We start from the raw sequence: 106,595 nt of genomic DNA on the forward strand, positions 1-106,595 counted from the left end.
GGCATTCATCGCTCGGCTACCTCGCACCCGTCGACTACGCTCGGCAATGCACCCATCAATCGGAAACCGACGACTCGCACAGCGACCGGACCGAATGAAGGGGGCGGCCCAAGATCAAGAAGCCGAAAACCCAGATAGTCAAGTCGCGGGCGTACCGCGACGGAGTATTCGGGGTCTCGTCTGAGCTTTCGGAGGCTGTGACGCAAGTGCTGGATCAGGCGCATCAGCTGAAGCTACATTTCGCCAATGTGAAGTCCGACTCGTGGCAGCACGACATTGAGGCCTACTCCATCGGCTGCTTCGTGGTCGCAGGACGCCTTCCAACGCCGGAAGAGCCCAACAAGCTCAAGTCACTAGAGCTCTTTCGAGTGAACTCGAGCGTCTTGAGCATCATCACATTCGACGAGGTCCTTGCGAACCTGAAGATCCTCCGCGATCTCCTGGCTGTCGACTTTACACACGCCCCGCCGCCAAGCTGAAGATCACTTATAGAAGTCATCGCCACTGTTGTCCACGCGGGCGAGCCACCCCAGCGATGATCAATGTTGATGCCGTCGCCTCACGCGAACTCGATGACTTCCGTACAGCCGCGGTGACCACTTTCTTGGCCCCCGGAGCATCAGCCCCGCGCGAGCTCCATGGCTACGGTTGTGGAAGGGACCGGCGGCGCGAACCCGGACAAGCAGTCTTCAGGTGTCCAACGAATAATGCTCATCCTGGTAATGCTCCTCCCCAGTACGATGCGACATCCACTCCTCTGCGGCGAGCACGCCGACGGGGCGCGACCCCTCCGTCGCCCTCACGCGCCGTTCGGAACGACGGCGACGCCGGCTCGCCGTTCGGTAGCATCGGGGCGTGACGACCCCCATGGTCCTGTTCGTCTGCGTCCACAACGCGGGCCGATCGCAGATGGCGGCCGGTTACCTCCAGCAGCTCGCCGGCGATCGTGTCGACGTGCGCTCCGCAGGCTCGGCCCCCGCGGACGGCGTCAATCCGGTCGCGGTGGACGCCATGGCCGAGGACGGCATCGACATCTCCGCGACCTCCCCGCGGCTGCTGAGCGTCGACGACGTGCGGCAGGCGGATGTCGTGATCACCATGGGCTGCGGCGACGCGTGCCCCGTCTTCCCCGGCAAGAGGTATGAGGATTGGGAGCTCGACGATCCGGCGGGTCAGGCGATCGACGGCGTCCGGCCGATCCGCGACGAGATCCGCTCGCGCGTGGCGGCGCTCCTCGCGTCGCTCGACGTCGCGGCCCGCCCCGACCAGGCACGGTGAGCCGCGGGCGGTCGGGCACCCCCGCGCACGCGACTAGCGTGGAGGGGTGAGAACCGTCCGCATCCCCTCCTCGCACACGGGACCGGGATGGCGGGCCTGGTTCATCTGGACCGTGGGCGTCTCGGCCTACATGCTCGCCGTCGTGAACCGCAGCTCGCTCGCCGCAGTCGGCGTCGACACCGCCGAGCGCTTCGGCGCGGACGCGGCCACACTGTCGATGTTCGCCGTCGTCCAGCTCGCGGTGTACGGCGGGATGCAGATCCCCGTGGGCCTCCTCCTCGATCGCTACGGCGCGCGACCCATCATGACCGTCGGGATGCTCCTCATGGCGGCCGGCCAGCTCACCCTCGCCTTCTCCCCCAGCGTCGGCGTCGCGATCTTCGCCCGGACGCTCCTCGGCGCCGGCGACGCCGCGATCTTCCCCGGCGTCCTCCGCCTCGTCGCGACGTGGTTCCCGGCCCAACGCGGGCCTCTCATGAGCCAGCTCACCGGCCTGGTGGGTCAGGCCGGCCAGCTCCTCTCCCTCGCACCGCTCGCCGCGGTGCTGCACGCCACGAGCTGGGAGATCGCCTTCGGGGGCATCGCCGGACTGTGCGTCCTGTTCGGGATCCTCGTCGCCGTCTTCATCCGCAACCGTCCCCCGGAGCTCGATGCCGACCTGTCGGTCGACACGAACACCGGAACGATCCGCGTCGTGCGCTCATCGATGGACACCGGCGTCGGCATCCGCGCAGCGTGGGCGCACCCGGGCACCCGGCTCGCGTTCTGGTCGCATTTCACGACACCCTTCGCCGGGACCGCCTTCGTCCTCCTCTGGGGCATGCCCTTCCTCACCGCCGGCGAAGGCCTCGACAAGGGGCACGCCGCGGCGGTCCTGTCGACGTACGTGGTGGTGGGCATGGCGCTCGGCCCCATCATGGGCGACCTCTCGCGGCGCGTGCCGCACCTGCGCTCCCGGGTGCTCGTCCTTCCCGCGATCGCCGTCCAGGCCACCGCGTGGCTCGTGGTGATCGCGTGGCCAGGAGCTGCGCCCGTGTGGCTGCTGTACGTCCTCGCCTTCGCGCTCGCGATGGGCGGGCCGGCATCGATGATCGCGTTCGACCACGCCCGCACGCACAATCCCGCCCATCGGCTCAGCACGGCCACGGGGATCACCAACGTGGGCGGCTTCCTCGCCGCCCTGCTGGCGATCTTCGCGATCGGCCTCGCCCTCGACCTGCAGGGGGCGGGCACTCCCGCCACCTACCGTCTGGACGCGTTCCGCATCGCCTTCCTGACCCAGGTGCCGCTGTGGATGATCGGGTGGACGTTCATCGTCATCGAGCGTCGGAAGACTCGTGTCCTGCTGGGGATGGATCCCCCGCCGACGCCGCGCCGACGCATCGGGCGCTGAGGGCGGTCAGACGGCGCCGTCGCCCGACGTGCGCGATTCGGTCTGGGTGATCCGCTCCCCCGCGACCGGATCGACCGTGCGGGTGACCTGCGCCGTCGACCGGCGGCGGAAGGTGAAGACCAGTCCCAGCAGGAAGACCAGCACACCGGCTCCCATCAGGATGTAGCCGATCAGATCGAGATCGACGAAGCCGCTCGTGTCGACGTCGATGGCGAAGACCAGAATCGCGCCGATCACGATGAGGGCGATGCCCGCTCCGATGCTCATGAGTGGTGCTCCTTCGGAGAATCCTGGCGCGGCGGGGCACCGCGCCGGTCCATGGTCTCGGATGCATCGGGGGTCGGCCATGCCCTTGACACGACGGGGCGACGTATGGGCCGACGCGGTCAGCGCGGCGCGACCTCGATCCACCCGCCGCCGAACTTCGGCTCGCGGCCGTCGCCGGACGAGGTGCCGGTCAGGCGGCGCCGCACCCACGGTCCGAGGTGCTCGCGGAAGTACTCGCCGCGGGCGAGTGTCGCCGCATCGGGCAGTTCGGTCAGCGACCACCAGTCGTCCGGTGCGCGCTCCCCCAATGCCTCCAGCACCCGGGCGGCGACGCGATGATGGCCGCGACTGTTCATGTGCAGCCGGTCCTCGGACCAGAACGACGGGTCGGACAGTGTGGCGTCGGGCCAGTTCAACGCGCGAGCGACGTCGTCGCGCCCCGCCATCCGCTCGATGACGGCATCCGACATCAGGTCGCCGCGCCGCTGGATCATGCGTCCCATCGGAAGCTGGGCGGAGGGATTGGCCCCGGACAGCAGGATCAGCCGGACGCCTTCCTCGTCGCACCGGCGCAGCACCTGGCTGAAGGCGTCCGCGATGTGCGAGATCGATGTCCGCGGACGCAGCATGTCGTTGCCGCCGCCGTTGAACGACAGGTGGGTGGGCTTCAGGGCCAGCGCGGGCTCCAACTGCTGCGCCACGATCGGCCAGACGAGCTTCCCCCTGATCGCGAGGTTCGCGTACTCGATGGGCTCAGCGCGCGAATCGGCCCAGCCCTGGGCGACGAGGTCCGCCCAGCCGCGCACGGTGCCGTCGGGGAGCTCGTCGCCCACGCCCTCGGTGAAGGAGTCGCCGATGGCGACGAAACGCACGGATGCCATCCGGCCAGCCTACGACCGCGCTGCGGCCTCAGCGGTCATCGAGGGCGGCGCCGCGACGATCCACGAGCCCCCAGGTGGCGACGGCCGCGACGACGAAGAACGCTCCGAACACCGCGAACGGGACGGGCGTGCCCCCGATCGCGAGCAGCGGCGGAACGCTCAGGGGCGCGACGATCGACGCGATGCGCCCGACACCGGCCGCCCAGCCCGAGCCGGTCGCCCGCAGTGAGGTGGGATAGCTCTCCGGAGTCACCGCGTAGAGGGCTCCCCACGCGCCGAGGTTGAAGAACGACAGGGCCATGCCCGCCGCGATGATCGCCCCTTCACCCGTCGCGGTGCCGAAGAGCACGGCGGATGCCGCCGAACCGGCCAGGAACACGGCGAGCGTCAGCCGACGCCCCCACACCTCGATCAGCCACGCGGCGACCGCGTAGCCGGGGAGCTGGGCGAGCGTGATGACGAGGGTGAAACCGAACGACTTCACGAGGTCGTACCCCTGGGAGAACAGGATGGCCGGGATCCAGATGAACGCTCCGTAGTAGGCGAAGTTCACACAGAACCACACGACCCAGAGCGACGCCGTCCGGTGGCGGAACTCGGCGGACCAGAGGGCGGCGACCCGCGCGCCCGAGGTCGGCGCTACCCCCGCGCCGCTCTCCTCGCCGGCGGTGGGCGCCGGTCCGGCGACCGGACCGACGGCGCGGGCGGTGGACCCCCCGTTCGTGGCGGCTTCGAAGCGTGCGACGACGGCGTCCGCCTCGGCGTGACGACCGCGGCGCTCGAGCCACCGCGCGGACTCGGGGAGACCCCACCGCACGACCAGCGCGTACACCGCGGGGACGGCGCCGAGAGCCAGCGCCCACCGCCATCCGTCGTCGAGGTTCGGGATCACCAGGTAGCCGATCAGCGCGGCCGCCGTCCACCCCACGGCCCAGAACGCCTCGAGGATGACGATGAGCCGGCCGCGCATCCTGGCCGGCGCGAACTCGCTGACGTACGTGCTCGCGACCGGCAGCTCCGCGCCGAGCCCGAGCCCGACGACCACACGCAACGCGATGAGGACCGCGAGGCCGCCCGCGAGAGCGCTGGCGCCGGTCGCGAGGCCGTACACCAGCAGCGTGAGAGCGAACACCGACCGGCGACCGAACCGGTCGGCGAGAAGGCCTCCGACGCTCGCGCCGACCGCCATGCCGACGAACCCCGCGGAGGCGATCCACGAGGCCTGCTCCCCCGTCAGAGACCATTCGGCGATCAGCGCCGCGATCACGAACGAGACGAGCCCGACGTCCATCGCGTCGAGGGCCCATCCGAGACCGGAGCCGGTCAGGACGCGGAGGTGCGGGCGCGTGAACGGGAGGGCATCCAGCCGCGTCGCGACCGTCGTACCGGGGCGGGGCAGGGCATCCGTCATGGTTGCATGTTACGGACCGGTGTCCGTGGCTGTCATGCCCGGTCGTCGGCCAGAAGATCGTGCACCATCGGCGCGACCTCCGTGCCGTAGAGCTCGATCGACCGCATCATCGTCGCGTGCGGCAGCGTGCCGTTGGCGTACTTCAGGTCGAACCGGTCGGCGCCGAGCGTGCGCACGGTCGCCGCGATCTTCCGCGCCACTGTCTCCGGAGAACCGGCGTAGATCGCACCTTCCGGGCCGACGTCGTGCTGGAACTGGAGGCGGCTGTACGGCGGCCATCCCCGCTCCGCGCCGATCGCGTTGCGATTCGCCTCCATCGCGGGATACAGCTCGTCCCACGCCTGAGCATCCGTCGGCGCGACGTGGCCCGGCGAGTGGATGCCCACCGGGAGCCGGTCACGGCCGAACGAGTCGAGCGAACGGTGGTAGAGGTCGACGAACGGGCGGAACCGTTCCGCCGAGCCGCCGATGATCGCGAGGAGCAGCCCGTAGCCGTGGCGCGCGGTGCGCACGACCGATTCCGGCGAGCCCCCTACGCCGACCCAGGCGCGCAGGCCGCTCTCCGTCTTAGGGAAGACGTCCGCGTTCGAGAGGGACGCCCGGGTGGTGCCTTCCCAGGTCACGGGCTCCTCGGTGAGCAATCGGGAGAACAGGTCGAGCTTCTCGTCGAAGAGGACGTCGTAGTCGCGGAGGTCGTAGCCGAACAGCGGGAACGACTCGATGAACGACCCCCGGCCGAGGATGACCTCCGCCCTCCCCCGGGAGACGGCGTCGAGCGTGGCGAACCGCTCGTAGACGCGCACGGGGTCGTCGCTGGAGAGGACGGTCACGGCGGTCCCGACGTGGATGTGCTCGGTGCGCGCCGCGATCGCCGCGAGGACGATCTCGGGGCTCGAGACAGCGAACTCGTGGCGGTGGTGCTCCCCCACGCCGAAGAAGGACAGGCCCACCTGGTCGGCGAGCACTGCCTGGTCGACGACGTCGCGGATCGTCTGCGCATCGCTCGATCGCGTGCCGTGCTCGTCGACGGAGATGTCGCCGAACGTGTCCAGTCCCAGCTCAACTGCATTCATACGGATGCAAACTCCCCCGTGCGCGTCATCATTCCCCGGATTGTCCGGTCGCGGTCGTCAGGATGCGCTCGGTCAGGAGTGGGCGAGCGCCATCCGCAGAGTGTCCAGGCCGACGCCGCCGAGCCGCAGCGCGCGCATGTGGAACCGCTTGATGTCGAAGTCGGCGCCCTCCCGCTGCGCCGTCTCGTCGCGGATCTGCTCCCAGATGCGCTGACCGACCTTGTAGGACGGAGCTTGTCCCGGCCACCCGAGGTATCGGTTCACCTCGAAGCGGATGAACTCGTCCGGCATGTTGACGTTGCGGCGCATGACATCGAGCGCGTAGTCGGCGTCCCAGACGCCCGTGCCGTCCAGACGCGGCTTGCCCAGGTGGACGCCGATGTCCAGGACGACCCGCGCCGCGCGCATCCGCTGACCGTCGAGCATCCCGAGCCGGTCGGCGGGGTCGTCGAGATAGCCGAGCTGCTCCATGAGGCGCTCCGCGTAGAGCGCCCAGCCTTCGGCGTGACCGCTGGAGCCGGCGAGGAGCCGCCGCCACGAGTTCAGCTCCGCACGGTTGTAGACGGCCTGGGCGATCTGCAGGTGATGACCCGGGACGCCCTCGTGGTAGACGGTGGTCAGTTCGCGCCAGGTGTCGAACGTGTCGACGCCCTCCGGCACGGACCACCACATACGTCCCGGGCGGGAGAAGTCGTCCGTGGGGCCGGTGTAGTAGATGCCGCCCTCGTGGGTGGGTGCGATCATGCACTCCAGGGTGCGGATCGGCTCGGGGATGTCGAAGTGGCTGCGCCCGAGTTCTGCCACGGCGCGGTCGCTCGTCTCCTGCATCCAGCGCTGCAGCGCATCCGTGCCGCGCAGCTTGCGGGTCTCGTCGCCCTCGAGGAACGCGACGGCCTCCTCGACAGAGGCTCCGGCGGAGATCCGGTCCGCCACGGACTCCTGCTCGGCGACCATCCGCGCGAGCTCCTCGACACCCCACTCGTAGGTCTCGTCGAGGTCGATCTCCGCGCCGAGGAAGCGGCGCGAGTGCAGAGCGTAGAGGTCGCGCCCCACGGCGTCCTGTGCGGAGGCGACGGGGGCCAGTTCGCGCGACAGGAACTGGGCGAGCTCGTCATAGGCGACCCGGGCGGCGTTGCTGCTGATCGCGAGCTCGCGGGCGAGCGAGGCGGGCAGCTGCCCCTCCGCGGGCGCAGCGTCGCCGGTGAACTCCGCGAAGAACCCCGCGTCCGAGGTGTAGCGGGCGATCTGCGTGACGACCTCCGTCACCTGACGGCGCGCCGGCACGTTGCCTGCGGCGACACCCTCGCGCAGCGTCGCGATGTAGCCGGAGAGCGCAGCGGGCACTGCCGCCAGTCGCGCCGAGATCGTCGCCCAGTCCTCGACGGTGGCGGTCGGCATCAGGTCGAAGACGTTCCGCAGCTCCTGTGCCGGCGAGGCGATCACATTCAGGTCGCGCTGGTGGGCGCCGGCGTCGTGCAGGGCGAGCCTCAGCTCGAGCTCGGCGGACAGGTCGGCCCGGGTGACCACGTCGACCGCGTCGACGGGCTCGGCGGCGGACAGCGCCGCGAGCGTGGCGCGGGCGGCCGCAGCGGCGCGCTCCGTGCCCTCCGGGGAGAGGTCGTCCAGACGCGCATCGTGCTCGAACCGTCCGATGTACGTCGCGAGAGTCGGATACTGCTCCGCGACGGTGTCGACCCAGTCCTCGGCGATCGCGTCGATGGGGGTGGGCGTCCGTGGGGTCTCGTTCATCCTTCGAGCATATTCCGGGGCACGTGCGGTCGCGGCCCGACGATCAGTGCCCCGCGACGTCCCAGTTCTCGCCGCGACCGATCTGCACGTCGAGAGGCACCGACAGCTCGGCGGCATCCCCCATCCGCGTGCGCACGATCTCCTCGACCGCGTCCCACTCACCGGCGGCGACCTCGACGACGAGCTCGTCGTGGATCTGCAGCAGCACGCGGGAACGCAGACCGTCGGCGCGCAGCTGATCGTGGATGTGCAGGAGGCCGAGCTTCATGATGTCCGCCGCGCTGCCCTGGATCGGCGCGTTGAGCGCCGCACGCTCCGCGTTCTCGCGCAGCACCCGATTGGGGCTGGCGAGGTCGGGGAAGGGCCGCCGTCTGCCGAAGATCGTCTCCGTGTAGCCGTCCACGCGCGCCTGGGCCACCGACTCGCGCAGGTAGTCGCGCACGGCGCCGAACCGCGCGAAGTACTCGGTCATGAGCAGCTTCGCCTCGGACTGATCGATCCGCAGCTGCTTGGACAGCCCGAACGCGCTCAGTCCGTAGACGAGGCCGTAGCTCATCGCCTTGACCTTCGTCCGCATCGCGGGCGTCACGTCGGCCGGATCCACGCCGAACACGCGCGCGCCGACGAACCGGTGAAGGTCCTCCCCCGAGTTGAACGCCTCGATCAGGCCCTCGTCGCCGGAGAGATGGGCCATGATCCGCATCTCGATCTGCGAGTAGTCCGCGGTGAGAAGGGTCTCGTAGCCCTCGCCGACCTCGAACGCCGCACGGATTCGGTGCGACTCCTCGTTGCGGATCGGGATGTTCTGCAGGTTCGGGTCCGTGCTCGAGAGCCGCCCGGTCTGGCTGCCGGTCTGCAGGTACGTCGTGTGCGCCCGGCCGTCGGCGCCGATGGCGACATCGAGTGACTCGATGATCTGGCGGAGCTTCGTCGCCTCACGATGCTGCAGGAGGAGGTCCAGGAACGGATGGGGGTTCGATTCCTGCAGGTCGGCGAGCACGGCGGCATCCGTCGAGTAGCCCGTCTTCGTCTTGCGGGTCTTGGGCAGCTGGAGCTGCTCGAACAGCACCTCCTGCAGCTGCTTGGGCGAGCCGAGGTTGACCTCGCGCTCGATCTCGGCGTACGCACGCTGGGCGATGTCGTCGGCGCGGGCGGCGAGCTCGGTGGAGAACGCCGACAGCTTGGCGTGCGAGACGGCCACACCCGCCAGCTCCATGTCGGCGAGGGCGCCGAGCGTCGGCAGCTCGATGTCGGTCATGACCCGGGCGACGGACGCGGGCATGTCGTCGCGGATGGCGGCGGTCACCCGCAGCGCGTACCAGCCGAGCTGAGCCGGCGTCGCCCCCTCGGTCTCGGGGACGAGCTGCGTCGGGTCGGCCTCGGGCAGCTTCTCGTCCAGGTAGCGGTCGACGAGATCCCCGAGGGTCTTGTCGGGGAAGCTCGGTCGGAGGAGCCACCCGGCGAGGATCGGATCGAACGCGAGTCCGCGCAGCGAGACGCCCGCCCGGCGCAGCGCCTTCACCTGGGGCTTCGCGTCGACCATGACCTTCGGCGCGTCGCCCTCCAGCCACGGCCGCAGGGCGGCGGCGACCTCGTCGTCCCACGTGGCCTCGACCGCCGCGTCGCCGTCCGAGATCCCGACGCGGGCGGGCAGCGCGCCCTCGATCGTCACGGTGAGGGCCAGCTCGCCCTCGCGCCGACCGATCCAGTCGGCCATCGCGGGCGCGGTCAGCTGCTCGGCGACCGGCGCGACGACCGCGGGGGCCGTCGCGGCCGCGGCCTCGTCGGCGTCCGCGCCGACGGCATCGAAGACGCGCGGAAGCAGGGTGCGGAACTCGAGCCGCGCGAAGATGTCGCGCACCGCCTGTGCGTCGATCGGCTGTACGGCGAGGTCCGCGGGGCCGACGGGCAGCTCGACATCGCGGAGGAGGGCGTTGAGGGAGCGGTTGCGCCGGACGTCGTCGAGGTGCTCGCGCAGGTTGCCGCCGACGACGCCGGTGATCTTCTCCGCGTTGTCGAGCAGGGCGTCCAGAGTGCCCCACTGGGTGAGCCACTTGACCGCGGTCTTCTCGCCCACCTTCGGGACTCCGGGCAGGTTGTCGCTCGTCTCCCCCACCAGCGCCGCGATGTCGGGGTAGTTGACGGGTGGGAGGCCGTACTTCTCCACGACGGCGTCCGGGGTGTAGCGCTTGAGCTGCGACACCCCCTGCACGCTCGGGTAGAGCAGCGTGACGTCGTCGGTGACGAGCTGGATCGTGTCGCGGTCGCCGGAGCAGACCAGGACGTCGAACCCGGCGGCCGCGCCCTGGGTGGCGAGGGTGGCGAGGATGTCGTCCGCCTCCACACCCGGCTTCGTGAGCACGGGCACGTTCATCGCTGCCAGGCAGTCCTGCAGGAGCGGGATCTGCCCGGTGAACTCGGCGGGCGACTCGGATCGGTTCGCCTTGTACTCGGGGTACTGGTCCGTGCGGAAGGAGTGCCGGGAGGTGTCGAACGCGACGGCGAGGTGGGTGGGCTGCTCGGCCTTGATGAGGTTCACGAACATCGACAGGAATCCGTAGATGCCGTTCGTGTGCTGGCCGTCCTTCGTGGAGAAGTTGTCCACCGGCAGCGCGAAGAACGCGCGATACGCGAGCGAATGGCCGTCGACGACCAGGAGGGTAGGCTTTCCGGAGTCCGTCACCCTGCAAGCCTAGACGCGGGCGCGGACACCGGAACTCCCCGCACTGATCACATCCGAAGGTGGACGATGACCGCTCCGAGCACCCCCGATGACGTCGACGGCCTCGCCTGGGTGCGGGCGCGCGGCATGGGCGCCCTCGCCGACAAGATGGGCATCGAGTTCACGGAGTTCACCGTGCAGCGGGCCGTCGCGACGATGCCCGTCGAGGGCAACACGCAGCCCGTCGGGCTCCTGCACGGCGGGGCCTACGTCGTCCTCGGCGAGTCCCTGGGGTCGATGGCGGCCAACCTCCACGCCGGGCCCGACCGGCTCGCCGTCGGGGTGGACATCAACGCGACCCACACCCGCTCGGCGACCAGCGGCGTCGTGACCGGCGTCTGCACGCCGGTCCACCTCGGCCACAGCATGACCGTGCACGAGATCGCCGTGACCGACGACCAGGGTCGACGCTGCTCGACGATCCGGATCACGAACCTGATCCGCGCCCTCTGACGCCCGCGCGCTCCGCGCCGCGCCCCGCCTCCCACGTCGAGACCGCCCCTCCGCGTCGAGACCGCCGGCGTGGTCGCGGGTCTCGACGCGCAGAGGCGGTCTCGGCGAAAGCGGGTGGAGGTGCGGCGTCAGGCCTTCTTCGGGGAGAGCTGCTCGATGATCGCCTTGGCGACGTCCTGCATCGTGAGGCGACGGTCCATGGACGCCTTCTGGATCCAGCGGAAGGCCTCGGGCTCGCTGAGCCCCATCTTCTCGTTGAGCAGGCCCTTGGCGCGGTCCACGAGCTTGCGGGTCTCGAAGCGCTCGACCATGTCGGCGACCTCGGCCTCGAGCGTGATGATCTGCTCGTAGCGGGCCAGGGCGATCTCGATCGCCGGCAGCAGGTCGTTCGGGGTGAACGGCTTCACGACGTAGGCGAGCGCGCCCGCCTCGCTGGCCCGCTCGACGAGCTCCTTCTGGCTGAACGCCGTGAGCAGGACGACCGGGGCGACGTGGTTCTTGCCGAGCTTCTCCGCCGCGCTGATCCCGTCGAGGGTCGGCATCTTCACGTCCATGATCACGAGGTCCGGGCGCAGCTCGGTGGCCAGCTGGACGGCGGTCTCGCCGTCACCGGCCTCGCCGACGACGTCGAAGCCGTTGTCGCGGAGGATCTCGACGATGTCGAGGCGGATCAGCGATTCGTCCTCGGCCACGACGACACGGCGGGGCGTGGTCGCGGACGACGGGGTGCTCAGTTCCTGCTCAGTCACCTTTGAATCCTACGGTATGGTCGATTCGTCGCACGCCGGTGTGGCGGAATGGCAGACGCGACCGACTCAAACTCGGTTGCCCGCAAGGGCGTGTGGGTTCGACTCCCACCACCGGCACCCACCACCCGCGGCGCACACGGCCCGGTTACGACGAAGGGCGGATGCCCGGGGCTCCCCCGGCCATCCGCCCTGTCCGTCCGACCTACTTCTCCGACTGGTAGATCGGCGCCTTGCCGTGGACGGCGTCGCCGATCCGGTGGACCCGGATGTCGTTGGTCGAGCCGATGATTCCGGGAGGGGACCCGGAGATCACGACGACCTTGTCCCCCTCCTTGGCCAGACCCTTGTTCAGGAAGAACTCGTCGACCTGGATGAACATCAGGTCCGTGTGGGCGACGTGCTCGACGAGCGTCGACTGCACGCCCCAGGTCAGGGCCATCCGGCGACGGATCGCCGGGTCGACGGCGAAGGCCATCATCGGGATGCCGGGGCGCAGCCGCGACATGCGGCGGGCGGTGTCGCCCGACTCGGTGAAGATGCAGATGAACTTCGCCTCGACGAACTCCGCGACCTCGTTGGCGGCCAGGGTGATGATGCCGCCCTGGGTGCGCGGCCGGGTCGGCACCGGCTTGATGCGCTCCAAGCCGTGCTCCTCCGTCGAGTCGACGATGCGGGCCATCGTCTGGACCGTGACCACGGGGTAGTCGCCCACGCTGGTCTCGCCGGAGAGCATGACCGCGTCGGCGCCGTCGAGGACGGCGTTGGCGACGTCGGACGCCTCGGCGCGCGTGGGCACCGGGGCGTGGGTCATCGACTCGAGCATCTGCGTCGCGACGATGACGGGCTTGGCCATCCGACGGCACAGCTCCACCGCGCGCTTCTGCACGATCGGCACGGCCTCGAGCGGCAGCTCGACGGCGAGGTCGCCGCGAGCGACCATGATGCCGTCGAAGGCGTCGATGATCTCCTCGAGGTTGTCGACCGCCTGCGGCTTCTCGATCTTGGCGATCACGGGGACCTTCCGGCCCTCCTCCGCCATGATCTCGTGCACGCGCGAGATGTCGGCGGCGTCGCGCACGAAGGAGAGCGCGATGAGGTCGGCGCCGGCCTTGAGGCCCCAGCGCAGGTCCGACTCGTCCTTCTCGGACAGGGCGGGGACGCTGACGGCGACGCCGGGCAGGTTGATGCCCTTGTTGTTGGAGACGGTGCCCGCCACGACCACCTTGGTGGTCACCACGGGGCCGTCGACGCTCTCGACCTGGACGCGCACCTTGCCGTCGTCGATCAGGAGGAAGTCACCCGGCTTCACGTCGCCGGCGAGGCCCGCGAACGTGGTCCCGACGAGGTCGCGGGTGCCCACGACGTCCTCGGTCGTGATGCGGAACGTCTCGCCGACCGCGAGGTCGTGGGGGCCGTCCGAGAACTTCCCCAGGCGGATCTTCGGCCCCTGCAGGTCGACGAGGATGGCGACGGCGCGCCCCGCGTCGTCGGCGGCCTTGCGCACGTTCGCGAAGCGGACTTCGTGCTCGGCGTAGGAGCCGTGGCTCAGGTTCATTCGGGTGACGTCCACGCCCGCGTCGATGATCGCGCGGATCATCTCGTACGATTCTGTGGCCGGTCCCAGGGTTGCGACGATCTTCGCGCGTCTCACTGACTGACTCTCCGGTCTGTGTGTGTTGTTCGGGGGTGATACTCAGCCTACGCGGGCTGAAGGCCGATCGCGATGTCGCGCGGCCCCACGGGAGAGGGCAGGTTCGTCCGTCCCATGAGGTACTCGTCGACGGCCGCCGCCGCAGCCCGCCCCTCGGCGATCGCCCAGACGATCAGGGACTGACCACGACCGGCGTCGCCCGCCACGAACACTCCCGCAGCGGTTGACTGGTAGTCGTCGCCGCGCTCGACATTGCCGCGGCCCGTGAACACGGTACCCAGCTGCTCCTCGAGCTCCGGGCGCTCCGGGCCGGTGAAACCCATCGCGATGAGAACGAGGTCTGCGGGGATCTCGCGCTCGGTGCCGCTCTTGGGCACGCGACGCCCGTCGGGCAGGTACTCCGTCTCGGCCAGGCGCAGCGCCCGGACCTCGCCCGCGTCGTTCCCGAGGAACTCCACCGTCGAGGCGAGATAGGTGCGCTCCCCGCCCTCCTCGTGCGCCGAGGAGACCTCGAACACGGTGGGCATGGTCGGCCACGGCTGGTGGTCGGGGCGTTCCGTCGGCGGCTGCGTGCCGATCGCGAGGTTCGTGACGCTGAGCGCGCCCTGGCGGTGCGCCGTGCCGATGCAGTCCGCTCCGGTGTCGCCGCCGCCGATGACGATGACGTGCTTGCCCTCGGCGTGGATCTGGTGCGGCACCTGGTCGCCCGCGACGGCCTTGTTCGACTCGACGAGGTACTCCATGGCGAAGTGCACGCCGTCGAGGTCGCGACCGGGGATCGGGATGTCGCGCGGCACCGTGGCGCCGGTGGCGATCACGACGGCGTCGTAGCGCGCCCGCAGGTCGGCCCACGTGATGTCGGTGCCGATCTCGACGCCCGCGCGGAAGCGCGTGCCCTCGTCCTGCATCTGACGAAGGCGCGACTCGAGGTGACGCTTCTCCATCTTGAAGTCCGGGATGCCGTAGCGCAGCAGGCCGCCGATGCGGTCATCCCGCTCGAACACCGCGACGGTGTGACCGGCACGCGTGAGCTGCTGCGCCGCCGCGAGGCCGGCGGGGCCGGAACCGACGACGGCCACGGTCTTTCCGGTCAGGCGCGCGGGCGGCTCGGGCTCGACCCATCCGTTCGCGAACGCCTCATCGATCGTCGAGACCTCGATCTGCTTGATCGTGACGGCGGGCTGGTTGATCCCCAGGACGCAGGCGCTCTCGCAGGGCGCCGGGCAGAGCCGACCGGTGAACTCCGGGAAGTTGTTGGTCGCGTGCAGCCGCTCGATGGCCGCGCGCCCCTCCCCGCGCCACATGAGGTCGTTCCACTCGGGGATGAGATTGCCCAGCGGGCATCCCTTGTGGCAGAACGGGATGCCGCAGTCCATGCAGCGTCCCGCCTGGCGACGCAGCACGGCGGAGTCGCCGGGCTCGTACACCTCTTTCCAGTCCATGATGCGCACGGGAACCGGCCGGCGCGCCGGGAGCTCGCGCTCGGTGGTCTTCAGGAAGCCCTTCGGGTCAGCCACCGGTCACCTCCAGGATGCGGGTCCAGACGACGTCGCTGTCGGGGTCGAGCCCCTCGGCGGCGGCGTCCTGTCGGGTCTGCAGTACGGCCGCGTAGTCGCGCGGCAGCACTCGGACGAAGTTCTGCGCCTCGTCCTCGATGTCCTCGAGGAGCGCGGCGGCCAGGGTCGAGCCCGTCTCGGCGACGTGGCGCTCGAGCAGGTCACGCAGGATCTCGACGTCGCCCGAGCCGAGCTCGCGGAGCTCCAGCTCGCCGCTGGCGAGCGCTTCGCGGTTGACGAGGTCTCGGTCGAGCTTGTAGACGTAGGCCGTGCCCCCGGACATGCCTGCGCCGAGGTTGCGTCCGGTGGCCCCGAGGATGACCGCGAGGCCGCCCGTCATGTACTCGAGGGCGTGGTCGCCGACACCTTCGACGACGGCGGTCGCGCCGGAGTTGCGCACGAGGAACCGCTCCCCCACGACACCGCGGAGGAAGAGGCTGCCCTGCGTCGCGCCGTAGCCGATGACGTTCCCGGCGATGACGTTCTGCGACGCGTCGAACTCGGCGTCGCGCGGCGGGCGCACGACGATCTCGCCGCCCGACAGGCCCTTGCCGACGTAGTCGTTGGAGTCCCCCTCGAGGCGCAGCGTGATCCCGGCGGGCAGGAAGGCGCCGAACGACTGGCCCGCCGAACCGGTCAGGTTGATCTCGATCGTGCCGGCGGGCAGGCCGTGCTCGCCGTGCGCCAGCGTGACCCGGTTGCCGAGCATCGTGCCGACGGCGCGTTCGGTGTTGCGAATGGGCAGATCCACGGCGAGGTGACCGCCGTGCGCGATGACGTCCTGCGCCCGCTCGATGAGGCCCACGTCGAAGTGCTGGTCCAGCTCGTGGTCCTGATCGCGCAGATGCCGTCGCGGCGTCTCGGGTGCGAACGAGGGGCCGTCGAGGATCGGCGTGAGGTCGAGCCCGCTCGCCTTCCAGTGCTCGATCGCGCCGTTCACGTCCAGGAGGTCGTTGCGTCCGATCGCCTCGTCGAGCGAGCGGAAGCCGAGCTCGGCGAGGTACTCGCGCACCTCCTGCGCCAGGAACTCCATGAAGTTCACGACGAACTCCGGCTTCCCCGTGAACCGCTGACGCAGCACGGGGTTCTGCGTGGCGACGCCTACGGGGCACGTGTCCAGGTGGCAGACGCGCATCATGATGCACCCCTCGACGACCAGGGCGGTCGTCGCGAAGCCGTACTCCTCGGCGCCCAGGAGCGCCGCGATGATGACGTCGCGCCCGGTCTTGAGCTGCCCGTCGGCCTGGACGACGACGCGGTCGCGCATGTCGTTGAGCATGAGGGTCTGCTGGGTCTCGGCGAGGCCCAGCTCCCACGGGGTGCCGGCGTGCTTGAGCGAGTTCAGCGGGCTCGCGCCGGTGCCGCCGTCGTGCCCGGAGACGAGGATGACGTCGGCGAGGGCCTTCGCGGTACCGGCCGCGACGGCGCCGATCCCCGACTGGCTCACGAGCTTGACGTGGACCCGGGCCGCGGGGTTCGCGCGCTTGAGGTCGAAGATCAGCTGCTTGAGGTCCTCGATCGAGTAGATGTCGTGGTGCGGCGGCGGCGAGATGAGCCCGACGCCGGGGGTCCCGCCACGGGTGCGGGCGATCCACGGATACACCTTCGCGGGGGGCAGCTGGCCGCCCTCGCCGGGCTTGGCGCCCTGCGCGAGCTTGATCTGGATGTCGTCCGCGTGCGTCAGGTACATGCTCGTGACGCCGAAGCGCCCGGATGCGACCTGCTTGATGGCGCTGCGGCGCGCGGGGTCGAGCAACCGCTCGACGTCCTCGCCGCCTTCGCCCGTGTTCGACTTCGCACCGATCGAGTTCATCGCGATCGCGAGGGTCTCGTGCGCCTCCTTGGAGATCGAGCCGTAGCTCATCGCGCCCGTGGAGAACCGCTTCACGATCGACTCGATCGGCTCGACCTCGTCGATCGGGACGGGCGGACGTTCGCCGGTCTTCAGCCGGAACATGCCGCGCAGCGTCTTCAGCTCGGCCGCCTGGTCGTCGACGAGCTTCGTGTACTCGCGGAAGACGTCGTACCGGCGCGCGCGCGTCGAGTGCTGCAGGCGGAACACGGTGTCGGGGTTGAACAGGTGCGGCGCGCCGTCGCGACGCCACTGGTACTCGCCGCCGGTCCACAGGCGCTCGTGCGCACGCGCCGCGCCGTCCTCGGGGTAGGCGTAGTCGTGGCGCGCCTGGTTCTCGCGGGCGATCTCGTCGATGCCGACGCCGCCGAGCTTCGTCTCGGTGCCGGTGAAGTACTTCGCGACGAACTGCTCCGACAGACCCACGGCCTCGAACACCTGGGAGCCGGCATAGGAGGACACCGTCGAGATGCCCATCTTCGACATGATCTTCAGCACGCCCTTGCCGAGCGCGTAGATCAGGTTCTTGACCGCCTTCTCCGGCGAGATCCCGGTGATGAAGCCCGCGCGCACCAGGTACTCGACGGTCTCCATCGCCAGATACGGGTTCACGGCGGAGGCACCGTATCCGATCAGCGTCGCCACGTGGTGGACCTCGCGGACATCGCCCGCCTCGACCACGAGACCGACCTTCATGCGGTTCTCGCGTCGGATGAGGTGGTGGTGCACCGCCGAGAGCATCAGCAGCGACGGGATCGGGACGAGGTCCTTGTTCGAGTCCCGGTCGCTCAGGATGATGAACTCGGCACCCTGCTCGATGGCGGCGTCGACCTCGGCGCAGATCTCCTCGAGGCGGTTCTCGAGCGCGTGCTCGCCCTGGTCGAAGTGGTAGAGGCCGCGGACGGTGACGCTCCGGCGGCCCGGCAGCGCCTTGTCGATGTTCTGGAGCTTCGCCAGCTCGTCGTTGTCGATCACCGGGAAATCGAGCGTGATCGTCCGCGTGTGGTCCGGTCCCCAGTCGAGCAGGTTCCGCTCGGGGCCGAGCCCCAGCGCGAGAGAGGTCACGACCTCTTCGCGGATCGAGTCGAGCGGCGGGTTCGTCACCTGCGCGAACTGCTGCACGAAGTAGTCGAAGAGCAGACGCGGGCGCTCGCTCAGCACCGCGATCGGCGCGTCGGAACCCATCGCGCCGAGCGGTTCGGCACCGTTCTGACCCATCGGGGTGAGGAGGATGCGCACCTCCTCCTCCGTGTATCCGAAGGTCCGCTGGCGGCGGGTGATCGAGGCGATCGGGTGGACGATGTGCTCGCGCTCGGGGAGGTCCTTGAGGCGCACGCGCCCGGCGTCCAGCCACTCCTGCCACGGCTGCAGGTTCGCCAGATCGCGCTTGACCTCGTCGTCCTCGATGATGCGGCGCTGTGCCGTGTCGACCACGAACATCCGCCCCGGACGCAGGCGCCCGCGACGCTTGATCCGCTCGGGGGCGAAGTCCAGCACGCCGGTCTCGGACCCGATCACGACGAGCCCGTCGGTGGTCTCGGTCCACCGGCCGGGGCGGAGCCCGTTGCGGTCGAGGGTCGCGCCCACGATCGTCCCGTCGGTGAAGATGAGCGCGGCCGGGCCGTCCCAGGGCTCCATCTGCATCGAGTGGTACTCGTAGAAGGCGCGCAGGTCCGGGTCGAGGGTCGCCTGCTTCTCGTAGGCCTCGGGCACCATCATCATGATCGCGTGCGGCAGGCTGCGCCCCGTCAGAGTGAGCAGCTCGAGCACCTCGTCGAACGAGGCCGAGTCGCTCGCGCCCTCCGTACAGATGGGCAACAGCGGACGCACGTCGCCGATGAGCTCCGACTCCAGCTGCGACTGACGCGCCCGCATCCAGTTGCGGTTGGCTCCGACGGTGTTGATCTCGCCGTTGTGCGCGAGCATCCGCAGGGGCTGCGCGAGCGGCCACGAGGGGAAGGTGTTGGTCGAGTACCGCGAGTGCACGACCGCGAGCTCGCTCTGGAACCTCTCATCCTGCAGGTCGGGGTAGAACGGCTCCAGCTGCAGCGTGGTCACCATCCCCTTGTACCCGAGGGTGCGGGCGCTCAGGGAGACGAAGTACGCGTCGTGCTCGCGACGCGCGCGCTTGCGCAGGCGGTAGACACGGCGGTCGAGGGCGATGCCGCTCAGCGCGGGGGCGTCCCCCACGGCCGGGCGCGAGACGAACAGCTGCTCGAACGCGGGGCGGGCCGCGTGGGCGAGCTTGCCGAGGTTCTCCTGCTCGGTGGGGACGACGCGCCACCCCAGGACCGTGAGTCCCTCGGCGGCGGCGATCCGCTCGACGCCCGCCTTGACCTCGGCGCGCTCCTCGTCGTCCAGCGGCAGGAACGCCATTCCGGCGGCGTACTCCCCCACCAGAGGCAGGTCGAAGTCGACGACCTCGCGCAGGAAGGCGTCGGGCATCTGCGTGAGGATGCCGGCACCGTCGCCGGTCCCCGCGTCGGAGCCGATCGCGCCGCGGTGCTCGAGGTTGCGCAGCGCCGTGAGCGCGAGCTCGACGATGTCGTGGCCGGGCTCACCGCGCAGCGTCGCCACCATGGCGAGGCCGCAGGCATCCTTCTCGAACGCCGGGTTGTACATGCCCTGCTTCGCGGGGAAGCCCGCTGCCGTACGCGCACTGCTGTCGGAGGTCGTTTCACGACGGGGGCTCGAGGCCATTGCTACCGTCCTCATGGTCAAGCTGATCCGGGACGACGTCGGCCCTGCGATGATGCTGTGGTTGTTACTTCGAGGCGACTGTGCTTGTGGCAGCGTCCGCGGCGAGATCGGACGCAGGGGGTGCGCTCACGTCCACGAAATCGTCGGTGTCCTGTGATTGTACAGCCCGCCCGCCGGTGCGCTCGCGCCCCGGCTGGTACGGGGACGGTTCGAGCCCCGGGTGGCGACGTGTCTGCACGACGAAGATGACGATGCCGACGATGACGCCGCCGATGGCGGCCCAGACGTTGGTGCGCAGACCGAAGAAGACCTCGCTCGGGTCGATGCGGATGTTCTCCCACACAATGCGTCCCGCGCTGTACCAGACGAGGTAGAGCGCGAACAGCCGGCCCCACTGCAGGGTGAAGCGCTTGCCGACCCAGAACAGGAACAGGACGCCCAGCGTGTTCCAGATGACCTCGTACAGGAACGTCGGGTGGAACAGCGTGCCCTCGGGCAGGCCGACGGGCCATGCCGGGTTGGGGTAGGAGATCTCGAGTCCCCAGGGCAGGTCGGTCGGCTGCCCGTAGAGCTCCTGGTTGAACCAGTTGCCGAAGCGGCCCATCGCCTGCGCGAGGAGGAGGCCGGGAGCCAGGGCGTCGGCGAACGTCCAGAACCGGATGCCGGTCCACTTGCAGCCGAGCCACGCGCCCAGTGCGCCCGCCAGCAGGGCGCCGAAGATGGCGATCCCGCCGTCCCACACGTTCCAGATCGCGTCCTTCACGAACGGGTTCCACCACTCGCGGCCCTGATCGAAGTAGTAGCTCCAGTGCGTCACCACGTGGAACGCGCGCGCGCCGATGATGGCGAGCGGCACCGCGATCAGACAGATGTCGATGACGACCCACGGCTCCGCGCCGCGGCGGGTGAGGCGGTGGTTCGTGATGAACGCGGCCGCGACGATCCCCGCGAGGATGCACAGCGCGTAGAAGTGGATCGTCAGCGGGCCCAGCGCGAAGCTGCTGATCGGCGGGCTCGGGATGCTGGCGACGACGGAGAGGGAGGAAAGCACGAGGGGCAGTCTACTTCGCCGCGCGGGCCGTGCCGGATGCCAGCGAGCGCGCCTCGGCGACGAGGCCGGCAACGCCCCCGTCGCGCAGAGCCCGCACCAGCGCCGTGCCGACGATGGCTCCGTCCGCGTAGTCGACGACGCCCGCGACCTGGGCGGCCGTCGAGATGCCGATGCCCACGCAGGCGTGCTCGACCCCGTGGGCACGGAGGCGACCGACGAGCGTGCGGGCGGCGGCGTCGAGCTCCGCCCGCTCCCCCGTGATCCCCATCGTCGACACGGTGTAGACGAAGCCGGTGGAGGCCTCGGCGATCATCCGCAGCCGGTCCTCGGTGGAGGTCGGCGCCGCCAGGAACACCCGGTCGAGCCCGGTCCGTCGCGAGGCGGCGATCCAGTCGGCGGCGGCATCGGGAGTGATGTCGGGAGTGATGAGGCCCGCGCCCCCGGCGGCGAGGAGGTCGTCCGCGTAACGATCGACCCCGTACTGCATCACCGGGTTCCAATACGTCATCACGAGGATCGGCACGTCGGTGCGTGCGGCGATCTCGCGGACCGCGGTGAACGTGTCGCTCACGCGGAAGCCGCCGGCGAGGGCCGCCTGCGTGGCCTCCTGGATGACCGTGCCGTCCATCACCGGATCCGAGTAGGGAGGACCGAGCTCGAGGATGTCGGCTCCGGCCTCCGCCAGCGCGACGGCGGCGTCGATGCTCGTCTGCAGGTTCGGGTAGCCCAGAGGGAGGTAGCCGACGAAGGCACCCCGCCCCGCGGCGCGGGCGGCGTCGATGGCTGCGGCGACGCGGCTCACAGCTCGACCCCCTCGCCGCTCGCGGCGTCGTCCGCGGGCGGCTCGTCCACGGGACCGTCGCCGTCGTCGTACAGGCCGAACCAGCGCGCGGCCGTGTCCATGTCCTTGTCGCCGCGGCCGGAGAGGCTCACCGCGATGATCGCGTCCGGGCCGAGTTCCCGGCCGAGCCGCAGCGCTCCCGCCAGGGCGTGGGCCGACTCGATCGCCGGGATGATGCCCTCGGTGCGCGAGAGGAGGCGCAGCGCATCCATCGCCTCCGCGTCGGTCGCCGGGATGTAGCTCGCCCGCCCGATGTCGGCGAGCCACGCGTGCTCAGGTCCGACGCCCGGGTAGTCGAGTCCGGCCGAGATCGAGTGCGATTCGACGGTCTGGCCGTCCTCGTCCTGCAGCACGTACGTCTTCGCACCGTGCAGGACGCCCGGGCGACCGCGCTCGATCGAGGCGGCGTGCTTCGGGGTGTCCACGCCGTCGCCGGCCGCTTCGACGCCGTACAGCGCCACGTCGGGATCGTCGAGGAACGCGTCGAACATGCCGATCGCGTTCGACCCGCCCCCGACGCACGCGACGACGGCGTCGGGCAGGCGGCCCGTCTCGTCGAGGAGCTGCTGCCGCGCCTCCTCCGAGATGATCTTCTGGAAGTCGCGGACCATCGCCGGGAACGGATGCGGACCCGCCGCCGTGCCGAAGATGTAGTTGGTCGTCTCCACGGAGGCCACCCAGTCGCGGTACGCCTCGTTGATCGCGTCCTTGAGGGTGCGGGACCCCGTCGTGACCGGGATGACCTCGGCCCCGAGCAGACGCATCCGCGCCACGTTCAGCGCCTGCCGCTCGGTGTCCACCTCGCCCATGTAGACGGTGCACTCGAACCCGAAGAGCGCCGCGGCGGTCGCGGTGGCGACACCGTGCTGACCGGCGCCCGTCTCGGCGATGACGCGGGTCTTGCCCAGGCGCCGAGTGAGCAGCGCCTGACCGATGACGTTGTTGATCTTGTGCGAGCCGGTGTGGTTGAGGTCCTCCCGCTTGAGGAACATCCGTGCGCCCCCCGCGTGCGCGGCGAACCGCGGGACCTCGGTGAGCGCCGACGGGCGCCCGGCGTAGGAGTGCAGGAGGCTCTCGAACTCCGCGTGGAAGGCGGGGTCGGCCGTCGCCGCCTCGTACTCCGCCGTGAGCTCGTCGATCGCGGCGATGAGCGACTCGGGCATGTACCGCCCGCCGAACTCGCCGAAGAAGGGGCCGTGCTGATCGCGCAGGCTCGTCATGATCCGGCCTCCAGGAAGGCGTGCAGGGTCGACACGGGGTCGTTCGTCACGAGGGCCTCGCCCACGAGCACGACGTCGGCCCCGGCCGAGCGGTAGTGGGCGACGTCGGCGGGAGCCAGGACCGCCGACTCCGCGATCCGCACCGCGTCGGCGGGGAAATCGGCGGCGAGGGAGCCGAAGAGGTCGCGGTCCAGCTCGAAGGTCGAGAGGTTGCGCGCGTTGACGCCGATGAGCTTGGCACCGAGATCCGCGGCGCGGTCGAGCTCCTCGCGCGAGTGCGTCTCGACGAGGGGGGTCATCCCCAGTTGGAGGACGAGGTCGTGGAGCCGACGGAGCACGGGCTGGTCGAGCGCCGCCACGATCAGGAGCACGAGGTCGGCGCCCGACGCACGCGCCTCGAGCACCTGGTACGGCGTGGCGATGAAGTCCTTGCGGAGCACCGGCACGTCCACGCGCTCCTTGACGGCCTCGAGGTCGGCGAGGGAGCCCTTGAACCGCCGACCTTCCGTGAGCACCGAGATCGCGGAGGCGCCGCCCTGCTGGTAGAGCTGTGCCTGGAGGGCCGGATCGGGGATGGCGGCGAGGTCGCCGCGCGACGGGCTCGCGCGCTTGACCTCGGCGATGATCTTCACGCGGTCCGCGGGAGCCAGGGCGGCGAGAGCGTCGAGGGCGGGTGCCTGGGCGAGGGCGGCGCGCTCGACGTCGCCGAGCGGACGCGCCTCGGCGCGTGCCTCCGCATCCTCGACCGCACCGGCGGTGAGGCCTGCGAGCATGATCAGTGCTGCTTCGGGCTGTACTTGGGGCCGTTCACGCCGTACCCGGCCTTGGCCAAGGCCCAGCCCACGATCGCGCCGCCGACGAGCAGGCCCGCGGAGGCCCACACGAGCGCGGGCATGTCGAGCACGAAGAAGACGGTGCCGAGCGTCACGGCGAGCAACATGATCACAACGGCGGTCCAGGCGGCCGGCGAGTGTCCGTGGCCGGGGTCGTCGATGCTGTTGCTCATGATGCTCCTCGGTGTGCTGCGGGGTTCCCGGCCAGTCTAGCGGGAGGTCGGATCGTCGCCGCGCGACAGGTCGTCCCACGAGTCGATCGCGTCGTCCCGCGAGGCGTCGTGCGGCCGCGCCCCCGCCGTGTGGCCGGGCCGCGCGTCGTCCCGTTCGTAGCGTCGGCCGCCGCCGCGCCAGCGGTGCGCGGTGGCGAGCGTCCACGCGCCGCCGAAAGCGATCAGGGCGCCGGCGACGGCCGCGGCGACGGGCCATCCGGTCGCCGCCGTCTCGCCGACGAGATCCGAGATCGCGTCCGCGCCGGACAGACCCGTCGACCCCGTGACGACCCCCGCGACGGCATCGAGCGGTCGCTCGAGGAGGATCCGCGCGGCGGCGACCAGCAGGGACCCGCCGATGACGGCGGCGAGCACGCCGAATGCGTAGCGGAGCACGCGCCCGACCACCGTGAGAGCGAGACCGAGGGCGAGCGCGGCAAGGCTCAGGGGCGCCAGGAGCGGCACCGCGGAGGCACCGGGGACCGGAAGAGCCTCCGTCGCGCCCGTGCGGAGCGTGACCTCGAGCCACGTCTGGGTCGAGGAGATGATGGCGATCGCGCCGCCGAGGACGATCGCCAGGACGGCGAGCATCCGCGCGCGGGCTGTCACGCCCATCCCTCCACCGGCGCGAGATCGTCCGCGTCGAAGCAGGTGCGGTCGCCGGTGTGGCACGCGGCGCCGATCTGCTCGACCCGGACGAGGACCGCATCGCCGTCGCAGTCCAAGCGGGCGCCGCGCACGTACTGGGCGTGCCCGGAGGTGTCGCCCTTGCGCCAGTACTCCTGCCGCGAACGCGACCAGAACGTCACCCGGCCCTCGGTGAGCGTGCGCCGCAGTGCCTCGGCATCCATCCACCCGAGCATCAGCACCTCGCCGGTGTCGTGCTGCTGGATGATCGCGGCCACCAGTCCGGACGCGTCGAAGCGCACCCGGGCGATCCGCTCGTCGACGGTCTCGCCGCTCACGATCGGACCTCGATCCGCTCGGCGGCGAGCGACTCCTTGACATCCGCGATCGTCAGTTCGCCGGAGTGGAAGACGGACGCCGCGAGCACGGCGTCCGCGCCGGCGTGGATCGCGGGGGCGAAGTCCGCGGCGCGACCTGCGCCGCCCGAGGCGATGACGGGCACGGAGGAGATCTCGCGCATGAGGCCGATGAGCTCGAGGTCGAACCCGTCCTTCGTCCCGTCGGCGTCGATGGAGTTGACCAGCAGTTCGCCGGCGCCGCGGTCGATCGCCTCACGCGCCCAGTCCAGGGCATCCAGCGTCGTCTCGGTGCGCCCGCCGTGCGTGGTGACCACGAAGCCGGACCGCGTGCCGGCCGCGCGCTTGACGTCGAGGCTCAGCACGAGCACCTGCGCTCCGAAGCGGTCCGCGATCTCACCGACGAGATCCGGGCGTGCGATCGCCGCGGAGTTCACCCCGACCTTGTCCGCGCCGACGCCGAGCAGCCGTGCGACGTCGTCCACGGAGCGCACGCCCCCGCCGACCGTCAGCGGGATGAACACCTCCTCGGCGGTGCGGCGCACCACGTCGTAGGTCGTCGAGCGGTCGTCGACCGTCGCGGTCACGTCGAGGAAAGTGAGTTCGTCCGCGCCCTGGGAGAAGTACAGCGCGGCCCGCTCGACCGGGTCTCCCATGTCCCGCAGGTTCTCGAAGTTCACACCCTTCACGACGCGGCCGGCGGCCACGTCCAGGCACGGGATCACCCGGCACGCGAGGGACATCAGAGCCTCGCGTTGTGGATCGCGGTCACCAGGATCGCCCGCGCGCCGATCGCGTAGAGCGCATCCATGACCTGGTTGACGGTCTTGCGGGGGCTCATGACCCGCACCGCGACCCAGGCGGGGTCGCGCAGCGGAGAGATCGTGGGCGACTCGATGCCGGGCGCGAGGGCGACGGCCTGGTCGACGAGGTGGGCGGGCAGGTCGTAGTCGATGAGCACGTACTGACGCGCCACCATCACTCCGCGCAGGCGTCGCAGCAGCGTCTCGGTGCCGTCGGCCTCGGCCGGCGCGCCGATGAGCACCGCCTCGGACTGGAGGATCACGGGTCCGAACACCTCGAGCCCGGCCTGCTTGAGGGTGGTGCCGGTCTCGACGACGTCGGCGATCGCATCCGCGACGCCGAGATCGATGGCGGACTCCACCGCCCCGTCCAGGGGGACGAGGTCCGCCGCGACGCCGTGCGAATCGAGGAAGCCGTCCACGAGGCCGGGGTACGACGTGGCGATGCGCACCCCGTCGAGATCGGTGACCTCGCTGTACTGGCCGGGACGACCGGCGAAGCGGAAGGTCGATCGCGCGAAGCCGAGCTGCTCGATCTCGCGCGCCCCCGGCATCCGTGCGTCCAGTAGCAGGTCGCGGCCGGTGATCCCCACGTCGAGGGCGCCGGATCCGACGTAGGTCGCGATGTCCTTCGGACGCAGGTAGAAGAACTCGACCTCGTTGCGCGGGTCGATGATGTGCAGTTCCTTGGAGTCGCGGCGGCCGGTGTAGCCGGCCTCCGCGAGCATCTCGGCGGCGGTGTCGGCGAGCGACCCCTTGTTCGGCACGGCGATTCGCAGCATGTCGCGGGAGCTTTCGTTGGGAGAGTGTGCGGTGAGCGGACGCGGGCTCAGAGATGTCGGTAGACGTCGTCGAGGGTGAGGCCCTTCGCGAGCATCAGTACCTGGAGGTGGTACAGCAGCTGGGAGATCTCCTCGGCCGCCTCCGCGTCCGACTGGTACTCCGCCGCCATCCAGACCTCGGCGGCCTCCTCGACGATCTTCTTGCCGATCGCGTGCACGCCGCGATCCAGCTGCGCGACCGTTCCCGAACCTTCGGGACGGGCAGCGGCGGTGGCGGTCAGCTCCGCGAACAGTCCGTCGAACGTCTTCACCCTGACAGGCTACCGTTCCGCGGCGCCTCCGGACGTCGCCCTCCGCCGTCCGCCCTCATCCCTCCTCGCCGCGGGCCACCGTCAGCGGGCGTCCATCTCCGCAGATGAGCGCGTACTCCGCATCCCATCGCCGGTCCGGGTGCGGAGTACGCGACGATCTGCGGAGTACGTGGCCCCGGATGCGGCGCGGGAAGCGCGACGAGACGACGGCGGCGCCGTAGTGGGCTCCGGGTCAGTGGTGGTGCGAAGCCGCGCCGCGACGCAGGGCGTCGATCGCTCGGGCGGGATCGTCGGCCCCGAACACCGCAGAACCCGCCACGAACGTGTCCGCGCCCGCTTCGGCGGCCTGAGCGATCGTCGCCTCGGAGATGCCGCCGTCGACCTGCAGCCACACCTGCGATCCGCGCCTGTGCGCCTCGTCATGCAGGCGGGCGAGCTTGGGCATCTGGTCGGCCATGAAGGACTGGCCCCCGAAACCCGGCTCCACGGTCATGACGAGGATCTGGTCGAACTCGTCGAGGACGTCGAACAGACCCTCCACCGCGGTCGCGGGCTTCACGGCGATCCCCGCGCGCGCCCCGATCCCCCGCAGCCGACGAGCGAGGGCGATCGGGTCCGCCGCCGCCTCGAGATGGAAGGTGACGGACGCCGCCCCGAGCTCGGCGTACCCGGGCGCCCAGCGATCCACGTCGGAGATCATCAGGTGGACGTCGAGCGGCACGGGGCTCGTCTCCTGGATGCGCTGCACCATCTGCGGGCCGAACGTGAGGTTCGGCACGAAGTGGTTGTCCATGACGTCGACGTGTACGAAGTCCGCCGCGGCGATGCGCTCGAGGTCGGCCTGCATGTTCACGAAGTCGGCCGAGAGGATGCTGGGATTGATGCGGATGTCGGGCACGCCCCCACCCTAGCGGCGGGCCGTCAGCGGCGGCGCAGTAGCGAGATCGACATCGCGTCGGTGCCGTGACGGTGCGGCCACAGCTGCGCGCGGCCCGAGCCGTCGACGTCGGGGAGGTCGATCGGGGAGGCGGCGATCGACGCGACGACCGAGCGGGCGTCGAGCTCCTCGATCGCGGCGCCGTGGATGCGCAGCGCGTCGGCGACCACGGCCGCGGTCTCGGCGAGGTGCGGCGAGCAGGTCACGTAGGCGACGATGCCGCCGGGCGCGAGCGCGCCGATCGCGGCGTCGAGCAGCTCGCTCTGCAGCGAGGCCAGCTCGGGGACGTCCGCGGGACGCTTGCGCCAGCGCGCCTCGGGGCGCCTCCGCAGCGCACCGAGCCCGGTGCAGGGGGCGTCGACGAGGATGCGGTCGTAGCGGCCCTGGCCCGCGCGGGTGCGGCCGTCCTCCTCCGAGACCGGGACGTCGAGCGGGATGCCCGCGACCGAGTCGCGCACGAGACCCGCTCGCGCGGGCGAGAGCTCGTTGGCCTCCACGAGGGCGCCGTGGGCGAGCGCCTCCGCCGCGAGGACGGCGGTCTTGCCTCCGGGCGCGGCGCACAGGTCGAGCCAGCGCTCGCCCTCCCGCACCGGCAGCGCCCGGGTGAGCGCGAGGGCGGCGAGCTGCGAGCCTTCGTCCTGCACCCGGACACGGCCCCCGGATGCCTCGACGATGCCGGCGGGGTCGCCGCCACCCGAACGGAAGCCGATCGGCGAGTAGGGCGTCGGCACGGCACCCGCGGGCGGCTCCGCCAGGTGGGGCAGCGCCGCGAGGGTCACCACGGGCGATGCGTTGTCCGCGTCGAGCAGGCTCTCCAGCTCGTCGGCGCGCCCCTCCGCGGCGAGGGCGCGACGAAAGGCGCGGATGACCCAGACGGGGTGGGCGAAGCGGACGGCGAGACGCTCGTCGTCGGTGCGGGCGGCGGCATCCAGACGGCTCAGCCACTCCGGAGCCGATCGCTCCGAGACACGGCGGAGCACGGCGTTGGCGAACCCCGAGGCGGGTTTGCCCACGGCTTGCCTCACCTGACGCACCGTCTCGTTGACGGCGGCGTGCGGCGGCGTGCGCATCGACAGGATCTGGTGGGAGCCGAGGCGCAGCGCGTCCAGGACGGCGGGATCGATGGCGTCGACGTCGCGTCCCGCGGCGTCGGCGATCACGGCGTCGTACGTCCCCTGGCGACGGAGCGTCCCGTAGGTCAGCTCGGTCGCGAGGCCCGCGTCGGGTCCCGTCAGCCCGGCGCGTGCGATCGCGCGCGGGAGCAGGAGGTTGGCGTAGGCGTCCGAGGTGTGCACGGCGCGCAGGACGTCGTACGCCACCCACCGGGGGGTGCGACCTGCGGGTGCCGCCGTGCTCATGCCGGAGCCCCGGTGTGGGCGACCGGGGCGTCGCCGCGCAGACCACGCCACCAGTCGGCGGCGTTCATCGGCCCCTTGCCTGCGGGCTGTACTCGCTTCAGCAGGAGCGTGCCCTCCCCCGTCCCGAGGAGGACGTCTCGTCCGGTCCACGCGAAGGCTCCGGGCGCGAGAGTGCCCTCGGGTCCCTCGTCCGGTCCGCGATGCGCGGACAGCACCTTCAGCCGCTGGCCGCCGATCTGCACATGGGCGCCGGGCTCGGGCGTCGTCCCGCGGTACCGGGACAGCACGACCTCCGCCGACCGGGTGAGGTCGAGGGCGCCGTCGGCCAGGGTGAGCTTCGGCGCGAGAGTCGGGTCGCCCGTCTGCGGGGTCGCGCGCGCCGTGCCCGCCGCGATCTCGTCGACGACGCGCGCGAGCAGGCCCGCCCCCGCGTCGGCGAGCTCGTCGAGGAGCTCTCCCGCGGTGGCGCCGCGCCCGATGTCGTGGCGGAGCTCGCCGTAGACGTCGCCCGCATCGAGCGCCGGGACCAGCTGGAACACCGCCGCGCCGGTGACCCGGTCCCCCGCGATCACGGCGTGCTGCACCGGTGCCGCTCCGCGCCAGCGCGGCAGGAGGGAGAAGTGGAGGTTGATCCAGCCGCGGGGCGGCAGGGACAGCAGCGGCTCGCGCACCAGCCCGCCGTAGGCGACGATCACGCCGAGGTCGGGGGCGAGCGCGGCGATCTCGGCGGTCGCGGACGCGTCGAGGCGGTCGGTCTTGACCACCGGCACACCCAGGTCGGCCGCCGCCCGTGCGACGGGCGAGGGCGTCAGGACGCGCTTGCGGCCGAGCAGGGCGTCGGTGCGGGTGACGACGCCGACGAGGTCGTGGCCCGATGCGGCGAGGGCGCGCAGCGAGGGGATCGCGGGCTCGGGCGTCCCGGCGAACACGATGCGCATGGGAGTCCTCGGGAGGGTGGAGACGGTCACAGGTCGAGCTCGGGTACGTCGAGCCGCACCCTGAGTGTAGTGCGCGGCGCGGAGCGATCGGCTCCCGCGCGGCGGGCGCGCCTGCCGTGCAGCGCGTCGGCGACGACCGCCGCCCGGAGGGTCTCGGCGACCGCCCGGCCCTGCCCGTAGTCGAACCGCACCAGGGCGCGGACCGTGCCGCCGTCGCGCGGCACGGGGCCGAGGATGCCGCTCGGCGCCGCGGTCGCCTCGGTCGCCGGAGCCAGCGCGGGGACAGCGTCGCGGAGCGCCGCGAGGGCGGTGTCGACGGCACGCGGCGCCCCCTCGACGGTCGCGACGCGGACCGTGGGCGGCATCCGCAGAGGTGCGCGGTCCGCGAGCTCGGCGCGCGCGTACGCGGGCTGGGTCCACGTCGCCAGGGCGCGCGCGACGGGTCCGGCGACGCCCACGAGGTGGACGGGAGCGCCGGGCGCCGCCAGCGCGGCCGCATTCGACCACCACCGCAGGCAGGATTCTCCGATGCGCAGCTGCTCGGCCATGAGCATCCGGTCGCCGTCCAGCAGGATCACCGTCCGGTACCCGCCGATCGCCTGCGGCTCCGCCCCCCGCGTCGCCACCACGAGTGCCGGCCGGTGATCGACGACGGTCACGGGATGATCGCCGTCGGCGAGGATCACGCGCGTGTTCGGGAACGCGCGCCCCAGCTCGTCGGCGGTCCGCTCACTGCCGGAGGACGCCATCCGCAGCGTCGTGCCGGCGCAGGTGGCGCACGACCACGACGGGATCGTCCGGCCGCACCACGAGCATTCGGGCGCGGCCCCCGGGCGCCGGGCGCGGAGCGGACCGGTGCAGTGCGGGCATCGCGCCGGCGTCCGGCACTGCCCGCACACGAGGACGGGAGAATAGCCCGGACGAGCCACCTGCACGAGCACGGGCCCCGTACGCAGCGCCTCACGGGCCGCGGCGAACGCGGCGGACGGCACGCGCTGCCCCCGCGACTCGCCCTCCCGCGTCGCCGACAGGACCACCGTGGCGCGCGCTCGTCGCCGCGCGGGGACGTCGGCGACCCACCCGATCTGCACGAGCCGCTCCACATCCGTCGTGCGTGTGTGACCCGCGAAGACGAGGGCGGAGCCTTCGAGCTCCTGACGCAGGAGCGCGGCTTCGCGCGCGTGCACGCCCGGGCTCAGCGGCTCGGCCAGGAGGGGGTCGCCGTCGTCCCAGACGACGACCGCCCCGACCGCCGGCGCGGGGGCGTACACCGTCGAGCGGTTGCCCACCACGATGGCGGGCGGACCGCCGAGCAGGCGCAGATAGCTCGCGTAGCGCTCCGGGCCGCTGCGGCGGGCGTCGTCTCGGACCACCGCGTCCGGCGGCGCGTGCGCGTCGAGCACCTGCAGCAGCTGATCCTGGTCGCGCTGGTCGGGGACCACCAGCAGCGCGCTGCGACCGCGGGCGAGCGTGTCGACGGCGACGGCGGCGAGCAGCTCGGCCCACGCACCCACGCCGAGCTCCCCGGCGGGGTACGGCGGTGCGTCGAGGGCGAGACGCTCGCCCGCGGCCACCGCGTCGGCGAGGGACGGGTACTCGTCGAGCAGGCGCGCCGCCCACTCCCGGTCGTCCGACGGCACGTCGGGCGGTGGTGCGGGGGCGACGGGCCCGTCCGCGCGCGCGACGATCCAGGCCTTCTCGGCGCGCACCATGCGTTTCGGGATCGCCAGCCTGAGGATGTCGCCGGCCGATCCGGCGGCCCGGTCCGCCGCGCGCCGGGCGAGGGCGTAGAGCGCGGGGGTGAGGACGGGCACCGGCGACACGACGGCGTCCAGCTCCGAGAGCGGTCGGGCGGAGCCGTCCGCATCCGGCGCCTCGACCAGTTCGACGAGGTAGGCGTCGACGACGCGTCCCGCCGTCCGGAGCGGCACCTTCACCCGCACTCCGGGACGGACGTCTCCCTCCAGCGCGGCGGGGACCGCGTAGTCGAACAGTCGATCGAGCTGCGGGAGCGGTGAATCGATCAGCACCCGCGCGACGAGCGGCATGACGCGGCTCAGAGGCCCACGGCGGCCCGGAGCTCCTCGACACGGTCCGTACGCTCCCACGTGAAGTCCGGGAGCTCCCGACCGAAGTGCCCGTATGCGGCGGTCTGAGCGTAGATGGGCCGGAGGAGGTCGAGGTCGTCGATGATGGCCTGCGGCCGGAGGTCGAAGACCTCCCGGATCGCCGCCGTGATGCGCTCGTCCGAGGCATGGCCGGTCCCGAACGTCTCGACGTAGAGGCCCACCGGCTCCGCGCGTCCGATCGCGTACGCGACCTGCACCTCGAGGCGATCCGCGAGCCCCGCCGCGACCGCGTTCTTGGCGACCCATCGCATGGCGTAGGCGGCGGAGCGGTCGACCTTCGACGGATCCTTCCCGCTGAAGGCGCCGCCGCCGTGCCGCGACGCGCCGCCGTAGGTGTCGATGATGATCTTGCGGCCCGTGAGCCCGGCGTCGCCCTTCGGTCCGCCCGTGACGAACGGACCCGCGGGGTTGATGACGTAACGCACGTTCGAGAGGTCGAGTCCGGTCGTCGCGAGGACCGGATCGATCACCTCGGCCTGGACGGCCGCGCGCAGCGCCGGCAGGGAGATGTCGGGATTGTGCTGCGTGGACAGCACGACCGTGTCGACGGTCCGGGGGACGGCGCCCTCGTAGCCGAGCGTCACCTGCGTCTTGCCGTCGGGGCGGAGGAAGCCCAGGGCGCCCGAGCGGCGGGCGTCCGTGAGCCGTTCCGCGAGCCGGTGCGCGGTCCAGATCGCCATCGGCATGAGCTGGGGCGTCTCGGTCGTGGCGTACCCGAACATGATGCCCTGGTCACCCGCGCCCAAGGCGGAGACCGGGTCGGACGAGCCGCCCTCGCGGTGCTCGATCGCCGTGTCGACGCCGGCGGCGATGTCGCCCGACTGCTCGCCGATCGACACGGTCACGCCGCAGGACTCCCCGTCGAAGCCGGTCTCGCTCGACGTGTACCCGATGTCGCTCACGACGCGGCGGACGATCCCGGGGATGTCTGCGTAGCCGTCGGTGCGCACCTCCCCCGCGACGTGCACGAGCCCGGTGGTCACGAGGGTCTCGACGGCGACGCGGCTGCCGGGGTCGACCGCGAGCAGCGCATCGAGCACGGAATCGGAGATCTGGTCGCAGATCTTGTCGGGGTGACCCTCGGTCACCGACTCGGAAGTGAACAGTCGAAGGCCGCTCATCGCACGCTCCTGGGGTCTCGGCGGGTACGCAGACAATCATGCCCGCGATCACCGACACGGCGGCACTCGCGGGCATGGGGAACGCCACAGTCGGTCATCGACCGTGGCGTCCGGGATCAGTCGACGTGACGCAGGCGGAGCTTGTCCTCGTGGATCTCGTGCAGCGCGATCGTCAGCGGCTTGTCCTCGACACTCGAGTCGACCAGCGGGCCGACGTTGTCGAAGAGGTTGCCCTCGTGGAGATCGGAGTAGTAGTCGTTGATCTGCCGCGCGCGCTTGGACGCGTAGATCACCAGCTGGTACTTGGAGTCGACCTTCTCGAGCAGTGCGTCGATGGGCGGGTCGATGATGCCCTTGTCACGTCCGGCCATGATGAACCTCCAGGATCGATGGCGGTGGGAAAGCATGCGGCGGAGCGCCGCGGGGAGATCTGGCTGCCGCCTCACCGGCGGCATCCGACCATTCTATCAGCGAGCGAGGGCCGCGACCTCGGCCGCCGCGCGGGCGACCTCGTCGTTGACGACGCGATAGTCGAACTCGCCCTGCGAGGCGAGCTCGACCTTGGCGGTGCGCAGGCGCCGTGCGCGCTCCTCGGCGTCCTCGGTGCCCCGCCCCACGAGGCGCTGGACCAGCTCGTCCCAGCTGGGCGGAAGCAGGAAGACCAGGGTGGCGTCCGGCGCGGCGTCGCGCACCTGGCGGGCCCCCTGCAGGTCGATCTCCAGGAGGACCGTGCGCCCCTCGCCGAGTGCGCGCTCGATGGGTGCGCGCGGCGTGCCGTAGCGGTACTTGTTGTGCACGGTCGCGTGCTCGAGCAGCTCGCCGTCGGCGACCAGCCGATCGAACTCGGCGTCGTCCACGAAGAAGTAGTGCTCACCCTCGACTTCGCCCGGGCGCGGCGGGCGCGTCGTGGCGGACACCGACAGGAGGATCTCCGGGTGGTGGTCGCGGATGTGGGCGGCGACCGTGCCCTTGCCGACGGCCGTCGGGCCGGCGAGGACGACGAGGCGACTGCGACCGGCGCGGGCGACGGGCGCAGGGAAGCGCCGGTCCAACCACTCGGTGAGGGCACGGCGCTGCCGCACGCCCAGCCCACCGAGACGCTTGACGGGCGAGATCTCGAGCTCCGTCAGGAGACGATCGCGCTTGCCCGCCCCGATCGCCGGCAGCGCCGTGAGGAAGTCGGTCACGCGCATGGCTCCGGCGGAAGACTCGGGCTGCGCGAGCGCCCGGTGCAGCAGCTCCTGCGGGCTGATCACCCGCATGGCCACGTCGTGCTTCAGCGCGGCGCGCTCACGACGGGCGGCGACGGCCCGTCGGGAGGCTGCGGCGCGGTCGACCTCGGGTGGGCGGCGCGTCTCACTCATCGCTGTCCACGGTACAGCGCCGCGCGCTGCTCGATCCGCGCGCCGAGCCCGTCGGGGCCCGCGGAGAGGATGCTGCGGCTCTCGCTCGCCACCACCTGCGAGGCCACGTAGCCGAACAGGCGCCCCAGATCGGCGGGCTGCGCGCCCTGCGCGCCGAAGCCGGGGGCCAGCAGCGGCGTGCCGGCGAGGACGACGTCGGTGAGCCCGAAGGCGCGCCGGTCCACCGTCGCCCCCACGACGAGTCCGATCGGACCGAGCGAGCCCGGCGCTCCGATGTTGCGCGCGGCGACGTCGTGGGCGACGCGTTCGGCGACGCTCTCCTCCTCGTCCACGCGGGCGCGCTGGATGGCCGACGCCTCCGGATTGCTCGTCGCGGCGAGCACGAAGGCGCCCTTGTCGTTGTCGAGGGCCGTCGTCAGGGCGGTGTGCAGCGCGTCGGTGCCCAGATACGGGCTCAGGGTGACGGCGTCGCACTCGAGGGGCGCACCGGCCCGCAGCCACGCCTCGGCGTATCCGTCCATCGTCGTGCCGATGTCGCCGCGCTTGGCGTCGGCGATCACGAGCAGGCCCGCGGCGCGGGCATCCGCCAGGACGTCCTCGAGCGCGGCGAAGCCCGCGGACCCGAACCGCTCGAAGAACGCGACCTGCGGCTTGACGACGCCGACCCGTCCCGTGGCGGCGGCGACCGTGCGCAGGCCGAACTCGCGCACCCCCGCCGCGGAGACCTCGAGCCCCCACGCGCGCAGCAGGCTCTCGTGAGGATCGATGCCGACGCACAGCGGCCCGTTCGCGTCGATGGCGTGCCGCAGCCGCTGCCCGAACGTGCTCATCGCCCTGCCCATCCCGTCCATCCCGTCGGGCACGTCGCACCGGCTGCGCCGCGCCGACGAGTTTCGGTCGCCACGCGCGCCCGAAACTCCCCACCGGGGCGAATCGGACGCCCGTAGGGACCGAAACGCGACGCTCCACCGGTCATGCGCGTGCGGCCTCCCGGTCGGCGGCGTACTCCTGCAGGCTGCGCACGGCGAACCCCTCCCTGAGCACCGGGAGGGCGCTGACGGCGGCGCCGAGCACCGCCATCGTGGTGAACAGCGCCTTGTCGGCCGCGACGGCCGCCGCGCGGATCTCGTACCCGTCCGCCCGCGCGATCCCGCCGGAGGGGGTGTTCACGATGATGTCGATGTCGCCCGCGTTGATGAGGTCGACGACGTTGCGCTCCCCCGAGACCTGCGTCGCGGAGTACTTGTTCACGACGTCGACGCGGATGCCGTTGCGCGCGAGGATCTCGGCGGTGCCCTCGGTCGCGACGAGGCGGAAGCCGAGCTCCTGCAGGCGGTGCGCCGGCAGGATGACCGCGCGCTTGTCGTCGTCGGCGACCGACAGGAAGACCGTCCCCGACGTCGGCATGCCGCCGTACGCCGCGGCCTGGCTCTTCGCGAACGCCGTCGGGAAGTCGCGGTCGATGCCCATGACCTCGCCGGTCGAGCGCATCTCGGGGCCGAGCACGGAGTCGACGGTGTGCCCGTCGGCGGTGCGGAACCGCTTGAAGGGCAGCACCGCCTCCTTGACGGCGACCGGAGAGTCCAGCGGCACGCGCGAGCCGTCCTGCGCGGGAAGCATGCCCTCCGCCTTCAGCTCGGCGATGCTCGCACCGGCCATGATGCGCGACGCCGCCTTGGCGAGCGGGATGCCCAGGGCCTTCGAGACGAACGGGACGGTGCGCGACGCCCGGGGGTTAGCCTCGATGACGTACAGCACGCCTGCCGACACGGCGAACTGGACGTTCAGGAGACCCCGCACGCCGACGCCTTCGGCGATCGCGAGGGTCGCCGCGCGCACGCGGTCGATCTCCGTGCGTCCGAGCGAGATGGGCGGGAGGGTGCACGACGAGTCGCCGGAGTGGATGCCCGCCTCCTCGAGGTGCTCCATGACGCCGCCGATGTACAGCTCGTCGCCGTCGTAGAGCGCGTCGACGTCGAGCTCGATCGCGTCGTCGAGGAACCGGTCGACGAGCAGGGGCTTGCCCTCCTCGATGACGACCTCGCCGGCCGTGCGCACGAAGTAGTCGCGCAGGCTCTCGGTGTCGTAGACGATCTCCATGCCGCGCCCGCCGAGCACGAAGCTCGGCCGCACGAGCACGGGGTAGCCGATCTCCTCGGCGATCGCGACGGCGCCGGCCTCGTCGATCGCCGTGTCGTGGCGCGGCGCCACGAGACCCGCCCGGTCGAGCAGCTGCGAGAACAGCTCCCGCTCCTCGGCGATGTCGATGGCCGCGGGCGAGGTGCCGAGGATCGCGTAGCCGGCCTCCTCGATCCCCTTGGCGAGGCCCAGGGGCGTCTGCCCGCCCAGCTGGCACACGACGCCGAGGATCGTGCCCGACGCGCTCTCCGCGTGCAGCACCTCGAGCACGTCCTCGAGGGTGAGCGGCTCGAAGTAGAGCCTGTCGCTCGTGTCGTAGTCGGTCGAGACGGTCTCGGGGTTGCAGTTGACCATGATGGTCTCGTACCCGGCATCCGACAGCGCGAAGGACGCGTGCACGCAGGAGTAGTCGAACTCGACGCCCTGGCCGATGCGGTTCGGGCCGGAACCGATGATGACGACCTTGGTGCGCTCGGACGGCGTCACCTCGGTCTCGTGGTCGTAGCTGGAGTAGTGGTACGGCGTGAGCGCCGGGAACTCCCCCGCGCAGGTGTCGACGGTCTTGTACACGGGGCGGATGCCGAGGCCGTGCCGCACGCCGCGGATCTCCGCCTCGGTGACGCCCCGGAGCTGCGCGAGCTGCGCGTCGCTGAAGCCGTGCTCCTTGGCGACGCGAAGGGTGTTCGCGTCGAGCTCGGGCGCGGCCTCGACGAAGGCCGCGACCTCGTTGATGAGGGCCATCTGGTCGAGGAACCACGGGTCGATCTTCGTGGCCTCGAAGGCCTGCTCCACGGTCGCGCCCTTGCGCATCGCCTGCTGGAGCACGACGATGCGTCCGTCGGTGGGCCGCTGCGCGATCTCCAGCAGCTCCGCCACGGACCGGGGCTCGTCGCCCCAGTGGAAGCTCGACCCGCGCTTCTCCAGCGAGCGGAGCGCCTTCTGCAGCGCCGTCGTGTAGTTGCGGCCGATGGCCATGGCCTCGCCGACCGACTTCATGGTGGTCGTCAGGGTCGTGTCGGCGTTCGGGAACTTCTCGAAGTTGAAGCGCGGCACCTTGACGACGACGTAGTCGAGCGTCGGCTCGAAGCTCGCGGGCGTCGCCTGCGTGATGTCGTTGGGCACCTCGTCGAGGCGGTAGCCGATCGCGAGCTTGGCGGCGAGCTTCGCGATCGGGAATCCGGTCGCCTTCGACGCGAGCGCGGAGGAGCGCGAGACGCGCGGGTTCATCTCGATCACGATGATGCGCCCGGTCGCCGGGTCGACGGCGAACTGGATATTGCAGCCGCCGGTGTCGACGCCGACGGCGCGGATGATGTCGATGCCGATGTCGCGGAGCTTCTGGTACTCGCGGTCCGTGAGCGTCAGCGCGGGGGCGACGGTGATCGAGTCCCCCGTGTGGACGCCGACGGGGTCGACGTTCTCGATCGAGCAGACGACGACCGTGTTGTCGGCCGTGTCGCGCATGAGTTCGAGCTCGTACTCCTTCCAGCCGAGGATCGACTCCTCGAGGAGCACCTCGGTGGTCGGCGAGTCGCGCAGGCCCGCGCCGCCGATCCGGCGGAGGTCCTCCTCGTCGTATGCGAAGCCCGAGCCCAGGCCGCCCATCGTGAACGAGGGGCGGACCACGAGCGGGTAGCCGAGCTCGGCGGCGCCCGCCAGGAGGTCGTCCATCGTGTGGGCGATGACGCTCCGGGCTACATCCGCCCCAGCGTCCAGGACGAGCTGCTTGAAGATCTGACGGTCCTCGCCCTTGCGGATGGCGTCGACCTTGGCTCCGATGAGCTCGACCCCGTACTTCTCCAGGATCCCCTGCTCGTGGAGGGCCATCGCGGCGTTCAGCGCCGTCTGACCGCCGAGGGTCGGCAGGATGGCATCCGGCTTCTCCTTGGCGATGATCGTCTCGATCACGGCGGGCGTGATCGGCTCGATGTAGGTCGCGTCGGCGAAGTCGGGATCGGTCATGATCGTCGCGGGGTTCGAGTTCACGAGGATGACGCGCACGCCCTCCTCGCGAAGGACGCGGCAGGCCTGGGTCCCCGAGTAGTCGAACTCGCAGGCCTGGCCGATCACGATCGGGCCGGAGCCGATGACGAGGACGCTCTGGATGTCGTCGCGCTTGGGCATCAGTTGTTGTTCTCCCGGGAGGTGCGCACCATGTCGGCGAAGCGGTCGAAGAGGTAGTTGGCGTCGTGCGGACCGGCGGCGGCCTCCGGGTGGTACTGCACGCTGAACGCCGGGAGGTCGAGGGCGCGCAGGCCCTCGACGACGTTGTCGTTGAGGCCGACGTGGCTGACCTCCACGCGGCCGTAGCCGTTCGGGCTGTCCACCTCGCCCTCGAGCGGCGCGTCGACGGCGAAACCGTGGTTGTGCGCCGTGATCTCCACCCGTCCGGTCTGCTTGTCGAGCACCGGCTGGTTGATCCCGCGGTGGCCGAAGGGCAGCTTGTAGGTGCCGAACCCGAGCGCGCGGCCGAGGAGCTGGTTGCCGAAGCAGATGCCGAAGAACGGCAGGCGCTCGTCGAGGACCGACCGCAGCAGTTCGACGTGATCGCCGGATGCCGCGGGGTCGCCGGGACCGTTCGAGTAGAAGACGGCGACGGGGTCGATCGCCCGGATGCCCTCGATCGTGACGTCCTGCGGGAGGACGTGGACGTCGAAGCCGCGGGCAGCGAGGTTGTCGATCGTGGCCTGCTTGACGCCGAGGTCGAGGACGGCGAGGTTTCCCAGGCGTGCGACGCCGGCGGCGGCCGGGGTGATCTCCGGGGCGGTCACCGAGACGGCGGCGGAGAGGTTCTGCCCCGCCATGGCGGGCGCCTCCCGCACGATCCGCAGCTGCTCCTCGGCGTCCAGGCCCGCGGCCTCGCCCGAAAAGACTCCGCCGCGCATCGAGCCGGCCGAGCGGAGCACGCGCGTGATCGCACGGGTGTCGACGCCCGAGATCCCGACGATGCCGTCCCGGACCAGCGCGTCGTCCAGCGACTCGTCCGCGCGCCAGTTCGACACGACGCGGGAGGGGTCGCGCACGACGTATCCGGCCACCCAGATGCGGCGCGACTCGGGGTCTTCGCCGTTCATGCCGGTGTTGCCGATGTGCGGCGCGGTCTGCAGGACGATCTGCCCCGCGTAGGACGGGTCGGTCAGCGTCTCCTGGTAGCCGGTCATGCCCGTGGCGAAGACGACCTCGCCGAACGTGGTGCCCCGCGCGCCGTACGCGCGGCCGGGGTGGCGCGACCCATCCTCGAGGACGAGCACGGCCGGGTCGGTGGTCAAGGAAGAGAACGTCATGCGTCGTGTCCCGTCGGGGTGGCGGTGGAGTCGGAAGGGGGAAGGACGGCGGGGGGAAGCGTCGCCTCGATCGCTGCGGCGAGAGAGAGAGCGGAGCCGTCCTGGGGGCGCAGGTAGGTGTCGACGGGCTCGTGCGTCCCGTCGGTGCGGTCGGCGCGCCAGGCGAGACGGACCAGTCCGCCCGGCTCGACGACGCGGTCGATCGCCACGGTCGCCGTCTCCGCGGCGTCGACGGCCTCGATCGGCACGAAGAACGACGGCTGTCCGGGGAGCTCGAGCGCGACCCCACGGGAGGTGACCGTGACGTCGGCGCGCGAGCGGAATCCGAGGCCGCGCACCGCGAGACGCTCCAGCGGCTGATCGCGCCGGGTCGTCGCGACATAGAAGCCGGATGACGCGTGGGTCACGGCGGCGTCGGCGGGGATCTCCCCGAGAGGGGGGACGATCCCGGAGTCGCGGTGCGCGCGACGTCGCCAGGCGAGGACGCCGAGGCCCAGCAGCACCACGACGACCCCGAGGATGACCAGGAGCGCGCCCTCGCGGGTCATGCGCGGGCCTCCCGGGTGACGGAGTCCGCGAGCACCCCGTCGGCGACCGTGGCGACGCCGCGGAAGAACGTCCAGCGCACCTCGCCGGGAAGCTCGCGCCCGAGGTAGGGCGAGTTGCCGCTGAGTCCGCGGAGATCGTCGCGCGTGAACGCACGGGTGGGAGCCGGGTCGTACAGCGCGAGCGATGCGGGGGCGCCGACGGCGAGGGGGGCGCCTGCGTCGGCGAGCCGGCCGATCCGTGCGGGCGCGCTCGACATCACCCGCGCCACGTCGTCCCACGTGAGCATTCCCGTGTCGACCATCGCCTGCTGGACGACGCGGAGCGCGGACTCGAGCCCGACCATCCCGTTCGCCGCGGCCTGCCACTCGCACGACTTCGCCTCGGCGGGGTGCGGGGCATGGTCGGTCGCGACGATGTCGATCGTGCCGTCGGCGAGGCCTTCGCGGACGGCCTGCACATCCTCGTCGCGCCGCAGCGGCGGGTTGACCTTGAAGCGCGCGTCGTACCCGCGGACGAGCTCCTCCGTGAGCAGCAGGTGGTGCGGGGTCACCTCCGCGGTGACGTCCACGCCGCGCTTCTTCGCCCACCGGACGATGTCGACCGAGCCGGCGGTGGACAGGTGGCAGACGTGCAGGCGCGACCCGACGTGCTCGGCCAGCAGAACGTCGCGCGCGATGATGGACTCCTCGGCGACGGCGGGCCAACCCGCGAGACCGAGCTCGGCGGATACGGTGCCCTCGTTCATCTGGGCACCCTCGGTGAGCCGCGGGTCCTGCGCGTGCTGGGCGACGACGCCGTCGAAGGCCTTCACGTACTCCAGCGCCCGCCGCATGATGAGCGGATCGAAGACGCAGAAGCCGTCGTCGCTGAAGACGCGCACGCGGGCGCGGGACGAGGCCATCGCTCCGAGCTCGGCGAGGCGTTCGCCCTTCTGCCCGACGGTGACCGCCCCGATCGGCTGCACGTGCACGTAACCGGCGGCCTCGCCCAGGGCGAGCTCCTGCTCGACGACGCCCGCCGTGTCGGCGACCGGCGAGGTGTTCGGCATCGCGAAGACCGTCGTGTACCCGCCCGCCGCCGCCGCGCGCGATCCGCTGAGGATCGTCTCGGATGCCTCGTAGCCGGGTTCGCGGAGGTGCGTGTGGAGGTCGACGAGGCCGGGCAGCGCGACGAGTCCGTCGGCGTCCACGACCGTCGCGCCGACGCGGCTCAGTCCGGTGCCCCGTTGGGCGATCCGTCCGTCCTCGAGGATCAGGTCTGCGCGCTCGCCGGCTCCGATCCGTGCTCCGCGGACGAGGTAGGTCTCGGTCATCGTGCGGCCTCCTCTGCGCCGTGGGTGGGGGTCTCCGCGCCGCGTTCGCCGGCGAGGAGCAGATAGAGAGCGGCCATCCGCACCGACACGCCGTTCGCGACCTGATCGAGCACGGTCGACTGCGGGGAGTCGGCGGCGGCGGCGGAGATCTCCAAGCCCCGGTTCATCGGGCCGGGGTGCATGACGATGCTACCTTCCGGGAGGGCGCCCAGGCGCACGGCGTCCAGGCCCCATCGGCGCGAATACTCCCGTTCAGTCGGGAAATACGCCGCATTCATGCGCTCGAGCTGGATGCGCAGCATCATGATCGCGTCGGGGGCGGAGGCGATCGCCTCGTCGAGGTCGTAGGCGATCGTCACCGGCCACGCCGAGACGTCCTGCGGCACCAGCGTCGGCGGGGCGACGAGGGTGACGTCGGCGCCGAGCGTCGTGAGGAGCCAGACGTTGGACCGGGCGACGCGCGAGTGGAGCACGTCGCCGACGATGACGACCCGCAGCCCGGAGAGGTCGCGACCGCGGCTGTCGTCGCCGAAGCGGCGCTTGCGGATCGTGAACGCGTCCAGCAGCGCCTGCGTCGGGTGCTCGTGCGTGCCGTCGCCGGCATTGACCACGCCCGCGGTGATCCAGCCGCTGGTGGCGAGGGTCTGCGGTGCGCCCGATGCGCCGTGGCGGATGACCACGGCGTCGGCGCCCATCGCCTGGAGCGTCTGCGCGGTGTCCTGCAGCGACTCCCCCTTGCTGACCGAGGAGCCCTTGGCGGAGAAGTTGATGACGTCGGCCGAGAGCCGCTTCGCAGCGGCCTCGAACGAGATGCGGGTGCGCGTGGAGTCTTCGAAGAAGAGGTTGACCACCGTCTTCCCGCGGAGGGTGGGGAGCTTCTTGACCTCCCGCGACTGGGTGTCGCGCATGTCCTCGGCGACGTCCAGGATCCGCAGCGCGTCCTCGCGGGCGAGGGTCTTGGTGTCCAGCAGGTGCCTCATGAGCCGATCGTCACCTCCTCGACGGCGTCCACTTCGGCGAGGTGCACGTTGACGCGCTCGCTCCGCGCGCTGGGCAGGTTCTTGCCGACGAAGTCGGGGCGGATGGGCAGCTCGCGGTGCCCGCGGTCGACCAGGATCGCGAGGCGGACCGCCGACGGGCGGCCGATGTCGCCGAGCGCGTCGAGCGCCGCGCGGATCGAGCGGCCGGAGAACAGGACGTCGTCGACGAGAACGACGGTCTTGCCGTCGATGCCGCCCGCGGGGATGGCGGTCGGGTGGGGCGCACGCGTCGGGTTACGGTGCAGGTCGTCGCGGTACATCGTGACATCCAGCGCACCGACCGGGACCGACGAGCCGCAGAACTCTGCGAGGCGGCCGCCGATCCGCTCGGCGAGGGCGACGCCGCGCGTCGGGATGCCGAGCAGCACGAGACCGTCGGGGCCCCTGTTGGACTCGAGGATCTCGTGCGAGATCCGAGTCAGGGCCCGAGCGATGTCCGCCGCGTGCATGACGGTCCGAGGGGACTCGGTCGTCGTCATCCGCTGCTCCCTTCTCCGCCTCACGGGACGGGGTTAAAGGTTGCTGTGATTCCACCCCCCACCCTACCCGATCTCGCCGTCCGCCCCGCCCGCACGCGTGGAGCCCCCACGCGTCGAGACCCCGCCCACACGTCGAGACCCCGCCCACACGTCGAGACCCCGCCCACACGTCGAGACCCCGCCCGCACGTCGAGACCGCCGCCCACGACGCGGGTTTCGACGCCGGCGCGCGGTCTCGACGCCGGCGCACGAGCGCGGACCGGGTGAGCGGTCAGGGACCGACGGTCAGGGACGGGCGGATGCGGTCTCGACGATGCGGGATGCGCGGATCGGATGGCCGGGCGTCGTGAGGCACTGGCCGCTCTCGAGGTCCCACTTCCAGTCGTGGAGCGCGCACGTGAGCACGCCGTCCTCGATCTTGCCCGTCTTGGTCAGGTCGGCGCGCAGGTGCGGACAGCGCCGCTGCACGGTCCACTCGCCGATCTCGGCGTCCTCGGTCTGATCGCTCTGCTCGGCGTACCAGTTCTCGACGTACTCGATCCGGTCGCGCGACAGGCACTTCAGGAACGTCGTCAGGAACTCGTTGAACTTCCCCGACCGGCCGACCTCGAACTGCATCGACAGGAAGATCGAGTTCGACCAGTCGATCTCGTGGTCGGCGATGTTCGTGGAGACGAGGTCGGCGGGGATCGTGTACCAGTAGATGCACTCCTCCCCCGCGTACTCGCGGACCTTCGCCTTCGGGAAGTCCACGACCATGTCGAGCTCGCCGATCCGGAACCGGACGTTGCCTCCCACGCCGAGGCGGATGGTCCGCGCCCGGCGCAGCAGCGGCTCCCACCACTCCTTGATCGCCGCGAGCATCTCGTCCGGCGGGATGATCTCGGCCCGCCGCGCGACCTCCGCGGCGACCTCGTCCCGACGGGAATCCCGCTGCGCCGCCAGGTATGCCCACTTGTCGTCGAAGATCCGGTCGATCTCCTCGGCGGTGTACAGGGTCTGCGTGACCTCGAGCGCCCCGCCGTCGAGGTCGACCTGCGTCCCGGGGACGAACTCGTACCCCTTCTGCGCGGGGCGCTCGGCGCGCATGTGCGCGAGGAACTGCCGCTGATCCGTGAAGATCGAGTCGTTCTCCAGGCCGTATCCGTTGTACCGGAAGAGCTCCTCGCGCAGGAACATCGGCGGGCCCGCCATCGGGAAGACGTGCTCGGCGTCGACCTTCTCGATGTAGTACATCGCGCGCTTGTTCTGGGCGTCGCGCTTGAGCTGCGCGAAGTTCTGCTTGGCGTCCTGCGGCAGGTCGTAGACCATGGGCCACCAGATCGCGCCCGAGACCTGCGTGAAGTAGGCGTCGGGCTTCGAGAACGACAGCAGCGTCTCGAGGTCGAGCGGGTGCGAGTCGTTCTGGTTCAGGATCGACGCCGTGCCGTCGTCGACCGACAACGACGAGTCTCCGATCGGGCCGTCGCTCGGCGCGCGCAGGGGCGTCACCATGATCTTCAGCCCGCCGTCGTACTCGAGGGTCTCGCCCGGCTGCGTGTAGACGATGTTCTCGTAGCCGAGGGCGCGGATGTCGACCTCGAGGTCGTCGGTCGGATACGCCGGCAGCAGCACCCGCACGTCCTTCGGCACGTACCGCTCGAGCAGGGCGGGATCGAAGTGGTCGCGGTGACGGTGCGAGATGTAGAGGAAGTCGGCCTTCCCGAACCGGTCCCAGTCGAGTCCGCGGTTGTCCGGGAACGGGAACCACGAGCCGAAGAAGCTCGGTCCGATGACGGGGTCGCAGAGGATGCTCCCCCCGGTCGTCTCGATGAACATGCCGGCGTGGCCCAGACCTGTGATGCGCATGCGGATCCTTCCCCTCACAGCGACGACGAGTCTACGCGGGGCGCCTCCGCGCATCCTGGCGACGGGCCGAGCGGTCAGTCCGACAAGAGGTCGCGGATGTCCTCCGCGGTGAGCGACCGCGCGAGCGCGTCGTCGTCCCCGAGGACGGAGTGGAACAGCCGCGCCTTGCGCTGCTGCAGCGCGAGGACCTTCTCCTCGATCGTGCCGTCGGCGACGAGGCGGTAGACGTTGACCGGTCGGGTCTGCCCGATCCGGTGCGTCCGGTCCACCGCCTGGGCCTCGGCTGCGGGATTCCACCACGGATCGAGGAGGAAGACGTAGTCGGCCTCGGTCAGCGTGAGCCCGAAGCCGCCCGCCTTGAGGCTGATCAGGAAGACCGGGGCGTCGCCCGACCGGAAGCGGTCGATCACCTCGCCACGCTGCCTCGTGGAGCCGTCGAGATACTCATAGGCGATGCCGTGGGCCTCCAGATCGGCGCGCACCAGGTCGAGGTACGAGGTGAACTGGCTGAACACGAGCGCTCGGTGGCCCTCCGCGGCGAGCTCGTGGATGTGCTCGCGCAGGAGGTCGAGCTTCGTGGAGCGGATGCCGGGCGCGCCCGCGCCCACGAGAGCCGGCGCCAGGGCGAGCATCCGCAGCAGCGTGAGCGAGCGGAAGACGATGAAGCGGTGCCGGTCGAGATCCTCGAGCAGACCCAACACCTTCGTGCGCTCGCGCTGCAGCACGGTGTCGTACACCGCGCGGTGCGCGGGGCTCAACCGCACGCGGAGTTCCTGCTCCTGGCGCGGGGGGAGCTCGGGGGCGACCCGCTCTTTCGTCCGGCGCAGGAGGAACGGCCGGATGCGCGAGCGCAGGCGGGCGAGACGGCGCTCCCGGTACGGCGCCCCCTCCTCGTTCTCCGGCACTTTGCCCCGCTCGATCGGCTTCACGTACTCCTCGCGGAAGCGCCGCGGCGACGGGAACAGCCCGGGACACGTCAGCGAGAGGATCGCCCAGAGCTCGGTGAGGGAGTTCTCCAGCGGCGTCCCCGTCACGGCGAGCACCATGTCGGCCCGGAGGGCCTTCGCCGCGCGGTGCTGGCGGGTCGCCGCGTTCTTGACGAACTGCGCCTCGTCCAGCACCACGATCGCCCACCGCTCGGCGGCGAACAGCGCCTCGTCGTGCCGGAGGAGCCCGTAGGAGGTCACGACGACGTCGGCATCCGCCGCTCGCGGCATCGTGCCGCTCGCCGCCGCCGTCCGCTCGTGCACGTGGACGCGGAGCCCCGGGGCGAATCGAGCCGCCTCCTCACGCCAGGTCGACAGGACCGACGTCGGGGCCACCACGAGGAACGGGCCGGCGGGGGCGCCCGCCTCCTCGCCCCGCTCCGCGCGCACGTGCGCGAACAGCGCGAGGACCTGGAGGGTCTTGCCGAGGCCCATGTCGTCCGCGAGGATGCCGCCGAGGCGATGCCGCCACCACAGCGCCAGGCGGTCCAGCCCCTCGCGCTGGTACGGCCGCAGGTCGGCGCGCAGGCCCGGTGGCGTCTCGATCCGCAACGGGGTGCCGTCCTGCCGGAGCGCCTCCGCCGCGGCCCGCCAGCTGCGCGCGGGCAGCGCCTCGTCGGCGAGGTCCTCGAACTCCTCCCACAGCGGCAGCTGATACCGACTGATCCGGGGTCCGGTCTCCCACTCGCCCAGCTCCGACGCCTCGTCGAGCAGGTCGCGCAGGCGGTCGAGCCCGCGATGGGCCAGCGAGAAATAGCTTCCGTCGACGAGCAGGAGCTTCTTCTGCCGGAGCGCGAGGGCGGCGAACAGAGGTGCGAACGGGATCGCGCGACCCTCGATCTCCACGATCACGCCGAGGTCGAACCAGTCGGCGTCCGCGGTCTCGACGGTCGTCACGCGGATGCGAGGGTCGCCCCGCAGCTCTCGATACTCCCGCCGTGGTCCGCGCGTCTCGATCCGGATGCCGTCCGTCTCCTCCAGCGCGGGGAGCACGTCGCCGGCGAACTCCGCGGCCGCGACCCCCACCAGCGTCCCCGCGGGGGCGAACATCAGGTCGGGCGCGTGCGCCCACGCGGCGGCCACCGCGTCGCGCAGCGCGGACTCGTGGGCGTCGTCGGGCCTGCGCACCTCCCAGGCCTCGCGCTCCGCGTCGGCGCGCACCCACTCCAGGCGGTAGTCGAGGCGGTCTCCGGGCCGGAACTGTGCGGCGAGGACGAGCGTCGTGGGCGCCGGCTCGGGCAGCGGGACGCCGGGGTCGCCCCGGACCTCGGTCTCCCGTCTCAGCCGGGGAAGCACCTCACGCGCGAACTCGGCGGTGTCCGGGCCCGGGACGACCAGGTCGCCCCCGGCCGACATCAGAGCGTGGAGAGTGTCGCCGAGGGGCACGGCACCGAGGGTCACGCGGATCTCCGGCCGGCCGCGGTCGTCGATCGCCGTCTCCGCGGCGTACAGGCCCGATCGCCCGATCGGACGCGCGGAGGCGGGCTCCACGGCCCGTCCGTCCATCACGACGTCCGGCGCCAGCCGGACCGCCCCGCCGTGGGCCGCCGCGATCCGGACGGAGACATCGGTCTCGAGCGCCTGGACGATCCGCTGACCGCGCGCCGCCGCCACCAGGGGGACGCCGCGCCCGACGGCATCGGCCAGATGCGGCCACAGCAGCGGGGAGGTGACGGTGTCGAGCGTCAACCACTCCGAATCGTCGCGGAGGCCGGCGAGGAGTCGGACGTCGTGCGCGATCCCGTACAGCTCGACGAACCACGCGCGCTGCACGCCGCGGAACGTCCCCGCGCCGCGGCGCAGCGACTCCCACGACACGCCGCCCCGCACCCACCGCGGTGCACCCTCTGCGCGGCGCAGCGGCCGGAGCCCGACGGAGAGCTCCGTCCGCTCGTCGTCCAGATCGGCGAGCACCGCGCACCGCACGCGTCGCGGTCCCCAGTGCGCGCTCTCGGCCGACTCACGCGCGCGCAGCTCCACGCCGAGCGCGAGATCCTCGGGCGCGTCGCCATCGCTCCGCTCCGGGGGGAGGAGAACGGATCGCCAGGACGTCATGGCATCCATCTTGGCGGTGACCACGGACCTCGCAGGTCGCGGCCCTCGGCCGATCCGATCAGCCGGCGCGGGCGATCCGAGCGAGAACCCCGTGCACGAAGGCGCCGGAGTCGTCGGTCGAGAACTCCTTGGCGAGCTCCACGGCCTCATCGATCGCCACGGCGGAAGGGACCTCGTCGTTGAACAGCAGCTCCCACACGCCGATCCGCAGGATCGCGCGATCCACGGCGGGCATGCGCTCCAGCTTCCAGTCGCGCGCGTGCGTCACGATCTGCTCGTCCACGGCCTCGCGCTCCTCGATCACGCCGTCGACGATCTCCCTCGCATACAGCCACGACGCCTCGCGCGCGGGCTCGTTCGCGGCGCGCTTCGCCTCGGCGGCGAGGGTCACCGCGAGTTCGTCACCGCGGATGTCGGACTGGTAGAGGATGTCGAGGGCGCGCTTGCGCGCCTTGCTACGGGCACTCATCCGTTCGCGGTCCCGGGGTCAGTTGACGCGGCCGAGGTAGTCGCCCGTGCGCGTGTCGACCTTGACCTTGGTTCCCGTCTCGACGAACAGCGGCACCTGGATCTCGTGGCCCGTCTCCACGGTCGCCGGCTTGGTACCGGCGGAGGAGCGGTCGCCCTGCAGGCCCGGCTCGGTGTACGTGATCTCCAGCACCACCGAGGCGGGCAGCTCGATGTAGAGGGGGTTGCCGTTGTTGAGCGCGATCTGCACCTGCTGGTTCTCGAGCAGGAAGTTGGCCGCATCGCCGACGGTCGCGGCTCCGACCGTGATCTGGTCGTAGTCGGCGACGTCCATGAAGACGAAGCCCTCGCCGTCGTTGTACAGGTACGTGAAGTCGCGGCGATCGACGTTCTCCAGCTCGATCTTGGCTCCCGCGTTGAACGTCTTGTCGACGACCTTGCCGGTCAGGACGTTCTTCAGCTTGGTGCGCACGAACGCGCCGCCCTTGCCCGGCTTGACGTGCTGGAACTCCACGACGCTCCAGAGCTGTCCGTCGATGTTGAGGACGACGCCGTTCTTGATGTCTGCGGTCGATGCCATGAGTGAGGAGGTTCCGTTCCGTGAAGTCCGATCGGCGGTGGCGGGGCTGTGCGCCCGACGCGATGCACGCGGCCGACAGTCGATTCTATGGGATGACGCCGCACTACGCCCCCACGCGAGGCACGTCTACCCCTTCCCTCCGATGCGGTCCACCCGCCAGGCTGGAGCCGTGGGATGGACAGACGACCTCGGTGCCTGGGCGGCACGACAGCGCTGGTACGCCGGCAAGAGCCACGAGCCGGCCTTCCGGATCCTCGACGAGCAGCCGGTGGCGGGGGCCACGCGCTATCTGCTCATGGACGACGGCGGCGCCCTGCCGACGCTGTACCAGGTGCCGCTCGCTCGCGTCTCGACGCCGACCGAGCACGACGAGGTGGTCGCCCGCGACGGCGACCTGTACGTCGTCGACGCCGCGCGGCGACCGGAGTACACGGTCGCGGCGCTGGCGGCGATGGGCGTCGAAGCGGGCGCCGTGACCGGGTCTCGCGTGCTCACCGGCGAGCAGTCGAACACTTCGATCGTCTTCGACGTCGACGGCGAGCCCCGCATCATCCTCAAGCTGTTCCGGACGCTGCATCACGGTGAGAATCCCGACGTCACGGTGCAGCGTGTCCTGAGCGCCGGCGGCTCGCCGTACGTGCCGCACTTCTTCGGCAGCGCCGACGCGGAATGGCCCGATGTCGGACGCCCCTCCGGGAGGGCGCGCGGGACGCTGGGGTTCGCCCAGGAGTTCCTGCCCGGCGTCCGCGACGGCTGGGCGGTCGCGCTGGATTCGGCGCGGGACGACTCCGACTTCACGGCTGCCGCGCGCGAGCTGGCCGTCGCCGTCGCCGGCATCCACGGTGCTCTCGGGGCCTCGCTCGGGACGCAGGACGCGGATGCGGAGAGCATCGGCGCGACCGGAGCCGCGTGGGAGCGGCGTCTGCGGATCGCCGCGGCCGAGATCCCCGCCGTCGCGACGCGCGTCGACGCGATCGGGGAGGTGTACCGCGCCGCCCTCTCGCGCCCGTGGCCGCGGCTGCAGCGGATCCACGACGACCTGCACCTCGGACAGGTCCTGTCTGCGCCGACCGGTGGGTGGCGGATCGTCGACTTCGAGGGCGAGCCGCTGCGGCCCATGGCGGAACGTGCACTCCCCGACCTCCCCCCGCGGGACGTCGCGGGGATGCTCCGCTCGTTCGACTACGCCGGCGCCGTCGCGCGCGGGGCCGAGGGGGCGGACTGGGGTCGCCGATGCCGGGAGGCGTTCGTGGAGGCGTACCGCGGTGCCCCGGGAGCGGTCGAGCTGGACCCCGACCTGCTGCGGGCCCTCGTCCTGGACAAGGCGGTATACGAATGCGTCTACGAGGCGCGCAACCGTCCCGACTGGCTGCCGGTGCCGCTCGCCGGGATCGACGCCGCCCTCTCGGACGGCTGACGCGGGGCCTGCCGCGGCGGCGTCAGGCCCCCTCCGCCTCCGGCGTCCGCAGCAGGAGGAAGCGGGCACCGTAGCCCGGCAGCGACACGCTGAAGCTCTGCAGATCGTCCACGCGGCCGACGGCTTCGCCCGACGCGGCGTCGACGACCTCGGACTGCGGGGTGAGGTGCTCCGAGCGCACGGTTCCCTCCACCGGTTCCGCCGAGAAGTTGAGCACCGTCACCTGGGTCGCCGCCTCGGCGTGGGGATCGCCCTCGTCCAGCCGGTGCACGAGCACCAGCATCCCCGAGTGCGCCACCTCGGGGATGTCGACCTGGGACGCGGACGCGATGCCGTGCACGCGGCGCAGGTCGAGGATCGCCGACAGCTGGGAGACGAACGATTCCGGGTCGTCGAGCTGCGCGGGAAGGGCTCCGTACAATGCGCGCCCCCGCGGCATCCCCGATGCCGAACGGGTCGCAGTCGGGTCCGCATCCAGCAGGTCGTGGGCACCGCGCTCGATCCAGCGGGTGTCGCCCGCGCCCAGGAGCTCGGCCACCTCGTCCGCCGGGACGGTCAGCATGCCGACGAGGTCCCACCCGGACAGCGCGAAGACGCCGGGCTGCCACGCATTGTACGCGCAGAGCAGGAGGTGGGCGGCCCGGATGCCGGGGATGTCGTCGTCGCCGATGTCGGCGAGCCGCGCGCGGCCCTGCGTCGCGGCGATGAGCGAGGTCGTCGTGCACGCGATGCCGTTCTGGGTGAACACGCGGTTGTAGTCGGCCTCCCCCGTCAGGTGCGCGGTGAGGTCGGCGCGGACCTCTTCGGCCAACTGGGCTCCGCTGATCTCGCGACCGCGGAAGTGGTAGATGTCCTCGGCGTGCCGGGTGGCCCAGTGCACGAGCTCGTAGGTGAGCTCGTCGTGGTTCTGCATCCCGTGCACGAGCTGCACCGGGGCCACCCCCAGCTCGAGCGAGGAGGTCAGGGCGAGCCGGAGGAACTCGGTCTGCCCCGTCGCGAGGGCGTGATGGTACCCCGGTCGCCCGATGAAGTCGTAGGACAGATCCGCGCCGACCGCCCCGGTGTCACGGATGTCCTCGATCGTGAGGTTGAGCTCCTGGAACGTGAACCCGCCGACCTTGCGGACCATCCCCGCGATGATGTGGTTCGCGGCGTGGGAGAGCGGATGCCCCTCCGACCACGCGGGGAGCCCCTCCGCGCTCTTCTCCACCCCGAGGAACCCGTTCGCGTCGAGGCGGAGCGCGCTCGTGCCGAGCTCGCCAAGGGAGTGCAGGGCGTCGCCGATCACGAGCCGCATCCCGGCGAACGTGGGGTCGAGCCAGTTGATGGAGGGCTGACCCTGCTTGAAGTAGTGCAGGTAGACCCACCTTCTCGTCACGCCGTCGGGGCCGACCACCGGCGCCGTGGCGCTCCAGTTCGTCTCCTTCACGCCGGGCGTGTAGAAGATGACCCGCTGCAGTGCCCCGATGATGTAGCCGCGTTCGGCGAGGAGATGCTCGGTCGCGGGGTCGAGGTTGACGCTGTCGGCGCCGTCGGCGATCTCGGGCAGCAGCTCCCAGTCCTCGGGCGGGATCTCGACCATGTGGTAGATGCCCGGATAGTCCTTGAAGCCCATCTCCGCGAGGCGGAAGTCGGCCCCCTTGCCGGTGTGCCCCGGCACGATGTCGTCGATGACGCTGCCGCCGTGCGCATCCGCCACGTCGCAGAGGCGGCGGAACTCCTCCTCGGTGCCGAAGGCGGGGTCGATCGACGTGCTGATGCGATCGAAGTGGCCGTCGACGCTGGGGGTCTCCCGCCATCCCGAGATCCCTCCCGCACGCTTGACCGGCCCGGTGTGGATGGCCGTGATCCCGATGCGCTCGAAGACCGACCACAGCGCGTCGTCGCCGAGCGCCGCGAGGAACGATTGGCCGGGGCGGGTGATGAGGGAGATCGGGTAGGCGGTGAACCAGACGTCCGTCGTGGCGATCGCGCGGCGGGCATCCGGCCGTGCGTAGGGGTTCCGCCACATCGCGGGCTGTCCGGACAGCTGGCGCGCGAGCACGTCCGCGTCCTTGAGCATCGACTGACGCACCAGCCACTCGACGTAGGACGGGTTGGTCCCGTTCGCGGTGCGCGGGTCGGTCGTGTTGCGTCGCACGCTCCCGCCGCGGAACTGGTCGCGCGGGCGGAGTCGTCGCGGGCGCGCCGGATAGCGCTGCTCGTCGTAGCTGATCTCGGTGCTGTCGGGATCTCCGCCGTCGGCGCCGATCGATCCCGGGAGGGTGATCGGTGCGGTGTACAGGTCCTCCGGCAGTTCGTCGTCATGCGCCATGACACCACGCTAAGGGCGGCGCGGTCCCGCGAGGAAGGGGTGGCGTCCTCCGGAACGAGGTACTAAGACGGATCGTGCGTTCGGACCGCGTCAGCCTTCGCCGCGTCCGGCGATCACATCGATCAGCAGGCCCGTCGCGCGCACGTATCCCGCGACGCCCTCACCGATGACGTGCACGACCGCGACGTCGGCGACGTAGGAGTGGTGGCGGAACGATTCGCGCGCCGTCACGTCGGAGATGTGCACCTCGGCCACGGGAAGCGCGACACCGGAGAGCGCATCGCGCAGCACGACGGACGTGTGGGTGAGGCCGCCGGGGTTGATGACGATACCCGCGCAGTCCGCGCGTGCGGCATGGATCGCGTCGAGGAGGACGCCCTCGTGGTTGCTCTGCACGGCGCGGACGTCGTAGCCGCGCTCGGCGGCCGCGTCGCGTACGAGCCGCTCGACGTCGGCGAGCGTGTCCTGCCCGTAGATCGCCGGTTCGCGCGTGCCGAGGAGGTTGAGGTTCGGGCCGTTGACCAGCAGCAGACGTCGGGGTTCGCTCACGCCCGCACCCTACCAAAGCCCCCGGACTCCCGAGCCGCGCTCGACGCGCTCTGCGCGTTCAGCCGCACGGGGGCGTTGCCGGCGCCGAACCCCGCGTAGTCGCCGCGACGCTCGACGAACTCGAAGAAGACGTTCCCGATCGTCGCCGTGTAGACGTGCAGGTACTCCCCCGCGTCGGTGCGGTCGTACACCAGGTTCAGCTCCCGCAGTTCGGCGAGGACGTCGTCGTCGAGGTCGACGCGGGCGGCCAGATCCTCGTAGTAGTTCGCCGGGATCGGCAGGATGTCGAGCCCCCGCAGGTGCGCGGCGCGCGCCAGCGCCCGCACGTCCGCGCAGGAGAAGGCGACGTGGGCGGAGAGCGCGGCGGGGCCGCCCCGCTCCGCGAGGATCGGCGGCGCCACGTTGAGCGGCAGCCGGACGACTTCGTCGGGACCCGCCAGCACGCGCGATTGCACGAGGCCCTGCGGCCCGGGCACGTCGGTCGCACTCACCGTGCGCAGGCCGAACGTCGCGGTGTAGAACAGGGCGGATTCGTCGATCACCTGCCACGGCTCGGTCAGGCTCACGTGATCGATCCCCGTCACCGGACTCGCGATGCGCGGCCCCCCGTGCTCGAACTCGGACACCCAGGCGGGTTCGCCCTCGTCGGCCGCCTGCGCCCAGAACACCTCGGTGCCGCCCGGTGCGACGGCCGCCTCCAGCTCCTCTTCGGCGTCATAGGTGCGACGATAGGCGCGCGGGGTGCGCAGGGCGGCGACACGTCGCGACATGGCGGACGCGTCGTCGACCTCGAAGCCGATCGCGGCCAGGTACGGCGTGCGGCCGCGCGCATGCTGCTCGTTGAGCACGACGCGTGCGCGGCCCGCGCTCCACAGCGTCACCGGCTTGGTGCGGTGGCGCCCGCGCGACGTGAAACCCGCGCGCGCGAGGAGGTGCTCGATCGTCGACGTGTCCTCCGCGATGATCTCGACGAAGTCGAACCCGGACGGCGCCGCCGAGTCCGGCAGCATCTCGAGACCCGTGAGCGACGGATCGGCGCGAGCGACGGCGTCCTCGAGGTGGCGCAGCGACCGGCGGGCCTGAGCCGCGGTGCGCGCGGGGTCGGTCTGCCGGAACGTGTCGTTGAAGACCTCCAGCGACAGCGGGCCGGCGTACCCGGCATGCAGGACGTGGCCGACGAACCCGACGAGGTCGAACGATCCCTCGCCGGGGAAGAGCCGGTGGTGGCGACTCCAGGAGAGGACGTCGAGCTCCATCCGCGGCGCATCGGCCAGCTGGACGAAGAAGATGCGCTCGCCGGGGATCTCGCGGATGCCCGCCGGGTCGTGACCGCGCGAGAGGATGTGGAAGGAGTCGAGGCAGACGCCGACGGCGGGGTGCGCGGCGAGCTCCACGACGCGCCATGCACGCCGATAGTCGTCGATGTACCTGCCCCAGGCCAGCGCCTCGAACGCGATGCGGATGCCGTGCTCGGCGGCGAGGTCGCCGAGCGCGCGCAGCTGCCGCGCGCTCACCTCGTCGTCGTCGATCGTGGCGGTCGCGACATTGCTGCAGCAGAGCACGACGTCGACACCCAGGCGCCGCATCAGCCGGAACTTCGCCTCCGCTCGACGCAGGACCCGGGCGAACTCCGCGTCGTCGACACCCTCCACATCGCGCATCGGCTGATACAGGTCGAGCGTCAGGCCCAGACGCGCCGCGAGCGCCCGGATCTCCTCCGGGCTCTCCGGGGCGGACACGAGATCGGGCTCGAACACCTCCACGCCGTCGAACCCCGCCTCCGCGCAGGCGCGGAGCTTGTCGACCAGGGCTCCGCTGATGCATACAGTCGCCATCGACGTTCTCATGGCGAGCAATGTACCAGTCAGTACATTGCTCGCGGAAGACCGCTCCCGCGGCGGCGCGGCGGTGCGGGGTCGATATCCTGGACCGATGGGCCTTCCCGCGCGCGACGCCGAACGCACCCGCGCCGAACTCCTCGCCGTCGCGACCGAGGTCTTCGCCGAGGACGGATACTCCGGTGCGCGCGTCGACGACATCGCCGAGCGCACGCGCACCACGAAGCGGATGATCTACTACTACTTCGGGTCGAAGGAAGGTCTGTACCTCGCCGTCCTGGAGAACGCCTACCGCGGCATCCGCGAGGCGGAGCGCGCGATCGACGTGGGCCACACGGATCCGACCGACGCCATCCGGGAGCTCGCCGAGCTCACCTTCGACCACCACGTGACCCACGACGACTTCATCCGCCTGGTCTCCATCGAGAACATCCATCGGGGCGAGTTCATCCGCCGTCTGGACTCGCTGCGCACGCTGTCGCAGCCCGCCAAGGGACTGCTCGACGAGATCCTGGAGCGCGGTCGGGCCGCCGGTGCGTTCCGGACGGACGTCTCCGCGATCGACGTCCACCTCCTCATCAGCTCGTACTGCGTGTTCCAGGTGGCGAACCAGCACACCTTCGCCTACCTCTTCGACGTCGACTTCGCCCGGGAGCGCGCGCACTGGCGCGCCCTGATCGGCGACGTCGTCGTGTCGTGGCTCAGCGCGCGCTGAAACGGACCGGAGAAAACCGTTGACACGCCCTGACGACGCGTGATTCACTCTGAACGTACCGGTTAGTACATAACCGGATCGTACGAGGGAGTACTCCATGGGATCGATCGACGGCGGACACCGCCCCTTCCTGGTCGGCCTCATCGGATCCGGCGTGACGCCCTCGCTCACCCCGCCCATGCACATGGCGGAGGCGGGTCGGCTCGGCATCCCCTACCTCTACCGCCCGATCGATCTCACCTCGCTGGGCCTCTCCCCCGATGCCATCGGCGACATCCTCACGTGGGCGGAGCGGCTGGGATTCGACGCCGTGAACGTCACGCATCCGTGCAAGCAGTCGGTCCTCGCCCACCTCGACGTCGTCGACCCCGTCGCCGCCGCGCTCGGCGCGGTCAACACGGTGCTGTTCACCCCCGCCGGACGCGTGGGCTACAACACCGACACCACCGGCTTCGCCGCTGCCTTCGTCACGGGCCTTCCCGACGCCCCCACGGAGCGGGTCGTGCAGCTCGGCGCCGGCGGTGCGGGTGCGGCCGTCGCCGACGCCCTGCTGCGCATCGGCGTCGCCGAGCTCACCGTCGTCGACATCGATCCCGCGCGCGCCGCCCTCCTCGCCGGCGATCTCGGCGCACGCCACGGCGCCGGGCGCACGAGGTCCGGCCGCCCCGACGAGCTCGCGGAGCTCCTGGCGGGAGCCGACGGCGTCGTCCACTGCACCCCGACAGGCATGGCCGATCATCCGGGGCTCCCCTTCCCCGAGGACCTCCTCCGCCCCGAGCTCTGGGTCGCCGACATCGTCTATCGCCCCTTCGAGACGCCGCTGCTGCTCGCCGCCCGGGCACGGGGCAGCCGCACCCTCGACGGCGGCCGGATGGCGGTGTTCCAGGCCGTGGACGCCTTCGAGCTCATCACGGGCCATCGCCCCGACGCCGACCGCATGACCGCCCATTTCCACCGACTCGTGGACGCCGATCACGACGTCCTCACCCGATGAACAAGGAGAATCGATCCATGTCCGCTCCCGCAACGACGCGGAAGACCCCCGTGAAGGCCGCCGTGGCCTCCTTCATGGGAAGCGCCGTCGAATACTACGACTTCTTCCTCTTCGGATCGGCCGCCGCGCTGATCTTCCCGACCGTCTTCTTCCCCTCCGGGGATCAGGCCGCGCTCGTCATGTCCTTCGCGACCTTCGGCTTCGCCTACATCGCCCGGCCCTTCGGCGCGGTCATCCTCGGTCACTTCGGAGACCGCATCGGCCGCCAGAAGGTCCTGATGTTCACGCTCCTGCTCATGGGGATCTCGACCTTCGTCATCGGATGCCTGCCCGGCTTCGCGCAGATCGGGTGGTTCGCGCCCGCGCTGCTCGTCGTCTGCCGCCTGATGCAGGGTCTCTCCGCCGCCGGCGAGCAGGCCGGCGCCTCGTCTCTGACGCTGGAGCACGCCCCCGACGACCGCCGGGCGTTCTTCACGTCGTGGACCCTCACCGGCACGCAGGGCGGTCAGATCCTCGCCGCGCTCATCTTCATCCCCGTCGTGGCCATGCCCGACGAGCTGAAGTACTCGTGGGGCTGGCGGGTGCCGTTCTGGCTCAGCGCGGTCGTCGTCGTCGTGGCGTTCTTCATCCGCCGGTCGCTGCACGAGACGCCCGAGTTCGAGGAGGCCAAGGCGGAGGGCCGGATCGCGCGGATGCCGCTCATCCCGCTCCTGCGCGACCACTGGCGCGATGTGCTGCGCGTCATCCTGTGCGCCTTCGTCGCCGCCGTCTCCACGGTCTTCGGCAACCTCGCCCTCGCCTACGGCAAGGAGGTCGGCCTCGACCCGTCCCTCACCCTCTGGCTCGTCGTCGTGGCGAACATCGTCGCACTGGGGACCCAGCCGCTGTTCGGCACGCTCGCCGATCGGATCGGCCGCAAGCCCGTCTTCATCTACGGCGCGCTGTCGTCGGCGGTGCTCATGCCCTTCTACATGCTGTCGATGAGCGGCGGGAACACCGTCCTGACGTTCGTGCTCGCCGTGCTCACGTTCTCCTGCGGATACGCGGCCGCGAACGCGGTGTGGCCCGCCTTCTACGGCGAGATGTTCTCCACCCGCGTGCGGTTCTCGGGCATGGCGATCGGCACCCAGCTGGGCTTCCTCATGGCCGGATTCGCGCCCACGATCGTCGCGGCCCTGGGCGGGGTGTCCGACGGGGGCTGGGTCGTCATCAGCGCCTTCACCGGAGTGATCGCCCTCATCGCCGCCCTCAGCGCGTTGACGGCCCGCGAGACGCGGAGCGTGCCCACGAGCGAGCTCGGCGAGCACGCACACCGCGCCCCCGTGAAGACGCCGGTCACGGTCTGACCGCACCCGCCGACGTCCACGGCCCGCCCCGACACCCGGGGCGGGCCGTGCACGTCAGTGCGCGACCTCCTGGTAGGCGGCGAACAGCAGCGACTCGTCGGGCGCCTGCAGCACCGTCGGCCGGGCGAGGTCGTCCAGCACGATGAAGCGGAGCATGGCGCCGCGCGTCTTCTTGTCGCGCTGCATCGTCGCCAGGAGCTGATTCCACGCCCCGGCCCGATAGGACGTCGGAAGCCCCAGCAGCTCCAGGATGCGGCGGTGGCGCGCCGCCGTCTCGTCCGAGAGGCGCCCCGCGAGCCGGGACAGCTCCGCGGCGAACAGCATGCCCACCGAGATGGCGGCGCCGTGGCGCCACTGGTAGCGCTCCGCGTGCTCGATCGCGTGCCCGAGCGTGTGGCCGTAGTTCAGGACCTCGCGCAGCCCCGCCTCGCGGAGATCCTCCCCCACGACCCGCGCCTTCATCTCGATGGCGAGCTCGATGCACCGACGGAAGGCGTCGCTGTGCGGATCGACGACGGCCTCGGGGTCGGCCTCGATGAGGTCGAGGATCTCCGGATACCAGATGAACCCCGCCTTCACGACCTCGGCGAACCCGGCCACGCGCTCGTTGCGGCTGAGCGAGTCCAGCAGGTCGAGGTCGCAGATCACGGCGCGCGGCGGCCAGAACGCACCCACGAGGTTCTTCCCCTCCGCGGTGTTGATCCCGGTCTTGCCGCCGACGGCGGCGTCCACCATGCCCAGCACCGTCGTCGGCACCTGCACGAGCTGCACGCCCCGGAGCCAGGTCGCCGCGACGAAGCCTGCCAGATCGGTCACGGCGCCGCCGCCGAACCCGATGACGGCGTCGGTACGCGTGAAGTCGGCCTGCCCGAGCACCTGCCAGCAGAAGGCCGCGACCTCGACGCGCTTTCCCGCCTCCGCATCCGGGATCTCGGCGAGCAGCACGTCGCGCCCGCCCTCCCCCTGCAGCAGCTCGCGCAGCTCTCCCGCGCGCCCCGCGAGGGTCGGCGGATGCACGATCAGCACCTTCCGCACGCCGGGGGCTAGCGCGGAGCCGACCCGGTCGAGGATCCCTCGGCCGACGACGATGTCGTAGCCCGCGTCGCCGGGAACCGTGATCGTCGTGGGCTCGGTCATCGTGATGTCCTCTCGGTTGCGTCGGACGCGGCGGTCGACGGGGCCTGCGCCCACGTCACGATCTTGGCGACGACGGCGGCCAGCGGGCCGGCCGACGTGTCGAACTCGACGTCCGCCACCTCTTCGTAGACCGGGCGGCGTTCGGTGAAGATCCTGTTCCAGCGTTCCACGGGGTCCTCTCCCGCGAGCAGCGGACGCGCCTCGCCACCGATCCGCGAGGCGATGACGTGGGGCTGCACCGTGAGCAGGACGACCCGATGCGCGCGCAGATCGGCCCGTGTGTCGGCGTCGAGAACCGCACCGCCGCCGAGTGCGACCACTCCGCCGCCGGCCAGCGCCTCGACCACCGCGGCCCGCTCGAGCGCGCGGAAGTGCGCTTCGCCGTGGGCGACGAACAGATCCGGGATCGGACCGTGCGCGCGGACGACGATCTTGTCGGTGTCCGTGAACGGCCGCTCGAGCGCGCGGGCGACGCGCCGACCGACACTCGTCTTGCCCGCGCCCATGGGGCCGACCAGGACGATCGCGCCGTCGGTCATCCGAGCGCGTCGTCGCTGCCCGCCGCCGTCTGCAAGGCGTCGGGGATCGCGGCGAGGTAGCCGTCGAGGTTGCGACGGGTCTCGGCGACGCTGTCGCCGCCGAACTTCTCGAGGACCGCCTCCGCGAGCACGAGGGCCACCATCGCCTCGGCGACGACACCGGCCGCGGGCACCGCGCACACGTCGGAGCGCTGGTGGTGCGCCGTCGCGGCCTCACCCGTGCTCACATCGATGGTGCGGAGGGCGTGGGGCACGGTGGCGATGGGCTTCATCCCCGCGCGGACCCGCAACACCGTCCCGGTGGACATGCCACCCTCCGTGCCGCCCGCCTTGTCGGAGGAGCGGGTGATGCCCTCCGGAGCCGCGAACAGCTCGTCGTGGGCCGCGGAGCCGCGTCGGCGCGTCGTCTCGAAGCCGTCGCCGACCTCGATCCCCTTGATCGCCTGGATCGACATCAGCGCCTGTGCGAGCCGGCCGTCGAGGCGTCGATCCCATTGCACGTGCGATCCCAGCCCGGGAGGCACGCCGTAGGCGAGCACCTCGACGATGCCGCCGAGGGTGTCGCCGTCCTTCTTCGCCGCGTCGACCTCCTCGACCATCGACGCCGAGGTCGCCGGGTCGAAGCACCGCAGCGGATCGGCGTCGAGGGCATCCACATCGTCGGGCGTCGGGAGGGCCGACCCTGCGGGCACCTGGACGGGGCCGATCGACAGGGTGTGGCTGACAAGGCGGATGCCCAGCTCGCCCAGGAAGGCGCGCGCGATCGCGCCCAGGGCGACACGCGCCGCCGTCTCACGGGCGCTCGCCCGCTCGAGGATGGGGCGGGCCTCGTCGAAGCCGTACTTCTGCATGCCGACGAGGTCCGCATGTCCCGGCCTCGGCCGGGTGAGGGCGGCACCGCGACCCCGCGACATCTCCGTGAACTCGACGGGTTCGGCGCTCATGACCTCCGTCCACTTCGGCCATTCGGTGTTGCCGATGCGCAGCGCGATCGGGCTGCCCATCGAGTAGCCGTGGCGGACGCCGGTGGACAGGGTCAGTTCGTCCTCTTCGAACTTCATCCGCGAGCCTCGGCCGTAGCCGAGCTTGCGGCGGGCGAGATCCGCCTGGATGGCGGCACGCGAGATGGGGACGCCGGCGGGCAGTCCCTCCATGAAGGCGACGAGTTCGGGGCCGTGCGATTCGCCGGCCGTGAGCACGCGGAGCATTCGCCTAGTCTCCCATGAGCGCGCGGCGCATGACGTCCACGACGACGCCCTCACCGGGCAGCACGGCATCCGGATCGCCCGTCGTGAAGATCCTGACCTGGCCGACGGCCTGCCGCAGGAGCATCCCGAGCCCGTTGTACGCGACGCCCCCGGCATCCGCCCAGGCCGTCGCCAACTCGGTCGGCCAGTGCCCGTACACGACGTCGTAGAGCATGCCGCCGTCCGCCGCGAGCACGGCCGCTGCCCCGGGAGGCAACGACGCTCCCCCGGGAAGCGTGGACACGCTCACCGGAACGCGCTCCCCGGCGCGGACGGCGTCCAGCGGGCTCGCCTGGACGGCGACGCCGATGCGTTCGCCGAGCAGGACGAGCGGAGCCGCGGCCTCGGGTCGCCGGGCGACCACGTCGACGCGCTCCGCGCCGAGCTCCGCGAGGGCCACGAGGGCGGACGTGGCCGTCGCTCCGGCGCCGATGATGCGCGCCCGGTCCACGCCGTCGATGCCGAGATCTCGGAGGTCGGCGACGATGCCGCCGACGTCGGTGTTGAAGCCGCGCCGGTTGGCGCCGACGAGCAGGAGCGTGTTCACCGCCCCGGTGAGCTCGGCGAAGCGATCCCGCGCCGTCGCCGCGCGGTACGCCTCGGTCTTGAGCGGGTACGTCAGCGACAGACCCCGCACGTCGGAGCCGATCGCGTCGAGCTCATCCGCGAAGCCCGCGGCCGTGACGCGGCGACGACCGTACGCCCACGGCAGAGCGAGCTCGGCGTAGGCGGCGGCGTGCAGGCGCGGCGAGAGACTGTGATCGATCGGGTCGCCCCACACCTCGGCACGCCGGGCGGCGTCGGGGAGAGGCGTCCCGTGGGCGGCTGCGGACACGGGTCAGCAGTCGTCGCTGTCGTTGGCGGCGCACCACTCCTGCCACTGGGCGACCGCCTTCTCGTGCTCGGCGTAGGTGGTGCTGAACACCGTCTCGCCGGTGTCGAGGTTCACGGTCACGAAGTACAGCCACGGGCCGTCGGCGGGGTGCATCGCGGCGTCGATGGCGAGGTCGCCCGGGTTGGCGATCGGTCCGATCGGCAGACCCGCGTGCACGTAGGTGTTCCAGGGGTTGTCGTCCTCGAGCGCCTCGGCCGATGAGCTCGCCGTGCCCTTGTGGATCTCTCCGTAGCCGTACTGCGCGGTCGAATCCATCTGGAGCTTGCCGTGCGTCTCCTCGTTGTCCGGCTGGAGGCGGTTCTGGATGACGCGCGACACCTTGTAGAAGTCGGCGGTGAAGCGGGCCTCACGCTGGATGATCGAGGCGATCGTGAGGATGGTCTCGCGCTGATCGGCGGGCACGCCGGCCGTGTCCAGCGACTGGACCGTCCGGTCGACGAGTGTCTGGATGACCTGGGTCGCGGACGTCCCCGGGTCGAACGTGTACGTCGCCGGGAACAGCCAGCCCTCCAGGCTCTGCGCCGACACGCCGTAGGCCGACGGATCGGCGACCGCGGCCTGCAGATCGGACAGCGGTATCCCCGTGCCGTCGGCGAGACGCTGCAGGGTCTGATCGATCGTGAGGCCCTCGGGCAGCTGGGCGGTGTTGTCCCGTCGGCTCGCCGGGTCCTGGAGCGCGACCAGCGCCGCCGCCGAGGTCATCTTCTGCTTCAGCGCATAGACGCCCGGCTGGAACGTGGGGTTCTGACGGGTCGACACGAGATAGTCGTAGAACGCCGCGGACGTCTTGGTGACTCCGGCGTTGAACAGACTCGTCGAGATCGTCGATCCGGTGTCGCCGGAGACGATCGTGACGGTGGCGTCCCCCTCCGCGATGCCCTCCTCGTAGTCCTTGGGCTCCTCCCACCCCATGAACGCGCGGATCTTGTCCTCGTACGTCGTCCAGACCACGAATCCGCCCGCGGCGATCCCGCCGACGATCGCGAGCACGATGCCGAAGACGACCCAGCCGGCGATGCGGCTCTTCCGACGGTCGCGGTGGTGGCGCGCGATGCGCGCACGCTCGTCGCCGTCCGGCTCGTCGACGAAGAGGGCGTCGATCGAGGTCGGTGCGGGAGTCGCATCCGCGCCGGTGCGCCCCGCGCGCGGTCCCTCCGGCTCCCCCGCCGGAACAGTGGGGAGCACGCCCGGCACCGGATCGGCGGCGCCGGAGCCGGTCGCGGTGCGCGGCGGCGCGGTCGCACCGGCGCCGTCCGCCGCGGCGGCGCGTGCCGCGCGACGCGAGCCGGGCACCGGCGCCGTGTCGGGTGCGGTGGACGGCCCGGCCACCCGCGCCGCGGCGTCCCGGTCCGCCGGGTCTACGGCGGAGTCGTCGCGGGCGCCGTCGGCGGACGAGGCGTCCGAGCGACGCGCGGCCGAGGGGAGGCGACTGAAGAGATCCGCGAACTGGTCGTCGTTCGACGGGGTGTCGGGCATCAGATGAGCTCCTGAGATCCGGGAAGCAGAACCCCGGCCGGGCTACCGGTGCTCTTCTCGACGTCGACGGCCTGCTGCAGGAGCACGACCGCCGCGACTTGATCGACAATCCTACGAGATGATCTCTGAGAGCGCCCCGCATCGCGCAGCGCGGCGTGGGCCGACACGGTGCTGAGCCTCTCGTCCACCATCCGGATCGGAAGACCGGTGGCCTCCAGCAGCTCGTGCGCGAACGCGCGTGCGTCGGCCGTCGACGCCGTCTCGCCGCCGGACAGGCTCACGGGAAGTCCCACCAGGATCTCGAACGCCTCGTGCTCGGCCGCCAGCGCCGACACCCGCGCGACCGCCGCCTCGGTGCGCGGCACGGTCTCCACGGGCACCGCCAGCAGACCGTCGCGATCGCATCGGGCGACACCGACCCGCGCCGTGCCGACATCGACTCCCAGGCGGACCCCGCGTCGGAATCCGCTCACGCGGCGGCCGCGACCAGCGTCGTGGCCACGGCGACCAGGGCCGCCGGCAGCTCGTCGAGCTGCGTGCCACCGCCCTGGGCGACGTCGTCGCGTCCGCCGCCGCCGCCGCCGAGCGCCGCCGCGGCGGCCTTGGCGAGGACCCCCGCCTTCGCGCCGGAGGCGCGGGCGCCCTCGGCGGTCGCGACGATCACGACGGGACGACCCGCGACCTCGGCGCCGAGCGCCACGACGGCGCCGTCACCCACCTGTTCACGCACCTGCAGCGCGAGGCTGCGGACGTCGTCGGCGGAGGCCGCCGCCCCGATCGACTCCGCGACGAGGCGGAAGGCGCCGACCGGGCGTGCGGCGGCAGCCAGTGCGGGGATGCGTCCCTGGAGCGCCTTGGCCTCGAACTGGGCGATCCGCTTCTCCGCCGCCTTGAGACTCGCGGCGAGGTCTGCGATGCGCGCGGTGAGCTGGTCCTTCGGGGTCTTCAGCGACGACATCAGCTCGGAGACGATCGCACGCTCGGCGGCGAGCTCGCGGAACGCGTCGAGCCCGACGAGGGCCTCCACGCGACGGTTGGACGCACCGACCGAGGACTCGCCGACGAGGTTGATCAGGCCCACCTCGGCAGAGCTCGACACGTGCGTGCCGGCGCACAGCTCGCGCGACCACGGGCCGCCGATGTCGACCATCCGCACCGTGTCGCCGTACTTCTCCCCGAACAGCGCCATCGCCCCCGCGGCCTTCGCCTCGTCGAGGGAGACGACCCGGGTGGTCACCTGAAGGTTGTCGCGCACGGCGTTGTTGGCGATCTCCTCGATCTCCGTCCGGGTGGCATCCGACAGCGCCTGACCCCAGGCGAAGTCGAAGCGCAGGTACCCGGCGCGGTTCAACGAGCCGGCCTGGGTGGCGGTCTTGCCGAGGGTGTCGCGCAGTGCGGCGTGCACGAGGTGGGTCGCCGAGTGCGCCTGCTGCGCGGCACGGCGGTTCACCGCGTCGACGATGCTCGTGGCCGGCTGGTCGACGCCGACCTCGCCGCTGGTGACCTCGACGGTGTGGCTCACCAGGCCCGCGACGGGACGCTGGACATCGAGGACCTCGAGCTCGTAGCCGGGACCGACGATGACGCCCTTGTCGGCGACCTGTCCCCCGCTCTCGGCGTACAGAGCGGTCTCGGCGAGGATGACCTCGACGATCTGGCCGGCACCCGCGCGCGGCACCGAGACGCCGTCGGCGAGGATGCCGAGCACGCGCGACTCCGTCTCGAGATCGGTGTAGCCCGTGAAGACGGTCTCGCCCTGGGCCCGCAGGTCGCGGTACACGCTCGTGTCGGCGAGCTGACGCTTGCGGGAGCGGGCGTCGGCCTTCGCCCGCGCGCGCTGCTCCTGCATCAGCGTGTCGAAGGCCGCGCGGTCGACACTCAGACCCGCCTCCTCGACGATCTCCATCGTCAGGTCGATCGGGAATCCGTACGTGTCGTGCAGCAGGAACGCTTCGGCGCCGCCGATGCGCTCGCCTCCGGCGGCCTTGGTCGCCGCGATCGAAGCGTCCAGGTTCTCGGAGCCCGCCGCAAGGGTGCGCAGGAACGTGGCCTCCTCGGCGAGGGCGTACTGCGACAGGCGCGCGTAGTCCTCCGCCACGATCGGGTACGCCTCCTTCATGGCGTCGCGCGATGCCGCGAACAGCTCGGCGAAGGTCGGACCGTCGACTCCGAGCAGGCGCATCGCCCGGATGACGCGCCGCATGAGCCGGCGGAGGATGTAGCCGCGGCCCTCGTTGGACGGCGTGACCCCGTCGCTCAGGAGCATGAGCGAGGAGCGGACGTGGTCCGCCACCACTCGGAAGCGGACGTCGTCCTCATGGATCGCACCGTACGTCTTCCCGCTGAGCTCCACCGCCTTGTCGAGGACGGGGCGCACCTGGTCGGTCTCGTACATGTTGTCGACGCCCTGCTTGATGAAGGCGATCCGCTCGAGCCCCATGCCGGTGTCGATGTTCTTGTGGGGCAGCTCGCCGACGATCGTGAAGTCGTACTTGCTCGTCACATCGGTGATCTCGTACTGCATGAACACGAGGTTCCAGATCTCGACGTAGCGGTCGTCGTCCGTCGCGGGTCCCCCGTCGATGCCGTACGCCGGGCCGCGGTCGAAGAAGATCTCCGAGCACGGGCCCGCCGGTCCCGGCAGGCCCGTCGACCAGTAGTTCGTGTCCTTGCCCAGACGCTGAATGCGCTCCTCGGGCAGGTCGGTGAGACGACGCCACAGATCGTGGGCCTCGTCGTCCTCCTCGTAGACCGTGACCCACAGGTCCTTCGGGTCGAAGCCGAGGCCGCCGTCCTCCTCGGAGCTCGTCAGCAGCTCCCACGCGTAGCGGATGGCGCCCTCTTTGAAGTAGTCGCCGAACGACCAATTGCCGAGCATCTGGAAGAACGTCCCGTGACGCGGCGTCTTGCCGACCTCTTCGATGTCGTTGGTGCGGATGCACTTCTGGTTGTCTGCGGCCCGCGCGTAGGGAGCGGGGACGTCTCCGGACAGATACGGGATGAAGGGCACCATGCCGGCGACGGTGAACAGCAGGGCCGGGTCGTCGGTCACGAGCGACGCGGAGGGCACGATCGTGTGCCCGTTCTTCTCGAAGTAGTCCAGGTAGCGCTGGGCGATCTCGGCGGTCTTCATCTGCGGGTCCTCAGGCAAGGCGATCCCGCGCGCCCATCGGCGGGCGACGCGGGAGCGGACAGTCGGGCGGTGTCAGTCGGTGAGCTTGGCGGCCGCGCTCTGGGCGGCGTCGATGGCCCCCGCGGTCGCGTCCTTGGCCGCACCGACGGCCTGCGCGGCGGCGTCCTTGACGTCCGCCGCGATCCCGTCGATCTTCGCCTCCTGCGCGCGGTAGGCCTCGCCGATCCGGTCGGTGAACTCCGTGATGCGGGCGTCGACATCCGCGAGCACCTCGTGGCCGCGGGGATCCTTGTTCACGAGGTGTGCGGCGACGAACCCGCCGGCCAGGCCCACGACGAACCACATCAAGCTCTTCATGGCATCCATGTTAGGCGCAAACGCCGAAGGGCGCCGGGTCTGACCCGGCGCCCTTCGGACGCGACGTGCGGCGGTAGGACGCGTCGCTTATCGCGCCGCGTAGTACTCGACGACGAGCTGCACGTCACACGTGACGGGCACCTCGGCGCGCTTCGGACGACGCGCGAGGGTCGCCTGCAGCTTGTCGAGCTCGACCTCGAGGTAGCCCGGAACGGGGGGCAGAACCTCGGCGTGACCGCCGGCGGCGGCGACCTGGAACGGCTCGAGCGCCTCGCTCTTGGCCTTGACGTGGATGACCTGTCCCGGCTTCACGCGGAAGGACGGGCGGTCGACCAGCTGGCCGTCGACGAGGATGTGGCGGTGCACGACGAGCTGACGCGCCTGCGCCGTGGTGCGGGCGAAGCCGGCGCGCAGCACGAGCGCGTCCAGACGCATCTCGAGCAGCTCGACGAGGTTCTCACCCGTCAGGCCGTCCTTGCGGCGGGCCTCGTTGAAGGTGTTGCGCATCTGCTTCTCGCGGATGCCGTACTGCTCGCGAAGACGCTGCTTCTCGCGCAGGCGGACCGCGAAGTCGCTGTCCTGCTTGCGCTTGGTGCGGCCGTGCTCACCGGGAGCGTACGGGCGCTTCTCGAGGTACTTCGCCGCCTTGGGGGTCAGCGCGACGCCGAGGGCGCGCGACAGACGGACCTTGCGGCGGTCCTGGGACTTCGTTGCCACGAAGCTGTCCTTTCGTTACGCGGTCACGGCTGTCGTGACTCGCGGACGTATCGCCTCTCCTCGCCCTGTCCGGACTGCACGCCGGGGCACGCCGGAAGGTCGGTGAAGAAGAGAGGGGATGCTCGAAGACTCGTGCGTCGAGCCCGTCAAGTCTAGCAGAGGGCTCCTCGGGCGTCAGCCGAGCACCAGCGAGGCCCACCCGAGCCGGAACAGCGGCACGTACAGGAGGGCGATGAGCACCGCGTGCGTGAGGACGAAGCCCGCCGCCTCCAGGGCGGTGCCGCGCTGCCGCAGGTGCACGCGGACTCTGCGGAGCATCGCTCCGGGGTGCCGGATGTCCCAGCTGTTGACCCGCAGATACCGGCCGACGTACACGCCGACGGCGCCGAGGACGATCACGACGCCGGCGAAGATCCAGCTGCCCGGGGGGACCCGGTCCCCCGGCGGGTCGACGACGAGGACGTACATCGTCTGGACCACGGCGAGGCTGAGGATCGCGTTCGCGATGCCCGAGAGCGTGAGCGCGAGCGTGTGCACGATGTCGTACCAGAGCGGAACCGGCGTCTGCTGCGCGCGATGGCTGAAGTTGAGCTCGGTGATGAGGTAGACCGAGTTCGGGAAGAAGACCAGCCACACGAGGGTGGCGACGACGAGGTACGCCCAGAGGACCCCCGACCCCACCCCTCCGACGAGGTCGTTGACACGCGTGGCCACCGGCGTCAGCAGCACCAGCCCCGCGCCGAACACGATCGCCAGCAGGACCGGCGCGAACGACAGGCCGATGTTGAGGAGCATCGGCCGGTAGATGCCGACGCCGTACACGCGCCCCCGCAGGACGATCAGCACGACGGCGTAGACGTTGAGGAGGACGACCGAGACACCGCCGAGGAGCAGAGCCGACACGCCGTCAGGCCCCCGCGTCCGGCCGGCCCGAGAGCCGTTCGATGAGAGGCACGATCCCGACGGGATACACCGGGACGCCGTCGCCGCCCAGGTCTGCGACGTCGACCCATCCGACGCTTGTATGGCTGTCGCGCACCGCCAGGCGCTCGCCGTCGGCCAGGGCCTCGAGCGCACCGCTGCGCACCGCGAAGACGTGGACGATCTCGTGCCCCGCACGGCCACCGACGTCGAAGATGTTCTCGGTGACGTCGAGCGGTCTCACCTCGTCGAGGGTCGCGCCCAGTTCCTCGGCGATCTCGCGGCGGACGGCGTCGGCGGCCGACTCCCCGAACTCGATGCCGCCACCGGGGGCACGCAGGAACGGACCGTGGGCGTCGGTCGCGGGATAGGTCTCGAGGAGGACCTTCCCCTCGTGCACGAGCAGCGCGACCGAGATCGCACGGATCCGCCGCAGCGGCGCGAGCTCGTCGGCGTACGCCCGGAGCGACCGGCGATACTGCGGCACATGCGGGATCAGCGTCTGCAGGGCCGTCCGCAACGCGGCGACGGGCTTGTCGTCGGAATGGAGCGCGAGCGCGAGGAAGGCCTGGGCGGCGTCGGCGAGCGGGTCGTCCGCGGGGATGCCGCGCAGCAGGGCGAGCGCCTCCGACGCACCGCCGACGTTGCGCAGCGAGCTCGCCAGCTGGATCGTGGCCTCGGTGCGGCGGGCCGCGTCCAGGCCGGCGTCCAGCGCCGCGCGGTACAGCGGGATCGCCGCCTCTTCCTCGCCCAGCGAATCGTGCAGCGACGCCCGCTCGAACGCCGCGCGGGCCTGCGACGCCCCGTGCGTGCGCAGCAGCGTCTCGAGCTCCCCCCGGGCCGCGTGCGGATCCGTCAGGTCCGCCGACGCCCAGAAGGCGTCGATCGCGTCGACCACGCGCGGGGACCCCGCGTTCTCCCCGGCCTCCGGCACCGCGAGCGCGTCGACGATCCGCTCCCGCAACGCTCGCAGCCGCGCGTCCGCGTGCGTCGCCCGGACGAAGACCATGAGCGCCCGCATCGCCTCACCGGCGTCGCTCAGCGCCCCCGAGAGCAGGTGGTCGATCAGTTCCGGCAGCGGGACGAGGTCGACGACCCCCGTCTCCCCCGCCTCCCACTGCGGCTCGGCGACGCGTCGGCAGCCCGCCGCGATGACGACCTCCTTGCGGCGCGTCGAGTTCGCCCCCGACCACTCGCCGCCCGCGTGGAAGACCGCACCCCACGCGTACCCGGTCTCCTCGAGGAGCTCGCGCGCGCCCGCGGTGACCGGGTCCTCGCCCTCATCGATCAGTCCGCCGGGCAGTTCCGCGACGGCCGTGCGCGGACCGACCCGATACTGCCGGAACAGCAGAGCCGTGCCCTGCTCGGTGACGGCGACGACCGCGACGGTGTCGCCCTGTTCCAGGACGTCCCAGTCGGAGACGCTCCCGTCGGGGAGACGGTACGTGTCGCGGCGCACGGCGGTGTAGCCCGCGTAGGCGGGGCGGCTGGCGAGGAGCTCCCACGCGGCGGGCGATGCGGTCATCCCTCGATCCTCGCACCGGCGCGCGGTGTCAGTCGCCCAGGATCTTGCGGATCTTCTCCACGCGGGCGGAGATGTCCCGCTCGAGGCCACGACCGGTGGGCCGGTAGTACTGGCGGCCGCGGAGCTCTTCCGGGAGGTACTGCTGGGTGGCGACGCCCACGTCGAGATCGTGCGGGTACACGTACCCCTTGCCGTGACCGAGACGCTTCGCACCGGGATAGTGAGCGTCGCGCAGATGGACGGGCACGCGACCGAAGCCCCCCGCGCGCACGTCGGCGATCGCCTGATCGATCGCCGTGTAGGCCGCGTTCGACTTGGCCGTCGTCGCGAGGTACGCGGTCGCCTCGGCCAGGGGGATGCGGCCTTCGGGCATCCCGATGAACGCGACGGCGTCGGCCGCGGCGATCGCGATGACCAGCGCCTGAGGATCGGCCAGACCGATGTCCTCCGCCGCGGAGATCACGAGGCGTCGCGCGATGAATCGGGGGTCCTCCCCCGCCTCGATCATGCGCGCCAGGTAGTGGATCGCGGCGTCCGCATCGGACCCGCGGATCGACTTGATGAAGGCGCTGATGACGTCGTAGTGCTCGTCGCCCTGCTTGTCGTATCGGAGCAGTGCGCGGTCGACGGCCTGCGCCACCTGCTCCGCACTGATCTCGCCGCCCTCGCCGTCCACCATCGACGCCGCCGCTTCGAGCGACGTGAGAGCGCGCCGGGCATCGCCGGAAGCGAGTTGGACGAGAGCGGCGCGCGCCTCGGGCGACAGCGAGACGGCTCCGCCGAGGCCGCGAGGGTCGGTGACCGCGCGGTCGATCAGGACGCCCAGGTCCTCGTCGGTGAGGGGCTGCAGCGTGAGCAGCAGCGAGCGCGACAGCAGCGGCGAGATCACGGAGAACGACGGGTTCTCCGTCGTCGCGGCGATCAGCACGACCCAGCCGTTCTCCACGCCCGGCAGGAGGGCGTCCTGCTGCGCTTTCGTGAAGCGATGGATCTCGTCGAGGAACAGGATCGTGGACGTCCCGTACAGGTCGCGCTGCGTCATCGCCTCCTGCATGACCTCGCGCACGTCGCGGACCCCCGCCGTCACGGCGGACAGCTCCACGAAGCGCCGTCCGGAGGTGCGGGCGATGGCCTGGGCCAGCGTGGTCTTCCCCGTGCCGGGGGGACCCCAGAGGATGACGGAGACGACGTTCTTCGCCGTCCCGTCCGGGTCGGCGAGTCCGACCAGGGGCGACCCTGGGCGAAGGAGGTGGGCCTGACCGGCGACCTCGTCGAGCGACGCCGGCCGCATCCGCACCGCCAAGGGCGTCTGCCCCTGGAAGAGCGCGGAGGATGACGACACCCCTCCAGGCTAGTCGCGGCGGCGGACACCGGCTCCCGGGGCGGCCGGACGTGCCGCGTTAGGATGCATGCGGCCCGGGATCGCCCGGAGAGGGAGGTTCCCGTGGCGACGGGTGCAGGCAAGAATCGATCGCACGTCGAGAAGGAGCGCGCGCGGCTGTACCGCGCCCGGCAGGAGTTCCACGCCGGCCTGCAGAACCGGCGTCGGCGCGACAACCTGGTCGCCGGCGTCGCGGGCGGCGTCCTCCTGCTCGCCATCGTCGGCGGACAGATCGCCTACTTCACGGTCGGCCCCGGCACCCCGGCGCCCGCACCGAGCCCCACCGCCACCACCACAGAGGCCCCCGACCCCGGCCCGGCCGACGCGCCCGACCCGGAACCGACCGACGCGCCCGGCGACGGCGCGCCCGTCGACGAGAGCCCGACCACCGCCCCCTGAGCGGCCCCGGCGCACCGGCCACGATCCGGCGGCCCCGGCCTATAGGCTGGAGCGAACCCAAACCCCCATGCGGCGTGAGCCGCGACGAGGTGCACACCGTGACTGACGACGAATTCCCCTCGAACGACGAGACGACTCCTGCCGAGCCGACCGCCGACGAGGTGATCGCGGACCCCGCCGACGAGGCGACCGCGACCCCCGAACCGACCGAGGACGTCTCCGCGCAGGAGAGCCCCGCAGAGCCGGCCGCGCCCTCGGACGCCCCGGCGCCGGTGCCGACGCCCGGGCGGGTCCCGGTGCCGCGTCCTCCCGCCCGTCGCGCCGCCGTGGCGTCCGTCGGCGTCACCCCGGCCGAGTCGTTCGGCCGTGTGGAGGACGACGGGACGGTGTCGGTGCGCGAGGGCGACCAGTGGCGCGTCGTCGGACAGTACCCGGACGGCACTCCCGCCGAGGCCCTCGCCTACTTCGAACGCAAGTACGCGGACCTCGCCGGCGAGGTCGTGCTCCTCGAGACGCGACACCGCGCGGGCGGGGCGTCGGCCGCCGATCTGCGCGCCACGTCCCGCGCCGTGCGCCAGCGCGTCGTCGGCGCGGCCGCCGTCGGCGACCTCGCGGCTCTCGAGGCCCGCCTGGATGCGCTCGACGCGACCCTGTCGGAGGCGTCCGCGGAGGAGGCCCAGGCCCAGCGCGCCGCCGTCGACGCCGCCATCGCCGAGCGTACGGCCCTGGTCGAGCAGATCGAGGCGCTCGCCGCGCGCGATCCCAAGTCGATCCAGTGGAAGCAGACGACGGCCGACATCACGGCGCTGTTCGAGAAGTGGCAGGCGCATCAGGCCACCGGCCCGCGCCTGCCGAAGAACACCGGCCAGCAGCTCTGGAAGAGGTTCCGCGACGCACGCGCGATCCTGGACAAGCACCGCCGGGAGTTCTACTCCGGTCTCGACGAGCAGCACAAGACCGCCCGTGACGCGAAGGCCCGACTCGTCGAGCGCGCCGAGGCGCTCGCCAGCAGGGGCGAGGACGGCATCGGCGCGTACCGCACCCTCCTCGACGAGTGGAAGACCTCCGGTCGAGCCGGCAAGAAGGCGGACGACGCGCTCTGGGCCCGGTTCAAGGCCGCGGGCGACGCGCTGTACGCGGCTCGCGCCGACCGCGAGCACGCGGATGCCGAGGCGTCGCGCGAGAAGATCGAGGCGAAGCGGGCTCTGCTCGTGGACGCCGCCGCGGTGCCGAAGGAGAAGGACACCGCCAAGGCGCGTGCGCTGCTCACCGGCATCCAACGGGCCTGGGACGAGATCGGGCGCGTCTATCCGCGCGAGGCGGAGCGCGCGCTCGACGACGACCTGCGCAAGATCGAGCAGGGGCTCAAGGCTCGCGAGGACGCCGACTGGAAGAGCAACAACCCCGAGACCAAGGCTCGTCAGAACGACATGACGCAGCAGCTGCATGACGCCATCGCCGCTCTCGAGGCCGACCTCGAGAAGGCGAAGGCGTCGAAGAACTCTGCGGCGATCGCGAAGGCGACCGACGCGCTGGAGGCCCGCAAGGGCTGGCTCCGGGCTCTCGGCGGCTGACGCGGTCCCTCCCCATCCGGGGAGGAGCCGCCGTCGTCCACAGATCGGTCGACACCGCGTGGTCGTCGCGGGCGGCACTGACACACTTCGGGGCATGACGTGGCCGTTCCTCTACTTCCCCGGTGACCGGCTGACGCGCAGCGAGCTGATCGGCGCACGCCTCGACGGCGATCTCGTCGAACTCGGCGAGGCCTTCCTCCCCGCCGACGCCGTGGAGACGCGCGAGCTTCGCGCGGCATCTCTGCGCCCGCTCGTGTCGGGATCGCTGGCGCTCACGCGGGAGAGCGCCGCGTGGGTGCACGGCGGGCTCGATTCCGCCCCGCCCCGGCACAGCGTGCAACGCATCGGTGCGCGTCGCCTCCCCCACGTGCTCCACCCCCGGCTCGCCTACCACGATCAGCGCCTCGCGCCCGGGGCCGCCATGCTCCTCGGCGGGGTGTGGGTCACCTCACCCGCATACACGCTGGCCGAGCTCGTGCGCGCCGCGTGCGCCGGCACCGACGTGGCCGGCGCACTCCACGGGCTCCTCCGTGCCCTTCCCGGACTCGCCGCCGAGGCACTGGCGGCACTCGAGAGCGGGCCGCCCGTCCCGTTCAAGCGCGCCGCCCGGGTGTGGCTGCGCGCCCGCCTCTCCCCTCAGGACGAGGTGACGCGGTACACGTCGTAGACGGCGTCGATCCGGCGCACCGCATTGAGCACGCGGTCCAGATGGACGATGTCGCCCATCTCGAACACGTAACGGCTCAGCGCGAGCCGGTCGTTGGTCGTCTGGACGGACGCCGAGAGGATGTTGACGTGATGCTCGCTCAGGACACGCGTGATGTCGCTGAGCAGGCCGGAGCGGTCCAACGCCTCGACCTGGATCTGCACCAGGAACACGCTCTTGGTGGTCGGCGCCCAGGAGACGTCGATCATCCGCTCCGCGTCGTCCTTCAGCGAGCGCACGTTGGTGCAGTCCGCACGGTGCACCGAGACGCCGCTGCCGCGCGTGACGAAGCCGACGATCTCGTCACCCGGCACGGGCGTGCAGCACTTCGCGAGCTTCACCAGGATGTCGGGAGCACCTCGGACCAGCACTCCGGAGTCGCCGCCTCGCGGCGCGCGGGACCGGCCCACGTGCGGGATCTCGATCGGCCCCGTGGAGGTGTCCTCCGCGGTGCTGACGAGCGCCGTCACCTTCTCGATGACCGACTGGGTGGACACGTGCCCCTCGCCGACGGCGGCGTAGAGCGCGGTGACGTCCTCGTACCGGAGCTGATGCGCCACCTCGGTGAACGAGTCCTGGTTCATCAGCCGCTGCAGCGGCAGGTTCTGCCGCCGCATCGCGCGGGCGATGGCGTCCTTCCCCTGCTCGACGGCCTCCTCGCGGCGCTCCTTGGTGAACCAGCCGCGGATCTTGTTGCGCGCGCGCGTGGAGGTGACGAAGCCCAGCCAGTCCTGGCTCGGACCGGCATCCGGGTTCTTCGAGGTGAACACCTCGACGACGTCGCCGGAGCTGAGCGGCGTCTCCAGCGGGACGAGCCGGCCGTTGACCTTGGCGCCCATCGTGCGGTGCCCGACCTCCGTGTGCACGGCGTAGGCGAAGTCCACCGGGGTTCCGCCCGCGGGCAGGCCGATCACGCGACCCTTGGGCGTGAACACGTAGACCTCTTTGGCCCCGATCTCGAAGCGCAGCGAATCGAGGAACTCGCCCGGATCGGCCGTCTCGGCCTGCCAGTCGGAGATGTGGGCGAGCCACGCCATGTCGGCGTCGACCGACTTGGCGTCGGGGTTCTTGCCCGCCATCTGCTCCTTGTACTTCCAGTGCGCCGCCACGCCGTACTCGGCCTGCTGGTGCATCTCGTTCGTACGGATCTGGATCTCGACCGTGCGCCCGCCGGGCCCGATCACCGTCGTGTGCAACGACTGGTACAGGTTGAACTTCGGCGTCGCGATGTAGTCCTTGAACCGGCCGGGGATCGGGGTCCACCGCGCGTGGATCGATCCGAGCACCGCGTAGCAGTCGCGCACCGTGCCGACGAGGACCCGGATGCCGATGAGATCGTAGATGTCGTCGAACTCGCGACCGCGCACGACCATCTTCTGGTAGACGGAGTAGAGCTGCTTGGGGCGGCCCATGACGCGCCCTCGGATGCGCAGGTCGCGCAGGTCCGCCTCGACGGCGTCGATCACCGTGTGCACGTACTGCTCGCGTTGAGGCGTGCGCTGCTTGACGAGGCTCTCGATCTCGACGTAGAGCTTGGGGTGCAGCACCGCGAACGACAGGTCCTCGAGCTCGCTCTTCACGGCCTGGATGCCGAGTCGGTGCGCGAGCGGCGCGTAGATCTCGATCGTCTCGGTGGCCTTCTTCGCCGCCTTCTCGGGCGGCACGAAGCCCCACGTGCGTGCATTGTGCAGCCGGTCCGCGAGCTTGATCAGGAGCACGCGGATGTCCTTGGACATCGCGACGATCATTTTGCGGACGGTCTCCGCCTGCGCCGCGTCGCCGTACTTGACCTTGTCGAGCTTCGTGACGCCGTCGACGAGCATGGCGACCTCGTCCCCGAAGTCCGCCGTCAGCTGCTCGAGACTGTAGTCGGTGTCCTCCACGGTGTCGTGGAGGAGCGCGGCCGCGATCGCGCGCGGGCCGAGACCCAGATCCGCGAGGATCTGGGCGACCGCCAGCGGATGCGTGATGTACGGCTCGCCGCTCTGGCGCGTCTGCGAGGCGTGCGCCCGGGCGGCGACCTGATACGCCCGGTCGATGATCGCGACGTCGCCGCGCGGATGGTGCGTGCGCACGATCCTCACCAGCTGCTCGACCCCGTCCCGCGCCGGAGTGCGGGAGAAGATGCGCGGGACCAGCCGCCGCAGAGACGAACTCTGCGCAGGGGGCGGGGGCGCGCTTCCGGCCGAGGTCGGCACTGTCTCCGTCATCCGCTCCCCTCCCCGTCGAACGATCCCTCAATCCTATGCCCGGGGCGGGGCGTTCCCGACCGCGAACGGGATCCGCAGGACGGACGGGTCACACCTCGACGGCCGCGCGCTCCCTCGCCGTGCGGATCCGCTCGTCACGCGCCGTGATCTCCGGCTCCTTCTCGCGGAACAGCGAGTACAGCGGAGCGGCGACGAACAGGGTCGAATAGGCCGCGACGATCGTCCCGACGAAGATCGACAGCGAGATGTCGGTGAGGGTCTGCGCACCCAGCCAGAGGGCGCCGATGAACAGGATCGCCCCCGTCGGGATCGCGGCGACGACGGTCGTGTTGATCGAGCGGATGAGGGTCTGGTTCACGGCGAGGTTGACCGACTCACCGAACGTCCGCCCCGACTGCTCGGCGTCTCCGCGCGTGTTCTCGCGGATCTTGTCGAAGACGACGGTCGTGTCGTACAGCGAGTACGAGAGGATCGTCAGGAATCCGATCACGGCGGCCGGGGAGATCTCGAACCCGAACAGGGCGTAGACGCCGATCGTGATCACGAGCACGTCGATGAGGCCGATGATCGCCGCCACCGACATCTTCCACGTCCGGAAGTACACCGCGAGGATGATGAAGGTCAGCGCGAGGAAGATCGCGAGGCCCCACAGCGACTGACGGGTCACGTCCTGGCCCCAGCTGGGTCCGACGAACGACGAGCTCACCTCGGAGCCGTCCACGCCGAACGAGGTCGCGAGCGCCGACGTGACGGCGCGCGTCTCGGCATCCGTCATCTGGTCGGTCTGGATCCGCACGGACTGCTCACCGTCGCTCGACCCGATCGTCGTGACCTTCGTGTTCGCATCCGCGACCACCGAGCGGACGGCGTCCGTGGCCTTCTGCTGATCCGGCGACGAGACACCGCTCACGGTGAACTGCGACCCGCCCGTGAACTCGATCGAGAACTGGATCGGACGGATGAGGGGAACCAGGGCCGCCCCGATGACGAGGATCGCCGCGATGACGAACCACAGGCGGCGACGCCCGACGAACGGGAAGGAGGTCTTGCCGGTGTAGAGGTCGTTTCCGAACTCGTTCATGGAGCGCATCAGTCGTCCCCCTCCTTCCGCGTGGGGGTCGTGGCGGCGAGCTCGGCCTGCTTGCGCTCGGCGATCGTCTGGCGACGCTCCGCCTCACCGCGCGATCGCCCGGCGCGGCGTGCGGCCCCGCCCTTGGCCGACCCCGCGGCTGCCGGAGCGCGGAACTGGGCTCGTCCGCGGTACACGGCGCCGAGCGCTTCGGGATCGAGACCGGACAGCGGGTGCCCGCCGCCGAAGAAGCGCGTCCGCGCCAGGAGCTGCATCACCGGGTGGGTGAACAGGATGAAGATGAGGATGTCGATCAGCGTCGTGAGGCCGAGGGTGAAGGCGAAGCCCTTCACCGTCGCGTCGGCGAGGATGTACAGCACGACGGCGGCGAGGATGTTGATCGACTTCGAGATGTAGATGGTGCGCTTCGCGCGGCCCCATCCGTCCTCGACGGCACCGGTGATCGACTTGCCGTCACGGAGCTCGTCGCGGATGCGCTCGAAGTAGACGATGAACGAGTCCGCGGTGAAGCCGATCGTGACGATGAGGCCCGCCACACCGGCCAGCGACAGTCGGAAGCCCATGCGCCACGCCAGGATGCAGAGCGTGATGTAGGTCAGCACCCCCATCACGGCCAGCGACGCGATGATCACCGATCCCAGGGCGCGGTAGACGATGAGCGAGTAGAGCGCGACGAGCGCGAGGCCGATGAGACCCGCGATGAGGCCGATCTGCAGCTGCTGGGACCCGAGGGTCGCCGAGATCGAGTTGGAGCTCTGCACCTCGAAGCTCAGCGGCAGAGCGCCGTACTTGAGCTGGTCGGCGAGGGTCTTCGAGGACTCCTGGGTGAACGACCCGCTGATCTGCGGCTTGCCGTCGAGGATCACGCCGTTCATCGACGGCGCGGAGATAACGCTGCCGTCCAGGACGAACGCGAACTGGTTCTGGGGGCTCTTGCCGGCCTGCGTGAACGCGTACAGGCGCTGGCTCACCTCGCCGAAGGTCTTCGCGCCGTCGCCGTCGAAGACGACGTTCACGACCCACTGGCCGTTCTGCGTGTTCATGCCCGCCGTGGCGTCCGTGATCGACGAGCCGTCGAGCTCGACGGGGCCGAGCAGATACTTCTCGGTGCCCTCCGGGTTGCAGGCGATGACGGGCTGATCCTTGGGCGCGTTGGCCGGATCGTTCGACTCGTCCGCGCAGTCGTACGCGAGGAACTTCGCCTGCAGCGCCGGCGTGATCCAGTTCATGTCGCTGCCGTCGGTCGGAACCGCGGTCGGCGTGGACGGCAGCCCGGGATCGGGGGTCGGGTACGGCGTCTGGTTGCCGTCCTCTCCGACGAAGGACGTGCTGGCGGCCGTCGTGTAGAGCACCGCGCGCAACTGCATCTGCGCCGATGCCGTGATCCGATCCCGCGTCTCGTCGTCCGCCTGACCGGGGATCTGAACGACGATCTGGTTGTTGGCCTGCGTCGTGATGTCCGTCTCACCGACGCCCGAGGCGTCCACGCGCTGACGGATGATCGAGGCGGCCTGGTTCATCTGCTCGGCGGAGGGGGTAGACCCGTCCGGCGTCTTCGCCTCGAGGATGATCTGCGTCCCGCCCTGCAGATCGAGGGCGAGCTCGGGGAGCCATGAGCTCGCCGGCTGGCCGTTGGCGTTCGTGAACACGAACACGCCGAGCGCGTTGATGCCGAACAGGACCACGACGATCGCGAGCAGTCCGGTCAGTGCGCGCCAGGCATGGCGCACAGGGGTGGGAGAGGCCACGGATGGTCAGCTTTCTCGATGTGCCGCGCGTCGCGCGGACGGACTCAGGCCTGGGACTTCTTGTCGGGCTTGGGGTCGGTCGCGGCGGCGCGCTCGCGCGCCTGGTCGTCGCTGATCGAGGTGATCTCGCCGTCCGCGACATCGGCGATGTACTCGGCCTTCTCCGCCTCGGCGTCGATGAACTCATCCTCGGTCACGGTGTCGGTGTCCTCGTCGACGACACGGAGGATCGCCTGGCTGTGGACCTCGACCTCCATGCCCGGGGCGAGCTCGACGCGCGCCGACTTGGACAGGTCATCGCCGTCGTACTCGACGAGCGTGCCGTACAGACCGCCCTGCAGCAGCACCTTCACGCCGGGGAGCATCGCCCGCGACTTGGCCTCCTGCTCGGCCTTCATCTTCTGCGCGCGACGACGGGAGCTCCAGAACATGAAGACGAGGAGCGCCGCCATGGCGACGAGCAGAAGGATGTCCATGAGTGAGACCTTTCGGGTGCACGCCGATCGGCAGAGGAAGAGTCGGCTGAAGGAAGTCGGCAGAAGCCTTCAGCGATTATAGGTCATGGAATCTAGAGGTCTTCGAGAGGGAGGGCCTCGACCGGGGGCGCGACACGCAGGTGCGCGTACGCCTCGGGGGTGGCGATCCGCCCGCGGGGCGTACGACCGAGGAAGCCGATGCGCACCAGGTACGGCTCGACGACCGACTCGATGGTCTCCCCCTCTTCTCCCACCGTGACCGCGAGGGTGCTCAGGCCGACGGGACCGCCGCGGAACCGCCGTACGACGGCATCCAGCACGGCCCGGTCGAGACGGTCGAGACCGATCGCGTCGACGTCGTACAGCTCGAGCGCCTGGGCGACGTCCGCCTCGGTCGCCGCCTGACCGGGCCCCGCTCCGTGCACGATGACGTAGTCGCGCACGCGTCGCAGCAGGCGGTTCGCGATGCGCGGCGTGCCGCGTGAGCGGCGCGCGATCTCGTCGCGCGCGCGGGGCGGCACCTCGACGCCGAGGACCGTCGCCGACCGCGCGATGACGCGTTCGAGCTCGGCGGGCTCGTAGTACTCCAGATGCGCCGTGAAGCCGAACCGGTCGCGCAGCGGATTGGGCAGCAGGCCCGAGCGCGTCGTGGCCCCCACCAGCGTGAAGGGCGCGAGATCGAGCGGGATGCTGGTCGCACCGGCGCCCTTGCCGACCATGATGTCGATGCGGAAGTCCTCCATCGCGAGGTACAGCATCTCTTCGGCGGAGCGGGCCATCCGGTGGATCTCGTCGATGAAGAGCACCTCCCCGGGCTGGAGGCTCGACAGCAGGGCGGCGAGATCGCCGGCGTGCTGGATCGCGGGGCCCGACGACAGCCGCAGCGGCCGCCCGCTCTCGTGGGCGACGATCATCGCGAGCGTCGTCTTGCCGAGGCCCGGCGGCCCGGACAGCAGGATGTGGTCGGCGGGACGCTGCTGGATGCGGGCGGCATCCAGCAGCAGCTGGAGCTGCCCGCGCACCTTCTGCTGGCCGACGAACTCGGCGAGCGAGACCGGTCGGAGCGCCCCTTCGACGGCGAGCTCGGAGTCGTCCTCCGCGATGCCGGGGTCGCGGATCGCGTCGTCAGACATCGGCGCGCTCCGTCCGGCTCGGGCCGAGGTGCGCGAGGGCGAGCTTCAGGAGAGCGGGGACGGAGGCGGCCTCCGCTCCGGCGACGGTGCCGCCGACGTCGCGGACGGTCTCGACGCTCACGCGCTCGTTCCAGCCCAGGGCGACCAAGGCCGCCACGACCTGTTCGGCGATGCCCGGGGACGACGTCGCCGCGCCTCTCGCCCCGGAGACACCCGCCCCCGCCGGCGCGACGTGCAGCTTGCCGGCGAGCTGGACCACGATGAGCTTCGCCGTCTTCGGGCCGATGCCCGACACGCGCCGGAACGGCGCGTCGTCCTCGGCGGACACCGCCGCGGCGATCTGGTCGACGGACAGGGCGGACAGCACCCCGAGCGCCGACTTCGGTCCGACGCCCGACACGCTGAGGAGCAGGATGAAGGTGTCCAGCTCGTCGCGTTCGGCGAATCCGTAGAGCGAGAGCGCGTCCTCCCGCACCACCAGATTGGTGTGCAGCAGCGCCTCGTCGCCCAGGCGCAGCCCCCGAGCCAGCTGGGAGGTCACCGCGACGGAGAAGCCCACGCCGCCGACCTCCACGATCGCCGACTCGGCGTCCACATGCAGCACGCGGCCCCGCAGCGAAGAGATCATCCCCCCACCCTACGAGCCGTTCGCAGTTTTGTTCGACCGACACGCGTGGCGCGTGCGCAGGGTCATCCCGCCGCCCGCCCGAGGTCATTCCCCACAGGTTCGGGGTCGCCAAGGGTCGCCCCGCTCCACGTTCGGGGTCTCATCTGGTCGCCATCCCGCCCCTGAGGCGACCAGAAGCGACCCCAAACCCGCAGAACCAACCGGGGTGGGCCCCAGCTCACCCGGGCGCCATCCCCCCCACGAGTTCGGGGTCGCCAATGGTCGCCCGAGGCCATCCCCCACAGGTTCGGGGTCGCCAAGGGTCGCCCCGTCACGGGTTTGGGGGGGGGGGGGGGGGGGGGGGGGCCCCGCGGCGCGGCCCGCCCCCGCCCCCGGCCCCCCACCCCCCCCCCGCCCCCCCCCCCCCCCACCCCAAACCCGCAGAGCACAGCCGGGCAAGGCCACGGCACATGAAGGCACAACCCCGCACGAGCGCGCGCCCGTCTCACGGGAAGGGGCTCAGCGGCGCGCGGCCCGCTCCGCGTCCGCCCAGGCGCGCTGCGCGGGGGTCAGCGACCCGGAGCCCGTCGACACCGACGGGCCACCCCGCCGCCAGGCGTGGCAAAGCGCGATCGCCAGAGCGTCCGCGGCATCCGCCGGCTGCGGGAGGGCGTCGAGGCGCAGCACGCGCGCGACCATCGTCTGCACCTGCAGCTTGTCGGCGGATCCGTATCCCGTGATCGCGGCTTTGACCTCCGAGGGCGTGTGAGTCGCGGCGGGCAGCCCGTGCTCCGCGGCGAGCAGCAGCGCGACCCCGCTGGCCTGCGCCGTTCCCATCACGGTGGAGCGGTTCTGCTGAGCGAACACGCGCTCGACCGCGACGACATCCGGCCGGTGCTCCGCCATCACGGCTCGAAGACCCGCAGCGATCACGGCCAGACGATCACCGATGGGCAGGTCGGCCACGGAGCGGACGACCCCCACGTGCACGAGCGACGCGGACCGGTCGGCACGCACGTCCACGACACCGACGCCGCAGCGGGTGAGGCCGGGGTCGATTCCCAGAACACGAAGAGCGGATGCCACTCCCCCACGCTATGCGGCGCGGGAGGGCATCCGCTCTCGAAACGCGGGCGGGCGTCCAGCCCGCCCGGTCACTCGTCGTTCTCGAGCTCGGCCTGGACGTCGGCGGAGAGATCGAAGTTGCTGAAGACGTTCTGCACGTCGTCGCTGTCCTCGAGCGCGTCGATGAGCCGGAAAACCTTGCGCGCGGTCTCCGCATCGATCTCGACCTTGAGGTTCGGCACGAACTCGACGTCCGCCGACTCGTACTCGATCCCGGCGTCCTGCAGCGCGCTGCGGACCGTGACGAGGTCGGATGCCTCGGTGATGACCTCGAAACCCTGGGCGTGCGGCTCGATCTCCTCGGCCCCGGCCTCGAGGGCCGCCATCATGACGTCGTCCTCGGTCGTCCCCTCCTCGGAGACGACGATGACGCCCTTGCGGGTGAAGTTGTAGGCGACCGACCCGGGGTCGGCCAGTGTCCCGCCGTTGCGGGTGAGTGCGGTGCGCACCTCGGCGGCCGCGCGGTTCTTGTTGTCGGTCAGACACTCGATCATCAGCGCGACGCCGTTGGGGCCGTATCCCTCGTACATGATCGACGAGTACTCCACGGCTTCGCCGCCGATACCCGCTCCGCGCTTGATGGCGCGATCGATGTTGTCCTTCGGGACCGAGGTCTTCTTCGCCTTCAGAACCGCATCGAACAGCGTCGGGTTCCCCGAGAGGTCGGCGCCGCCCAGCTTCGCTGCGACTTCGATGTTCTTGATGAGCTTGGCCCACGACCTGGCACGGCGGGAGTCGATGACCGCCTTCTTGTGCTTGGTCGTGGCCCACTTGGAATGTCCGGACATGATCTCCAGTTTAGTCGGGCGGCACCCGGGCTCCTCAGCCCAGGATCTTCACCAGCGTACGCAGGTTGCGCGTCGTCGTGGTGGGCTTGTACTCCGCTCGCCCCAGTGCCTTGCCGAACGGCGTGTCGAGCGTGCGTCCCTTCTCGGGGCTCCAGTAGACGACGCCGAAGCCGGGCCCGGTCGGATCCTCCCCCGGATCGAGGGATGCCGCGACGTGCAGCAGAGCGTCGCGCACAGATACGTCGCTGCAGAACACCACGTACGGCTGCCGGCTCCCATCCCCGGCATCGAACGGGTATGCCCGAACCACCGCCTCGAGCTCGGCGAGCGTCACGAGCACGATCCAGGCGTCGTAGCCGAAGCGTTCGCGCAACGCCGCCTCGATGCGCGCCTTCAGCTCCGCGCGGTCCGAGATGGGCACCCTCGCCGTGAACCGCACATTGCCGCTCGCGAGCACCGTCGTCACGTCGACGAACCCGATGGCCCGGAACGTGTCCGCCAGATCGCCGCTGCGGATCGTGATGCCGTTCACGTTCACTCCGCGCAGCAGCGCGACCCAGGTCGTCATGTCTGTACGCTAGCCCGCCCCGCGGACGCCGCATGCGCCGAGCTCAGTGCGGCGGACGGAGATCGCCGAGGGCGGTCGTTCCTCGGCAGCCGAGCTCACCCGGCTGAAGATAGACCCTCGGGGCGTGCACCTGCTCGGTGACCTCCCCCACACGCCGCACCAGTACGCAGGTACTCTCTGTCCCCATCGCGGCGCCGATCGAGCCGTCGGAGATCCGCACCACATCGATGGGCGCGAGGCGCTCGTACGGCCCGGACGGCGCCGTCAGCCGGGACTCGATCGCGTCCACGAGGTCTCCGGACGCCGCAGCGGCGGGCGCTTCGGCGACCACGGCGAGGATCACGTCCGCCGCGTCCGCGGGCACGACGAACACCGGAGAGGTGTCGGGCGCGGGCGTCGCCTCCACCACGGTGTCCGGGCACTCGATGGTGCGGATCGGGCTCGCAGCGCGCCCCGCCCGCTCGTGGTCGACGGGCCCGTATCGCGTGAAGTCCACCGCGTAGCACGCCGTGAAGGACGCCGTCCCCGCGGACCAGAGCCCGGTATTGCTGCGGGTCGCTTCGACACGGAAAGAGAGCGTGCCGAGCGGATCGGTCGACACATCTGCCGTCTGGGCCGTGATCCCGATCAGGACGATGGATGCCCCATGGCCGTCGCTCGCTTCCTCCGCCAGCCGTGCCCATCCGTCGATGTCGTCGGCCCGACGATGCGACATGTCGCGGACCAGCTGCGTCACCGCGGCATCCGCATCCGGGCGGGCGGAACCCGTCAGGAGCGCGCATCCGGCGAGAGACGCGAGCGCGACCACGCCGAGCGCCCCGGCAAGGACGGTCCGGAGAAGGCGCGACATGACGTCAGCCTACGGATCCGCGTATGCGGTGCGGGGCACCCGGTCAGCCGGTGCGGCCGCCGACGAGGTCGAGGAACAGTTCGTGGAACCGCGTCTCGCCCGTCACCTCGGGGTGGAACGCTGTCCCCAACAGGTTCCCCTGCCGCACCGCGACGGTGGTGCCGTCCGCCAGCGTCGCCAGGACGTCCACCTCCGGACCCGTCTCGACGACTCGCGGTGCCCGGATGAAGGTCGCCGCGACCGGGGCGGCGAGGCCGGAGACATCCAGCTCCGTCTCGAACGAGTCGACCTGCGACCCGAACGCGTTGCGCTGCACGGTGATGTCCAGCCCGCCGAACGTCTCCTGCCCGCGGATGCCGTCGGTGATGCGGTCGGCCAGCAGGATCAGCCCCGCGCACGTGCCGTAGACGGGAAGCCCCCGTGCGATCGCGCGCCGGATCGGCTGCTGCAGACCGAACGAGCGGGCGAGCTTGTCGATGACGCTCGACTCGCCGCCCGGGATGACGAGCCCCGCGACGAGGTCGAGCTCGTCCGGTCGACGGACGGGGACGACCTCCGCGCCGAGCTGCGCGAGCATGCGTGTGTGCTCCCGCACGTCCCCCTGCAGTGCGAGCACCCCGACGCGGGTCACGACCACGCCCGTCGGTCGACGGCGCGCCCGATCGGCGCGCGGTGGCGTGCGCGTCGTCGGACCGGTGGGGCGGGTGTGGACCCGCGGGCGGCGTCAGGCATCATCCGCACCAGGCCTCCGACGAACGGCGCCCCGCCCGGCACGACCACCACCGGTCAGGGTCACCACCCACGTTCGGCGAGGCGGTGCGGGGCGGGCAGGTCCGTGACGTTGATGCCGACCATCGCCTCACCGAGCCCGCGCGAGACCTCGGCGATCACCTTCGGGTCGTCGAAGAACGTGGTCGCCTTCACGATCGCGGCGGCCCGAGCGGCCGGGTCCCCGCTCTTGAAGATGCCCGAGCCCACGAACACCCCGTCCGCTCCGAGCTGCATCATCATCGCCGCATCCGCGGGCGTCGCCACTCCGCCGGCCACGAACAGCACGACGGGCAGGGCACCGGTCTCGGCCACCTCCGCGACCAGGTCGTAGGGCGCCTGCAGCTCCTTCGCCGCGACGAACAGCTCGTCGTTCGGGAGAGCCGCGAGCGCCGCGATCTCGCCCCGGATCTTCCGGATGTGCTTCATCGCTTCGGACACATCGCCCGTCCCGGCCTCTCCCTTGGACCGGATCATCGCCGCGCCCTCGGTGATCCGCCGCAAGGCCTCGCCGAGATTCGTCGCGCCGCACACGAACGGCACCGTGAAGCCCCACTTGTCGATGTGGTTGACGTAGTCGGCGGGTGACAGCACCTCGGACTCGTCGATGTAGTCGACGCCGAGCTCCTGCAGCACCTGCGCCTCGACGAAGTGGCCGATCCGCGCTTTGGCCATCACCGGGATCGAGACCGCCTCGATGATGCCGTCGATCATGTCGGGATCGCTCATCCGCGACACGCCGCCCTGGGCTCGGATGTCCGCGGGCACGCGCTCCAGCGCCATGACGGCCACGGCGCCGGCGTCTTCGGCGATCTTCGCCTGGTCGGGGGTGACGACGTCCATGATGACGCCGCCCTTCAGCATCTCGGCCAGTCCGCGCTTGACGCGTGAGGACCCGGTGACGGCAGCGGACATGGGCGACTCCTTCGAGAGAGGGCGGATGGGCGTATTGGCCTAGGCCAAAAGCTAGCATGGTCTGTCACATAGACTGAACATCGTGAAGAGCGCGCGCGTGACGACCGGCACGGTCCGAATCGTGGGCTCCAGCGCGACGGACATCGCCGACAGCGTGCGCGAGCAGGTCGAGCGCGGCGAGCTCGCCCCCGGTGCACTCCTCCCGCCCGTTCGTGCACTCGCGGACGAGCTCGCGGTCAACCGGAACACGGTCGTCGCGGCGTATCGCCTCCTGACGCAGGCGGGCATCGTCGAGGCGCGCGGGCGCGCCGGCACCCGTATCGCCGAGCGCACGCCGGTCGCTCAGGAGGGGTTCGCCCGCGGCACGGTGCTGCGCGACCTCGGCACCGGCAACCCCGATGCCGCGCGCATCCCCGACCCGTCGCGCGCGCTCGGGCGCATCGTGGGCCGGCCGGTCCTCTACGGGGAGCCGGTCATCGACCGCGATCTCGAGGCCTGGGCCACGGACTGGATGCGGGACGCCGTGGGAGACGACCGCGCGCTGCGACTGACCATCACCGGCGGAGCCTCGGACGCCATCGAACGTCTCCTCGCGCAGACGCTGACGCGCGACGACGCAGTGGCGCTGGAAGACCCGTGCTTCCTCGCGAGCCTCAACACGGTGCGCATCGGCGGATACCGGCCCATCCCGGTGCCGGTCGACGGCGAAGGGATGACCGTCGACGGACTCCGCGCCGCGCTGGACGCGGGAGCGCGCGCCGTCCTGCTCACGCCGCGCGCCCAGAATCCCACCGGCGCCAGCCTCTCCGCGCACCGCGCGGCCGCGCTCCGCGCCGTCCTCGCCGCCCACCCCTACGTCCTGGTCATCGAGGACGACCACTTCTCCCTGCTGTCCTCCCGTCCGTTCCATTCGGTGATCGGCCCCGAGCACCGCCGGTGGGCGCTCATCCGGTCGGTCTCGAAGTTCCTCGGGCCGGACATGTGCCTCGCTGTGGTCGCATCCGATCCCGACACCGCGGAGCGACTCGCGCGACGCCTCAATCCGGGCGCGACCTGGGTGAGTCATCTGCTGCAGCGGCTCGCGCACGAGCTGCTCACGGATCCGGAGGCCGCGGCCGACGTCGCCGGGGCGGCCGCACACTACGCGAGCCGCAACAGCGCGGCGGCGGCCGCGTTCACCGCCCGGGGCGTTCCGGTGACGCCCGGCGACGGTCTCAGCCTGTGGGTGCCCCTGCCCGTCACGGCGCGGTCCGCGTCGGAGCAGCTGATGCGCCGCGGATGGCTCGCCCGACCCGGCGACGAGTTCGTCCTCGACGACGAGGCGGCGGCGCGTCACCTCCGCCTGACCGTCCACGACCTCACCGACGCCGAGCTCGCACGCCTGGCCTCCGACCTCGCCGACGCGGTCGGCGCGGCCTCGACCTCCACCGAGAAAGCAGGATGATCGCCCGATGAAGATCCTCTCCATCCAGTCCGCCGTCGCCTACGGTCACGTCGGCAACTCCGCCGCCGTGTTTCCGCTGCAGCGCATCGGCGTCGAGGTGCTGCCGGTGTACACGGTGAACTTCTCCAACCACACCGGGTACGGCGCGTGGCGCGGTCCGCTCATCTCCCCCGACGACGTCCGCGACGTCATCATCGGGATCGAGGAGCGCGGGGTGCTGGGCGATATCGACGTCGTCCTCAGCGGATACCAGGGCGGCGAGGGCATCGGCGACGTCATCCTCGACGCCGTCGCACGCGTGAAGTCGGCCAATCCGGATGCGGTGTACTCGTGCGACCCCGTCATGGGCAACGCCAAGAGCGGATGCTTCGTGGCTCCGGCGATCCCGATCCTCCTGCGCGACCGGGTCGTCCCGAACGCGGACATCATCACCCCCAACCAGTTCGAGCTGGGCTTCCTCACCGAGACCGAGCCGAGCGACCTCGACTCGACGCTCGCCTCGGTCGATGCGGCGCGTGCCCTCGGCCCGTCCACCGTGCTCGTGACCTCGGTCGAGCGACCCGACCGTCCCGACGGGACGATCGAGATGCTCGCGGTGAACGAGGACGGCGCGTGGATCGTGCAGACGCCGCACATCCCGATGAAGGCGAACGGGTCGGGAGACGTCACAGCCGCCCTGTTCACCGCTCACTACCGCGCGTCGGGCGATGCCGCGGATGCCCTCGCGAAGACCGTCTCGAGCGTCTACGACCTGCTGCAGACGACCTTCGATTCGGGGCAGCGCGAGCTGCAGCTCGTCGAGGCGCAGGAGTTCTACGCCCACCCGCGTCTGCAGTTCCCCGTCACGCGCGTCCGCTGAGGCACGACCCGCACCCACTCGCCCCGCACTCACTCGGTGGGCGAGTTTCGGACTCTTGAGGGGTCCGAAACTCGCCGCCGGGCCCCTTCCGCTGCGTCAAGGGGCCGAATCTCGAGCCGTGACCGCCGCGTCCAGCGGCCGAGGTCTCAGGAGGCAGGCCAGGCGGATGCCAGCGCGTCGCGGACCTCGCCGAGCAGCTGCGGGAGCGCCTTCGTGCGCGCGATGATCGGGAAGAAGTTCGCGTCGGATGCCCACCGGGGCACGATGTGCTGGTGCAGGTGCTCGTCGACGCCTGCTCCGGCGATGGCCCCCTGGTTCATGCCGATGTTGAAGCCGTCGCAGCGCGACACCTCACGCAGGAGGCGCATCCCGGTCTGGGTGAGGGCGCCGATCTCCGCGACCTCCTCGGGGGTGGCCTGGTCGTACGTCGCAATATGGCGGTACGGGCATACGAGCATGTGCCCCGAGTTGTAGGGGAACAGGTTCAGCAGCACGTAGGCCGTCTTGCCACGGTGGACGATCAGCCCGTCGGCATCCGTCTTCTGCGGCGCGGCGCAGAACGGGCATCCGCTCCCCCGCAGAGCGTCCGCTCCCGTGGCGATGTACGCCATGCGGTGCGGTGTCCACAGCCGCTGGAACCCGTCGGGGACGCCGGCGAACTCCGCCGCCTCCTCGAGGCGCGCGTCGCCGGCGTCCCCCGCGGTCACGCCAGATCCGCCGCGGTGTTCACGAGCGTCTTGTCCGCGATCGCGGCGACGATCTTGTCGATCGCCTCGTCCACCGGGATCCCGTTCGTCTGCGATCCGTCGCGGAACCGGAACGAGACCGTGCCCGCGGAGCGGTCCTGCTCGCCCGCGATGAGCTGCAGCGGCACCTTCTGCGTCGTGTGCGTGCGGATCTTCTTGGGCATCCGATCGGCCGAGTGGTCGACCTCGGCGCGGACCCCTCGCGTGCGGAGGCGATCGATGATCTCGTCCAGGTAAGGCGCGAAGTTGTCCGCGACCGGGATCCCGACGACCTGCACGGGCGCCAGCCACACGGGGAATGCCCCCGCGTAGTGCTCGAGGAGGATCGCGAAGAACCGCTCGATCGAGCCGAACAGGGCGCGGTGGATCATGATCGGGCGGTGGCGCTCGCCGTCCGCACCGGTGTACTCGAGACCGAAGCGCTCCGGCAGGTTGGGGTCGACCTGGACGGTCGAGAGCTGCCAGGTGCGGCCGATCGCATCGCGGGTCTTGAGATCGATCTTGGGCCCGTAGAACGCCGCCTCTCCGGGGACCTCGGTGAGCTTGAGCCCGGACGCCACGGCGACGTTGCGAAGAGCGTTGGTCGAGTACTCCCAGAACTCGTCCGATCCGATCCACTTGGACTTCTCGTCGTCGCGCATCGACAGCTCGAGCTCGAAGTCGTCGAGACCGAAGTCGCGGAGCATCGAGATGACGAACTCGAGCACGCGGGTCGCCTCGGTCTCCAGCTGCTCCGGTGTGACGAACAGGTGGGAGTCGTCCTGCGTGAAGCCCCGGACACGGGTGAGCCCGTGCAGCGCGCCGGACAGCTCGTTGCGGTAGACGGTGCCGTTCTCGGCGAGGCGCATCGGCAGGTCCCGATAGCTGCGCGCGCGCTCCTTGTAGATGAGGATGTGCATCGGGCAGTTCATGGGCTTCAGGTAGTAGTCCTGCCCCTGCTTGGTGACGTTGCCGTCGGCATCCCGCTCCTCGTCCATCACGATCGGCGGGAACATGCCCTCCCGATAGGTGACGAGGTGGTTCGAGGTGAGGAACAGGTCCTCCTTCGAGATGTGCGGCGTGTACACGTAGGTGTAGCCGCCCTCGATGTGCCGGCGGCGAGCGTGCTGCTCCATCTCGCCTCGGATGACGCCGCCCTTCGGGTGCCAGACCGACAGACCGGACCCGATCTCGTCGGGGAAGGAGAAGAGGTCGAGCTCCTTGCCAAGCTTGCGGTGGTCGCGCTTCGCGGCCTCCTCGAGGCGCTGCTGGTACGCGCGCAGCTCGTCCTTGGTGGGCCACGCGGTGCCGTAGATGCGCTGCAGCTGGGGGTTCTTCTCGCTGCCGCGCCAGTAGGCGCCGGCGATGCGGGTGAGGTCCCAGCCGTTGCCGACGAGGCGCGTCCCGGGAACGTGCGGGCCACGGCAGAGATCGCGCCACGCGGTCTCGCCGTCGCGGGTCACGTTGTCGTAGATGGTCAGCTCGCCCGCGCCGATCTCCGCGGACGCGCCTTCGGCCGCGTTCGCCCCCGACCCGGGCCCGCCGGCCAGGTCGATGAGTTCGAGCTTGAACGGCTCGTCCGCCATCTCCGCGCGCGCCTCGTCTTCGGAGACGACCCGGCGGACGAACCGCTGGTTCTCGCGGACGATCCGCTCCATCTCCTTCTTGATCGCCTTGAGGTCCTCCGGAGTGAAGGGCTCGTCGACGCCGAAGTCGTAGTAGAACCCATCGGTGATGGGCGGACCGATGCCGAGGTTCGCCTGCGGCTTGATGCGCTGCACGGCCTGGGCGAGGACATGCGCCGTCGAATGGCGCAGGATCGACAGACCGTCGGCGCTGTCGACGGTGACCGGCTCCACGGTGTCGGCCTCGTCGACGAGCGTCGCGAGGTCCTTCAGCTCGCCGTTCACGCGCAGGGCGATCACGGAGCGGTCGGGGAAGAGGGCGAAGCCGTCAGCGGGGTAGGTCACGCCCGCCGCGGATGAGACGTCAGTCAAGGGAGGGTCTCCAGAGGATGGATCGGATGGGATGCTCAGCTTCGGGCGCCGCAGCGCCCCGCCCGCTCAGGCCCAGATCGTTCGTGCGCCGCGCGCTCGCGCGCCGGCCGCCGCAGCGATGACCCGGCTCAGTTCCATACGTGCAGTCTATCGTCGCGGCAGGGTCCATGATGGATGCCGTGATGCTCGCCGTGATCGGGGCGGTGCTGCTGCTCCTGGGCGGCGGCGCCGTGCTGCTCGGCGTGCTCCCTGCATCCGATGCACTCGCGATCGCCGATCGGGTGTGGCCGATCCTCCTGTTCGTCGTCGCCGTGACCGTCGTCGCGGAGCTGTCCGCACGAGCGGGGGTGTTCGACGCCGCCGCCGCGCGGCTGGCGCGCTGGTCGCGCGGGCGGGTGATCGTGCTGTGGCTCCTCGTGATCGCCTTCGCCACCGTCGTCACGGCGTTCCTGTCCCTGGATACGACGGCCGTGCTGCTCACGCCCGTCGTCGTCGCCGTCGCGCGCGCGAATCGCCTCGCCCCCCTGCCGTTCGCGTTCGCGACCGTGTGGCTGGCGAACACCGCATCCCTCTTCCTGCCCGTCTCGAACCTCACCAACCTGCTCGCCGCGCACCGTCTCGGCGATCTCGATGCGCTGGGGTTCCTCGGGCTGCTGGGCCCCTCCGCCGTGGTCGCGGCGCTCGTGACGGTGGGCTTTCTGTGGCTGACGCATCGACGCGACCTCCGGGGCACGTTCTCGCCCGCCCGCCCGCCGCGAGTCGCCGACTCCGTGCTGCTGCGGATCTCGGCGGTCGTCCTCGTCGTGATGATGCCGCTGCTGGTGATCGGCATCCCTCCGTGGATGCCGGCCCTCGGTGCCGCGATCGCACTCTCGGGTGTGTTCCTGTGGCGGTCGCCGCGCGCGCTGCGCTGGTCGCTCGTGCCGTGGCAGCTCGTGGTGTTCGCGTCGGGGCTGTTCCTCGCGGTGGGCGCGGCAGAGTCGCTCGGATCGGGCGCCCTCCTCGCCGCAGCGACCGGGACCGGTGAGGATCTCTTCTCGCTCTGGCAGGTCGCGGGAGTCGGGATGCTCGGGGCGAACGTCGTGAACAACCTGCCCGCGTATCTGGCTCTGGAATCGGCCGCCGGCTCCCCCGTGCGCCTGGCAGCGCTGCTGATCGGCGTGAACGCGGGGCCGCTGATCACGCCGTGGGCGTCGTTGGCGACCCTCCTGTGGCATGAGCGACTTCACGCCGTGGGGGTGGATGTGCCCTGGAAGCGGTACATCCTGCTCGGGCTGGTCGTGGCGCCCATGACCGTCGCCCTCGCGGTCGTGCCGCTGGCTCTGCGCTGACCTTTCGGCCGACCCGGGCGGACAGGACGGGCGCGTCAGCCGAGCGTGAGGTCGACCTGGATCTCACCGGCGAGGGCTTCGAGGGCCGCCGTCAGCGCGGACTCGTCGTGATCCGGCGGCAGCGACACGGTCACGGTCGCCTCGAACAGCGTCCCACCCGCCATCGGCGCCTCGGTCGTGCGACTGCGGAAGGTGTCGATGCTCAGCGCGTGCGCGGCGATCGTCGCCGTGACGTCGCGGACGATGCCCGGTCGGTCGTTGCCGAGCACCGTGAACGACACGACCCGGGGCGCGTCGACGGATGCCCCGGGCGACGCGTCGTGCGCCGTCACCCGCAGGAGGCCGTCGAGTCCTTCGAGTGCGGACGTGAGGTCGCCCTGACGATCGTCGGGCACTGCGACCAGCACGATGCCGGCGAACGCGCCCGCCAGTTCCGCGAGCTCGCTCGACTCCCAGTTGCCGCCGTGGTCGGCGATGACCTGGGCGAGGGCACTGACGAGTCCGGCGCGGTCGTCGCCGACGACGGTGAGCACGAGGTGGGCCATGCCGCGAGCCTAACCCTCCGGCCCGACGTCCGCGTCGGGGAGGCGCGCCACAATGGTGCGGTGGACTACGAATTCGATGACGACCCGGCGCGGCTGCAGACCGACGCCATCTGGGCCTGGCTGTCGACGGAGGCGTATTGGGGTCGCGACCGCACCCGCGCCGACGTCGAGGCGCAGATCGCCGGCGCCTGGCGAGTGGTGGGCGCCTATCGATCCGACACCGGCGAGCAGGTCGGATTCGCCCGCGCCGTCTCGGACGGGGTGCGCTTCGCATACCTCGCCGACGTCTTCGTCGTGGAGGACCACCGCGGCCATGGGCTCGGCAAGGGTCTGGTGCGTCTCATGATCGACGACGGTCCCGGGCGCGCCTTCCGCTGGGTGCTCTTCACGGGCGACGCGCACGGACTGTACCGATCGTTCGGATTCACCGACCCCGACGCGACGGCGATGGTCAGGCCGGCGCGCTGATCGTCGGGTCCGGTGACGCCCCTGTCAAGGGAGCGGCGTGACGCGGCGCACAGGACTAGCGTGGAGGGATGTTCGCCAGTCAGCGCACCGAATCCGAATGGGTGCTCGCCGGCAGCCCCTACTGCGAGCATCCGCAGTTCCGTCCCGACCGCGGCTCCTTCGGTCGCGACGAGCTCGACGAGTACTGCACGGTGTGCGGCCTGATCCGACTCCAGGGCACCGACGTCCGCATGCCGCCGCGCGGCATCCGCTGAGGCCCGCCGCGCGCGAGGTCCGCTAGCGGGCCCGGGCCATCTGATCAGCGTGCTCGGGCGGCCACACGACCGAGAACCGCTCGAACACGATCTCGTCCTCTTCCGACCACGACGATCCGCGCGCCGCCGAGACGCGCGTCCAGTATTTCCGATGCTCGCGGCGCCAGCTGTCGAGAGAGCCGTCGTCCTCGCCTTCGTCTGCGGCGAACGCCGCGTCGCAGCTCCGGAAGTCGCCGATCCTGAGTTCGGTGCTGCGGATGATGATCCGCGGCGCGCCGGAGCTGTCGCAGGCGATCCAGTGCGATCCGATACGAGGGACGCTCTCGCCTCGCGCGATGAAGTCTGCGACGAGCTCCGCGGTGGCGCGCTTGCGGCCGGACAGGACGAGATCGAGGAGCTCGTCGGCGAGCCGAGGCGAGTCCCCGAAATGCTCGACGGTGTAGTCGGGCGCGGCACGGGCGGCATCCGGGTGGGCGGCGCGATAGGCGGACCAGAACGCCGCCGCCGCATCGCGATCCATCGGCAGGGCGTGAGACGAGAGGGCGAGATCGGACACACGAACATCGTCGCACCCGGAGGGGTGTCCGGGAGCACACGCCGCCTGATACGGTCGACATCCGCGCACGAGTCCGAGCTATCCACCGACCGCGACTCGGAGCGCCTCGACGCGGACACCCGGGAGATCATCATTCTCGCCGAGAATGAGCACACTCACATGTACACGACGACGATCACGGTCTCTGACGGCGACAAGGTCGTGGGCGGGTACGCCGTCGGCCCGTACGCGGTGCCGACCCCGGAGTCACGCTTCGAGGTGATGGGTCCCGACACGTTGTAGGTGGTAGACGTGGCGACGGACAGGGCGATCCCGATCCCGGAGTCCTGGACACAGATCGTTGCGGATGCCGTCCCAGCGACGGAGCAGCTCGAGCTGGCGCTGGGGGATATCGCGGACCTGAAGACGAAGACGACCACCCGGTACCTTGCACCCGCGAAAGTCGCACCGCTCGTGCCGGGGAAGCTGCCGGAAGCGAACGTGCACGAACGGCTCACCGAGACTGCACTATCCGCCACCTTCGTGCGGTTCGTAGACCAGACGACCTGCTCCCCGATGGCTACGTGACCACCATTCACGTCAACACCGTCACCGGCGCGGTCGACGACATCACTTTCGAGGAGGCCTGACGATGGCAGACACAGCCCTCAGCGGGTACATGAAGTCGAACCGCGACCGTCGGCTTGATGAGTTCCCTGTAGCTACCAGCGGCGGGTCCACCGCCGGGTTCATGCAGCGAGTCATCCGCGGCGAGTCCGCGGCGATGGTCGTCCTCGGCGACTCGACGGGTGTGATCGGTGCGTCGCCGTGGCCCCTCTGCGTGTCCGGTGGCTCGCTCAGAAGCTCCCCACGCACAGCGTGGTCTAGCGCGCTTGGAACGACGCCTCGTCGGGCACACGTGGCAGTCGGCGCGGCAACGTCCAACCCGACCGACCTCTGGCCCGGAACCTCTTCGCAGACCGTGCAGACGGGCACGGGCAGCTCCCCCATCAGGATCTGGAACGGCTCCGTCTCGGGCTCTCCGGTGACCTACCTGTGGCCAACCTAGCCCGGTTCAACGCGACGATGACCGCAGCAGCACCCCACCTCGCGCTCATCAACTACGGCCACAACTCGAACGGTGCCTCCGGTGACGCCTGCCGCGGCACCGCATTCCCCACAATCCGCGCCATCCAGCAGGCCGTACCGTTAGCGGGCGTGATGATGTGCGCGCAGAACCCGCGTTGGGCCGATGGTGTAGACGCTGTCGTGCGCACCATGCAGCGTCAGCGGACAAACGCCCTCCTCGCCGCCACCGAAGGTCTGGGCCTGATCAACTTCACCGACCGCGTCCTCGAGACCCCGAAATACACCGGCGACCGGGGCCTCTCGGACGGGCTGTACGTGCAGCCCAACAGCGCCGGCACTCAGATCATGGCGAACGAAGTCATAGACCACCTCGCGCAAGGCACCGGCACGATTTCGCGCGGAGCGTCTGGGCGCCGAAACGCGGTGAAGCTTGGCCCAGCGACTTCATGCCGACAGACGGCAGCCCGGCTATTGTGCAGGTAAACGGTGGAGTGATGGGCTGGGCGAGCCCGCCCGGGGCGCGCTCTGACCTCATCGCTCACGTGGACGTGCCTGAGCACTGGCTGGAACACAACATCGTCCTGAAGTGGTCGACCCCATCGGTGTCGGCGGACTTCGTCGCGTGGCAGGCCCGATACCGCAACGAGGGACTGGGCCCCACCGACGTACAGCTCGCGTCCTCCGCCCTCGCGTTCCGTGGCACATGGGCGAATCTCACCGCGTCGCCGTACTACACGAAAATGTCGCCCAGCGGCGCCTCGGGCCATGCGACCGACGGGTCCAGCATGGCCGCTGCTGTCCCCATCACCACGTGCGAGGCGACCTACGCATCAGCCGAGGAGGCGACGTCGCAGCGGACGACATGTACGCCCGCCCCGCATACTTGCTCGTGTCGTTCCGACCCGCGTCAAGCGACCTAATCGCACTCACTTAATGGACAACGCCCCCGGCGTCCGCTCCGTCGGGGGCGGACGCCGGGGGCGTCTCGTGACGAAGGTCCTGTACCGCCAATAGGCTGGCGGCTATGACCCCCTACTACCTTCTGATTGGTGGGCCGTCCACAGGGGCGGTCGTATCCGAGCTTCCCGACGGCTACGAGTCGACCGGGCGGCCGTCCTCCGGCACCCACGGCGCCTCACTGATCATCGCGGGGTGGACGTACCACGGGTTCGACGCAATGTCGCAGGAGCTCGTCGAGGCCTCTGAGCACCTGTGGGCGCTCCTCGAAGCGCGCGGCATCCGCGAGGACGAAGCTCTGCCCGTGGTCGACAGGGATGACGTCGAACTCCTAGCTGCGATCGAGCGGTCCCGTCTCGCGAATCGCCGCCAGTCGGAGTGGCTCACCAAGTACGTGTAGCGGGAGGAATTCCCACCGGCCGCGACCAGACGGTCACTCGTTCACCTCCCTGCTGGCATCTTCGGATGGCGGTCAGGGGCTATCGTCGTCCATTTCCTCGCGGCGCCAGTGCATCCGGCGCTACCTTACGGGCATGCGTCAAGCGAACCTCGAACACCTCACAGAGCTGATGCCCGCCCTCCAAACAGGATCCCTTACCCGATCTGACACCGTCAGCCTCTTCTCACTCATCCGCGACCATGCGGATCACGGCTCCGCCATTCGGGACATCGGAGACGCCGTCGTGCACGACAACCGCAACGAGGGCATGTCATTCGACCTGCTCAACGACTTCGCAGACCAAATAGTCGCAGCGATCGACGGCGGCGGAGAGTTCCGAGTCAAGGTGCTCTACCCGATCCGTAGAGTCATCAGGGAACTTGGGGAGTTCTGCGCGGCCCACGGTATCTCACTCGTCCCGCTCTCTGCAGATGCGACAGAAGCTCTCACCGGGAACATCGCCACCATGCTCGACGGCACGAAGGTGAAGATGCGTAACCCGTCCGTGGAAAGCGCGGAGTTGAGAGGCGGCGATGAGCCGACCTACTCATTCCAATTCGCCCGAAAGTCCACAGCTGTGGTTCATATGCCTGCGCTCGCTGGATTCGCCGGTCCTCTGTTCCGCAGCGACAAGGGCACAGCTTTCGGTCCGGCCGCGACGCGCTGAACAGCCACGCCCACCCGCAGCCGAAGATAGGGAATGCTCACCCCTAACGCCGATTACTACGGGCACGTCGAGATCCGTCGAGCCGGCAAGAAGGTGTTTTACCGCTGCTAGTACCGCGACATCGAGCTCACCCCCACAGTCACCCTGCGCCCCGCCACCATGAGCGTTCACCGCACCGCGTGCATCGGCGAGAAGTCAGTCCGGCGCGCCCTCGATGAATTCCGCGCGCTGGGCGTCGTCTCGTGGGAGCGACGGCACGACGCCGAGGGGCAAGCGAGCAACCGCTACACCGTCGCGATGGACCCGACCACGCCGCCGCCCGAGCTCGCCGAGCCTGTGGATAACTTGCCGGTGCCGGTCAGTCTGACCGTCACCCCTCGGTCAGAACGACCGTCACCCCTCGGTCAAATTGACCGACGGAACGAGAACCAAGAGAACAAGAGCCAGGGGAACGAGACGCGCGCGAGCGTGCCGCCCCTCGATCCTCGATGTTCTCGACACGTCGGTGTCTCCGAGCCGCCCGCCTGCCGGGGCTGTCGCGATGCGCGCATCGCCGCCGAGGCATCCGCCGCCGCCGAGGCCAAGGTTGAGCGAGCGCGTCGCGCCCTCGCACTCGTGACGCTCGACCCCATCGCCGTCGAAGCGCTCTCCCGCCGTCTCGGAGGGCTGTACAGCGCCGAGGCGATCACCGAGGCGGCGCGAGCCGAGATGCCGGGGAATCTCCCGCTCGGGCTCCGCATGCTGTCGGGGCGCGAGGATGCCGCCGAGGCAGTGGCGAGGTGGGAGCGATGAGCCGTGAGGCGTCGTGGGCGGAGATGGCAACCGCCGTGATGGCTCACCTAGACGCCTACGGCGCGGATGCGATCTACGACGTATGGCATGTGCTGAACGCCTACACCGTGACCGCGACGACGCCGCCTTGTGACGACTGCGAGCCCGTCGAACTCGCCGAGCCGGTGCCGGGGCTGACCGGCCCTCAGCGCGCGGCGCTCGTGGTGCTCACAGCGCGGCCACGGACGCGCGAGGAGGTCGCCGACCTCGCCGGATGGAACATGGGCACCGCGGCTAGCGTGCTCCGGTCGCTGGAGCGCCGCGGGCTCGCGGAGCACGACGCCGGGCTGTGGAGCCGTCGATGAACCCGTACGACTGGATGACACTCCTGCGCGAGGAAGGGCGGCGACCGCTCCCGCCCGCCGATCTGCCCGGCCTGTTCGCCGACCGGCACCGCACCGGCGTCTCGCTCGACGTGCTCGCCCTCATCCTGAGTGTGTCGTGGGCGAAGGGTGCGGGCCGAGACGGCGTCGGCACGTTCGGCGGTGTACGGATGAGCGGGCGGCGTGTCGCCGAGGCGTGAGGCGCTACGCGGTGCTAGAACAACGGACCGATGTCGTGCTTCGCTCTCGGCAACTCGCCGCCGCCTCCGTTGAGTCGGAATCGAACCGTCCGCCTGCGCTGGCGATGCAGGTTCGGTTCCTGACTCCACGTCAGCCGAAACGATCCCGTGCCCGTCGTGTCAGCCGGATAGATCAGCGTGATGCTTAGGCGCTCCCCGAAGCCGACGCGATCCTGACCCTGACGCGAGAACGCCGTGAGGATGCCGCCGTCCTCCTGCTCAAATCGCACATCGCGCGCGTCTCCGCGGCCCCGGTTCGATGCCGAGGCGGTCACCCTCACCTCGCCGTCGCCGTCAGGCTTGACCACAACGCCCGTAACCCACTTCGGCGCGGGCGTCCGGTTCCGCCAGAACGTCGCACCGCTGATCACCAGACTTGCGCCCGAGACGATGAGCGCCCACCAGCCCACATCCAAGAGGTGACCTACCAGGCCCCGCTGTCATCGATCGGCCACACTGCGGGCCGGTAGCGCACGCCATACCGGCCCCCCTGTAGCAAGGAGATGGTCACCTCGATGCACCGGTCCCCGTAGTCGGCCAGGAAGAACGGCATGTCGAACTCGAAATGCCACGTCTCCGGCCCGCCAGTGATCGATTCACCCGTGACGCGCGCGTACTCACCCGTGTCGAGTTGAGGCGTGAAGTATTGCCGCCCGCCCGCCACGTCGTCGCGCCGCGGGCTGATCTGGCCGAAGCCTGCCAGTACTATCCATCCGGTGCCCTCGGCTACCTGCCAGTCGTCGCTCATGCTCGGAGCCTACCGAGCCTCTAACCCCAGTTCGGCGACCGACACAGAGTCGCACGGCGTCATCCCGGGGCATGGGAACTCGCCGCGAGTTGCACGGGGGTTGCACGCGAGCCGATCTGAGTATGGCCGGAAAAGCAAAAACCCCCGTCAACCGGGGGTTTTCTCGTGTGCGCGATACTGGGATCGAACCAGTGACCTCTTCCGTGTCAGGGAAGCGCGCTACCGCTGCGCCAATCGCGCCTGTACAGGCGTATTCAGTTATGAGGCGAGGTGGCGACGGGATTCGAACCCGTGTAAACGGCTTTGCAGGCCGGTGCCTAGCCGCTCGGCCACGCCACCGTGTGGATTAACCGTGTGGTTTGACCCCACGTGCCGTAGTCACTTCGAAGAAATGACCCGTGCACTCGAGCGGATGACGAGACTCGAACTCGCGACCCTCACCTTGGCAAGGTGATGCGCTACCAACTGCGCTACATCCGCGTGCTCCCTGGTTGCCCCGGGAACTTGATCGACTTTAGCCGACTATTCGGACTTCGCAAAACCGAGCGCCGCCCGCGCGTGTCTCGGCTCGTCACGCACACCCGGATTCGTGTCCGCGCCCCGCATCCGGTAGCATCGGTTCTCGGCCTCCACAGGCCGACGGGCGATTGGCGCAGTTGGTAGCGCGCTTCCTTCACACGGAAGAGGTCATCGGTTCGAGTCCGGTATCGCCCACCATGAAAACCCCTGGTTCGCCGGGGGTTTTCGCATTGCACCTACTCGCCTACGGCGCGTTGTGTGGAGAAATCGGCCGGTTGTGTGGAATCGGGGTCCGTGAGCGCTTCGGCCGCGAGCGCCCAGGGCCGTTGAGCGTCCACCTGACGGTGCGTGTAGACGCCCTCTGTGATGTTGCTGGCGGAGTGCCCGACGCGCTGTTGGATGACCGGCAGAGGGCACCCAGCCTGGTCCAGCAGAGTGACGTGCATGTGCCTCCAGCCGTGCATCCCCATCAGCGGCAACCGCTCCCGCTTCTCCACGACGATCATGCGCCGGGTGACGTACTTCGGATCGACCGGCGACCCGTCCTCCTGAGAGAACACCAGGTCGTTGTCCTCCCACATGGGCGACCGGAGGCGGATGCGCGCCTGGTGCGTCCTCTGCCGTGCGAGCGCGCCCAGCGCGACGGGTCCCAGCGCCACCTGACGGCGTGCCGCCGCGGTCTTGCCGGTGCCCATCGTCAGGTGCCCGCGGACGCTCACGACCGTCTGGGAGACGGTGAGTACGTCGCCGTCCACGTCGGCCCAGCGGAGCCCCGCGAGTTCCCCGACGCGCATGCCGGTGTGCAGGGCCAACTCCGCCATGTTGTGGAGCATCGGTGAGCACGCCCGGAGCGCGGTGAAGAGGTCGCGGGCCTGGTCCAGCGTCAGCAGGGCCTTCTCCCGCGTCTCCACCTGCGGCACATGCAGGTCCGTCGCGTGGTTGCCGGTCGTCAACTCTTCCCGGTAGGCGGCGCGGAGGACGGCGCGGAGGACGGTGTGAATCTTGTCCACCGTGGCCGCGCCCTTCTCGCGCGCCATGTCGTCCAGGAAGTCCTGTAGGTGGCGGCGGCGGAGTTCGTCCAGCCGGACCCTCCCGACGCCGTGCGCGGCGATCACGTCGGCGTAGACGCGATAGGTGCCCAGTGTCGCCGGAGACAGTGGCTTGCGGCCTGTACCCCGACGCTCCAGGAACACCGGCAGGTAGGTCGCGAGGGTGTGCGCCACCGGGGCAACCCGGCGACCCTCCAGCGCGGCCTGTACGAACGGACGCGCATACGCCTCCGCCTCCCCACGGGTGGCGAATCCGCCCTTGCGTCGTCGTGCGCTGGCCTCCGCGCCGTCGCTCGGCACCGTCAGGTAGACGCTCCAGGTGCCGTGTCCGGTGCGGCTGAGCCGTGGGCACTTCGTCCCCAGTTGCTTGCCGCTGTCGTCGCGGCATCCGCACCGCTTCGAGTAGTGAGCCGTGGCCATCGTGCTCTCTCTTTCTCCCCCAGCCCTCTCGGCCGGGTGGTCTATGGGGGTGGGGTCAGTCCTCGGGCGTCTCGTGCACCTGAGTCCGCGGCCCCTGTTCGTACCGCTTCATGTTGCGGACGGCCTTCAGGGCGAGTTGCTGAATGTCCTCCGCACCGTCGTCAATCCCGGCAAACTTCAGGCGCTGGTCGTTGAGCGCGTTGAACGCGACGAGTAGGGCCTCCTTCGCGGCCTCCAGCGCGCCCTCTGCCTCCTGAGCGCGCTCACGCCACAGCGTCAGCCCGCGGGCAACTTCCCGCACGTACTCGGCGGGGTGGTCGGCATCGACGCGCGCGCCCAGCCGTTGCACGTCGTCGCGCTCCATCCGCACGCCGTCGCGCGGCGCGGTGCGACTCTCCACCTGCCCGACGATCACCGCGTCCACGTCGTCCCCGTCGATCTGCTCGGGGATGACCAGGAGCGCGGCGGGGAGCACGTCCAGCGCGCGGGCCAGGAACACCAGGTCGGATGCGTTGTACGCCCTCCGGCCCGTCTCGACCTCCGCGACGGCGGTGCGCTTCCAGTCCCGGCCGCTGACCTGACTGAGTGCGGCGGCGAACGCCTCTTGCGTGTCGAAGCGCTGGCGGCGAATCTCGCGGACGTTTGCGGCGATCACGTCCTCGAATCGGAATGCAGACATGACTCCCTCTCGTGTCGGTATGTGGCAACAATAGCGCAAGACACGCCGGGATGCACCGGCATGTGTAGGGACACGCCGACAGTCATGTATCGTGCTTCTCGACGGCGCACCGGCTGGAGGCCACGGACGCCGAACGGGGGCAACCGCATGAGGCGGAGCCCAGCGCCGTGAGCGTGGCGGGACCAGACACGGACGACTCCACCGATTCGTCTGCAACGGAAGTGCGTAGCAATGTCTGGTCTCCTGAACGCCGTCACACCTGTACGGCTGAACCTCCCTGACCCTCTCCCCCTCACCCTCACCGTCCCCGCCGCCGCCGATCTGGCAGGCATCGGGAAAAACACCATGTGGGATGCCGTGAACGCGGGCGAGGTCCCGTCGATCCGGCTCCGGGGCCGCGTCCTCATCCCCACCGTTCGATTCCTCGAACTCTTCGGAGTGGAGGTCACCGAATGACCGCGCCCACCGTCGAGACGCCCGACCCGTTCGCCCGTCTCCGCTGGCTCATGGATCAACTCGACCGCCGCCTGGCGGAGTTCGCCGGAGAGGAGGCCCGGAATGACCCTCACGCCTGACGTGCTCGAAGCGCACCGTGCCCGCGTCACCGGCACAATCCGCCTGGACCTCCGCGAGGACCACACCAGCGTGGACCGTCTCCGCCGCCACGTCCGCATGGCGCTCGACGGCGCGCACAGCGGCGACTACGTGCAGGTGATCGTGGACCGCCGCGCCCACCCCGCCGACGTTCTCGACCTCCTGCCCATCGGCCCCCGCTACCAGGTCGTGGCCGACGACGCCCACACCCTCCACGCCTGGCGTGCCGCCCTCGGGGGTGCCGCATGACGTGGGCACCGCTCGACCTGGCGGGCATCATCGACCAGGTAGCAAACGGCATCGACGGCCGCGCACAGCCCACCGTCCTCACACGCGACGACGGCGCGGGCCTCATCTACCCCGGCATGGTCAACGGCGTGCACGGCGAATCCGGCTCCGGGAAGACATGGCTGGCCCTCCACGCATGCGTCCAGGAACTCCACGCCGGGCACCGCGTCGTCTACATCGACCACGAGGGCGACCCCCGAAGCATCGTCGCGCGCCTCCTCGACCTCGGCCTGACCGCCGACACCATCGTCCGCGGCTTCCACTACGTCCAGCCCGAAACGCCCTTCACAGACGGCGGCACAGCCGTCCTGGAGGCCGTCCGCATGCTGGAGGCATCCCTGGTCGTCATCGACTCCACAGGCGAAGGACTCGCCCTCGGCGGCGCGAAGCCGAACGCGGATGAAGAGGTCGCCACCTGGTTCCGGGAAGTCCCCCGCCGCATCGCAGACCAGGGGCCGGCCGTCCTCCTCCTCGACCACACCGCGAAAGCGAACGGCGGCGAACTGTGGCCCATCGGCTCCCAGCGGAAACGCGCCGCCATCAACGGCGCACAGTTCTACATCGAGACGCTGAGCCCCTTCAGCCGTGACCGCGCCGGGGCCGCGAAACTCGTATGCGCGAAGGACCGCCACGGGCACTACACATTCGGGCAGAAGGTCGCGACACTCCGCGTCACCCCCAGCCCCGAAGGACTCCGCATCACGCTCCCCGCGGTCGAGACGCGCACCGACACACCATTCCGCCCCACGACGCTCATGGAGAAGGTCAGCCGCGCGCTCGAAGCGTCACCGGACCCGCTCACGTTCCGCGGCATCCTCCAGCAGGTGCACGGCCGCGAAGAGGCCATCAGGCAAGCCCTCGACCTCCTCACCGGCACCGGGCACGTCCAACGCACCCCCGGCCCCCGCAACTCCCACCAGCACGTCAGCCTCCGCCCCTACCGGCAAGAGGACGACCCTGAATCCGACATGTGGGGAGGGAGACAGTGAAACCGTCCCACGACCGTCTGAGTGTCCGTCTCCCTAAGAGGGGGAGACGGAGACAGACACTCACAGCGTCTCCCGGCGACACTCCGGCGACACACGGCGACAGTCAGACACAAGACAGGAAGGAGCACACCGTGAGCGATCACGCATGGCTCGACCACATCATCACCACCGGGGAACTCCCCCACACCCTCGGCACACACACCGACCTCCGCGCACAGATTCACACCGCCGCGAAGGACATGGAGAAGGTGGCTTCGTCGTCTCCTGTCCGCATGCCCTCTGGGGAGAGCGCGTCTGAGGCTGGTCGTGAGGTCCGCACGGATTCCACACACGCTCCACACGCCCACGGAATCACTGGGAACGGAGGGGGTGAGGTTCTTGGCTGAGGAAGAGGTCACGACCACGGCACACCGCACGGATGCGCGGCACGCGGGCCCATCGGCCGCGGTGCTCGACGCCCGCAAGCGGATGAACCGCGCACGCCTCCAGCGGGACAAAGCGGCCCGGAAGGTGGGCCCGGTGTTCGGCCTCCTCCGCAAGCACCTGCCCGTGGTCTACGCGGCGGTGCAGGACTACACCACAGCCCTCCAGGAGGAGGCGGCGTCGTACCGGCACCTGTCGCGGGCGCTGGCGGCTGACCTCGCAGAGCGGGAGGGACGATGAACACGGGCGGCATGGCACGGTGCACGGTGTGCCACCACGACCAGCACGAGGCCATCGACACAGCCCTGGCCTCCGGCGACTCCCTGGCATCGGTGGCGCGGCGCTTCGGGCTGAGCCCTGACGCTGTGCGTCGTCATCGGATCGGGCACCTGTCGGCGGCGCTGAAGACGCTTCAGGCGGAGCGGGAGACGGCTGGGGCACGGACGGCGCTGGATCGGCTGGAGGCCCTGCATGATCGGGCGGAGCGGGTGCTGGCGGTCGCTGAGGCTGAGGGGAAGGCGGCGCTGTCGCTTCAGGCAATCCGGGAACTCCGGTCCACGGTGGAACTGATCGCGAAGTTGACGGGCGAACTGGACGACCGGCCCCAGGTGCAGGTGCTGAATGTCACGGCGTCCCCTGAGTGGGATGCGCTCCGGGGCGTCGTGCTGACCGCGCTCCGGCCGTTCCCCGATGCGGGGCGGGCTGTGGCGCTGGCGTTGGAGGCGGGGTCGTGAGCGAACTGGGGCAGGACCTGGCGGCGGCGCTGGACCCGGTGGTGTTCGGGCGGCGGCTGGGCTTCGATGCTGAGCCGTGGCAGGAGCGGCTGTTGCGGTCGTCGTCGTCGCGGACGCTGGTGCTGTGTGCCCGGCAGGTGGGCAAGACGCAGACGACCAGCATGAAGGCTCTGCATGTGGCGGTGTTCGAGCCGGGGTCGCTGGTGCTCATCATCTCGCCGTCTCAGCGTCAGTCGGACGAGATGCTGTTGCGGGTGAAGGCCCTGTATCGGGGTTTGGGGCGGGCGAAGCCGTCGCGGGATTCGGGGTCGGAGTTGGTCCTGGAGAACGGGTCGCGCATCGTGTCTCTGCCGGGGACGGAGGGCACGTCGCGTGGCTTCTCGGGGGCGCGGCTGATCGTGCTGGATGAGGCGTCCCGCGTGGAGGATGACATTTTCGCGTCGGTGCTCCCGATGGTGGCGAGTGATGGGGCGATCTGGGCTCTGTCTACGCCGTGGGGTCGCCGGGGCTGGTTCCACGCTCGGAGCCTGACCCGCTTTTCCGGACACCTGAGTTGAGGCGATGATCGTCTCGGAAGGAGTCCGTGAGATGCCTGCTGCACATTCGCCGGAGTTTCGGCGTCGAGCCCTGGAT

General features: G+C 70.7%; 104 protein-coding genes and 5 tRNA genes. 33 read left to right on the plus strand and 76 right to left on the minus strand.

Annotation, left to right across the window (positions count from 1 at the left end):
• The first annotated feature begins 113 nt into the window (after positions 1–113).
• The 3 genes from WFI00_RS13565 (at position 114) to WFI00_RS13575 (ending at position 2,671) form a co-directional block, all read left to right on the plus strand.
• Positions 114–479, plus strand: a complete 366-nt coding sequence (locus WFI00_RS13565; RefSeq protein ID WP_336632838.1) for a Shedu anti-phage system protein SduA domain-containing protein — start codon at positions 114–116, stop codon at positions 477–479.
• A gap of 388 nt (positions 480–867) precedes the next feature.
• A complete protein-coding gene (locus WFI00_RS13570) occupies positions 868–1,278 on the plus strand; it encodes an arsenate reductase ArsC (RefSeq protein WP_336632839.1) in 411 nt (136 codons plus the stop codon).
• Positions 1,279–1,408: 130 nt separating this feature from the next.
• Positions 1,409–2,671, plus strand: a complete 1,263-nt coding sequence (locus WFI00_RS13575) for an MFS transporter (RefSeq protein ID WP_336632840.1) — start codon at positions 1,409–1,411, stop codon at positions 2,669–2,671.
• A 6-nt stretch (positions 2,672–2,677) separates the two neighbouring features.
• On the opposite strand, the gene WFI00_RS13580 is transcribed toward WFI00_RS13575, so the two are convergent.
• The 6 genes from WFI00_RS13580 to polA form a co-directional block, all read right to left on the minus strand.
• Positions 2,678–2,938, minus strand: a complete 261-nt coding sequence (locus WFI00_RS13580) for a DUF6458 family protein (RefSeq protein WP_336632741.1) — start codon at positions 2,936–2,938, stop codon at positions 2,678–2,680.
• A 119-nt stretch (positions 2,939–3,057) separates the two neighbouring features.
• A complete protein-coding gene (locus WFI00_RS13585; protein WP_336632742.1) occupies positions 3,058–3,819 on the minus strand; it encodes an SGNH/GDSL hydrolase family protein in 762 nt (253 codons plus the stop codon).
• A 28-nt stretch (positions 3,820–3,847) separates the two neighbouring features.
• Positions 3,848–5,230, minus strand: coding sequence for an MFS transporter (locus WFI00_RS13590; protein ID WP_336632743.1), 1,383 nt, complete (start codon positions 5,228–5,230; stop codon positions 3,848–3,850).
• Positions 5,231–5,262: 32 nt separating this feature from the next.
• Positions 5,263–6,303, minus strand: a complete 1,041-nt coding sequence (locus WFI00_RS13595) for an LLM class flavin-dependent oxidoreductase (RefSeq protein WP_336632744.1) — start codon at positions 6,301–6,303, stop codon at positions 5,263–5,265.
• Between the two features lie 72 nt (positions 6,304–6,375).
• Positions 6,376–8,052, minus strand: coding sequence for a DUF885 domain-containing protein (locus WFI00_RS13600; protein ID WP_336632745.1), 1,677 nt, complete (start codon positions 8,050–8,052; stop codon positions 6,376–6,378).
• A gap of 43 nt (positions 8,053–8,095) precedes the next feature.
• Positions 8,096–10,735: a DNA polymerase I gene (polA, locus tag WFI00_RS13605; RefSeq protein WP_336632746.1), complete on the minus strand. Its 2,640-nt coding sequence runs from the start codon at positions 10,733–10,735 to the stop codon at positions 8,096–8,098.
• A 66-nt stretch (positions 10,736–10,801) separates the two neighbouring features.
• On the opposite strand from polA, the gene WFI00_RS13610 reads away from it, so the two are divergent.
• A complete protein-coding gene (locus WFI00_RS13610) occupies positions 10,802–11,227 on the plus strand; it encodes a hotdog fold thioesterase (protein ID WP_336632747.1) in 426 nt (141 codons plus the stop codon).
• Positions 11,228–11,355: 128 nt separating this feature from the next.
• Here WFI00_RS13610 and WFI00_RS13615 read toward each other — a convergent pair whose 3' ends face one another.
• Positions 11,356–11,976, minus strand: coding sequence for an ANTAR domain-containing response regulator (locus tag WFI00_RS13615; protein ID WP_336642368.1), 621 nt, complete (start codon positions 11,974–11,976; stop codon positions 11,356–11,358).
• A 34-nt stretch (positions 11,977–12,010) separates the two neighbouring features.
• Here WFI00_RS13615 and WFI00_RS13620 point away from each other — a divergent pair.
• A tRNA-Leu gene (locus tag WFI00_RS13620) sits at positions 12,011–12,093 on the plus strand.
• Positions 12,094–12,178: 85 nt separating this feature from the next.
• Here WFI00_RS13620 and pyk read toward each other — a convergent pair.
• From pyk to efp, 31 genes are all read right to left on the minus strand, one after another.
• Positions 12,179–13,627: a pyruvate kinase gene (gene pyk / locus WFI00_RS13625; RefSeq protein WP_336632749.1), complete on the minus strand. Its 1,449-nt coding sequence runs from the start codon at positions 13,625–13,627 to the stop codon at positions 12,179–12,181.
• Positions 13,628–13,674: 47 nt separating this feature from the next.
• Positions 13,675–15,144, minus strand: coding sequence for a glutamate synthase subunit beta (locus tag WFI00_RS13630; protein ID WP_336632750.1), 1,470 nt, complete (start codon positions 15,142–15,144; stop codon positions 13,675–13,677).
• On the minus strand, positions 15,137–19,735 hold the full coding sequence (gene gltB / locus WFI00_RS13635) for a glutamate synthase large subunit (protein ID WP_336632751.1): 4,599 nt from the start codon (positions 19,733–19,735) through the stop codon (positions 15,137–15,139). Before gltB ends, WFI00_RS13630 begins: the two co-directional genes overlap by 8 nt.
• A gap of 64 nt (positions 19,736–19,799) precedes the next feature.
• The gene (gene lgt / locus WFI00_RS13640; protein WP_336632752.1) at positions 19,800–20,786 is read right to left on the minus strand and encodes a prolipoprotein diacylglyceryl transferase; all 987 of its coding nucleotides are present in this window, start codon (positions 20,784–20,786) and stop codon (positions 19,800–19,802) included.
• 10 nt (positions 20,787–20,796) lie between these two features.
• Positions 20,797–21,588 (minus strand): tryptophan synthase subunit alpha, encoded by a 792-nt coding sequence (gene trpA / locus WFI00_RS13645; protein WP_336632753.1) that lies wholly within the window; start codon positions 21,586–21,588, stop codon positions 20,797–20,799.
• Positions 21,585–22,847: a tryptophan synthase subunit beta gene (gene trpB / locus WFI00_RS13650; protein WP_336632754.1), complete on the minus strand. Its 1,263-nt coding sequence runs from the start codon at positions 22,845–22,847 to the stop codon at positions 21,585–21,587. Before trpB ends, trpA begins: the two co-directional genes overlap by 4 nt.
• A complete protein-coding gene (trpC, locus tag WFI00_RS13655; RefSeq protein WP_336632755.1) occupies positions 22,844–23,620 on the minus strand; it encodes an indole-3-glycerol phosphate synthase TrpC in 777 nt (258 codons plus the stop codon). Before trpC ends, trpB begins: the two co-directional genes overlap by 4 nt.
• A gap of 2 nt (positions 23,621–23,622) precedes the next feature.
• A complete protein-coding gene (locus tag WFI00_RS13660; protein ID WP_336632756.1) occupies positions 23,623–23,853 on the minus strand; it encodes a DUF6704 family protein in 231 nt (76 codons plus the stop codon).
• 36 nt (positions 23,854–23,889) lie between these two features.
• Positions 23,890–24,501 (minus strand): Trp biosynthesis-associated membrane protein, encoded by a 612-nt coding sequence (locus WFI00_RS13665; protein ID WP_336632757.1) that lies wholly within the window; start codon positions 24,499–24,501, stop codon positions 23,890–23,892.
• Positions 24,498–24,857 (minus strand): phosphoribosyl-AMP cyclohydrolase, encoded by a 360-nt coding sequence (hisI, locus tag WFI00_RS13670; protein WP_336632758.1) that lies wholly within the window; start codon positions 24,855–24,857, stop codon positions 24,498–24,500. The genes WFI00_RS13665 and hisI overlap by 4 nt, the downstream gene beginning before the upstream one ends.
• Positions 24,854–25,618 (minus strand): imidazole glycerol phosphate synthase subunit HisF, encoded by a 765-nt coding sequence (gene hisF, locus WFI00_RS13675; RefSeq protein ID WP_336632759.1) that lies wholly within the window; start codon positions 25,616–25,618, stop codon positions 24,854–24,856. Before hisF ends, hisI begins: the two co-directional genes overlap by 4 nt.
• Positions 25,618–26,460, minus strand: coding sequence for an ATP phosphoribosyltransferase (gene hisG, locus WFI00_RS13680; RefSeq protein ID WP_336632760.1), 843 nt, complete (start codon positions 26,458–26,460; stop codon positions 25,618–25,620). Before hisG ends, hisF begins: the two co-directional genes overlap by 1 nt.
• A 47-nt stretch (positions 26,461–26,507) precedes the next feature.
• A complete protein-coding gene (locus tag WFI00_RS13685) occupies positions 26,508–26,771 on the minus strand; it encodes a phosphoribosyl-ATP diphosphatase (protein WP_336632761.1) in 264 nt (87 codons plus the stop codon).
• A gap of 232 nt (positions 26,772–27,003) precedes the next feature.
• On the minus strand, positions 27,004–27,669 hold the full coding sequence (gene rpe / locus WFI00_RS13690) for a ribulose-phosphate 3-epimerase (RefSeq protein WP_336632762.1): 666 nt from the start codon (positions 27,667–27,669) through the stop codon (positions 27,004–27,006).
• Positions 27,670–27,692: 23 nt separating this feature from the next.
• Complete coding sequence (locus WFI00_RS13695; protein ID WP_336632763.1) at positions 27,693–29,066, minus strand: RsmB/NOP family class I SAM-dependent RNA methyltransferase; 1,374 nt, start codon at positions 29,064–29,066, stop codon at positions 27,693–27,695.
• Positions 29,063–30,004, minus strand: a complete 942-nt coding sequence (gene fmt / locus WFI00_RS13700; protein WP_336632764.1) for a methionyl-tRNA formyltransferase — start codon at positions 30,002–30,004, stop codon at positions 29,063–29,065. The genes WFI00_RS13695 and fmt overlap by 4 nt, the downstream gene beginning before the upstream one ends.
• A 26-nt stretch (positions 30,005–30,030) precedes the next feature.
• A complete protein-coding gene (locus WFI00_RS13705; protein ID WP_336632765.1) occupies positions 30,031–32,052 on the minus strand; it encodes a primosomal protein N' in 2,022 nt (673 codons plus the stop codon).
• 8 nt (positions 32,053–32,060) lie between these two features.
• The gene (gene metK / locus WFI00_RS13710) at positions 32,061–33,254 is read right to left on the minus strand and encodes a methionine adenosyltransferase (RefSeq protein WP_336632766.1); all 1,194 of its coding nucleotides are present in this window, start codon (positions 33,252–33,254) and stop codon (positions 32,061–32,063) included.
• 116 nt (positions 33,255–33,370) lie between these two features.
• The gene (gene rpoZ / locus WFI00_RS13715; protein WP_141379725.1) at positions 33,371–33,625 is read right to left on the minus strand and encodes a DNA-directed RNA polymerase subunit omega; all 255 of its coding nucleotides are present in this window, start codon (positions 33,623–33,625) and stop codon (positions 33,371–33,373) included.
• 96 nt (positions 33,626–33,721) lie between these two features.
• The gene (gmk, locus tag WFI00_RS13720; protein ID WP_336632767.1) at positions 33,722–34,618 is read right to left on the minus strand and encodes a guanylate kinase; all 897 of its coding nucleotides are present in this window, start codon (positions 34,616–34,618) and stop codon (positions 33,722–33,724) included.
• A complete protein-coding gene (gene pyrF / locus WFI00_RS13725) occupies positions 34,615–35,448 on the minus strand; it encodes an orotidine-5'-phosphate decarboxylase (RefSeq protein WP_336632768.1) in 834 nt (277 codons plus the stop codon). The genes gmk and pyrF overlap by 4 nt, the downstream gene beginning before the upstream one ends.
• 142 nt (positions 35,449–35,590) lie before the next feature.
• Complete coding sequence (gene carB, locus WFI00_RS13730) at positions 35,591–38,881, minus strand: carbamoyl-phosphate synthase large subunit (protein ID WP_336632769.1); 3,291 nt, start codon at positions 38,879–38,881, stop codon at positions 35,591–35,593.
• Entirely contained in the window at positions 38,881–40,041 is a 1,161-nt protein-coding gene (gene carA / locus WFI00_RS13735) for a glutamine-hydrolyzing carbamoyl-phosphate synthase small subunit (RefSeq protein WP_336632770.1), read from the minus strand. The genes carB and carA overlap by 1 nt, the downstream gene beginning before the upstream one ends.
• The gene (locus WFI00_RS13740) at positions 40,038–40,589 is read right to left on the minus strand and encodes a PH-like domain-containing protein (protein WP_336632771.1); all 552 of its coding nucleotides are present in this window, start codon (positions 40,587–40,589) and stop codon (positions 40,038–40,040) included. Before WFI00_RS13740 ends, carA begins: the two co-directional genes overlap by 4 nt.
• Entirely contained in the window at positions 40,586–41,902 is a 1,317-nt protein-coding gene (locus WFI00_RS13745) for a dihydroorotase (protein ID WP_336632772.1), read from the minus strand. The genes WFI00_RS13740 and WFI00_RS13745 overlap by 4 nt, the downstream gene beginning before the upstream one ends.
• Positions 41,899–42,882, minus strand: a complete 984-nt coding sequence (locus tag WFI00_RS13750; protein ID WP_336632773.1) for an aspartate carbamoyltransferase catalytic subunit — start codon at positions 42,880–42,882, stop codon at positions 41,899–41,901. The genes WFI00_RS13745 and WFI00_RS13750 overlap by 4 nt, the downstream gene beginning before the upstream one ends.
• Entirely contained in the window at positions 42,879–43,421 is a 543-nt protein-coding gene (gene pyrR, locus WFI00_RS13755; RefSeq protein ID WP_336632774.1) for a bifunctional pyr operon transcriptional regulator/uracil phosphoribosyltransferase PyrR, read from the minus strand. The genes WFI00_RS13750 and pyrR overlap by 4 nt, the downstream gene beginning before the upstream one ends.
• Before the next feature lie 285 nt (positions 43,422–43,706).
• Complete coding sequence (locus WFI00_RS13760) at positions 43,707–45,269, minus strand: Rieske 2Fe-2S domain-containing protein (protein WP_336632775.1); 1,563 nt, start codon at positions 45,267–45,269, stop codon at positions 43,707–43,709.
• Between the two features lie 74 nt (positions 45,270–45,343).
• Positions 45,344–48,310: a DEAD/DEAH box helicase gene (locus WFI00_RS13765; protein ID WP_336632776.1), complete on the minus strand. Its 2,967-nt coding sequence runs from the start codon at positions 48,308–48,310 to the stop codon at positions 45,344–45,346.
• 58 nt (positions 48,311–48,368) lie between these two features.
• Positions 48,369–48,779, minus strand: a complete 411-nt coding sequence (gene nusB / locus WFI00_RS13770) for a transcription antitermination factor NusB (protein WP_336632777.1) — start codon at positions 48,777–48,779, stop codon at positions 48,369–48,371.
• An 18-nt stretch (positions 48,780–48,797) separates the two neighbouring features.
• Positions 48,798–49,358, minus strand: coding sequence for an elongation factor P (gene efp / locus WFI00_RS13775; RefSeq protein ID WP_336632778.1), 561 nt, complete (start codon positions 49,356–49,358; stop codon positions 48,798–48,800).
• 169 nt (positions 49,359–49,527) lie between these two features.
• Between efp and WFI00_RS13780 the strand changes: the two genes are divergently transcribed.
• A complete protein-coding gene (locus WFI00_RS13780; protein ID WP_336632779.1) occupies positions 49,528–50,775 on the plus strand; it encodes a maltokinase N-terminal cap-like domain-containing protein in 1,248 nt (415 codons plus the stop codon).
• Positions 50,776–50,797: 22 nt separating this feature from the next.
• On the opposite strand, the gene treS is transcribed toward WFI00_RS13780, so the two are convergent.
• The 3 genes from treS to WFI00_RS13795 form a co-directional block, all read right to left on the minus strand.
• Entirely contained in the window at positions 50,798–53,089 is a 2,292-nt protein-coding gene (treS, locus tag WFI00_RS13785) for a maltose alpha-D-glucosyltransferase (protein WP_336632780.1), read from the minus strand.
• Between the two features lie 90 nt (positions 53,090–53,179).
• On the minus strand, positions 53,180–53,638 hold the full coding sequence (locus tag WFI00_RS13790) for a type II 3-dehydroquinate dehydratase (RefSeq protein WP_336632781.1): 459 nt from the start codon (positions 53,636–53,638) through the stop codon (positions 53,180–53,182).
• Positions 53,635–55,473 carry a sugar phosphate isomerase/epimerase and 4-hydroxyphenylpyruvate domain-containing protein gene (locus tag WFI00_RS13795; RefSeq protein WP_336642369.1) on the minus strand — a complete coding sequence of 613 codons (1,839 nt, stop codon included), beginning with the start codon at positions 55,471–55,473 and terminating at the stop codon, positions 53,635–53,637. The genes WFI00_RS13790 and WFI00_RS13795 overlap by 4 nt, the downstream gene beginning before the upstream one ends.
• A gap of 97 nt (positions 55,474–55,570) precedes the next feature.
• Here WFI00_RS13795 and WFI00_RS13800 point away from each other — a divergent pair, with 97 nt between their 5' ends.
• From WFI00_RS13800 to WFI00_RS13810, 3 genes are all read left to right on the plus strand, one after another.
• Positions 55,571–56,191 (plus strand): TetR/AcrR family transcriptional regulator, encoded by a 621-nt coding sequence (locus WFI00_RS13800; protein WP_336632783.1) that lies wholly within the window; start codon positions 55,571–55,573, stop codon positions 56,189–56,191.
• Between the two features lie 97 nt (positions 56,192–56,288).
• Positions 56,289–57,185, plus strand: a complete 897-nt coding sequence (locus WFI00_RS13805) for a shikimate dehydrogenase (protein WP_336632784.1) — start codon at positions 56,289–56,291, stop codon at positions 57,183–57,185.
• Positions 57,186–57,202: 17 nt separating this feature from the next.
• Entirely contained in the window at positions 57,203–58,531 is a 1,329-nt protein-coding gene (locus WFI00_RS13810; protein WP_336632785.1) for an MFS transporter, read from the plus strand.
• A gap of 54 nt (positions 58,532–58,585) precedes the next feature.
• Here WFI00_RS13810 and aroB read toward each other — a convergent pair whose 3' ends face one another.
• From aroB to WFI00_RS13870, 12 genes are all read right to left on the minus strand, one after another.
• Positions 58,586–59,668, minus strand: coding sequence for a 3-dehydroquinate synthase (gene aroB, locus WFI00_RS13815; protein ID WP_336632786.1), 1,083 nt, complete (start codon positions 59,666–59,668; stop codon positions 58,586–58,588).
• A complete protein-coding gene (locus tag WFI00_RS13820) occupies positions 59,665–60,207 on the minus strand; it encodes a shikimate kinase (protein WP_336632787.1) in 543 nt (180 codons plus the stop codon). Before WFI00_RS13820 ends, aroB begins: the two co-directional genes overlap by 4 nt.
• Complete coding sequence (gene aroC, locus WFI00_RS13825; RefSeq protein ID WP_336632788.1) at positions 60,204–61,415, minus strand: chorismate synthase; 1,212 nt, start codon at positions 61,413–61,415, stop codon at positions 60,204–60,206. Before aroC ends, WFI00_RS13820 begins: the two co-directional genes overlap by 4 nt.
• A gap of 4 nt (positions 61,416–61,419) precedes the next feature.
• The gene (locus WFI00_RS13830) at positions 61,420–62,289 is read right to left on the minus strand and encodes a shikimate dehydrogenase family protein (RefSeq protein ID WP_336632789.1); all 870 of its coding nucleotides are present in this window, start codon (positions 62,287–62,289) and stop codon (positions 61,420–61,422) included.
• 3 nt (positions 62,290–62,292) lie between these two features.
• A complete protein-coding gene (gene mltG / locus WFI00_RS13835) occupies positions 62,293–63,825 on the minus strand; it encodes an endolytic transglycosylase MltG (RefSeq protein ID WP_336632790.1) in 1,533 nt (510 codons plus the stop codon).
• Entirely contained in the window at positions 63,825–64,298 is a 474-nt protein-coding gene (gene ruvX, locus WFI00_RS13840; protein ID WP_336632791.1) for a Holliday junction resolvase RuvX, read from the minus strand. The genes mltG and ruvX overlap by 1 nt, the downstream gene beginning before the upstream one ends.
• Positions 64,295–66,958 carry an alanine--tRNA ligase gene (alaS, locus tag WFI00_RS13845; protein ID WP_336632792.1) on the minus strand — a complete coding sequence of 888 codons (2,664 nt, stop codon included), beginning with the start codon at positions 66,956–66,958 and terminating at the stop codon, positions 64,295–64,297. The genes ruvX and alaS overlap by 4 nt, the downstream gene beginning before the upstream one ends.
• Positions 66,959–67,030: 72 nt before the next feature.
• Entirely contained in the window at positions 67,031–67,315 is a 285-nt protein-coding gene (locus tag WFI00_RS13850) for an ATPase (RefSeq protein WP_336632793.1), read from the minus strand.
• Positions 67,316–67,402: 87 nt separating this feature from the next.
• Positions 67,403–68,032 carry a 30S ribosomal protein S4 gene (gene rpsD, locus WFI00_RS13855; protein WP_336632794.1) on the minus strand — a complete coding sequence of 210 codons (630 nt, stop codon included), beginning with the start codon at positions 68,030–68,032 and terminating at the stop codon, positions 67,403–67,405.
• A gap of 174 nt (positions 68,033–68,206) precedes the next feature.
• Positions 68,207–68,935: a DUF1361 domain-containing protein gene (locus WFI00_RS13860; RefSeq protein WP_336632795.1), complete on the minus strand. Its 729-nt coding sequence runs from the start codon at positions 68,933–68,935 to the stop codon at positions 68,207–68,209.
• A gap of 4 nt (positions 68,936–68,939) precedes the next feature.
• On the minus strand, positions 68,940–70,478 hold the full coding sequence (locus tag WFI00_RS13865) for a tetratricopeptide repeat protein (RefSeq protein ID WP_336632796.1): 1,539 nt from the start codon (positions 70,476–70,478) through the stop codon (positions 68,940–68,942).
• Between the two features lie 28 nt (positions 70,479–70,506).
• Positions 70,507–71,769, minus strand: a complete 1,263-nt coding sequence (locus WFI00_RS13870) for a replication-associated recombination protein A (RefSeq protein ID WP_442928329.1) — start codon at positions 71,767–71,769, stop codon at positions 70,507–70,509.
• A gap of 153 nt (positions 71,770–71,922) precedes the next feature.
• On the opposite strand from WFI00_RS13870, the gene WFI00_RS13875 reads away from it, so the two are divergent.
• The 3 genes from WFI00_RS13875 (at position 71,923) to WFI00_RS13885 (ending at position 74,499) form a co-directional block, all read left to right on the plus strand.
• Entirely contained in the window at positions 71,923–72,258 is a 336-nt protein-coding gene (locus tag WFI00_RS13875) for a dioxygenase (RefSeq protein WP_336632798.1), read from the plus strand.
• A gap of 98 nt (positions 72,259–72,356) precedes the next feature.
• Complete coding sequence (locus tag WFI00_RS13880) at positions 72,357–73,832, plus strand: DUF349 domain-containing protein (RefSeq protein WP_442928326.1); 1,476 nt, start codon at positions 72,357–72,359, stop codon at positions 73,830–73,832.
• A 94-nt stretch (positions 73,833–73,926) separates the two neighbouring features.
• A complete protein-coding gene (locus WFI00_RS13885; protein ID WP_336632799.1) occupies positions 73,927–74,499 on the plus strand; it encodes an SAM-dependent methyltransferase in 573 nt (190 codons plus the stop codon).
• Here WFI00_RS13885 and WFI00_RS13890 read toward each other — a convergent pair.
• The 12 genes from WFI00_RS13890 to pdxS all read right to left on the minus strand — a co-directional run bounded on the left by WFI00_RS13890 (position 74,469) and on the right by pdxS (position 86,816).
• Positions 74,469–76,748 carry a RelA/SpoT family protein gene (locus WFI00_RS13890; RefSeq protein WP_336632800.1) on the minus strand — a complete coding sequence of 760 codons (2,280 nt, stop codon included), beginning with the start codon at positions 76,746–76,748 and terminating at the stop codon, positions 74,469–74,471. The genes WFI00_RS13885 and WFI00_RS13890 overlap by 31 nt on opposite strands.
• Positions 76,749–76,836: 88 nt before the next feature.
• Positions 76,837–77,838 (minus strand): protein translocase subunit SecF, encoded by a 1,002-nt coding sequence (gene secF, locus WFI00_RS13895; RefSeq protein ID WP_336632801.1) that lies wholly within the window; start codon positions 77,836–77,838, stop codon positions 76,837–76,839.
• Positions 77,838–79,586, minus strand: coding sequence for a protein translocase subunit SecD (gene secD / locus WFI00_RS13900; protein WP_336632802.1), 1,749 nt, complete (start codon positions 79,584–79,586; stop codon positions 77,838–77,840). Before secD ends, secF begins: the two co-directional genes overlap by 1 nt.
• Positions 79,587–79,630: 44 nt before the next feature.
• A complete protein-coding gene (locus WFI00_RS13905) occupies positions 79,631–80,062 on the minus strand; it encodes a preprotein translocase subunit YajC (protein ID WP_336632803.1) in 432 nt (143 codons plus the stop codon).
• A gap of 92 nt (positions 80,063–80,154) precedes the next feature.
• Positions 80,155–81,195, minus strand: coding sequence for a Holliday junction branch migration DNA helicase RuvB (gene ruvB, locus WFI00_RS13910; protein WP_336632804.1), 1,041 nt, complete (start codon positions 81,193–81,195; stop codon positions 80,155–80,157).
• Entirely contained in the window at positions 81,188–81,823 is a 636-nt protein-coding gene (gene ruvA / locus WFI00_RS13915; protein ID WP_336632805.1) for a Holliday junction branch migration protein RuvA, read from the minus strand. The genes ruvB and ruvA overlap by 8 nt, the downstream gene beginning before the upstream one ends.
• Before the next feature lie 498 nt (positions 81,824–82,321).
• Complete coding sequence (gene ruvC, locus WFI00_RS13920) at positions 82,322–82,888, minus strand: crossover junction endodeoxyribonuclease RuvC (RefSeq protein WP_336632806.1); 567 nt, start codon at positions 82,886–82,888, stop codon at positions 82,322–82,324.
• 68 nt (positions 82,889–82,956) lie between these two features.
• Positions 82,957–83,715 (minus strand): YebC/PmpR family DNA-binding transcriptional regulator, encoded by a 759-nt coding sequence (locus tag WFI00_RS13925; protein WP_336632807.1) that lies wholly within the window; start codon positions 83,713–83,715, stop codon positions 82,957–82,959.
• 34 nt (positions 83,716–83,749) lie between these two features.
• Entirely contained in the window at positions 83,750–84,283 is a 534-nt protein-coding gene (locus WFI00_RS13930) for a DUF1697 domain-containing protein (protein ID WP_336632808.1), read from the minus strand.
• 43 nt (positions 84,284–84,326) lie between these two features.
• Positions 84,327–85,133: a hypothetical protein gene (locus WFI00_RS13935; protein WP_336632809.1), complete on the minus strand. Its 807-nt coding sequence runs from the start codon at positions 85,131–85,133 to the stop codon at positions 84,327–84,329.
• Positions 85,134–85,176: 43 nt separating this feature from the next.
• A complete protein-coding gene (gene pdxT / locus WFI00_RS13940) occupies positions 85,177–85,764 on the minus strand; it encodes a pyridoxal 5'-phosphate synthase glutaminase subunit PdxT (protein WP_442928327.1) in 588 nt (195 codons plus the stop codon).
• 161 nt (positions 85,765–85,925) lie between these two features.
• Complete coding sequence (gene pdxS / locus WFI00_RS13945; RefSeq protein WP_336632811.1) at positions 85,926–86,816, minus strand: pyridoxal 5'-phosphate synthase lyase subunit PdxS; 891 nt, start codon at positions 86,814–86,816, stop codon at positions 85,926–85,928.
• An 82-nt stretch (positions 86,817–86,898) separates the two neighbouring features.
• Between pdxS and WFI00_RS13950 the strand changes: the two genes are divergently transcribed.
• Both WFI00_RS13950 and pdxY read left to right on the plus strand, forming a co-directional pair.
• Positions 86,899–88,260, plus strand: a complete 1,362-nt coding sequence (locus WFI00_RS13950) for an aminotransferase class I/II-fold pyridoxal phosphate-dependent enzyme (RefSeq protein WP_442928328.1) — start codon at positions 86,899–86,901, stop codon at positions 88,258–88,260.
• 7 nt (positions 88,261–88,267) lie between these two features.
• Positions 88,268–89,119 carry a pyridoxal kinase PdxY gene (pdxY, locus tag WFI00_RS13955; RefSeq protein WP_336632812.1) on the plus strand — a complete coding sequence of 284 codons (852 nt, stop codon included), beginning with the start codon at positions 88,268–88,270 and terminating at the stop codon, positions 89,117–89,119.
• A 146-nt stretch (positions 89,120–89,265) separates the two neighbouring features.
• On the opposite strand, the gene WFI00_RS13960 is transcribed toward pdxY, so the two are convergent.
• Positions 89,266–89,826, minus strand: a complete 561-nt coding sequence (locus WFI00_RS13960) for an HIT family protein (RefSeq protein WP_336632813.1) — start codon at positions 89,824–89,826, stop codon at positions 89,266–89,268.
• Positions 89,823–91,841: a threonine--tRNA ligase gene (gene thrS, locus WFI00_RS13965; RefSeq protein ID WP_336632814.1), complete on the minus strand. Its 2,019-nt coding sequence runs from the start codon at positions 91,839–91,841 to the stop codon at positions 89,823–89,825. Before thrS ends, WFI00_RS13960 begins: the two co-directional genes overlap by 4 nt.
• Positions 91,842–92,011: 170 nt before the next feature.
• Between thrS and WFI00_RS13970 the strand changes: the two genes are divergently transcribed.
• Positions 92,012–93,172 carry an SLC13 family permease gene (locus WFI00_RS13970; RefSeq protein ID WP_336632843.1) on the plus strand — a complete coding sequence of 387 codons (1,161 nt, stop codon included), beginning with the start codon at positions 92,012–92,014 and terminating at the stop codon, positions 93,170–93,172.
• A gap of 35 nt (positions 93,173–93,207) precedes the next feature.
• Here the strand turns inward: WFI00_RS13970 and WFI00_RS13975 are convergent, their stop codons facing one another.
• On the minus strand, positions 93,208–93,717 hold the full coding sequence (locus tag WFI00_RS13975; RefSeq protein WP_336632815.1) for a glycine cleavage system protein R: 510 nt from the start codon (positions 93,715–93,717) through the stop codon (positions 93,208–93,210).
• Between the two features lie 60 nt (positions 93,718–93,777).
• On the opposite strand from WFI00_RS13975, the gene WFI00_RS13980 reads away from it, so the two are divergent.
• Positions 93,778–94,185, plus strand: coding sequence for a GNAT family N-acetyltransferase (locus tag WFI00_RS13980; RefSeq protein ID WP_336632816.1), 408 nt, complete (start codon positions 93,778–93,780; stop codon positions 94,183–94,185).
• Between the two features lie 68 nt (positions 94,186–94,253).
• Complete coding sequence (locus tag WFI00_RS13985) at positions 94,254–94,439, plus strand: hypothetical protein (RefSeq protein ID WP_336632817.1); 186 nt, start codon at positions 94,254–94,256, stop codon at positions 94,437–94,439.
• 22 nt (positions 94,440–94,461) lie between these two features.
• Here the strand turns inward: WFI00_RS13985 and WFI00_RS13990 are convergent, their stop codons facing one another.
• The gene (locus WFI00_RS13990; RefSeq protein ID WP_336632844.1) at positions 94,462–94,959 is read right to left on the minus strand and encodes an ASCH domain-containing protein; all 498 of its coding nucleotides are present in this window, start codon (positions 94,957–94,959) and stop codon (positions 94,462–94,464) included.
• A 195-nt stretch (positions 94,960–95,154) separates the two neighbouring features.
• Between WFI00_RS13990 and WFI00_RS13995 the strand changes: the two genes are divergently transcribed.
• From WFI00_RS13995 to WFI00_RS14030, 8 genes are all read left to right on the plus strand, one after another.
• Complete coding sequence (locus WFI00_RS13995) at positions 95,155–95,277, plus strand: hypothetical protein (protein WP_336632818.1); 123 nt, start codon at positions 95,155–95,157, stop codon at positions 95,275–95,277.
• A gap of 9 nt (positions 95,278–95,286) precedes the next feature.
• Complete coding sequence (locus tag WFI00_RS14000) at positions 95,287–95,562, plus strand: hypothetical protein (RefSeq protein WP_336632819.1); 276 nt, start codon at positions 95,287–95,289, stop codon at positions 95,560–95,562.
• A gap of 498 nt (positions 95,563–96,060) precedes the next feature.
• Positions 96,061–96,546 carry a hypothetical protein gene (locus WFI00_RS14005; RefSeq protein WP_336632820.1) on the plus strand — a complete coding sequence of 162 codons (486 nt, stop codon included), beginning with the start codon at positions 96,061–96,063 and terminating at the stop codon, positions 96,544–96,546.
• Between the two features lie 541 nt (positions 96,547–97,087).
• A complete protein-coding gene (locus tag WFI00_RS14010) occupies positions 97,088–97,420 on the plus strand; it encodes a hypothetical protein (protein WP_336632821.1) in 333 nt (110 codons plus the stop codon).
• A 133-nt stretch (positions 97,421–97,553) separates the two neighbouring features.
• A complete protein-coding gene (locus tag WFI00_RS14015; RefSeq protein WP_336632822.1) occupies positions 97,554–98,126 on the plus strand; it encodes a hypothetical protein in 573 nt (190 codons plus the stop codon).
• A gap of 159 nt (positions 98,127–98,285) precedes the next feature.
• On the plus strand, positions 98,286–98,918 hold the full coding sequence (locus tag WFI00_RS14020) for a hypothetical protein (protein WP_336632823.1): 633 nt from the start codon (positions 98,286–98,288) through the stop codon (positions 98,916–98,918).
• Complete coding sequence (locus tag WFI00_RS14025; protein WP_336632824.1) at positions 98,915–99,262, plus strand: hypothetical protein; 348 nt, start codon at positions 98,915–98,917, stop codon at positions 99,260–99,262. Before WFI00_RS14020 ends, WFI00_RS14025 begins: the two co-directional genes overlap by 4 nt.
• Complete coding sequence (locus WFI00_RS14030) at positions 99,259–99,480, plus strand: hypothetical protein (protein WP_336632825.1); 222 nt, start codon at positions 99,259–99,261, stop codon at positions 99,478–99,480. Before WFI00_RS14025 ends, WFI00_RS14030 begins: the two co-directional genes overlap by 4 nt.
• 14 nt (positions 99,481–99,494) lie before the next feature.
• Here the strand turns inward: WFI00_RS14030 and WFI00_RS14035 are convergent, their stop codons facing one another.
• The 5 genes from WFI00_RS14035 to WFI00_RS14055 form a co-directional block, all read right to left on the minus strand.
• Positions 99,495–99,929, minus strand: coding sequence for a hypothetical protein (locus WFI00_RS14035; protein WP_336632826.1), 435 nt, complete (start codon positions 99,927–99,929; stop codon positions 99,495–99,497).
• 14 nt (positions 99,930–99,943) lie between these two features.
• The gene (locus tag WFI00_RS14040; RefSeq protein WP_336632827.1) at positions 99,944–100,267 is read right to left on the minus strand and encodes a hypothetical protein; all 324 of its coding nucleotides are present in this window, start codon (positions 100,265–100,267) and stop codon (positions 99,944–99,946) included.
• 168 nt (positions 100,268–100,435) lie between these two features.
• Positions 100,436–100,507 (minus strand) — tRNA-Val (locus tag WFI00_RS14045).
• 28 nt (positions 100,508–100,535) lie between these two features.
• Positions 100,536–100,606: transfer RNA gene (locus tag WFI00_RS14050), tRNA-Cys, on the minus strand.
• Between the two features lie 68 nt (positions 100,607–100,674).
• Positions 100,675–100,747, minus strand: a tRNA-Gly gene (locus WFI00_RS14055).
• Between the two features lie 161 nt (positions 100,748–100,908).
• Here WFI00_RS14055 and WFI00_RS14060 point away from each other — a divergent pair.
• Positions 100,909–100,984 (plus strand) — tRNA-Val (locus WFI00_RS14060).
• A gap of 38 nt (positions 100,985–101,022) precedes the next feature.
• Here WFI00_RS14060 and WFI00_RS14065 read toward each other — a convergent pair.
• The gene (locus tag WFI00_RS14065) at positions 101,023–102,255 is read right to left on the minus strand and encodes a tyrosine-type recombinase/integrase (RefSeq protein ID WP_336632828.1); all 1,233 of its coding nucleotides are present in this window, start codon (positions 102,253–102,255) and stop codon (positions 101,023–101,025) included.
• Positions 102,256–102,310: 55 nt separating this feature from the next.
• Positions 102,311–102,934: a helix-turn-helix transcriptional regulator gene (locus WFI00_RS14070; RefSeq protein ID WP_336642370.1), complete on the minus strand. Its 624-nt coding sequence runs from the start codon at positions 102,932–102,934 to the stop codon at positions 102,311–102,313.
• A gap of 231 nt (positions 102,935–103,165) precedes the next feature.
• Here WFI00_RS14070 and WFI00_RS14075 point away from each other — a divergent pair, with 231 nt between their 5' ends.
• From WFI00_RS14075 to WFI00_RS14105, 7 genes are all read left to right on the plus strand, one after another.
• Positions 103,166–103,390, plus strand: coding sequence for a helix-turn-helix domain-containing protein (locus tag WFI00_RS14075; protein ID WP_336632830.1), 225 nt, complete (start codon positions 103,166–103,168; stop codon positions 103,388–103,390).
• Positions 103,391–103,492: 102 nt separating this feature from the next.
• A complete protein-coding gene (locus tag WFI00_RS14080; RefSeq protein ID WP_336632832.1) occupies positions 103,493–103,777 on the plus strand; it encodes a hypothetical protein in 285 nt (94 codons plus the stop codon).
• On the plus strand, positions 103,774–104,805 hold the full coding sequence (locus WFI00_RS14085) for an AAA family ATPase (protein ID WP_336632833.1): 1,032 nt from the start codon (positions 103,774–103,776) through the stop codon (positions 104,803–104,805). Before WFI00_RS14080 ends, WFI00_RS14085 begins: the two co-directional genes overlap by 4 nt.
• Before the next feature lie 131 nt (positions 104,806–104,936).
• On the plus strand, positions 104,937–105,191 hold the full coding sequence (locus WFI00_RS14090; RefSeq protein WP_336632834.1) for a hypothetical protein: 255 nt from the start codon (positions 104,937–104,939) through the stop codon (positions 105,189–105,191).
• Positions 105,184–105,468, plus strand: a complete 285-nt coding sequence (locus tag WFI00_RS14095) for a hypothetical protein (RefSeq protein ID WP_336632835.1) — start codon at positions 105,184–105,186, stop codon at positions 105,466–105,468. The genes WFI00_RS14090 and WFI00_RS14095 overlap by 8 nt, the downstream gene beginning before the upstream one ends.
• Positions 105,465–105,962: a hypothetical protein gene (locus WFI00_RS14100; protein WP_336632836.1), complete on the plus strand. Its 498-nt coding sequence runs from the start codon at positions 105,465–105,467 to the stop codon at positions 105,960–105,962. The genes WFI00_RS14095 and WFI00_RS14100 overlap by 4 nt, the downstream gene beginning before the upstream one ends.
• A complete protein-coding gene (locus WFI00_RS14105) occupies positions 105,959–106,519 on the plus strand; it encodes a terminase large subunit domain-containing protein (protein ID WP_336632837.1) in 561 nt (186 codons plus the stop codon). The genes WFI00_RS14100 and WFI00_RS14105 overlap by 4 nt, the downstream gene beginning before the upstream one ends.
• Positions 106,520–106,595: the final 76 nt, after the last annotated feature.

Source organism: Microbacterium sp. MMO-56 (genome assembly GCF_037146215.1).
Taxonomy (GTDB): Bacteria; Actinomycetota; Actinomycetes; order Actinomycetales; family Microbacteriaceae; genus Microbacterium.

Excerpts from the sequence above, each read along its gene's own strand:
- WFI00_RS13570 (WP_336632839.1), top strand. The coding sequence starts at position 868 with ATGGTCCTGTTCGTCTGCGTCCACAACGCGGGCCGATCGCAGATGGCG.
- WFI00_RS13575 (WP_336632840.1), top strand. The coding sequence starts at position 1,409 with ATGCTCGCCGTCGTGAACCGCAGCTCGCTCGCCGCAGTCGGCGTCGAC.
- WFI00_RS13580 (WP_336632741.1), bottom strand. The coding sequence starts at position 2,938 with ATGAGCATCGGAGCGGGCATCGCCCTCATCGTGATCGGCGCGATTCTG.
- WFI00_RS13585 (WP_336632742.1), bottom strand. The coding sequence starts at position 3,819 with ATGGCATCCGTGCGTTTCGTCGCCATCGGCGACTCCTTCACCGAGGGC.
- WFI00_RS13590 (WP_336632743.1), bottom strand. The coding sequence starts at position 5,230 with ATGACGGATGCCCTGCCCCGCCCCGGTACGACGGTCGCGACGCGGCTG.
- WFI00_RS13595 (WP_336632744.1), bottom strand. The coding sequence starts at position 6,303 with ATGAATGCAGTTGAGCTGGGACTGGACACGTTCGGCGACATCTCCGTC.
- WFI00_RS13600 (WP_336632745.1), bottom strand. The coding sequence starts at position 8,052 with ATGAACGAGACCCCACGGACGCCCACCCCCATCGACGCGATCGCCGAG.
- WFI00_RS13610 (WP_336632747.1), top strand. The coding sequence starts at position 10,802 with ATGACCGCTCCGAGCACCCCCGATGACGTCGACGGCCTCGCCTGGGTG.
- gltB (WP_336632751.1), bottom strand. The coding sequence starts at position 19,735 with ATGGCCTCGAGCCCCCGTCGTGAAACGACCTCCGACAGCAGTGCGCGT.
- trpB (WP_336632754.1), bottom strand. The coding sequence starts at position 22,847 with ATGACGAGCCTGCGCGATCAGCACGGCCCCTTCTTCGGCGAGTTCGGC.
- trpC (WP_336632755.1), bottom strand. The coding sequence starts at position 23,620 with ATGCTCGCAGGCCTCACCGCCGGTGCGGTCGAGGATGCGGAGGCACGC.
- WFI00_RS13660 (WP_336632756.1), bottom strand. The coding sequence starts at position 23,853 with ATGAGCAACAGCATCGACGACCCCGGCCACGGACACTCGCCGGCCGCC.
- hisF (WP_336632759.1), bottom strand. The coding sequence starts at position 25,618 with ATGTCCCTCGCGTGCCGGGTGATCCCGTGCCTGGACGTGGCCGCCGGC.
- hisG (WP_336632760.1), bottom strand. The coding sequence starts at position 26,460 with ATGCTGCGAATCGCCGTGCCGAACAAGGGGTCGCTCGCCGACACCGCC.
- WFI00_RS13695 (WP_336632763.1), bottom strand. The coding sequence starts at position 29,066 with ATGAGCACGGCGGCACCCGCAGGTCGCACCCCCCGGTGGGTGGCGTAC.
- fmt (WP_336632764.1), bottom strand. The coding sequence starts at position 30,004 with ATGCGCATCGTGTTCGCCGGGACGCCCGAGCCCGCGATCCCCTCGCTG.
- WFI00_RS13705 (WP_336632765.1), bottom strand. The coding sequence starts at position 32,052 with ATGCCGCTCGTCGCGCGGGTGCTGATCGATTCACCGCTCCCGCAGCTC.
- metK (WP_336632766.1), bottom strand. The coding sequence starts at position 33,254 with ATGAGCGGCCTTCGACTGTTCACTTCCGAGTCGGTGACCGAGGGTCAC.
- rpoZ (WP_141379725.1), bottom strand. The coding sequence starts at position 33,625 with ATGGCCGGACGTGACAAGGGCATCATCGACCCGCCCATCGACGCACTG.
- gmk (WP_336632767.1), bottom strand. The coding sequence starts at position 34,618 with ATGAGTGAGACGCGCCGCCCACCCGAGGTCGACCGCGCCGCAGCCTCC.
- pyrF (WP_336632768.1), bottom strand. The coding sequence starts at position 35,448 with ATGAGCACGTTCGGGCAGCGGCTGCGGCACGCCATCGACGCGAACGGG.
- carB (WP_336632769.1), bottom strand. The coding sequence starts at position 38,881 with ATGCCCAAGCGCGACGACATCCAGAGCGTCCTCGTCATCGGCTCCGGC.
- carA (WP_336632770.1), bottom strand. The coding sequence starts at position 40,041 with ATGACGTTCTCTTCCTTGACCACCGACCCGGCCGTGCTCGTCCTCGAG.
- WFI00_RS13740 (WP_336632771.1), bottom strand. The coding sequence starts at position 40,589 with ATGACCCGCGAGGGCGCGCTCCTGGTCATCCTCGGGGTCGTCGTGGTG.
- WFI00_RS13745 (WP_336632772.1), bottom strand. The coding sequence starts at position 41,902 with ATGACCGAGACCTACCTCGTCCGCGGAGCACGGATCGGAGCCGGCGAG.
- WFI00_RS13750 (WP_336632773.1), bottom strand. The coding sequence starts at position 42,882 with ATGAGGCACCTGCTGGACACCAAGACCCTCGCCCGCGAGGACGCGCTG.
- pyrR (WP_336632774.1), bottom strand. The coding sequence starts at position 43,421 with ATGACGACGACCGAGTCCCCTCGGACCGTCATGCACGCGGCGGACATC.
- WFI00_RS13760 (WP_336632775.1), bottom strand. The coding sequence starts at position 45,269 with ATGCGCATCACAGGTCTGGGCCACGCCGGCATGTTCATCGAGACGACC.
- WFI00_RS13765 (WP_336632776.1), bottom strand. The coding sequence starts at position 48,310 with ATGACGTCCTGGCGATCCGTTCTCCTCCCCCCGGAGCGGAGCGATGGC.
- nusB (WP_336632777.1), bottom strand. The coding sequence starts at position 48,779 with ATGAGTGCCCGTAGCAAGGCGCGCAAGCGCGCCCTCGACATCCTCTAC.
- efp (WP_336632778.1), bottom strand. The coding sequence starts at position 49,358 with ATGGCATCGACCGCAGACATCAAGAACGGCGTCGTCCTCAACATCGAC.
- treS (WP_336632780.1), bottom strand. The coding sequence starts at position 53,089 with ATGGCGCATGACGACGAACTGCCGGAGGACCTGTACACCGCACCGATC.
- WFI00_RS13795 (WP_336642369.1), bottom strand. The coding sequence starts at position 55,473 with ATGGCGACTGTATGCATCAGCGGAGCCCTGGTCGACAAGCTCCGCGCC.
- WFI00_RS13800 (WP_336632783.1), top strand. The coding sequence starts at position 55,571 with ATGGGCCTTCCCGCGCGCGACGCCGAACGCACCCGCGCCGAACTCCTC.
- WFI00_RS13805 (WP_336632784.1), top strand. The coding sequence starts at position 56,289 with ATGGGATCGATCGACGGCGGACACCGCCCCTTCCTGGTCGGCCTCATC.
- WFI00_RS13810 (WP_336632785.1), top strand. The coding sequence starts at position 57,203 with ATGTCCGCTCCCGCAACGACGCGGAAGACCCCCGTGAAGGCCGCCGTG.
- aroB (WP_336632786.1), bottom strand. The coding sequence starts at position 59,668 with ATGACCGAGCCCACGACGATCACGGTTCCCGGCGACGCGGGCTACGAC.
- WFI00_RS13820 (WP_336632787.1), bottom strand. The coding sequence starts at position 60,207 with ATGACCGACGGCGCGATCGTCCTGGTCGGCCCCATGGGCGCGGGCAAG.
- aroC (WP_336632788.1), bottom strand. The coding sequence starts at position 61,415 with ATGCTCCGCGTGCTCACGGCCGGCGAATCGCACGGCCCCGAACTCGTC.
- mltG (WP_336632790.1), bottom strand. The coding sequence starts at position 63,825 with ATGCCCGACACCCCGTCGAACGACGACCAGTTCGCGGATCTCTTCAGT.
- alaS (WP_336632792.1), bottom strand. The coding sequence starts at position 66,958 with ATGAAGACCGCCGAGATCGCCCAGCGCTACCTGGACTACTTCGAGAAG.
- WFI00_RS13850 (WP_336632793.1), bottom strand. The coding sequence starts at position 67,315 with ATGAAGAGCTTGATGTGGTTCGTCGTGGGCCTGGCCGGCGGGTTCGTC.
- WFI00_RS13865 (WP_336632796.1), bottom strand. The coding sequence starts at position 70,478 with ATGACCGCATCGCCCGCCGCGTGGGAGCTCCTCGCCAGCCGCCCCGCC.
- WFI00_RS13870 (WP_442928329.1), bottom strand. The coding sequence starts at position 71,769 with ATGCGGCCGGCGTCGCTCGACGAGGTCGCCGGTCAGGCCCACCTCCTT.
- WFI00_RS13885 (WP_336632799.1), top strand. The coding sequence starts at position 73,927 with ATGACGTGGCCGTTCCTCTACTTCCCCGGTGACCGGCTGACGCGCAGC.
- WFI00_RS13890 (WP_336632800.1), bottom strand. The coding sequence starts at position 76,748 with ATGACGGAGACAGTGCCGACCTCGGCCGGAAGCGCGCCCCCGCCCCCT.
- secF (WP_336632801.1), bottom strand. The coding sequence starts at position 77,838 with ATGCGCTCCATGAACGAGTTCGGAAACGACCTCTACACCGGCAAGACC.
- WFI00_RS13905 (WP_336632803.1), bottom strand. The coding sequence starts at position 80,062 with ATGGACATCCTTCTGCTCGTCGCCATGGCGGCGCTCCTCGTCTTCATG.
- ruvB (WP_336632804.1), bottom strand. The coding sequence starts at position 81,195 with ATGTCTGACGACGCGATCCGCGACCCCGGCATCGCGGAGGACGACTCC.
- ruvA (WP_336632805.1), bottom strand. The coding sequence starts at position 81,823 with ATGATCTCTTCGCTGCGGGGCCGCGTGCTGCATGTGGACGCCGAGTCG.
- WFI00_RS13925 (WP_336632807.1), bottom strand. The coding sequence starts at position 83,715 with ATGTCCGGACATTCCAAGTGGGCCACGACCAAGCACAAGAAGGCGGTC.
- WFI00_RS13930 (WP_336632808.1), bottom strand. The coding sequence starts at position 84,283 with ATGACGACCTGGGTCGCGCTGCTGCGCGGAGTGAACGTGAACGGCATC.
- WFI00_RS13935 (WP_336632809.1), bottom strand. The coding sequence starts at position 85,133 with ATGTCGCGCCTTCTCCGGACCGTCCTTGCCGGGGCGCTCGGCGTGGTC.
- pdxS (WP_336632811.1), bottom strand. The coding sequence starts at position 86,816 with ATGTCCGCTGCCGTCACCGGGTCCTCACGCGTCAAGCGCGGACTGGCC.
- pdxY (WP_336632812.1), top strand. The coding sequence starts at position 88,268 with ATGAAGATCCTCTCCATCCAGTCCGCCGTCGCCTACGGTCACGTCGGC.
- WFI00_RS13970 (WP_336632843.1), top strand. The coding sequence starts at position 92,012 with ATGGATGCCGTGATGCTCGCCGTGATCGGGGCGGTGCTGCTGCTCCTG.
- WFI00_RS13975 (WP_336632815.1), bottom strand. The coding sequence starts at position 93,717 with ATGGCCCACCTCGTGCTCACCGTCGTCGGCGACGACCGCGCCGGACTC.
- WFI00_RS13985 (WP_336632817.1), top strand. The coding sequence starts at position 94,254 with ATGTTCGCCAGTCAGCGCACCGAATCCGAATGGGTGCTCGCCGGCAGC.
- WFI00_RS13990 (WP_336632844.1), bottom strand. The coding sequence starts at position 94,959 with ATGGATCGCGATGCGGCGGCGGCGTTCTGGTCCGCCTATCGCGCCGCC.
- WFI00_RS13995 (WP_336632818.1), top strand. The coding sequence starts at position 95,155 with ATGTACACGACGACGATCACGGTCTCTGACGGCGACAAGGTCGTGGGC.
- WFI00_RS14005 (WP_336632820.1), top strand. The coding sequence starts at position 96,061 with ATGACCGCAGCAGCACCCCACCTCGCGCTCATCAACTACGGCCACAAC.
- WFI00_RS14010 (WP_336632821.1), top strand. The coding sequence starts at position 97,088 with ATGACCCCCTACTACCTTCTGATTGGTGGGCCGTCCACAGGGGCGGTC.
- WFI00_RS14015 (WP_336632822.1), top strand. The coding sequence starts at position 97,554 with ATGCGTCAAGCGAACCTCGAACACCTCACAGAGCTGATGCCCGCCCTC.
- WFI00_RS14020 (WP_336632823.1), top strand. The coding sequence starts at position 98,286 with ATGAGCGTTCACCGCACCGCGTGCATCGGCGAGAAGTCAGTCCGGCGC.
- WFI00_RS14025 (WP_336632824.1), top strand. The coding sequence starts at position 98,915 with ATGAGCCGTGAGGCGTCGTGGGCGGAGATGGCAACCGCCGTGATGGCT.
- WFI00_RS14030 (WP_336632825.1), top strand. The coding sequence starts at position 99,259 with ATGAACCCGTACGACTGGATGACACTCCTGCGCGAGGAAGGGCGGCGA.
- WFI00_RS14040 (WP_336632827.1), bottom strand. The coding sequence starts at position 100,267 with ATGAGCGACGACTGGCAGGTAGCCGAGGGCACCGGATGGATAGTACTG.
- WFI00_RS14065 (WP_336632828.1), bottom strand. The coding sequence starts at position 102,255 with ATGGCCACGGCTCACTACTCGAAGCGGTGCGGATGCCGCGACGACAGC.
- WFI00_RS14070 (WP_336642370.1), bottom strand. The coding sequence starts at position 102,934 with ATGTCTGCATTCCGATTCGAGGACGTGATCGCCGCAAACGTCCGCGAG.
- WFI00_RS14075 (WP_336632830.1), top strand. The coding sequence starts at position 103,166 with ATGTCTGGTCTCCTGAACGCCGTCACACCTGTACGGCTGAACCTCCCT.
- WFI00_RS14080 (WP_336632832.1), top strand. The coding sequence starts at position 103,493 with ATGACCCTCACGCCTGACGTGCTCGAAGCGCACCGTGCCCGCGTCACC.
- WFI00_RS14085 (WP_336632833.1), top strand. The coding sequence starts at position 103,774 with ATGACGTGGGCACCGCTCGACCTGGCGGGCATCATCGACCAGGTAGCA.
- WFI00_RS14100 (WP_336632836.1), top strand. The coding sequence starts at position 105,465 with ATGAACACGGGCGGCATGGCACGGTGCACGGTGTGCCACCACGACCAG.